This is a genomic window from Pseudanabaena sp. PCC 6802, assembly GCF_000332175.1.
In the GTDB taxonomy this organism is placed as follows: Bacteria; Cyanobacteriota; Cyanobacteriia; order Pseudanabaenales; family Pseudanabaenaceae; genus PCC-6802.
On record NZ_KB235910.1, the window covers coordinates 430949 to 545621 of the forward strand.

A 114673-nucleotide genomic window follows, 5' to 3' on the forward strand; every position below is an offset into this window, starting at 1 on the left:
ATCGCCAGGATGCTTTAATCGAGGTCTTGCACCGCGCCCAGGAAGCTTTTGGGTATTTAGAAGAAGACGTACTTATCTACATTGCACGAGGGCTAAAACTGCCTCTAAGTCGCGTCTATGGTGTTGCGACCTTTTACCACCTGTTCTCTCTCAAACCCCAGGGAGAACATACTTGCGTGGTTTGTATGGGAACCGCATGTTATGTAAAAGGAGCTAGTGCGCTGTTAGAAGCGATCGCTGGAGAAATTGGCATCCATCCGGGCGAAACGACTGCCGATCGCAAAGTATCGTTACTGACCGCCCGCTGCATTGGTGCTTGCGGTATTGCCCCCGCCGCCGTACTTGACGGTCAGGTGCATGGCAAGCAGTCGCCAGAAGGCGTGCTGGCAAATATGCAGAATTGGCTGCACTAGCTGCTTTATGCACCTGCCTTGAAAGAGATAATTCTCATTCGTTACTCGTTTGACATTGGTTGCGAGTTCAAGATTAAGGATAAAGAAAATGGACTTAACCGAACTGCTTGAGATGGGACAAAAGGAGCGCGATCGCGCCAAAACGATTCGCTTGCATTGCTGCACGGCGGCGGGTTGCTTGTCTTCAAAATCTGATGCCGTGAAAGCAGAATTGGAAACTGCCGTGCGAGATGCAGGGCTGGAGGCAACTGTGGAAGTGTGCGGCGTTGGTTGCATGAAGTTTTGCGGTCGAGGACCTTTAGTAGAAGTAACCCCCAATGGCCTTCTCTACGAACAGGTCACACCGGAAAATGCCAGCGCGATCGTAGCAGCACTAAACGGTCAGATCGAATCGGAGCGATTGCCACCACTGGGAGACTACAACCATCCTTTCTTTACGCGGCAGATGCCAATCGTGCTGGAAAACAGCGGTAAAATCGATCCCGAACGGATTGAAGCTTACATCGCAACCGGTGGCTATCAACAACTCTATAAGGTGCTGTATGAAAAGAAACCGGCAGATGTAGTAGAGGAAATTACCCGCAGTGGGTTGCGCGGGCGGGGTGGTGGCGGCTATCCTACGGGTCTAAAATGGGCAACGGTTGCTAAGATGTCCAGCAAGCAAAAGTACGTCATTTGTAACGCCGATGAAGGCGATCCTGGCGCGTTTATGGATCGCAGCGTACTGGAGAGCGATCCCCATCGCATCCTGGAAGGCATGGCGATCGCGGGTTACGCCATCGGTGCCGATCGCGGTTACATCTACGTGCGAGCTGAATATCCCCTTGCGATCGCGCACCTGCAAAAAGCCATTCAACAGGCAAAACGACTGGGCTTGTTAGGCACTCAGATCTTCGACTCGCCATTTGACTTCCGCATTGATATCCGTGTCGGGGCTGGAGCTTTTGTCTGCGGGGAGGAAACGGCTCTGATTGCATCAGTAGAGGGTGGCAGAGGTACTCCTCGTCCTCGTCCTCCCTATCCAGCGGAGTCAGGTTTGTGGGGCAGTCCCACCCTTATTAATAATGTGGAAACCTTTGCCAATATCGTGCCAATTATCCGACAGGGAGCAGAATGGTTTGCCAGCATCGGAATCGATCGCAGCAAAGGGACAAAAGTTTTCGCCCTGACCGGCAAGATTCAAAATACCGGCTTGATTGAAGTGCCAATGGGAACGCCAATCAGACAAATTATCGAAGAAATGGGAGATGGCGCGCCCGACGGAGGCGCGATAAAAGCCATCCAAACTGGAGGGCCATCGGGTGGATGCATTCCCGTCGATGCTTTAGATACGCCCGTTTCCTATGAATCTCTAGTAGCATTGGGAACGATGATGGGTTCTGGTGGCATGATCGCGATCGACGATGCCACGAATATGGTAGATGTGGCGCATTTCTACATGGAATTCTGTCGCGATGAATCCTGTGGCAAGTGCGTTCCCTGCCGTGCCGGCACCGTACAGATGCTGCATCTTTTAACTAAAATCCTGAAGCGACAAGCAACTCTAACAGATTTAGAGAACTTAGAAGCTATGTGTTACATGGTTAAAGATACGAGTCTGTGCGGTCTGGGCATGAGCGCACCCAACCCCGTTTTAAGTACGCTGCGCTACTTCCGAGACGAATACGAGGCATTGCTGCAAGAGAATTCCCCCAGCGTAGCGAACGGCCATGCGCCCCCACCGCAATTAGTATAACGGTCAGCCTGCCTGGTTGCGATCGATACAGTCGATTCACGCGAAAGATATACAGATAAGGATAGACAGTATGTCAGTCAAAACCCTAACAATTAACGGCGAAATGATTAGCGCCCGCGAAGGCGAAACAATTCTCATTGCAGCCCGAGCGGCGGGTATTCGCATCCCTACCCTCTGCTTTTTAGAAGGAGTTACCGCCGTAGCTGGTTGTCGCATGTGCTTAGTAGAAATTGAGGGAAGTAGCAGACCTCAGCCTGCCTGCGTCACCCAGGTAGCAGAGGGGATGGTCGTCCGCACCGACACTGAGAAGCTGCAATCCTATCGTCGCATGGTTGTAGAACTGCTATTCGCCGAAGGCAATCATGTCTGCGCCGTTTGCGTAGCAAATGAGAATTGCGAGCTGCAAGATATGGCGATCGCCGTGGGCATGGATCACTCTCGCTTCCCCTATCAGTTCCCCGTTCGGGATGTCGATGTCTCTCATCCCATGTTTGGTCTCGATCGCAACCGCTGCATTCTCTGCACCCGTTGCGTGCGGGTTTGCGACGAAATCGAAGGGGCGCACGTTTGGGATGTCGCCAGTCGAGGCGGCAAGTCGTTTATCGTAGCAGGAATGAATCAACCCTGGGGCGAGGTGACGGCCTGCACTTCCTGTGGTAAGTGCGTAGAAGCCTGTCCGACAGGTTCGCTTTTCCGTGCGGGTTCGACGGTAGCGGAAATGCAGCACGATCGCGGCAAATTGGAATTTCTAGTGACAGCAAGGGAGAAAAAAGAATGGACAAGATAAGATTTGCCAGCGTTTGGTTGGCAGGTTGTTCCGGGTGTCACATGTCATTCTTAGACTTAGACGAGTGGCTGTTCGAGCTTGCCAAACATGTTGAAGTTGTCTACAGTCCGATCGCCGATGTGAAAGAATATCCCGAAAATGTCGATGTCTGTCTGGTGGAAGGCGCGATCGCCAATGAAGATAATCTCGAATTAATCCATAAAATCCGCGATCGCACGAAATTAGTAGTCTCATTTGGCGACTGTGCCGTTACTGCCAACGTGCCCGCCATGCGGAACATGCTGGATGGCTCGGGAGCGGTTCTGCGGCGCAGCTATTTAGAACTCGGCGACGTGACACCGCAATTACCCCATGCTCCCGGCATCGTCCCCGAACTGCTGGAACGGGTCGTCCCCGTTCACGAAGTCGTCAATGTCGATCTGTTTCTACCCGGTTGCCCGCCTTCCGCCGATCGCATCAAAGCAGCAATTGAGCCTTTACTGCATGGCGCAATGCCTTTGATGGAGGGGCGATCGATGATTAAATTCGGATGATTTTGGTAGCGATGATCCTGTAGGGGCAGGTTTAGCTAGAGATCTTTGCAAATTGACGCGATCCGCTCGGCCAAAAGCTGCCCCTACCTGTACTGCAAATGGAGAAAGCGATCGAACGCATCGCATATGAAAGATGAGGAATGGATGTATGAGTAAAACAATAGTTATCGATCCCGTCACCCGCATTGAAGGTCATGCCAAAATCTCTATCTTCCTCGACGATGCTGGCGAAGTTTCCGACGCGCAGTTTCACGTAGTCGAATATCGCGGATTTGAGAAATTTTGCGAGGGTCGCCCCATGTGGGAAATGGCGGGGATTACGGCGCGTATATGCGGTATTTGCCCCGTCAGCCACCTGCTGGCATCAGCCAAAACGGGCGACAAGTTGTTAGCCGTGCAGATTCCCCCTGCGGGCGAAAAATTGCGGCGGTTGATGAATCTCGCTCAGATTACGCAGTCCCATGCCCTTTCCTTTTTCCATCTCAGCAGTCCCGACTTTCTGCTCGGTTGGGATAGCACTCCCGCCACGCGCAACGTCTTCGGTTTAATGGCAGCCGATCCAGAACTGGCCAGAGGTGGCATCCGCTTGCGTCAGTTCGGTCAACAAATTATCGAACTGTTGGGAGCGAGAAAAATCCATGCCGCCTGGGCGGTTCCCGGTGGCGTGCGATCGTCCCTCAGCACCGAAGGCCGTCAGTGGATTCGCGATCGCTTGCCAGAATCCTTTGCCACAATTGAAAACGCCCTGAGTTTATTTAAACAACTGCTCGATCGCGAACTGCAAACCGAAGTGCAGGTGTTCGGCGACTTCCCATCCCTGTTTATGGGTCTGGTGGAAAAAAACGGCGAATGGGAACACTATGGCGGTCGCATTCGCTTTAAAGATAGCAACGGCAATATCGTGGCGGATAACCTGAGCGAAGATGATTACCAGCAATATATCGGCGAAGCGGTCGAACCCTGGTCGTACCTGAAATTTCCCTACTACAAACCGCTGGGCTACCCCAACGGTATCTATCGCGTCGGCCCCCTAGCGCGTTTGAATGTCTGCGATCGCATTGGCACGCCCAAAGCAGATCGGGAATTACAAGAATTCCGCGAGCGATCGGGCGGCATGGCTACTTCTTCATTCCTCTATCACCACGCCCGTTTAGTGGAAATTTTGGCAGCGATTGAAAGAATTGCCGAACTGATCGAAGATCCAGATATCCTATCGCCGCATACCCGTGCCAAGGCAAGCATTAACTGTTTGGAAGGAATTGGCGTGAGCGAAGCACCGCGCGGCACGCTATTCCATCACTATCACATTGACGAACACGGCGCGATTCAGAAGGTCAATTTGATTATCGCAACAGGCCACAACAATCTGGCTATGAACAAAACCGTAGCGCAGATTGCCAAGCACTACATTCATAACGGTAACGTAGCCGAAGGATTTCTCAATCGCGTCGAAGCTGGCATTCGCAATTACGATCCCTGCCTGAGTTGCTCTACCCACGCGGCGGGGCAGATGCCTTTACAAGTGCAACTGGTCAGTAAGGATGGCTCTATCCTCAAACAAATTCGGCGAGATTAGTTCGGTCAAAGCCCCTCTCCCGCTCTGGGAGAAGGATTTAGGGTGAGGTTAATGGGGGAATTTGCACATCGCGTAAGGTGGGCAATGCCCACCTTACAAATATTGCGATTATTGCGATCCGTAATTACGGGCTAGGAGGGATTCGAACCCCCGACACCGTGGTCCGTAGCCACGTGCTCTAGTCCACTGAGCTACAAGCCCTTAACTTGCGTTCCTTAGCATAACACAAGTTCGCTCGAGTTTAGCTCAACCTCAAAAGAATTGGGAAAAATATAGCCATGGACAGATCTGTTAGGACAGGGGGGGTGTGGGCTGCGCTCCCACGCAGGGTTTTCACCCCTGCACCCCGTCCTAAGCCTGTTGGCTGTAGCGGTTTTCAGATGAAAACGAGAAGGGGGTTTGGGGGCGTTGCCCCCAAGAAGGGGTTCCACCCCTTCACCCCAAAAATAAAACCCGTTCTCAAGTGAAAACCGCTATATAGCTATAAATTCTGGATAGTCGATCGGCTTGCGTATATAAAATAAGTTTGTAGTTTTGTATACTATGGTTATTAACTTTTAATAAAGTCACAGGCTTCCTCATTATTGCGATGGGGAGAATGCCAAAGATGAATTCAGAGGTTCTTATTAGAGTGAGCGACCATCCTCTTGCCCAGTTAAAGGGCTATGACGCAAAGGCCATTGCCAAATACTACATCCGGAGACCGTGGCAGGTGATTTGGCGAACCCTCTCGATCGTATTCATGTTCGCAGGGTTTTTATTGGGGTTACTGTGGGACAGGGCAGCAGGAAAGAGCGATCGCCACCAACCAGAACGCGCCGCCCACCTCCGCGAAATTATTACCAAACTGGGCCCCACTTATATCAAAGTCGGTCAGGCACTGTCCACCAGACCAGATCTCGTCAGAGAGGACTATCTGGCAGAACTGACCAAGCTACAGGATCGGTTGCCCCCCTTTCCCACACCGCAGGCATTCAGCATTATCGAGCGCGAACTGGGCAAGCCCGCAGACAAAATCTATAAATCGATCTCGGCAGAGCCAGTTGCGGCTGCTAGTTTGGGGCAAGTTTTCAAAGCCACTTTGTATACGGGTGAAGACGTAGCAATTAAAGTCCAAAGACCTGACTTGCTACCCGTAATCACCCTGGACTTGTTTATCCTGCGCGTCATTGCCAAATTGCTGGCTCCTTTGCTGCCATTAAACATGGGTGTGGGTCTCGACGCGATCGTGGATGAATTTGGCATCAAGCTATTTGAAGAGATCGACTATGTCAACGAAGCCCATAACGCCGAACGCTTTGCCAACTACTTCAAAGACGATCCCAAGGTAAAAGCGCCAAAAATTTACTGGGACTACAGCACGCGCTACGTTTTGACCATGGAGTGGATTCATGGCATCAAGTTAACCGATGTCGAAAGCATCAAAGCCGCAGGCTTAGACACTGATGAACTAGTCAGAATCGGCGTACTGGCTGGTTTAAGGCAACTGCTAGAGTTTGGGTTTTTCCACGCCGATCCGCACCCTGGCAATTTATTCGCCACCTATGACGGTTCCATGGCCTACATTGATTTTGGCATGATGGATCAGCTAGAGGAATCTACTAAAGAAACCCTTGTAGACTCTGTGGTGCATCTGATCAATCGGGATTACGAACAACTCGGTCAGGATTATGTGAAACTGGGTTTTCTGGCTGCCAATACAAATATGATCCCGATTGTGAAGGCCCTGGAAGTGGTGCTGGGCGATATTATGACCGAGAAAGTAGGTGATTTTAACTTTAAAGTTGTAACCGATCGCTTCTCTAGCGTCATGTATGAATATCCGTTCCGTCTGCCTGCCAAGTTTGCCCTCATTATTCGCTCTGTAGTTACCCAGGAAGGCGTAGCACTAAGCCTCAATCCCAACTTTAAGATCGTACAGGTCGCCTACCCCTATGTGGCACGTCGCCTGCTTACAGATGAATCGACAAATCTCCGCGATCGCTTGATCGAGGTCTTGTTTAAGGAAGGTAAGTTCCAGTGGTCGCGCCTGGAAAACCTGCTGGCGATCGCCAAATCCGACGGTCAGTTCGATCTTATGCCCACAGCGCAAATTGGTTTGCAGTATCTCTTTACCGAGGATGGCAAGTTTTTGCGCCGTCGCTTATTACTTGCCTTGACCGAGGACGATCGATTGCATACAGCTGAATTGCAGCGCCTATGGCAACTAGTACGTGCAGACCTGGAGCCTGGTAAATTGTGGAATGCTGCGGTGGGAACTTTGAGCGCTTCACTGCCCAAGGCGGTTACTGCGATTTTACCGATAGCCCTACTGCCAGGTGCAAATCCTGGTAGCTAGCACTCATACCAAACCTGTATTGCTGTAGTTTTTGGCACTTTTATGGCGTTAACAAGAGGTTATAGGTATAATTAACGACATTTTACGTCATTTCAGGCGTAACGAGTACAGCTAAATGGCGCTATCGAATTCGCGATATGATTAGGTGAGCGAATCCGCAAACAAAGGTTGAGGAATTATGGTAAGTCAAATTAAAAAAGAGGATATGTACGAAAAACTGGGCAATATTGACCAGATTCGTGACATTATTTTCGGCGCTCAGTTGCGCGAGTATAACGGGCGCTTTGAAAAAATTGAGTCGGATTTGCTCAGCATGCATCAGGAGCTACTGGATCGCATTAATGAGGTGCGGATGAACTATTCCACCGAGTTGCGCGTGGCTGTAGAAGCACTGGATAAAAAATTAAAGACTTTACAAACCTCAACTGACGAAGAACGGCAGGATCTCAGGGCGCAGATAGAGCGCACCCATCGTAAATCCACGGCTAGTTTTGACAAGCTCAACAGCGATTTAGAAGTGGCTACCACATCAATCCGCGACGATCTGACTGAAACCAAGGCCAAAATGCAAGAGGATATGCGCGGACTGCGGACATACATCCAGGAAGAACTCGATCGGCGTTTATCTGCGATCGGTAATATGAAGATCTCCCGCGATGACATGGCGGAAATTTTGTTTGAACTGGGTATGCGTCTCAAGGGTACGGAATTCGTACCAGAACTAGAAGAGGCAACGGATTTGATCCTGGTCGATCGCATGACTGGTGCTGAATAGCCCGATCGTTTTCTTAATTGCCCGATCTGCATAATTAGGAGTACTGCCACGCCATGAGACGTATTTGTCTGATATTAATGGCGATCGCCATAATTTGCTTTTCTATCCCAGACTACGTTAAGGCCGAGGCTGGCAACTCATCATCTAGCTCTCAACTAGTGGAAAGGTTAGAAAGAATCGCGGCATCTATGCAACAGGTGCACTTTTGCTTTAACGAAAACTGTTTTTACCGCGATATCAAAACTCAGATCGAACCACCATCTCAGCCTGACGGTCAATACACGGCTACGATCTCAGCAATTGTCGATCGCCCTGGTGGCAACATTAATACTGCCGACTACCATTTTATTTTTAATAGCGATCGCTGGCAGTTAGTGAAGGGCGAAGAATATACCGATATGGCCGATTACTTCTTCGATGGCGATCGCTACGAAATTTATAGCTCGCATACCAATCGCACGGTTGCAGGCAATGTCGCTCAAGCCAAAGCCCAGGGCAGTCTCAAGTCAGGCTACCTACCCCTTTACTTTGACATTCTAAATAGAGGCTTAGATCGAATTTGAGATGGGGGATGGGGATGTTTGTGCGTAAATTACTCGTGTATGCTGCCATCAGGCATGATAGCGCCATTTAACTTGGCTTTGCTCAGATCGGCCAGGCTTAAATCGGCTTTGTGGAGGTTGGCCTGGGTGAGATTAGCACGACTGAGATCGGCACGGGTTAAAATTGCCCCTCTCAGGTCTGCACCCTGTAAGTTAGCCCTGCTCAAGTCCACCCAACCCAGATCCGCACCCCGCAGATCTGCTTTGCTCAAGTCAACGTGGGTGAGGATGGATTCGCTTAAATCGATACCGTGAAGAACTGCCCCGTGTAGATCGACTCCAACTAGGCGCGTTTGCTCGAAATTTCTGTCGCCAGCAGCATAGCGTCTGAGCAATTCGTCGGCATTTAAAGCAGCGTGGCTGGGTAAAGAAGACATACCTAATTTCCTGTCCAGCAAATCTTAAAACTGTCGAATGGCTCCAGTTTAGCTCTAGTTGACAGCACTACCTAGAAATAAATCCTGAAATTGCCATAAAATTACGCTTTGACTTTCTCCTTTAAAAACCTTGTGAGATTTCCCAACAAACCCAACTGACTTTCCCCGAAGTAAAACCTGTTTGTGACAGGGAATTTGCTTGCATCGCAGGTGTTTTTTTGCGCGAGCTATAGCGTTTTTCAGATCGGAAAGATTAGGGGGTTTGGGGGCGTTGCCCCCAAGAAGGGGTTCCACCCCTTCACCCCAAAAATAAAACCTGTTCTCAATTGAAAAACGCTATAGGTATTAAAAGAAGTTCGTCACCTAAACCAATCACGATCGAATTAAAAGCTATCTTTTGTACCTCAAAGGCTGAAACGTTTAGTTCGGTGGATATTTGACTTAAAGATTTCTGTCCATTGGCAGCTTGAAATAATTTCAACTCCAGAGGGTTTAATTTGACTAGCAAACCAGAACCTACCCCTGGGAGTTTATTATCAAGTACCTGACAAAATTGAGTCCAGCGATCGACTGGCAACAAGCATCAGCGAATGCATCACACTTACGGCTTTCTTTGCAAGGGACTCTCCAGCAGTTCAATCTTCTAAAGGTAGATTCCCCGCCGCTCCGCAGCGAAGGAGACAAAATGCAATCCGACGGGGTTTTACCAAATCTTTGGTGCTTTAGTTCTATCCCTTCCTTGAAAATACCAATTAGCAGATAGGCAACAGGCACAAAAAAGCTACGAAGCCATCGTATTGGCACCAGTAGCGATCAGCCGACGGAACAAGCCTGCCGTCCAGCCAGTTTCTTTCAAAACAGCCGCCGACGAAACTTCGATGTAGGCTTGCTCGATAAATGCCAGGTCGATCATGCAAATTTTACTCAGAGACTCTCTGAGATCTTCAGGCTTGCCGCTACTCTTGAGTAGTTTCGTCACTTCCCGCACCACAGTTGCCATTGCTGGAACGACGTGTTCGGGACCAATGCCAATTTTGACGTGAACCAGACCGATGCGCCAGCGACGTTCGGCATAGCTTTTTCCCCAATCGTCCATGCCAGTAAACATCTCGTGAAACCATTGAACGAAGGTTTCGCGCAAACGGTGAATGCGTCCTTCCGTTTCTGTTAAGATTGCATTCATTTCCGGGTCTTTCTGTAGATAGCCATAAAAGCAATCAGCCATAGCAGGAGCGATTTCTTTGCCCCAATCAGCGTTAGCCTTTAGTAGAGATTTATCTTCGGCATTAAGCTCCGTCCTTCTCTCCAACGTTTGGAGAAACTGATGAGGATCTGAAACCATACTTTTTGCTTCCTTAACTGAAATATCTCTGATATTAAATGTTTATAGATAATTTGTCAAAAAGACTCCACATCTTCAGTAATTCCAAATCCAAAATCTGACAGTCATGAAACTCTTACACCAAGAGAAGTTTATAACTTTTGATGTTTTGTCCGATCTCTGAAATGACCTAAAATCATTCCAAATTGGGAATTGCTACCACATCTTTACATTTACTGATTTTTTATGTTTTTTTAATTGAGAACAGGTTTTATTGACGGGGTGAAGGGGTTCCACCCCTTCTTGGGGGCAACGCCACCACGCAGAGGAGGCAGGGCGGACTTGAGTCGAGCAATATTAGCCCGTGCGATACTGCCACAGACCGGCTGTAGTAATTAAGAGATAAATACTATGCTCTGACTTTATCCTTTAAAAACCTTGTGAGATTTCCCAACAAACCCGAACTGACTTTCCCTGAAGTAGAACCTGTTTGTGATGAGGAATTTGCTTGCATCGCAGGTGTTTTTTTGCGCGAGCTAGGTATTAAAAGAAGTTCGTCAACTAAACCAATCACGATCAAACTAAAAGCTATCTTTTGCACCTCAAAGTCTGAAATGTTTAGTTCGATAGCTATTTGACTTAAAGATTTCTGTCCATTAGCAGCTTGAAATAATTTCAACTCCAGAGGGGTTAAATTGGGTAAATCCATATTACCTGGTTTGACTAGCAAACCCGAACCTAACCCTGGGAGTTTATTAGTCAAGTGCGTCCAATCTTCCAGCGATCGCAAACCGCTTAAGTTAATATCGCGCATTGTTACGTGCAGGCCAGTTAACTCTAAATGAGAAGGAAACACCTTATCGTTAAACGTATAAATGCCCTCACGTAGGGCAAACAATTTGGTGATAGGATGAATTACTTGCAAATCAAACAGGAGCGCTACTTGTTGAGGTGTAAGTAAATTTTCCTCCCGGAGGTATCGCCCTAGTGGAACTGACAAAGTTTGCTTAGATTGCACCTTATGTAGTGCTGCGATTGTGGGAATTTCCAGTTCAAATGAATCTTTGATCAGATCGATCAGACCTTGTTTTTGCGAGGCATTAGCTACGGCAACAATTCTCCCATTCTCAAACCAAATCTGACCATATCTTTTAAATGCTTGAGTCTCAGCCTGATAGCTGTTGATGATAAGCATTCCAGTCCTTTTGCCCTGGTCTAAAACCTTGAAAACCTCCGGCAAGGATAAATCTTCTATCTTTCCAATTAGTGCCATACTGCTCCTTACAAAAATTCAACTCAACAGTTCTAAATTGCAACAGACAGTTTCATTCGCAAATTCGCTAGCAAGCAAATCCGTTGCCAACTAAAATCCCCAATTCAGATAAGGCTCGGTTGCATGCTACCCTCAAGCAAGGTAATCAGTGCTTGAGCCACTGAGCCTGGATCGGTAGCATCAACGGCGACGACCAATGCTTCCCGATCGTCGTCATTAAGTCCTAACGCAATTGCAACGTTTTCTACACTCCAGGCATCCGAAGAATCTGTGTGAGTAACACCAACCAGCATGGGAATATCCGCACGTTCTCTCATAAAACTCATAATCTGATATGCATACCGAAACTCATAAGGTCGGTGAGCTGCAACTAAAAGAATAAGGCCGTGAGCCTTAGTAATCAACATATCCCAAATAAAATCAAACCGATCTTGTCCCGGCGTACCGTAGAGGTGCAATACCTGATCGGGGCCGAATTGCAAGCGTCCAAAATCAAAAGCTATTGTCGTCTGCTGTTTGAGTAAAGCAGTATCATCTGTGGCTTTGCGATCGGTATCGACCACCTCAATTTCACTGATCGATCGAATAAAGGTCGATTTTCCTGCTCCCACCGGACCAGTTATTACTAAGCGAATTACTTCCATGACTTGCGATAAATTAAAGTAATAGTAAAGTAAAAAAGCTAAATTAGGGAGAATATTCTCCTCAAGCTTTCTTCCACAAATCTTTGAAGCATAGCGTTTTTCAATTGAGAACGGGTTGTGTTGACGGAATGAAGTGGGGAGCCCCCAAGACCGCCCTAACTCCCTTGTCTTGGGGGCAATATCTCCAAACCACTACTCTTTGCCGATGTGAAAACCGCTATAACACCTTGGGCAACACCAAATCCTGGTTGATTAACCGCTCTTCACCCAAGGTACTGAGCTTCTACGCGACGGCAGAAATAGTGGGTTGAATTGCTGTTTTGAGAGTAGAAACAACTTGTTTGATCTCTAACATCAACACCCCTTGCTTCGCATTTTTATTCGCGAGTACGAGGAGAACAGCGTCATCAGCGCAACTAACGAGAATTGCATACCCCTGATCGCCCTCAATCATAATGCGATCGATCGTACCTCTTGATAGCTCGCGACCGATGCGTTCGCCTAAGGACAAAATAGCGGCTGTCATTGCGGCGACTCTCTCTTCGTCCATCGAGCCAGGGATGCTAGTTGCTAGAGGTAAGCCATCCGGTGTCACAACTGCGGCACCCTGGATATCGCTAGTGGAAGTGACAAATTGTTGTAAGGTATTGTTGATTTTACCTATGTTGATTCCCATAATTTAGTTCCTTTGATTAGTTCCTGGTTGGTTAGTGAATAGCGGACAGAGTTTTGGTCTTGTCAGTTAAGAAAACTTGTTAGCCCAATAATTAGCCCAAAGTTTCAAATTCGATTACGTCATGGGTGCCACCACGCAGCACGGACTCTACTTGCTTGCCACGCAGGCGCTTGCCAGTGAGGGCTTCTAAGGCACCTTGCACTGCACCCATCGTATAGGTAAGTTGACGAGGAGAACCCTGCGATTCTCCGCTCGAACAAATTGTTTCGCGGCAATAAACTCTGATGGTATCGCCAAAGTCAGCTTTGTCAATCAGACACAAGCGAGTTCCATCTTTGCCCAACGCTTTCTGAATTAGTGGAATAGCTGCTTCTGGCGAACCTTGAGACAACCCAAGGCTTTCCACAAGTTGTTTACCTCTTTGCCTCCCAGCCGAAATTAATGCAATTGCAGCAGCCTTCTCTCCTAAAGCCTCTTCTGCTCCTGTAACCATTGCTTTGAAGCAAACGATACTACTGAAATCGCCTAACTCAGGGCGTTGTAATGTAGCGGTAGCGGTAGACAATGTCAATCTCCTTGTATAACTAAAAAAATTTATTTGGGATAGAGAATCATTTCCCTTTAACACAACTGCTATAGAGAACTCCCTATCCCCTTACACAAAACGATGATACCCACGCGCAAAAAAAAATATCTCTGCGACTTAACAAAAGTTGACAAACTTAATCTAGGGGAATTCTAGAGGGAGGACTGGAGTTTTTTAGTTGTAGCCTATAGAGTTTTTTGCAGTCTAAGGTTCTCGATGGCTAGAACCTATGTTTACGAGTGTTCGCGAGACACATTTATCCATCAATAGTCAGACAATTTTAAACTGCTAAGGGATTTGCGTAAATAAATATCCTTATTGTTAAGATGCTGTTAGCGACAGCGTAACGCATCAGCAAACTTAGGATTGGTACATTAAAACGCTAGTCCCTAGGTCCCGCCACCCAAGGTGCTGAGCTTCTACGCGACGGCAGAAATAGTGGGTTGAATTGCTGTTTTGAGAGTAGAAACAACTTGTTTGATCTCTAACATCAACACCCCTTGCTTCGCATTTTTATTCGCGAGTACGAGGAGAACAGCGTCATCAGCGCAACTAACGAGAATTGCATACCCCTGATCGCCCTCAATCATAATGCGATCGATCGTACCTCTTGATAGCTCGCGACCGATGCGTTCGCCTAAGGACAAAATAGCGGCTGTCATGGCAGCAACTCTTTCTTCGTCCATCGAGCCGGGGATGCTAGTTGCTAGAGGTAAGCCATCCGGTGTCACAACTGCGGCACCCTGGATATCGCTAGTGGAAGTGACAAATTGTTGTAAGGTATTGTTGATTTTACCTATGTTGATTCCCATAATTTAATTCCTTTGATTAGTTCCTGGTTGGTTAGTGAATAGCGGACAGAGTTTTGGTCTTGTCAGTTGAGAAAACTTGTTAGCCCAATTGTTGGCCCAATTGTTAGCCCAAAGTTTCAAACTCGATTACGTCATGGGTGCCACCACGCAGCACGGACTCTACTTGCTTGCCGCGCAGGCGCTTGCCAGTGAGGGCTTCTAAGGCACCTTGCACTGCACCCATCGTATAGGTAAGTTGACGAGGAGAACCCTGCGGTTCTCCACTCGAACAAATTGTTTCCCGGCAATAAACTCTGATGGTATCGCCAAATTCTGCCTTGTCAATCAGACATAGGCGAGTTCCATCTTTGCCCAGCGCTTTCTGCATCAGTGGGATAGCTGATTCTGCTGAACCTTGAGACAACCCAAGGCTTTCTACGAGTTGTTTACCTCTTTGCCTCCCAGCCGAAATTAATGTAATTGCAGCAGCCTTCTCTCCTAAAGCCTCTTCTGCTCCTACAACCATTGCTTTGAAGCAAACGATACTACTGAAATCCCCTAACTCAGGGCGTTGCAATGTAACTGTAGCGGTAGACACTATCAATACTCCTTGTATAACTACAAAAATTACTGAGGATAGAGAATTATTTCCTCTTAACAAAACTGCTATAGAGAAATCCTTTACCCTTACAGAAAAGGATGGTACCCACGTGCAAAAAAATACTTCTGGGGCTTAATAAAAGTTGACAATCCTATTTAAGGAGGAGGACTGGAGTTTTTTAGTTGTAGCCCGTAAGGCTGCAGTCTAAGGTTCTCGATGGCTAGAACCTATGTTTGCGAGACTCACTCGATCGTCAATCGTCCGGACGCTTTTAAACTGCTAACGGTAGAATGCAGGTTTCACCCTCCTTAATCTTAATGAGGTTAGATGCCAACGATTAGAATACGAGTAGAATACGAGCTTAATCTTAATGAGGTCAGATGGTAACAATAGAATAAGAGTTTCAGCTATTGTCTCAACAAATGTCCGAAGTGTTGACCATAATAATAGCACAGAGAAAATTTTAGTCTATGTCGTCTTAACCTCAAATTCCCAAATAAGGGTGAAGCTTTTGTGAGTCTAAAAGCCTTGTTAAAACCACTTGCCTTTCCAAATTGATAGTGATGCAGGATATCCAGATCGGTCTACTTATCAAGCGATTTGAGTTTGGTGGCGCTGTTCTGATATCATTTTCAGCGATCGGGAACATTACCTAATTCCTCAGTCATGGCAAAGCCAACTTTCAGGTGAAATCTAAATTAAAATTTAATCTTTTGCAAACAAGGCTTTTATTGGCTGCGGTCTCGATCTCCTATAGCGCGATCGCTTGCCAGCCAGCCCAAAATATCCCAAAAAAGGTTGTAGAGAAGGCAGAAGCATACTTGCGATCGCAAATGCATTTAGATCGCAACATTCCTGTAAATACTGAAGCTCAAACCGAGCAGCAAATTAACCAGAACGATCTATGTCAAACCACAGAACCTCTAGAAATAGGTTTTCAAATCGTTCTGGTGGCAGATGGCAGCCGCTATACTCTCCACAGCGATCGCTCTGGTAATAACGTGGAAATATGTATGGCTGAGGATGCTCAGCCGGATGTGTTTGCCAAGTATACTGGTGCGGGTTATACCGTGAAGTATCCTCAAAGTTGGCGGGTTACAGATGAGGGCTTAGAACCAAACGGTACCAATCGCGTGCAGTTTATGCCAACCGATCGATCGCTAGGATACATAGAAATTGATAGACTAAACCAAGTAAATGCAGAATTAGATACTGCAAAAAATATTAAGAATTTCAAAGAAGAAAAATTTGATGCTATTCCGCTAGAGACAAGCTCTGGCAGTATGCAAGAGTACGTTCAGCTCGTAGTAGAAAAATCTGGGGAACAGAGAGAATGGAAAGTTAAGGCTTTAATGTTTAAAAGCGACAAATTTGTTTACAAAATCAAACTTTTGAGTTCTGAAGATGAAAGTGCTTTAGAGAAAGACTTCGAGCAATTTGTACGCGAGTTCAGGCTAGTTAAATAGTAAACAAATATTACAAAATTTACAGGATTTGTAAAAGAATTATTGAGAAGTTTGAGATTTCACAATTCGCTACTGTAATTTATTAAGCATGGCATCGAAATTTTGGTTCCTGTAAAAATCTATTGATAGGGGCAGGTTTTGCCCAAGCGATCTTGCTAGGAGTCTAAAACTTCCAGCTATGCCTGCCCTTATACCAAATTCGCGCTAATTATCCCTAATATTACCTGGTGCTCACGGCTACAAGTAAAGTCTGCCTTTGCAGACTTCAAGTAGAAGGGGGTAACTAAGCAGGGTTTGGTATTACATATGAATCAATGGAGAATTTACAGGCGAAAGATTTTATCGCAAATTTATTATCAATTTTAAATTCTTGAGAATCTCATGTATAAGCCATCTACTAAAGATCCAGTTGTCGCCGCAGTTACCGCTGCTATGGGTGCAGGTGTAGTTGCAGGTTATAGTGTCAGCCAGGGGCAAAATGTCTTTGTTGGTATTGGCATCACTATTTTTGCTACGCTTGTTGCTCTGCTTGTAGATAAGCTGTTTTTTAGCACTTAGATCTGGGTAAATGTCGAAAAAATACGTTATGTGGGGTACTTATTGCGCTGATGTGCTAGAAAAGCGCGCCCCTTATCGTCAAGCGCATTTAGATAACTTAAAAGCGCTCAAGGAATCGGGTCAAGTAATTACAATAGGGCCAACTCAAGATCTAACTATGGTATTCGGCGTTTATGCAGCCGAAGATGAGGATTCTGTGCGTAAGTTAATCGAATCGGATGTCTATTGGCAAAATCAAATATGGACTAGTTACGAAGTCCGTGAATGGATTCAAGCTTTTTAGAGATTCTTGTTTATCTCTTCTTCTAGTTCCTCAGTTTCGAGGTCGAAATTAATTTTGTTGTATATTGCAGTTGTAGAGATTTTCGCCTTCATTTCCATTAAAGAGAGTGTAGTCTCATTCTCATAGGTGGAGGAGATCCAGCGATCGCCTTGCCTCTGAAAATACTCCACATACATCCGATCCTGAGCCACCAGGAGATATTCGCTGAAGGTGCAAATAGTGCGATAGGCAGCAAACTTATCGCCGCGATCGTATCCGGCTGTGGATGGGGATAGCACCTCAACGATTAAAATGGGATTAATCAGGGTATCTTTGCGACCTTCTTGGTAGGCGATTGGCTCGGCAACCACCATCAGGTCAGGATAAGTAGCGACACGTTTATTGGGAATCCACAGGCGTTGGTCGGTCACAAAAACGCGGTAGGGATATTCCTGCAATGCAGCATAAAGCAACGACAGTAGATTAACTACCAAAGTGTTGTGATTCGGCGTACCGCCCGTCATGGGTACAATTTCCCCGTCAATATATTCATTTTTGGTTTCCGAGCGCACCTCTCGTTCAAAATATTCTGGCAAAGTATATTTCGTGGTTAAAGTAGTCATAATATTTTCTCGATCCAGGGCGATCTCAAATAATTTTACATTACTCTGCAGATCGAGCAATTGCATTGGAAGTGTCAAAGAATGTAGCTACAATAAAGCATGAGTTTTAGCAACAATGTTTTCTAACTGTTTGCTACTCATTAGATTTGCCAGAACTAGATTAATTATGACTGCTAACTCTCGTCGCTACCACATCACTACCTTTGGCTGCCAGATGAATAAAGCCGATTCCGAGCGCATGGCAGGCATACTCGAAGGCATGGGTTTTGAGTTTACCGAAGATCCCAACGATGCCAATCTAGTGCTATACAATACCTGCACGATTCGTGACAATGCCGAACAAAAGGTTTATTCCTATCTGGGCAGACAGGCACGGCGCAAACACGAACAAGCCGATCTAACGCTGGTGGTAGCCGGATGCGTGGCGCAACAGGAGGGTGAAGCATTACTAAGACGGGTACCAGAACTAGATCTAGTTATGGGGCCGCAACACGCCAATCGTCTGGCAGATCTGCTGGAGCAGGTGTTTGCGGGCAATCAGGTGGTGGCAACCGAGCCCATCCACATTATGGAGGACATTACCAAACCCCGCCGCGATAGTCAGGTGTCGGCATGGGTGAATGTCATTTATGGCTGTAACGAACGCTGTACCTATTGCGTTGTCCCTAATGTCCGGGGTGTCGAGCAATCGCGATCGCCAGAAGCCATTCGTAATGAAATTGTAGAACTAGGTCGCCAAGGCTATAAAGAAGTGACGTTACTGGGACAAAATATCGATGCCTATGGGCGCGATTTACCCGGTGTTACGCCAGAGGGTCGTCACCTCCACACGCTTACGGATTTACTGCGATGCGTACACGATGTACCTGGAATCGAGCGGATTCGATTTGCCACCAGCCACCCCCGTTATTTCACCGATCGCCTGATCGCGGCTTGTGCCGAACTGCCAAAGGTTTGCGAGCATTTCCACATTCCCTTCCAGTCCGGTGATAATCACATCCTGAAAGCAATGGCGCGGGGCTATACTCACGAAAAATATCGCCGCATTATCCATCACATTCGGCAATCCATGCCCCACGCAGGGATCAGTGCCGATGCGATCGTGGGTTTCCCAGGCGAGACTGAGGCACAATTCCAAAATACTTTAGATTTAGTCGATGAGATTGGTTTTGACTTGCTCAATACCGCTGCCTATTCGCCTCGACCTGGAACTCCGGCTGCGCTTTGGGAGCAGCAGCTCAGCGACGAAGTAAAAGCCGATCGCTTGCAGCGCCTCAATCACCTCGTATCAATTAAAGCGGCGGAGCGATCGCAGCGCTATCTGGGGCGCATCGAAGAAGTTCTAGTGGAAGAGCAAAATCCCAAAGATGCCACTCAGATGATGGGACGCACGCGAGGCAACCGCATAACTTTCTTTGCTGGGGCATCTGAACTCAAGGGGCAGATCGTCAAAGTGAAAATTACCGAAGCTAGAGCCTTCAGTCTGACTGGACATTTAGTCGAAGCTAAGCTTCCCGTCTCCGTGTAGTAAGGCGGACGTTGCCCACCCTACCTGCCACCTGCGATCGTTTTGATAGGGAATAGATTGATGGCTAATGCTACATCTCATACCAATGGGTTGCAGGGGCACAGCCCCCGCCCTGCTTCTTTTCCCCTCTCCCTGAGGGAGAGGAGCCAGGGGTGAGGGTTCATGCTGATTGTAATCTGCGGGGCTACGGCAACCGGAAAATCTGGCCTCGCTATGGCTTTAGCCGAGCGCTTGGGTACCGAAATTATTAGCGCCGACTCCAGACAGGTTTACCGCGAATTTGATGTCGGCACGGCAAAACCGTCAGAGCGCGATCGCCAAAAAATTAAGCATCATCTCATCGATATTTGCGCTCCCACCGAGACGCTCACTGTAGCCGATTATCAAATGCAGGCTCAGGCTGCGATCGCCAATTTACACTCTCAAAACCGCATTCCTCTGCTAGTTGGAGGAACCGGGCTGTACGTGCGCTCTGTGGTGAAAGGGATGAAAATTCCCCACGTTGCGCCTCAGATGGAATTGCGATCGCAACTAGCCACATGGGGACAGAACTCTTGCTATCAGATGCTACAGCAGGTCGATCCCATCTCTGCTACTCTAATTCATGCTAACGATGCGGTCAGAACGCTGCGGGCATTAGAAGTATTTTATGTTACAGGCATTCCTATCTCTGCCCAGCAAGGTGAAGCCCCACCCGATTATCCAATTTTACAAATTGGTCTGGACTGCCAAAGCAACCTCTTGCTCCAAAGGATTAGCCAGCGCACAGAGCAAATGCTCGCTGATGGTTGGTTAGAGGAAGTGAGATATCTCAATCAGAAATATGGTGAAGGCTTACCATTGCTACATACTCTTGGCTACAAAGAAATGCAACAGCACCTGGCAGGGAAAATTTCCTTATCGGAAGCAACAGCACAAACCATTTTGCATACCCGTCAATTTGCCAAGCGCCAACGCACTTGGTTTCGGGGCGATCGGCAAGTTGAATGGTTTGAATTAGATGATGGCGATCGCCTCGATCGCCATCATCTTTTAGAGAGAATTTGGGAACGGATCGCCCAGTTCGTCCAGGCAAATCAACGATCGTCTTGCGTTAATTAGAGCGATCGCGATCGCTCTAATTGGTTGAGGGCAAGCATGGGGTAGTTGAGGGCAGGCACGGGGGCACTGCCCCTACAGCGGGCATCGGTAAACTTCGGGTGGAAATCCTGGAAAAAATTATTTGGCTTTTCCAGCTTCCACACACTGGTTGACAATTGCCTCAACGGCATCCAAACCCTGCCAACCTTTGATATCAGTCACCTTTTTCTCCAGATTTTTATAAGTGCGGAAAAACTCGGCAATCTCATCCAAACGATGGGGGGCAATATCGTCAATCGACTTGACATTGGCATAGCGGGGATCTTTATCAGGAACGCAGAGAATTTTCTCGTCGCGATCGCCACCATCAATCATGACCAGCATGCCAATTGGTCGCGCCGCAATCACGCAGCCTGGGAAAGTGGGCTGATCCATCATAACCATGCCGTCAAGCGGATCGCCATCATCAGCTAGCGTATTCGGCACGAAGCCATAATCGTAGGGGTATTGTACAGAGGCATACAAAACGCGATCGAGCGCAAAGGCATTGAGATCTTTGTCAAATTCGTACTTATTCTTGCTACCAGCAGGAATCTCAATTAATACGTTCAAGAGTCCGGGCTTGGGTTGGGCGGGAATGCGAGATAGATCCATAGACTTTGTTTAACGGTTCCTTAATTATTTATAAGCAATCGATCGAAAAAGTTCCCCAAAGGGTAACTTAAGTAAGTATAAGTTCGATCTGATACTGCTAGGCTTATAAGAGTAAATCTGATCGGAAGATCGATCTCTAAAAAATACTTAGGGAAGCGCGGTTAAATAATCTCCCCGTTGTAAGATGTGTCAGGCGATCGCCGTAACGCATCGCGGATGTTTTATTTTGACTCAAGTCCCTTGGCTTGACATTATTCAGGTCATTCTACCCTTTCACTTAGAGCGTTGCAGGCTACTCTCTTTTCCAAACTAAATCCAATATAAAAAATTACTTGCCACATATGGAGCTTGCTGTATGATGGCAGCAATTTAAACTCGCTAGACGCAAATGCCTAAGATTAGAGGTCCGACTTTCAGGTCGATTCACAAAAACTTAATATTTCCGTAGTAGACACTTCGGATTTGTCAACATTTTGTAAATTATGCTTTACTGTGAGCAGTGATGTGTGAGGCAGTGAATGGTTTCAGAAATAAAAAGATCTAGTTACCCTATAGGTGTGTTTGATAGTGGGGTAGGTGGACTCACGGTATTGCAGGAACTTAACCGACAATTACCGCATGAATCTGTAGTGTATTTTGGCGATACAGCCAGGCTTCCCTATGGCAAGCGCACTCAAACTGAAATTATCGAGTTCGTGCAGCAGATACTAGTGTGGATGCAGTCCCAGCAAGTCAAGATGGTAATCATGGCTTGTAACACTAGTTCCGCTTTAGCACTGGACGCTTTGCGTCAGGAGTTTGACTTCCCAATTTTAGGGGTGATCTTGCCTGGGGCAAGGGCAGCAGTAAAAAAGGGAAGGCGCATTGGTGTCATCGCCACGACTGCTACTGTAAACAGCGAAGCTTACGTACAGGCGATCTCAGAAAGCCTGGCAGAAATGCAATCCCACGCTCAGATCTGGCAAGTGGCGTGTCCGGAGTTTGTCCCTCTGATTGAATCGAATCGCATTAACGATCCCTACACTCTAGAGGTGGCAAGGGAATATTTGACCCCCATGCTAGCAGCCGATATTGACACTTTGGTGTTTGGCTGTACCCATTACCCCCATCTAGCAGACGTGTTCAGGCAAATACTTCCAGCTCATGTCCGATTTGTCGATCCTGCGGTCTCCGTCGTACGGGCTGCTGCTAAGGAACTAGAAATTCTGGGCTTGCGTCATACCGACCCTAGGTCTGCAATTAGCCGCGATCTGACTAAATTTTACGTTAGTGGGGATCCAGAACAGTTTGCTCAAATTTCAAGTCGCTGGTTAAATAAGATGCCGACGGTAGAAAAAGTTGTGCTTTCTCCTGTAGAATTGCTTTCCTAAGTTCTGCCCATAATTATTTAAGCTTGCGGAGTGGCGTAGATTAATGCGACAGCAGTTACGGTTTGGACTATGCCTGTGGTTTTTCGGTAATTTCTTTAGTGGGCCAGTTCAATCCCAAACTGCTCCGCCCCCTACCTCCCCAGAGCGCGAACAATTGCAAGCACAAATCCCAGTGCAAGCACAAGTTCCCGTGCCATTTGTGACTGGTTTATTGCGGCTGCGAAACGTTCAAGTTGCCCCCGAAGGTTTGCTGTTAATAATGAATGGCAATCCTCGGATCGAGATGCAGCGAGTGGAATCTCCCGATCGCCTGATCGTCGATTTAATGTCAACTTCCGTGCCGCGCGATATGCACGGTACTTCTATTCCTATTAATCAGTTTGGCATCAGGCAAATTAGGGTGGCGCAATTTCAGAAAAGCCCCTCAGTTGCTCGAATCGTGCTGGATTTAGATCCCAACGATCCAAATAGCAAATTAAATTGGCAGACGGTTTTTAACCCCAGTCGGGGTGGTTTAATAATATTGCCTGCTGGTCGTCAAGTCACGCAACCTGGTGGAGTTCCACCAGCCGTTCCGAATTCTCCAGTTGTAATTAACAACAGTCCCGTTACAAACTCTGGGCTAACGTTAATTCAAAGTTTGTCTCTGACAAATTCCGGGCAGTTATTAATTCAGGCTAATCGCGATATCGCTTACAGAGGCAGCCTGGATTTACCCAGCCGGACATTCAACATTACAATTAGCTCGGCTCAGATTTCCCCACAAATCCAGCGCCCTGCTTTACCGGCCAGCAGCCCCATAGAAAGACTGCGGCTCACGCAGGTGGGCAGTTCAGTTTTAGTGGGAATTAAGGTGGCACCAGGTTGGCAGCTACGCGAAATTACAGATGGTAACCGGGCGCAAATTGCCTTACAGATGAGTGGAGCCAGTTGGGGTACGGTTGAACAAGTTCCGCCAGTCAATTCACCCGTTCCTTCGCCTTCAGCATCTCCCTATCCCACCCCAGCTTACCCTAGACCTCGTCCCTATCCATCCCCTTCAGTGAACGTACCTAATCGCGGGCGTGGTGTGATTGTTGTCGATCCCGGTCATGGCGGGCCAGACCCTGGCACGATTGGCAACGGTATTCAAGAGAAGAATGTTACCTTACCCATTAGCCTGCGTTTGGGACGCATTCTTCAACAAATGGGATATTCGGTGGTTTATACGCGCACCGATGATATTGACTTAGATCTTGAGCCGCGTGTCAGTCTGGCAGAGAGGGTTAGAGCCGAGGTGTTTGTCAGCATTCATGCCAATGCTCTAGAGACAAGATCCAGCGACATTAGCGGGATCGAGACCTATCATGCTAGGGGCGCTACGGTTAGCCGCCAACTGGCGGCCATAGTGCACGAGCAGATCATGGCTGGTACGGGCGCGCTCGATCGCGGTGTGAGAGGTGCTGGGTTCTATGTAATCAAACATACTTCTATGCCAGCTATTTTGGTGGAGACGGGCTTTGTGACAAATCCACGCGAGGCTGCTAACTTGAGTAACCCAGCCTATCAGGAACGAATGGCTGCTTCGATCGCCCGAGGTGTAGATCAATTTATCAAGTCCTACAGGCGTTAACTTAGCGCCTGATTTCCTTCCTGCCGTTTTGGATGATTTTAATCATTTCCACCAACTGGTTTTCCAGGTTGCTCAGAATGCGATCGCTATACTCATCTGCACCGCGTTGCATTTCTTCGGACTCAGTCATAGCTTTGTGCCGCATGGCTTCCCACTCTTTTTGCGCCTGGCGGCGTACCCGATCGATTTCGTTGATTGTTTGGGCTCGCATTTGTTCGCAATCTTCCTGGGTGTGACGGCGGATCTGTTGCGCCTCAGTTTCAACCTGACGCAGAATTACTGAATCTTCAACCAGTTTGGCGGCCCTTAATTCTGCGGCTTTGACGACATCAGCAGCGTATTGCTCTGCTTCGGTAATTATTTGTTGCTTGTACTGCAGAATCTCTTGAGCTTTGTTCACTGAATCGGGAATGGCAAAACGTACCTGGTCGATCTGCTGGCATATTTTCTCCTCGTCGATCAGAGTCCGACCCATAATTCGAGGCCCACTTTCCAAAATCATTTCTTCCAGAGTATCTAATTCCTTATGCAGATTCATAAAAGTTTCGGTTATGGTGTCCAAAATCATTAGGGACGGGAGCTATTCCATTGCCTCTTCTTACTCGCAGATTTCCGTATACGACATTGTACTATGAACTACCCCGCCGAATAGACGGGTGGGAAATTCCGCTGAATTCAGGTTTAGCCAGCATTAAAGCGTTGCTTCAGCAAAGATGCGATCGCATCTGGGACAAGATGCTCGATCGGCCCTCCTAGTTTGGCAATTTCCTTGACTACACTGCTGCTGAGAAAGCTATATTCGTTCGATGTTGCCAGAAATACAGTTTCGATTTCTTCAGACAGCGTCTTATTGGTATGAGCCATTTGCAGTTCCATTTCAAAGTCAGAGACCGCTCGCAAGCCTCGAATCAGTACTTTAGCGCCCTTGCTTTTAGCGTATGCTACAGTTAAGCCCGAAAAGCAGTCCACCTCAACACCGCTAATATGGCTAGTTGCAGTTAAGATCTGCTCTATGCGTTCTTGCATAGTAAATAAGGGGGTTTTGTTAGGGTTGCTCACCACCGCTACAATCACGCGATCGAATAGGCGACAGCCCCTTTCAATAATGTCTACATGCCCAAACGTGATTGGGTCAAAACTGCCTGGATAGATCGCAATCAATTTAGGAATAACCCCATTAAAACTATGCTTGGGATTATATTCTGCTTGGCCCTAAATATTTAGCGATCGCAGGTGAATATATTTCATAAATCATCGTGAGCGGCTGACCGCCGTTCCACAGCAGATAATGCCTGCCCCAGTAAGGGCCTGGATGGCTAAAAGCCTTAGCCAGACCAGGACAATAACCTTGATGAATACCCCGCAGATCGCGGTACAGTTCTGTATGTTTTTGGTTGAGGCTCGACCAAATCGGTAGGGATGGATCTTTGAGGTGCTGGGCAATCTTAGCCGTAGACCACCAGGAAGTGGCATGGGATAGTATTTCGCCTGTCTTAGCACACTTCAGCCAAATCTGGCGACGGGTGCGCGGTGCGGGTATATCGTTAATGTCTGAAGGAGCATTGTCATTGCTATCATCAATTGGTGTCATAGCAATCACATCCACAACAATTTCAGACTGAGCGAGCAGTTGCAGGTGACGTGTAGGCGCTCCGTCCCCCAGTAAAAACATTTGCCAGTGTGGCGACATCAGATTAAATGGTAGACCTTGACGCATGTCTGTCGCATTACCCTGCCATAGGGGATCGACGATCCAATTCCAAGCATTCTTAACTTCAGTTGTTTGGCTATCTAACTGCTTGTCTAATTGCGAGTAGGTTTGCATACAATGCCTGCCTTAACATTACTTCATAAAGCAATTGTAATCTACTTTCAACTGTTAGTGCAAAAGAATAGCGATCGCAGGTTAAGCAGCGATCGCTATTTTTCTCGAAATTATTCTAACTGTAAATTTTTCATTGATATGCTCTATGTAAGGGCAGGTTTAGCTAGAAGTTTTTGCTTGTTACCGATAACGCTCGTACAAAACCTGCCCCTACACCTACGTCAATGAATTTTTTACAGCTACAAATTATTTGTCGCAACTGCATGAATGTATGCGAGAAACCTATTAGGTAAATCCCTAGGCAACAGCATTCTTCACAGAGATAGATGGCTTGTTAGCGCCAGAACTTGCGGTTTGTCTTTGGGTTTCTTCGATTGGTTCGACCTCAATATGATTAAAGAGCGTACTGACAAAGGCAAAAAGCAGGAATGGTAAAGACACTACAATAATCAAGCCCACTACTGCCAGGGCATACATGGGATGACTCATTAACGACAATGCTGCGGCTAAGCTTGCAAACACGACGGCTAGCCACACAATGACCTGACCGTAGATATCGCCGAGCGAAAGGGTACATTTAAAGCGGTACTTACTTAATTCATTCATAAACGATTACCTAAAAACTTTGCAAATTATTGGCTATATAGCAATGCTAACTTGATTTTCTGGTTTTGTTAGGTTAGGAGAATATTGGCAAAACTCACGAATTAAACTTTTATATTTTTGCGATCGTTAATCGACCCATGTGGAGATTATAGAATTATATAAACTTTGATAATGTAGCGATCGCTAACTAAACAGATTACCTCCTGATGAATATACGTGGAATTCTGCCTGCTGCTCTGACAATCTGCTGCTTGTCGTATTCGGGGATTGCGCCCTTATCAGTAACAGCGCAGAATAATATCGTGATCTTTGGGTCGGGCCGGGATTCCACCTTACCCTACACAACACGTACAAAGCGGCCTGGAGCTAGACTCAATACCTACAGCTTCTTTGCCAAGTTACCTAGCAATAAAGCCGTTGCCGAATTTCAGGTCATTTACCCGCAAGCGTTTCGAGGCATATTTGACGAAAGCGTTGAAATCGTAAACCGACAAACCAAAAAGAAGTATGCCATCCAAGAGACGATCGTCGATAAAGAGGTTGGTAGCACCAGATACGTGTTTAAAGAAGCGATCGCCGCTGCGCCTAACAACGAACTGGAACTAATTGTCACGGGAGTAAGCAACCCCAGCGATTCTGGCATGTATCGGATTCAGGCTCAAGCACTAGGCACAGAAGCTAACCCCTTGTTCAAGTTTTTAGGACAATGGCTAGTTGACATTTATAACTAGAAAATCCGAACAGAAATATAACAATCTGGGAAATATATTAAATGTCAAACTAAAATAGCAAGCATTAAGGTCATACAGTTTACTTTTTTGCAAAGATGGATTTCCTGTTCTCTACCCAAGGGGTAATGGTTCTTTTGCTTGGCGCTTATGCAGTTGCCATGTGGATGTTTTTGACCAGCGCGCCCAAGGTTCATACCGTGATGGTATCTGATATGGAGCAGGCTAAGGTTTTTTATGAAGGTCAGTTGGAGCTACCTCATGCCGATGTGCCATTACATTACTACTACGGCTACGATCAGGGTTTAGGTACGACGATCGATCCCATGTATTTGCCCAGGGATTCCATGGGAACAAAAACTAAATCCCAGTATGCTACCGAAGGGTTGTGGTATCAGTTGCAGAAAAATGCTCAGATCCATATAGTTCCTGGTGCCAGGATGGTTAACCCGAAGCGCAGCCGTCACGTTTGCTTCAATCGGGACTGCGTCGAAAAAGTCCTGTTAAGGATTCAAACTCTCGGCATGAAACATAAGATCCTGAATGAAAATCCTCTACAGTTTCTAGTCAAAGATCCAGACGGGCGGGTTATTGAGATCGAAGAAATAGTTGGCTAGGTTTTTATAGAGCCTTCTGAAAACCGCTATAGGTTTTGCGAACAATGCTGTGAAATAATTGATTGCTGTGGTTAAACAATAAGGATTTCACATGCAAAGGACATTTCTAGCAGTCAAGCCTGATGGCGTACAACGCGCTCTAGTTGGCAACATTATCAGTAGGTTTGAAGCCAAAGGGTTTCAGCTAGTCGGTCTTAAAATGATTATGGTCAGCCGCGAGCTAGCTGAAAAGCATTACGGAGAGCATAAAGAAAAGCCGTTTTTCCCTGGCTTGGTAAACTTCATTACCTCTGGCCCAGTTGTAGCTATGGTATGGGAAGGCAAAGAAGTAATCGCTACTGCTCGTAAGATCGTCGGTGCGACAAATCCTCTCAATGCCGACAACGGAACTATACGCGGTGAATTTGGCGTTGATGTTGGGCGCAATATCATCCACGGCTCAGATGCCCCGGAGACCGCCGAACGAGAAATAGCACTCTGGTTTACGGATTCTGAATTGGTAAGTTGGCAACCAACAATTTCCCCCTGGATATACGAATAAGGGTGACTCCAAGCCTGAAAGCCGAATGTAACAATTTCTTAATAATTAATATAGCGATCGCTATTGACTGTTCTTAACATTTCGATATATTCTGTAACAAGTAAGTTAATCTTACTTAACAATCTTCCGTAACTTTAATAAGGTTAAGAACAGTAAATGACAATCGCAGCCCAAAGACGCGAGAGCGCTTCGCTGTGGGATCAGTTCTGCAACTGGATTACCAGCACCGAGAACCGCCTCTATATCGGTTGGTTCGGCGTTCTGATGATTCCCTGCTTGCTGGCAGCTACCACATGCTTCGTCATCGCCTTCATCGCCGCTCCCCCCGTGGATATCGACGGCATCCGCGAGCCTGTTTCCGGCTCCTTAGTCTATGGCAACAACATGATCTCTGGTGCCGTAGTTCCTTCTTCCAACGCTATTGGCTTGCACTTTTACCCCATTTGGGAAGCAGACAGCTTAGACGAGTGGCTCTATAACGGTGGTCCTTACCAATTTGTGATCTTCCATTTCCTGATCGGCATTTTTTGCTACATGGGTCGAGAATGGGAGTTGAGCTACCGCTTAGGTATGCGCCCGTGGATTGCTGTGGCTTACAGCGCTCCCGTCGCCGCCGCCACCGCCGTATTCTTGATTTACCCCATCGGTCAAGGCTCCTTCTCTGATGGTATGCCTCTGGGTATCTCTGGTACGTTCAACTTCATGATCGTGTTCCAAGCCGAGCACAACATCTTGATGCACCCCTTCCACATGTTGGGCGTAGCGGGTGTGTTCGGTGGTAGCTTGTTCAGCGCCATGCACGGTTCTTTAGTTACCTCTAGCTTGATCCGCGAAACGACCGAGAACGAATCTGCCAACTACGGTTACAAGTTCGGTCAAGAGGAAGAAACCTACAACATTGTTGCCGCTCACGGTTACTTTGGACGATTGATTTTCCAATACGCAAGCTTCAGCAATAGCCGTAGCTTGCACTTCTTCTTGGCACTATGGCCAGTGGCAGGTATCTGGTTCACCTCGTTGGGCGTAAGCACGATGGCGTTCAACCTGAATGGGTTTAACTTCAACCAGTCAATTGCAGACAGCCAGGGACATGTGGTGCCGAGCTGGGCAGATGTCATCAACCGCGCCAATCTGGGTATGGAAGTCATGCACGAGCGCAACGCTCACAACTTCCCGCTCGACCTGGCCGCGATTGATGTAGCTCCAGTGGCATTGACTGCTCCTGCGATTAACGGCTAATCTGGCTAGTCCAGTCAATCTAGTATTCTCCAATTAGTCTAAATTAGAAACAAAGAGCCATCCTTTTGGGTGGCCCTTTGTTTTTCAGCTATGGCTATATACCCGTAGCTTTAGAATTATAGCTATAGCCAACAGGCTTAGGACGGGGTGCAGGGGTTACGCCCCTGCGTGGGGACTGTAACCCTACTACCCCCTGTACTAAAAGATTTGCACGCGGCTATCATCTTCGCAGTATTCCTGAATCCGAAATGACTGGCGGTGTCGATCTGAATAACCCAATCGCAAAATGGCTTCCCGATGTTTGACCGTGCCATAGCCTTTATTCTTAGCTAAATCGTAACCGGGATATTCAAGATCCAGCTCTGTCATCAGACGATCGCGCCACACCTTTGCCACAATACTAGCTGCTGCGATCGAAAGGCACGTAGCATCGCCTTTTACAACCGTTGTCTGCGGTAAAGGCTCGATCAGCCGAAATCTCAGTGGTTGATTCCCGTCAATTAAACAGTGGTTGGGTTTGATTTTTAGCTTGGCAATCGATCGCTCCATCGCCAGCAGGCTAGCCTCCAAAATATTCATGCGATCAATTTCCTCAACTGTCGCCATACCCACCTGACAATCCACAGCCACCTCACGAATCAGGCGATCGAGGGTCGCCCGACGCTGAGGTGCGAGGCGCTTACTGTCAGTTACCCCTGCTTTATGTAAGACTGAGAATCGATCTACTGGTAAAATTACTGCTGCTGCCACCACCGCACCGAATAATGCGCCTCGGCCAACCTCATCTACCCCTGCAACAGGTTGAAGTTGCGATTCAATTTCTTGGCAATTAAGCACAGTGCAAATTTAATTAAAAAATAGTCGTAAACTACTTAGGTAGAGGTGGCAGGGCTAGAACCCCTGAGTGAAGAACAATCCCTACACCCTCTGTACTAACAGATCTGTATGCAGCTATATTTAACTTTAATACTAGCTTAAGTAGTTATAGCGGTTTTCAGGTCTAAGTAGGGGGGTGGGGCGTTGCCCCTAACAAGGGGTGGAACCCCTTCACCCCAAAAATAAAACCCGCTCTCAGTTGAAAAGTGCTATAAAGCAGTTTGCAAGTCAGGCATTAATTGGAATAAATGCAAGGCACCCTTAGCGAGATCGATGTAAATAGTCTGCTTAAACTCATAGAGTTTGGACAGCGTACTGGAGAGCTATTAGTTGAGTCCAGTACAGGACAGTTTTGGTTTATGTTTTTCCGTAATGGTCAAATTGTCTACTCTACGGATCCAGACAGAAATCTAAATCGGCTGAGAGATTACTTGTACGGATTAAACCTGGAAAACCGCTTAGAGCGATTAGTGACATCAAAGCTTGGCATTAACGTTTTAGAATACGGTCAAATTTGGACTTTACTAGAGTCCCGCATCTTAACCCCCACCCAAGCCAGAAAAATTATCCACAGCATGACCCTTGAGGTTCTATTTGATATACTCAGCCTCTGCCAGGGGACTTTTGCATTTCAAACTGGCTCGGCCCTATCCCCACAACTGACTGCACTTAAGTTTTCGCTATTATCAGGTGTTGTACTTAGGCAACTACAGGCATGGAAGCAGCTTTATCCCCTCATCCAGACACCTAACCAGTGCCCTGTAGTACTAAGAAGTGAGGCCATACCGCCATCCCTCCACAACATAACATCGTGGTTTGATGGCAAGACATCACTCAGACAAATCGCTCGCTACTCCAGGAAAAGTACATTCGCGATCGCCAAATCTATTTATGCCGCAATTGAAATGCGTAGCATTGGCATGGCAAACGTGCGCTCTAATATACCAACCCGACTCAAACACGAAGCGCCTCGGGTAGTTTGCATTGATGACAGCATGACGATCTGCCGAGCGGTAGAGTATATTCTACATAATGATGGCTATCAAGTTACAGCTATTTCTAATCCTATCAAAGCCCTCAGTCTGGTCTTCCAACTCAAACCCAACCTTATATTGTGCGATATAGCTATGCCAGAACTAGATGGCTACGAGCTATGTGCCATGTTAAGAAAGTCAAGTACATTCCAGCACACACCAATTGTTATGCTTACAGGTAAAGATGGGTATATTGATCGAGTAAAGGCAAGGATAGTTGGCGCAACTGAGTATCTAACAAAGCCCTTCGGAGAAAAAGAACTGCTAACCACAGTAGAAAAATATCTAGGTATGAGTACCAATTCCGGTAATGCTGTCATATCCTGAGCACCTTACTAGTAAGCAGTGCATCAAAGCCTAGAGCACAAGAGACAAAATAATGAGGAATAGATCGCGAGCAAATTAGGAACGGTAATTTTATATGAGTAAAGTTTTAGTAGTTGAAGATAGCCCGCCTCAACGAGAAATGATCTCCGATCTGTTAAAGGGGATTGGCCTATCAGTTACCTCAGCAGGAGATGGGGTGGAAGCATTAGAACAAATCAAAAACTCCCGACCTGACATTGTTGTTCTTGACATCGTCATGCCGCGCATGAATGGCTATGAGTTGTGCCGTCGCATAAAACTAGACCCCAAAACCCAAGAAGTCCCAGTGGTAATGTGCTCGACTAAAGGTGAAGAATTCGATCGTTACTGGGGTATGAGACAGGGCGCTGATGCATATATTGCTAAGCCATTTCAGCCACAAGAATTAGTTGGCACCGTTAAACAATTACTGAGAAAAAGTTAGATAAAGATAACTCTATCTTTACTATTTATTTGAGTTGATTATTTCACTACTGTTAGCTACTATCTGTAGTTTAACCCAGAGCTAGAACTTTTCAGTCCGCAAAAGCAAGTTCGCAAAAGTGCAAGCAATATTTTGAGGTAATACTTCCAGACTATGGTGGCGAATGAAGACTTACTACCAGGAATAGATCGGGATCGAGTCACTGAGTTTCAAGGGGAACTTGAAGCACCAGAGGGCGAACTTTACCTGCGTTTTTTTGTGGGTTCTGGCATGGAGTTTGCACTGCCTGCAACGGGAATTAAAGAGGTATTAGAATACACTCCCGATCGCATCAACCCCATACCCAATGTTTCACCTTTACTGTTAGGTACGGTTAACATTAGAGGTAGGGTAGTCTGGGTAGGCGATTTGGGTCAGTTCTTAGGTAATTCTACCGCAGTTAATACAGATCGCTCCGAAATATCAATAATTGCAATTGAAGACCAGGGTTTAATGCTTGGTCTAGCCATTGAAAGTATTGGCGTTATGACCTGGCTTGACCCCGATCGACTCCGGGTTCCCAGATCGAACTTAGATAGTATGGCTCCGTTTGTGAAAGGAGAGTGGCAGCTAGAGTCAGAGAACGTGCCATTAAAGCTCCTGGATCAAACAAGTATTTTGCGATCGGCACGTTGGGCATCTTAAGGTTTCTATTTAACAAGGTTTTAGTAGCAAAAATGGTCAGGTATAGATTGGGAGAAAGCAATGGCACCTAGCATCGAAAGTCAAAAAGAGTACGAAAAAGCATCCCTAGCTTATATGCAGGGAGACTACGAAGCAGCGATCGATCTAACAAATCAGTTAGTGCAAGAGCAACCTGACAACCCAACGTATCATCTTTTGCACGGTCATGTAAACCTTGTTTTAAATAACTGTCAGGAGGCCATTAAAGAGTATCAGGTGGTTTTAACGCTTACCCAAGATACATCAATTGTTGAAAATGCTAACTGGGGTATGGCTAATGCCATAGACAGGCTAAACCAGAATACTGATGCCAATGATTCTGATGCCATCGATCAATACTACGAAAGCGAGTCACCCGAGCGGGAGGTAGCATATAGTTCATCTGTAAATAAAACAGTTTTGGAGACTGGTAGTTATTCGGACGAGCCATTTGAATTAGATGAGTTAAGGGAGTTAGACGATCCCTTTCTGTTTGGGCAAGAAAACCTCTCCTCTCCACCTACTAACTTGCAAGGGGAAAGGACTACCAACATACAGATGCCTAATAGTGCTAACAGCCATGCCGAGCCTGCCAGCACGGCTAATATGGCCAGGGGAATTGATAATTTCGACTTTGATTCAATCGAAGATATAGCTGATATAGAGAGTGGTGAATTTGACTACTCTAATAATCTTACTCAGATGGTGGGGATGTCAAACAACTACGAGCGCGGGAGTAATATTGACAATGCCTCCGACGATGTCGTCTTTATAGATGAGTTTGACAGCTTCGACGATATTTCTGGCTTCGCTAGTTCTTCGTTCGACGACCCAGATACTACTGAAATAGTAACGAATGATGATACTAGTGATTTCAGCTCTGATGAGTTTGACACGGCATTTAATATGGGTGATTTAGGCAGTACCTCACCTCAGCTTTCTATTGCCGGGTTTGGCGGTGATGACGATACTGATGCGGAACTGTTTAGTAGTACTACCTCTCGTAGCCCAGTAGCTGCTGTCAAATCGCAGGTGGGCGAAACTGCCAAAGTAGAAACGGCTAAGCAAGGCACATTGGCATTCTTTGACAATATGCCATTACGAGCAAAGACCTTATCTACAGCGATCTTAGCAGGTCTAGCAGCAGCGATCGCTGCTGGTGTAGTGACCAATGTTTCGGTAAATCAGATGAATAGTACGGCACCGAAACAGATAAATAAGGCAGAGCTAGCTACGCAACTGAGAAACAATGGTGGTGCGATCGCCTTGGTAGCCGCTCTAGCTAGCGGTGGCATTGCCCTTTTAGTTGGAATGCACGTAGCCAGAGTTATCAAGCGTTCCACAGATAACCTGCAATCTCAGATCGAGCTAGTTATACGCGGTGAAACGAATCCACAGGCTACTGTCTATACAGAAGATGACTTTGGTAAGCTCTCCCGTAGTTTTAACCAAATGACTCAATCAATCTTAGCCAGTACCAGTGAAGCGCAACGTAAAGCAGAAGAGCAAGAGCAAGCTAAAGAAGATCTCCAAAGGCAGGTTATTCGTCTATTAGACGACGTAGAAGGGGCGGCGCGAGGCGACTTAACCGTACAAGCAGAGGTAACAGCGGACGTATTAGGCGCTGTAGCTGACTCATTTAACCTTACTATTCAGAACCTCAGAGAAATTGTGCTGCAGGTTAAGGTGGCAGCTAAGCAAGTGAGTGAAGGTTCAAGGGAGAATGAAAGTTTTGCGCGCAGTCTATCATCTGACGCGCTGCGTCAAGCGGAGGAATTAAGCGTTACTTTGAATTCCGTGCAGATGATGACGGAGTCGATTCAACGGGTGGCTGAAAGCGCCAGGGAAGCAGAACAAGTAGCCAAGCTAGCCTCTCAAACTGCAATTAAAGGCGGCGAGGCAGTAGAACGTACGGTGGCAGGTATCCTGGACATTCGCAATACCGTTGCCGAAACTACCCGTAAGGTCAAACGATTGGGCGAGTCTTCCCAAGAAATTTCTAAGATTGTGGGGCTGATTTCTCAAATTGCATCTCGAACCAATCTTCTGGCATTGAATGCCAGTATTGAAGCAGCAAGAGCAGGCGAAGCAGGTAGAGGCTTTGCGATCGTTGCAGATGAAGTCAGGCAGTTGGCAGATAAGGCATCCAAGGCATCTAAAGACATTGAGGCCATTGTATTGCAAATTCAAAGCGAGACAAGTAACGTACAGCAGGCGATGGATGTCGGTACGCAACAGGTAATTGACGGTACTAAGAAAGCCGAACAGGCAAGACAATCTCTGAGCGAGATTATCCAGGTATCGCAGCGCATCGACACGCTAGTGCGATCGATTACGGAAGATACGATTAAACAGACAGAAACATCCAGAACTGTGGCTCAAGTTATGCAGTCAGTCGAATTGACCGCCCAAGAGACATCACAAGAGTCACAGAGAGTATCGGGATCGCTGCAAAATCTCGTTAGTGTTGCCCGTAGCTTGCAGGAGTCTGTAGAGCGGTTCCGAGTGGAGTCAGATAAAGCAGGAGGTAATAGATCTTAATTAACATGCATGCTTGCATGTCTTGGGCTAGACGTGATATTTAAGCCCTCAGCAATTATTAAGTCACATTAAAATAAAAATGAGCCTGTCATGAATTCAGAACAACAGCAATCTGCAACTATAATCAGATACTTCATTGAAGAAGCCCAAGAGCATCTTCAAACAATCGAGCAGGGGGTGCTCTCACTCCAGGAAGTACTCGCTGATGCAGAGGGGATTAATGAGCTATTTCGTGCTGCTCACTCGATTAAAGGTGGAGCAGCTATGCTCAGCTTTGACAGCGTTCAGCATATATCTCATAGATTAGAAGACTACTTCAAAATCCTGAAAGATCGTCCTGGTATAGCAGTGGACGAAAAGCTCAAGAGTTTGTTGCTGGCAAGTTGCGATCACCTGCAAGCTCTTCTTGACCACTTGGAAGAGAACTTTACTATTTCCCAAGAGTTTGCGACAGAAACGATCGCTGAGGCTGAACCAGTATTTGCCTATCTAGAATTGCACCTCAACGCTCTAGTTGCATCCATGCCTGGAGTTGACGATACGGCCTTCAAGGAACAACTCGCCGAAAGCGAAGCATACGATAGGCTGATGGTAAGGTTCCAGGAGGGGGTTGCCGATCGACTCAGGGATATGTTGCAGCTACTCAAGCAGGATGATAACCAAACCACCAGACAGCAACTCCAGGAAGTTTGCGATCGCTTGCTACAGCTAGGAGAAAGTTTAACTATAAGTGGCTGGCGGGATCTGATAACCGCGTCAAAGTCAGCGATCGCTAATCTAGATAATCCTTATCTAACTCTAGCGCAGACAATTATTCGGGAGATTAGACATGCTCAGGATCTGGTTTTGGCTGAGAAGAGCTATGAGATAGGGGTTTCCGAGCAGCTTCAGGCTTTAGTTGGCGACACCAGTGGTTCCGAGGACGATGTATTTGCCGAAGACGATCTAGGGCTTGAAGATTATACTTTTACAGAAGATGTAACAGATAGCAGCGATGAGTTCCCGGGCAGCTTTGAAGGCGATCTAGAAGATGACTTTACCAGTAATTTAGATGTCGAAGATCCGTTCTCGTTCCAGGAAGAGGGGGAAGTAGCCAGCTTAGATGCAGTTGATGATTTTAGCTTTGAACCTTCAACAGCAGATGACTTCAACGCTGCTATAGATGATGAGGACAGCACAGAAAGCTTCAGTTGGGATGATAGCTCTGCATCCAACAATTTCGAGTCAGATAATGTAACCTTTTCCGATCGCGTTGCCGAAACTGATGACTTAGCTAGAGATCGCGATATTGATGCTGAATCTGTAATATCTGAAGCAGACGATTTATCATTTGCATCTACAGCAGAAACTGAGCCCAGCGATGAGGAAGGTCTTAATTTAGAGGGTGAATTTGAAAGTAATCTAGATAGCGATCTCGAAGTAATAGAACTGGGCGAAACAATAGATAATTTGACCGATCGCTCAGGCAGCGATCTTGATGCATCGCTCGACTTTGCAAGCGATATTGAACTAAATCAAAGCGAGGGCAATCTAGAGGGGCTGCCAGTTAATCTTCTGGAAAACGAAGAAGATTTTGGGGGTGAGGTTGCAGATTTTGAGGAAGAGGCGGTTACCGTTGGTAGCGCCGACGAACAACTGGTGACAGATGAATTGGATAAAGAATTATCGTCGGCTCTCGTTTTAGATGAAACGATCGAACTAGAGATTTTGGGTTTCGATCTCGATGATGCTGATGAGGAAGATAATATTATCTATCAAGGTTTAGCGGCATCTAGCCAAATACTGGAGCCGATCGACAATGCTTCATCGGACGTTGGCGAGTTATATCCCGCGATCGCTGAAGAACAGGTAGCAGAGTTTTTCTCCGAAGATAACACTAGTAGTCGAAATAGCGACACGAAATTACAAGCAGGGTACGATGACGTAGTTGCGCCTAGCGTAGATGATGGAACGGCATCGGACGATCTTACTCATGAAGGTGACTTAGAACTTTCTGGTTTCTCAGATGCAGAGGTTGTTGACCTGGAAAGTAATGTCGATCTAGAGACTGATGAGATGGAAATCGATCTCGAAGCTCCTAATACCCCTGATAATTTTGCCACAAACCTGCAGGTGGAGCCTGATACTCAATCCGAGTCAGACCTTCAGCTTGAGTCAGCAACTGTGTCGGACGACGAAATGCAGAATATGTTTGCAATCCCTGACGACACTGAAACCAGCTCTGAAGTCTCATGGGATTTTGAAGTGGGCGATGCAGGGGTTGTTGACCTGGAAAGTAGTGTCGATCTAGAGACTGGTGAGGTAGAAATCGATCTCGAAGCTCCTAATACCCCTGATAGTTTTGCCACAAATCTGCAGGTGGAGCCTGATACTCAATCCGAGCTAGATCTTCAGCTTGACTCAGCAACTGTGTCGGACGACGAAATGCAGAATATGTTTGCAATCCCTGACGACACTGAAATCAGCTCTGAAGTCTCATGGGATTTTGAAGTGGGTAGTGACTCTGTCGTTGATATCGGCACAGATGTCAGTGTAAATGAGGTGGAGCAAGCCTTTGAAACTCCCGAATTTGGTGACTTTTCAGATCTGCTAACTGTCGGAGAGGACTTGGAACTTGCAGCTACAACAGAAGTAAGCCCTGAATCTACTCGATTAGAGGAGCGCACGGCGATTCAGGAAGACGATGCCGCAGTGCTCGACGATCTAAGCGTTTTGGATGAAACGGTAAACGATGAAGTTGACTTAGAGAATTTATTTGCAGATGATGATGCGCCGGAGAACGCCTTGCAAGGGGACGGTGAGTATTCGGAAGAAATCGATCTAGGTCTAGATCTTCCAGATTTCGCAGAACCTTCCTCCTCTGCTGGACTAGACGATGTAGGGGAAACGGCGAGCGATGTTGCTAGTTTGTCATGGTTGGGCGCTAGTGAAGAGGTGCCTGAAGTGGCAACTGAAACTGCGAGTGCTAGCATCCAAGCTCAAGAGGATATTAACCCGGAAGACTTTGGCGATTTGATGGCTCTAGCCCCAGATGATAGTTCTGAGGAATTATCTTTTGCTACTCTTACTCAAGAGGATATTTCTCAGCCAGAAGATATACCTCTAGCCTCTAATAGTAGTAATGCTGCTGTTGTGACTGCTGAAGATGAGGAATCCGTATTCGTCGATGATGCCGAAGATTTGCTCGGCGATACCGCTGGTCGCGTATCTGCGCTTTACGAGAAGCTGCATCAGGCAGAAATTGAGAAACTTGCCGCAGAGAGTTCCATCTCGGAGACAGACAGCACCGCCTCGCAAGAAGAAACGCGAGATAGCCTACCAGAAAATGCTGTAGATATTAGTTCAACAGATGTTGATTCGGGCAGTCTACCTGATGATGATACTGCCCATCAGATTGAGCCAGCTTCTGAATCGGCATCCGAACATTCCTGGGAAAACTACTTAGTTTCTGACGACCCAGATGATTTTAGCGTCCCAGATCTGAATATGCCTAACTATTTAGTTTCTGACGACTCAAATGATTTTAGCGTCCCAGATCTGAATATGACTGATGATTCTAACGTTGACGATCTGCTGGAGATCGCTACTAGCGATGTTGCGCGAGATGAGGCGGTAGAAAACCTGTTAGATGAAAATCTAGCTCAAGATAATCTAGCTCAAGATAGTGGTGAGGAAGGTCGAGATTTTAGCTTTGAAGCTACTTCTGACGCTACTACAGATGACATTCTGGGGATTAGCTCCGATGCTACTACAGACGACGCGCTAAGCTTTAGTTCCTCTGATGCTCTGGAATCGTCTGAAGATGACATTCTGGGGATTAGCTCCGATGCTACTACAGACGACGCGCTAAGCTTTAGTTCCTCTGATGCTCTGGAATCGTCTGAAGATCTGGCCAAGCTACTAGATGATGAGCTGACTAGTAGCTTAGAAGCTGAGGTAAATAATTCTGAATTCGCTGATTTATCTGCAATGCTTGGTGACGAAGAGTTCTCTAGTAGTTCAGGTATTGAAGCAAACGATTCTGACTTCTCTGACTTATCCGCGATACTTGGTGATGAGGAGAGCGATATTTCAGACATCTTTGGACTGGCGGATGATGAACTCTCAGATCCCGATCTTGATAGCGACGATCGCGATGGAGGATCTGCAAAGCTGAAAGACGATCGCCCCGATCCTGTAAGCCCTAATAGCGATGTCGATCCATCCGGTGATGACGGTGGTAAAGCTGAAACTGTGGGGCAAGAGTCATCTCAAGAGCCGGCTTTTGATTCATGGGAGGAGTTAGGCAGTATTATTGACGATACTGTAGGTACTTTTCGCAACCACAGTGACACGGTTGGTAACGCGCTTGACTCTGCCGCGATCGCAGCACAGCAATCGTCGATCGCAAATAGCCACGATCGCTCAGATCGCAGCGATCGATCGGAAGGTTTTGACGAGTTGGACGCTTTGCTGGCTTCATCTGCTCCTTCTATAACTACTGCATCTAAGATCGTGCCAGCTAGACAACCTGCTAGTCCTTTGCCTAATGACAGTTTTGAAGATCTTGAGGCTTTACTCAGCAGCCCTCCTCCAAAACTGCCAAAGCCTTCAGCAAGTGTGTCTCAACCCCTCAAGAACAAGCAGGTAGCAAAGGATGAGTTTGACGAGTTAGAATCCCTTTTGGTCGATACCTATGCTAAAGACTCAGGCTCTGTCAGCACAAAGACTGCAAAGCGACAAACATTAGCGAAGCGCGCAGTTACTAAAATTGTTTCCCAGACCATGAAGGTAGATGTAAAGCACCTGGATAGTCTGAATAATCTGGTAGGGGAACTGGTAGTCAACCGCAACCTTCTAGCCCAAGATCAAGAAAAGCTACAGCAATTTATTGCTAATTTACTCTTTAAGGTGCAGCAGCTCGGAGATGTCGCGCAGAGAATGAGGGATCAATACGATCGCTCTTTATTAGATAGTTCGATGAAGACTAATATTCCCAGTTCCTTCACTTCAGATGCTCTGACGGTAAGGCAAGTTTTAGATAGTGGTAGCAGTGGCAACACCATTACTGCTACTTTTGAAGATATTGAATTCGATCGTTATAACTCATTTCATATTCTATCCCAAGAAATTATTGAGTTAGTTGTAAGAGTGAGGGAATCGGCCTCGGATATTGAGTTCGTGGTAGATGAAACTGAACAGGTCAGCCGTCAGTTAGGTACGATCACTACGCAAATTCAAGATGACTTGAAACAAGTTCGCATGGTGCCATTTGCGCAAATTGCCGATCGTCTTCCCAGAGCGGTTCGCGATCTCTCATTCAAAACAGGTAAGCAAGCAGAATTAGAAATTCATGGCAGAGAAACTTTGATTGATAAAGCCATCCTGGAGCAGCTTTATGACCCGCTGACCCACCTGGTGAATAACGCCATCGTACATGGCTTAGAAGATCCAGGCACGCGAAGGGCTGCAGGGAAAAATAGTTCTGGCAAGATCGCGATCCGAGCGTTTCACCAGGGCAATCAAACCGTGATTTCGATTGGTGATGATGGTGCTGGTATTAATACTGAGAAAGTAAAGCAAAGTGCTGTTAAAAAGGGCTTGTACACTCAAAGCGAGGTTGATGAATTAAGCGATATTCAGGCTTACGATCTATTATTTGAGGCAGGATTCAGTACGAAAATGAAAGCTGATGAGCTAGCTGGTAGAGGAGTTGGTTTGGATGTGGTGCGAACCACCCTCAACGAGATTCGCGGTACGGTGCATACTGACTCTGCCCTTGGCAAGGGTACTACTTTTACAATCAGGTTACCCCTCACTCTCAGTATCTCTAAGGCAATGTTCTGTATTAGCGATCGCACGAGGATTGCATTCCCTGTAGATGGCTTTGAAGATATCATCGAAATTCCGCAGAGTCAGGTACAACTCAACGGTAAAGGGCAACCCTGTATACCCTGGCGCGATACAATTTTACCCTTCCAACCATTATCTAACTTGCTATCTTACAAACGCTATGTCGGTCGCAGCGGTATCTATAGCAGACAAGATGACGACGTACTCTCTGTGATTATTCTGCGCAATGAAGGGAATTACTTAGCACTGCAAGTCGATCAGTTTTTAGGTGAGAATGAAATCGTAATTAAGCAACTGGAAGGGCCGATTCCTAAACCGGCTGGTATTGCTGGCGCTACTATTCTGGGGGATGGTAAGGTGATGGCGATCGCCAGCGTGTTGGAGCTATTCGACATTGCCTCTGGCAGACTGCGTCCCAGCACCTCCACAATTGCCATCGAACCGATCGAACAAGATCGCGATACCCTCGAACCTACAGTGCTGATTGTAGACGACTCCATCACCGTACGCGAGTTACTCTCTCTCACATTGTCCAAGGTCGGCTATCGGGTAGAGCAAGCTAGAGACGGACAGGATGCATGGGAGAAATTGCGTTCGGGGCTGCCCTGCAATCTAATTATCTGCGATATTGAAATGCCACGCATGGACGGTCTAGAGCTACTTTCTAGACTGCAAAAGGACGAACACCTGAGTCAGATTCCGATGGCCATGTTGACCTCGCGCGGTGCCGATCGCCACCGCCAAACCGCCAAGGAACTAGGAGCGAAGGGTTACTTTACCAAGCCATATCAGGATGAAGTACTGCTCAGCGCTACGCAAAGGCTGCTGCAGGGCGAGGTATTGGTCTAAAAGAAAGTCTCAAGTAGTATGACTGCTCTGGGCAAGAGGTCTGGTTTTACATTGTCGGTGTTTGCGATCGCTTCAGCTAAGGCAGCACTGCAATCTTTACTCGATCGACAACAAACCGCCACGTCTAGTGTGACGTTGGATTTGTTGGATGGAAATGTTGGTGAAATAGAGATCGTGCAACGTGCTTGCTTATCAAGTGATTCGGCACTAGCAATTACTGCAAGCGATCCTGGCGATAATCTCGACCTTACAGCAGGTACGCCAATTTGGGCATGGGTGCAACTGCAACCGTGGCAGGGTGAGAGTTTAATTCTAGAAGCGGGCGAGGGATTGGGTAGAACCGCAGATGGGAACCCCGCCATTTACAAATTTGCGCGGGATTTAGCCGATACTAACTTGTTATCATTAGTGCCATTAGGTAAAACCGTGCGAGTGAGATTCATCTTACCCGAAGGGCGATCGCTGGCCGAGCGTACTTCTAATGCTGTGTTTGGCATTCTAGAGGGTTTGGCATTACTGGGTACCAGTGCAATTTCACAGCCACTTTCTGCCGAAGAAAAGTTGGCGGATTTTCGAGAAGACCTGCAACTCAAGGCGCAGCAAGGTTTGGACTTAGCCTTTTGTATTGGTGCCAACGGTTATCAGGTAGCGCTTAAGCTGGGATTTGAACCGACATGCATCGTGCAGACCTCTAATTGGATTGGTGCGATGTTGGTGGAAGCGGCGCTGCTGGGCGTGCAACAGGTGACCCTGGTTGGATATCACGGCAAGTTGTTGAAACTGGCGGGCGGTATTTTTAATACATCCAGTCACTTAGCCGACGGTAGAATCGAAATTCTCACAGCAGCATCGGTACATGAAGGTCTCCCACTAGAGTTATTGCAGCAAATCCAACAAATGCCGACGGCTGAAGCAGTGCAGAAATTTTTAGCCGAACGTGGCTGCGATCGCGCCATATTCGATTATATTGCCCGACGAATTAGTCAGCGGGCGATCGCCTATGTCCGCAAATATGCCGAACGGGATTTGAGGATCGGAACCGTACTTTGCGATCGCTCTGGGAAAATCATTTCCACTTATAACTATAGCCAACAGGCTTAGAACGGGGTGCAGGAAGCTCAATACTTTGCAACTTTTTGTCCTGCACTCAGGACATTTATGCAAGAATTAGAAAACAAATCCTTGCAAAGTAGAAGTAAATTCTGACTCCAGAAACTAATAAGAAAGGTACCAGAATCCTATGACCTCTAAGGCTGATGTGCTGCTTGTCACTGTAACTAAAGTGGAAAGTCGTGCAGTGATGAAAGCTTTTGAGCAAGCCACTGATTGCAAAGCAACGCCACAATCGATTGACAATCGCGTCTATTTCAACTTGGGGACAGTTAACGGGGCGCGGGTTTTCATGACGCAGTCGGAGATGGGTAGCGGTGGGTTGGGTTCTGCCTTGGTTACAGTTAGCAAAGGGATCGATGCGCTTTCACCTGTTGCCGTCATTATGGTGGGAATTGCTTTTGGTATTAACGAGGAGAAGCAAGCGATTGGCGATATTTTGGTGACGGAACAATTGCGTCTATATGACCTGCAACGGGTAGGTATACAGAATGGGCAATTGCAGATTATCTTGCGGGGAGATAAACCCCATGCCTCACCGTGGCTTATCAATCTTTTCAAGAGTACCGTTCTGCTTAGGGAGGAGGAGCCGAAGGTACGCTTTGGCGTAGTGTTAACTGGCGATAAGCTGGTGGACAATGTTGACTTTCGCGACCAATTGCATTGCTTTGAACCAGAAGCAATTGGCGGCGAGATGGAGGGTGCGGGTCTGTACGTCGCCTGTCAAGAAAACAGAGTGGACTGGATTTTGGTGAAAGCCATTTGCGACTGGGCAGATGGTAATAAGGCACAGGATAAAGACGCTCGCCAGCAAACTGCCGCCCAGAACGCCGCAAAATTTGTGTTGGAGGCATTACAGTTTGTGCGGATTGATTGGCAGCAAAAACGAGGAGGAGTTACGCAAATTGACCGGAGTCGAGAAGTAATTACAGAACCAGAGAAACAGAAGACACCTTCATTAAGTAATAAAAACTATCCAAATCGCATCAATTCTCCAGAATCTGTCAACGACCAGCCAGACATCACAACAAAGTCGCAGGCAAGTGGCACGGACTATACAGAACTTCGCGATCTGCTGCGCGATAAGAAGTGGCGAGAAGCAGACGAGAAAACGGCAGAGCTGATGCTGGAAGTCTCTAAGCGAAAGAAGGAAGGCTGGCTAGATGTAGAGGCGATCAAGAACTTCCCCATCGAAGATTTACAAATAATTGACCGCCTGTGGGTAACCTACAGCAAGAATCTTTACGGCTTTAGCGTGCAGAAACAAATCTGGAATGAAAGAAAAGACAATAAAGACTGGAAAATATTTGGCTATTATGTCGGTTGGTATAAAAATGATAGGTGGCTTGACTATTCGGATATAATTTCTCAACTCGATAAATCACCTCTAGGAGTACTCCCTCGTGGGGGAGGTGTGGCACGACAGGGGCGTTGGCTGGGAGGAGTATCTTGGGAATGTGCGGAACTATTCTTCTCTCACATCCCATCATTAGATCGTAGAGGAGACTCAGTAATACCTTCTAGTGCTGATGCAAATGCAGCAAGCGATCGCATCAATTCACCTGTACCTGTCAACAGTCAGTCAGAATTCGCAACGCGATCACAGACAAGTGGCATAGATTATAAAGAACTCAGCGATCTGCTGCGCGATAAGCAGTGGCGAGAAGCAGACCAAAAAACAGCAGAGCTGATGCTGAAAGTCGCCAAGCGAGAAAATGAGGGCTGGCTAGATGCAGAAGCGATTAAGAAATTCCCGCTTGAAGACTTGCTGATCGTAGATCGCTTGTGGGTAGAATATAGTGACGGTAAATATGGCTTTAGCGTCCAGAAAAAAGTGTGGGAAGAATGCGGTAGCCCTAAAGACTATGGGCGAGAATGGAAGGAATTTGGTGATCGCGTCGGCTGGCGACGAGAAAACCAGTGGCTATCTTACAATAGCCTGGTTTTTCACCCCGAAACAAACCCTATGACCCTCCCAGCCCGTTGTTCGGGTCGGGTCATTTGTGCTGAGGGTGGGTGGTTTGTGTGTGTTGGTGGGTCTGGGTTTTGCTGGAGCCTTCTCTTCTCTCGCATCACGCCTTGAACTATAGCAGATAAGCATTTCAAGTTGCAATTAGTCGCTTTGCTCCTCGGCTGTTTCAACGGTTTCATCGGCTTTTTGGGGTTCCGATACCTGGCACCGTTGCATTCTTTCGAGGGCTGCATCCTGCTCCCCAAAACTATCTAGCGTTAAGGTTAATCAAATAATCTATAATTAGATCGGTAGTTAGCTCTTAACTACCGCGTGGTTTACAAGAAAATGGAGAGTAAGCCTTGACTACAATAGTTTCTCGGAAGCATATACCCACATCGGGTCTCTTTAGCCCGCGCAATATGTCTGAACGCAAAAATATTCAAGCAACTCTACAAAAACTCCTCAAAGAAGAAGCGATCGAGCACGTTGGGCACGGGGTATATCGCAATCTAAATCTATCGATGACTCGGCATCATAGTTTTCTAGAGCCTGCACTCCGTAGTCCACAGGGAGTGATTTGCCTACTTTCCGCCCTAAGTTTTCATCGTCTTACAACCCAACAACCATCGGAAATTTGGTTCGCGATCGCTAACAAAGCGCATCCGCCCAAAGTGATTGAAGCACGCCTGAGAATTATTCACATGTCGGGAAATTCACTTCACGAAGGCGTAGAAACCCATATCCTTGAAGGACTACCCATTCGTATTTTTGGCATTGCTAAAACCATTGCTGACTGCTTTAAATTTCGCAGCAAAGTGGGACTCGATGTCGCGATCGAAGCTCTTAAAGAATGTCGGGAGCAGCAACTTTGTTCCATCCAGGAACTTTGGCACTTTGCCCAGATTTGTCGTGTGAGTAGTGTGATGCGTCCCTATCTTGAACTGCTGGCATGAAGAAAGGAAATATAAAAAATATAGGAGCATCTATTCGCGCTCGTTTACTAAACGAAGCTAAGCGCCAAGGAAATGACTTTAATCTAATTCTTGAGCGGTATGCTTTAGAACGTGTCTTGTATCGGCTAGGCTGTTCAGAGTATAGATCGAGATTTATTCTTAAAGGCGGAATACTTCTATCTATTTGGGCAACAGATCCCTATCGACCAACACGGGATGCAGATTTACTTTCCTACGGTAATAGCGAACCCACAAATTTAGCTGAAATTTTCCACAAAATTTGCCATTTGGATGTCGAGCGGAATGATGGACTTACCTTTGACCTCAGCGGTGAGATACACTCCAAAATCAAAGAAGCACAAGAATATGAGGGAATACGGTTAAAATTTAAAGCGTTTCTTGACAGCATTGAGATTTTTCTGCAATTCGATATTGGTTTTGGCGACCATGTGACTCCTGCTCCAGAGGAAATGGAATGTCCTGCTCTTTTGGACTTGCCAAAGCCTAGTTTGTTTGTCTATCCTAAGGCAACTGTTGTGGCAGAAAAGTATGAGGCAATGGTCAAGTTGGGGTTGTTAAATAGTCGAATGAAGGACTATTACGATCTCTATTATTTGAGCAATAATTTCTCTTTTGATGGGGAAATTTTATCAAAGGCGATCGAGAATACATTTACTCGCAGGAAAACAACGATTCCAGCAGCCCTTCCAGAGTGTTTGAGCAATAAGTTTTCGGAAGGCCAAGCCAAGCTTCAACAATGGAAAGCATTTCTCAATCGTACACCACTCAAAACCGAGCAAAAGACTCTTACTGAGATCGTTGATATCTTGAAGCTTTTTTTGATGCCTCCAACGCAAGCAATAGCTACAGGCAAGTCTTTTACTAATTATTGGAATCCCTGTAGATGGAATTAACACTCTATTGCTTTTGCGATAGAAATTTGTTGTCGTTATCCCGACAACTACAAGAGCGTATTGACCCCATTCTATTCAAGCGCACCGCAATCTCACACAAACCAGAGAATACCATTCACCACGATTTAGAACAACTGCGCCAAGACCAACAATTATCCTCAGATCTACTGCTAAAAGACCCCTACATTCTGGATTTTTTGGATTTAAGCGAAAGAATTATTCCAAGCAAAACTACAAGAAGCGATCGCTGCTGCCCGTCGCCGATTACCTTCATCGGAATCTGATTGATGTGGTCTTGAGCGATCGCCAGAATCAAAAAATATCCTCATAAATATCTGCCATCGTTAGAGACAAATTGACTGAATTCAAGACTAATTTATCTTCACTTCCCAATATTTCCTTAGTCCAATTTCCTTGCAGATCTTGACGATAGACTTCCACTTTTATCTCATCTTGCGAAATCAGGACATACTCTTGCAAACTATCAATCGTTTGATAATTAACTAGCTTCTCACGGCGATCGCTTGCCTCAGTACCCGGCGACAACACCTCAAATATCAGACAAGGGTGGTTCACAAAATAGAGATCTCGATCTTCAGGACTGCAAGTAACCACCACATCGGGATAATAAAATATCGTTTTACTTTGATTCGCAGACTTCAGTTTCACCTTCATATCTGACATAAACACGTCGCAAGTTCCACCCCGTAACTGAGAACGCAAACCACTCGCAATATTTAAAGTAATGATATTGTGTGCCTTACTGCCCCCCGCCATCGCAAAAACATGACCGCCCAGATACTCATGGCGAACCTCGCTCTTACTCTCTGCTTCTAAATATTCAGTAACTGAGAAAATGCGGATCGGCGATCGCATACTTTTTGCTGCTAGATATCTTTAGCAATTATAACCCTGGCACCCTCAATTGAGGAAAATAGCAGACTTCATCAGGCCATTCCTGAAAGCCTTGCTACACAAGGCTTTGACTGTTTGCAATTAAGTCTAGTGGGTGCGATCGGAATTTTGTGTATCGAGCCTCTGAAACAGCGTAAATACGTACTTCAGGACTCAATTTACACAAAAATCTGAACACTCTCGTCTAGTGAATATAGCGGTTTTCACTTGAGAACGGGTTTTATTGACGGGGTGAAGGGGTTTCACACGGCAGTGGCTCTAGCGGGGAACCCCCAAAACCGCCCTGCCTCCCCTTTTTGGGGGCGTTGCCCCCACCCCCCCTGCTCACCTCCGATCTGAAAACCGCTATAGTATATGCTGATCGATGGTTAGCGTGCTGTTCTTGAAGTGAAAATAACGTGTGAATTATGAATAGCGTAATTAATAATGATAATGATGATAGCGCACACAGTCAGCCTCAAGCGGATGGTAAGCGCAGAATTAAGGTGGATAAAGAGGCGGTGACTGAGGCGATTGAGAAGTTAACTGCCGCGATCGCCGATGCGGCGGCAAATAATATCAAGCAAGGATTATTCCACTTGCCCGATACCATGCACGATGCTTTGTGGGTAGCGACCGATCTGGTGGAGAAATCTCGGAAATTCCCCAACTACAAACTCACTTTCTATCACAAGGGTATGGGAGAGGGATCCAATACCTGTGCGGTTACGTTTATCGATAATACCGATTCTCCCAAATAAAAGATTACAGTAGGGTCAAACGCTTGTTTGACCCTACTATGCCCTACAATAACTGGCCTGTCTCTTGCAGAGAATGGAGGCGGTGATAGATGCCCTCCTGTTTGAGTAGTTCGTCGTGGCTGCCAACTTCGACAATCCTGCCGCGATCGAGTACCACAATCCGATCGGCTTCGCGTACCGTACTGAGGCGGTGCGCGATGATAATTGTGGTGCGCGTTCCCTGAATGCGACGCATCGCTAGCTGGATCGATCGCTCCGACTCGTAATCAAGACTGGAAGTAGCTTCGTCAAACACCAGCACATCTGGCTGCATTAACAAAGCCCTGGCAATCCCTAGCCGCTGCCTCTGCCCACCCGACAGTCTCACGCCGCGTTCTCCCACAATCGTGTAGTAGCCTTGGGGTAACACGTGCAGAAACTCATTCACGCGGGCGATCGCGCAGGCTTCTTCGACCTGGTCAAAGGTGGCACTGCTATTGCCATAGGTGAGATTATCTAACAGCGTACCGTTAAAGATATCCACCTCTTGATGCACGATCGCCAGACGGCGGCGATAGCCTCGAATATCCAAACTGCGAATATCTTGACCGTCGATCGAGATTTTGCCATGACTCGGTTCAAAATATCGAAATAGCAGCTTTACCAGCGTTGACTTACCCGAACCAGAACGTCCCACCAACGCCACCGTTTGATATGGCTCGACGATCAAATTGATATCGTCAAGCACGGGGCGATCGCGCTCGTAGGCGAAACTGAGATGACTGAACTCTAACTTCCCAGTAAATTCATAAGTAGCTGATGGTGTCTGTCTTCTTCCCATAGTTTGCCCAATATTAAGGGCAATGTTGGCAGCATCTTGTCCGTCTGGTTGATGCATAAATTCATGGAAGCGCAGCATGGAAGCATAGCGACGGGCAAATACTTCAGCAAGATTGCTAATGGGATCTAACTCCGAATATGCCATGCTAGAGATGGTGAGAGTCGTAACAAAATGTCCCAATGAGATGTCACCGCGCACAGTCGCCATCAGGGTCAAGGCCAGCACCACAAACACGCAGGTTTGCACGAGCGTGCGTTGCAAAGTAGCCAATTTCACGTAGCCCAAGTGAATGCTATATAACACCGTCTTTAACTCGCGATTGAGTCGTTCGCTCTGGCGGCGCATCTCCTCCGGCTCGGCAGCAAACGCCTTTACCGTCTTGATATTGGTGATAATTTCTGAAGTCCGACTTTCCGTATTTTCCTGATGCTTGTCCAGAATTTCTTCCTTATCGATCAGGCGCTTCAGTTTTCTAAAAGTCAGTCCCAGAATTGCCACAAACGAAATCAGAAAGAGAACGGCAATCCGCCACTCGATCGGCCAGATCGCGACAAATATGCCCAGAATCCGAAACAGTTTTGGGATAAGCTGTCCCGCCACTTCGGGATACGTCCAGGTATGATTGGCTAGTCCTCTCGCTACTCGTCCCGCAATCCGTCCCGGATTGTTCTCATCATAGAAATCGAGCGGTAGCATCAGAATCTTGGCGATCGCTCGTTGAGTATGATCCCGCCGCGCTCGCAGCGCGATCTCCCAGTGATACCACGCTCCGATCCAGGGCTGAATCGGTGCTCTCACCACAGTGACAATAAAGATAATTCCCAACAGCACTGCCAGCGACAGATTTTTCTGAGAGCCGTCAGTTTGACCAGTCAAATAAGCAACTGCCGCGATCGTTTTTTGCATAATGCTATCAACGGGCTGCCCGGACAGCACGTTGAGAATTTGCCCGATCGCGTAGGGAACGACTAAATCGATAATTTCAAACAGGCTGGATGCAGCAATGCTGAAAATAGAGCTACGACAATAGCGACGGTAATAGTTGAGTATGTGCTGGAATGTTGCCATAATGCCTCTGCGATCGCCATTCACGCTATACAGATGTAATACTACAACATACTACAAAGGCGCTATCTATCTACCTCACCCATTTGTATGATTGCCGTTAGCTTTCAGTCAAACTGGCTTGTATAGCCATAGACAGATCTGTTAAGACAGGGGGGGCTGCGCCCCCACGCAGGGGTGGAATCCCTGCACCCCGTCCTAAGCCTGTTGGCTATAGCTATAAAACTGCAAGATCGAAAAGTGCCAGATACCTGTTTCAGGTACCTGGCACTCTAGAAAAATTACCTTTATTTTTGTGGAGTTTTGTTTAGGAAATTTCCCAACTAGCCTCTACTGGGCAGAACCGATGCCGATGTAAGAACCATAGAAAAAGATTCCAACTACGGTGAGCAAGCCTATACCAGCGACAGTGGCAACCAGCCACAAAGGAATACGTCCACCTTGAATCATTTAGTTTAATCTCCTTGAAACGATTACGATCTTAAAGTTATGAATGCAAATAAATAATTGCTATGTCTTAGCTACATCCAATTAGCGATCTTAATGATATCTAATTAGTTAAAGAAGTAGCTGGCAAACAGCAGCACGGTAACGAAGATTAGCAACAGACCTAGGTAGAGAGAGGTACGATTCAGCTCTACAGGTTGGCTATTCGGATTTCTTTCAGCCATGAATGGTATAACCTCAACGTAAGTTTGACAGTCCAGGGATAAACTAGCGCGAAATAAACTGCATAGCAGTTATTGCACCGATAAAAAATGTAGCTGGTACGCCTAAGGCATGGATTGCAAGCCAACGCACGGTGAAAACGGGGTACTGAACTGGTTGATTAGGATTACTGGTAGCCATGATGATAATTGTTATTTATTAAAACTAGGGATTTCTTTGTTTGCATCGTAGCGATCGCGCAGAATAGGAGCTTCCTGGCGATCGGCGGTGTAGTATTCATTGGGGCGTGGTGTGCCAAATACGTCATAGGCAAGCCCAGTAGACACAAACAACCACCCTGCTAAGAACAAAGCGGGGATGGTGAGGCTGTGAATAAGCCAGTAGCGTACGCTGGTAATAATGTCAGAAAAGGGACGCTCTCCCGTTGTACCTGCCATAAATGTTCTCTCTTCCTATACCTAAAATAAGTGATTAATCTTTACAAATAATAAATTATTATCTTAGCAATTACTTAACAATTACAACTCTCCGCACTGCTTTTGCCGATCGAGTATTACTACTCAAACTGCCGATCGTGCAATATAGCTATGCGCAATCCGGTTTAAGGTGGGGCGTGGGAGCCACGCTCCTACGCAGGAGTTCTACCCCTGCACCTCATCCTAAGCCTGCTGCTATAGCTATATAAGGAATTGAAATTAGCAATTAGCGCATATTGATGATTGTATAGGTTTTCGTTCACTACAAAATTAATAAACCTATGGAAATTAGGAAGCTTGCCCCAGAAGAGCGTTCTGAATTGCTGCACGGCTTTGACTATGCCTTTTTTGAATGGACGGGGCGGGCGATCGCAGAGGACGATACAGAAGGTATTAACAGTCATGACGTACTTGGGGTATTTGTAGACGGTCGGCTAGCGTCTGCTCTCATTAACTACAAGTTTCAGCAGTCGATCAGGGGTGCAGTCAAAGGCATGGGGGGAATTGGTGGCGTGTGGACGTACCCCGAATATCGCGCGCGTGGGTTTGTGCGCGCCTTAATCAAAGCCGCCTTACACGAAATGCACGAGTTGGGCATCGCTACCAGCATGCTCATTCCGTTTAAAGATCGTTTTTATGCCAATTTTGGCTATGTCACCAGTAATGCCAACCTGGAGGTAAAAGTGCCGATCGCTGCCCTCAGCTACACCTTGCACTCAAACATAGCGGGAAATTGGCAAGTAGAAAGGGTTAACGCCAGCACTGTCAGGGATGAATTTCTGACATTTATGCTCGATCTTGCACCGTCGCAGCATCACGGCATTACCATACCTATTAATGCGACTGCCAAACAGTGGCAGGAAGTAATGGACAAACGCCTGTGCGTGCGCGTTCAGCAGGACGGTAAACTAGCAGCAATCGCCATTTACCGCATTAATAGCGACTACCGCGCCGCACCCAGCGATCGCCTCATTCAAGTCTTTCACATGTACTGGAGAACCCTGGAGGCTAGAACTAAGCTATTTAGTTTTTTTGCTCTGCATCGAGATCAGGTGCGCTACATCAGCATGGACTTACCGATGGGCTTGAACTTTTATCAATGGTTCCAGAATCTAAACGATCCCTGTGCCACTAAAGTGGCTATTAATCCCTATATGGTGCGGGTGACGGACGTGGAGAAAGCGATCGCCGATCTACCCGCCCCCACCACTGGTAAAGTCACGATCGCCGTTTCCGATTCCTTCTGCGGCTGGAACGATCGTACTTTTGCGATCTTTGCTAAGGATGGCAAACTCACCGCCCAACGTAGCGAGACGAGCGAGCCGGATGCGATCGCCACAATTCAAGCCATTTCGGCGCTGGTCTACGGCACTGTAAATGTAGAGGAACTCGAATATAGAGATTGGTTAAAGATTAGCAATCCTCAAGCGAGAGCTACTCTATCTAGTTGGTTTCCAACCATGATGCTCTACAGCACGTTTAAATTTTGATGGCGGACAGAATTAGCATTATGGGCTACATATTGCGCAATCGCCTTGAGGCTATAAAATTAAGTGCGATCTAACTAAACCTAGCAGCAAATCTCCTATGCCACGTCGTACCGATATACATAAAATTTTGCTGATTGGGGCTGGCCCCATCGTGATCGGCCAAGCTTGTGAGTTTGACTATTCCGGTACCCAAGCCTGTAAAGTACTGCGCGATGAAGGCTACTATGTCATTCTGGTTAACTCCAATCCCGCCACGATCATGACCGACCCGGCAACAGCGGATCGGACATATATCGAGCCAATTACACCGGAAATTGTGGCGCAAATTATTGCTAAAGAACGACCAGATGCCATTTTGCCCACCATGGGCGGACAAACGGCTCTGAATACTGCCGTAGCTCTAGCCAAAAGTGGCGTTTTGGACGAGTATGGCGTTGAGTTGATCGGTGCTAAACTGCCAGCGATCGAAATGGCAGAGGATCGCAAACTATTTAAAGAGGCAATGCAGCGCATTGGCGTGGGCGTGTGCCCCTCTGGTCTGGCGAATACTATGCCCGAAGCCCGCGAAATTAGCCAGCAAATCGCCTCCTACCCCCTGATTATTCGCCCTGCTTTTACCTTAGGCGGCACGGGTGGCGGCATTGCCTACAACCAGGAGGAATTTGAGGAGATTGCCGCATCTGGGTTAGAAGCCAGTCCCACCTCTCAGATCCTGATCGAGAAATCTTTAATTGGGTGGAAGGAATACGAGCTAGAGGTCATGCGGGATCTAGCCGATAACGTGGTGATTATTTGCAGCATTGAAAATATCGATCCGATGGGCATCCATACGGGGGATTCGATTACGGTCGCGCCCGCCCAAACCCTCACCGATAAGGAATACCAACGCTTGCGGGACTACTCGATCGCGATTATTCGCGAGATCGGCGTAGAAACGGGGGGGTCTAATATCCAGTTTGCAGTTAATCCGGAGAACGGTGAGGTAATTGTCATTGAGATGAACCCCCGCGTCTCCCGCAGTTCTGCTCTAGCGTCAAAGGCAACGGGTTTCCCAATCGCCAAGTTTGCTGCCAAACTTGCTGTGGGCTATACGCTGGATGAGATTTCCAATGACATTACCAAGAAAACACCGGCCAGTTTCGAGCCAAGCATTGACTATGTCGTTACCAAAATTCCGCGCTTTGCCTTCGAGAAATTTCCCGGCTCCGAACCAGTCCTGACCACGCAGATGAAATCCGTAGGCGAGGCAATGGCGATCGGGCGCACGTTCCAGGAATCTTTCCAAAAAGCCCTGCGATCGCTAGAAATCGGAAGATTTGGCTTTGGCGGAGATCGCGACGAGCAGTTACCCACCCTGGAGCATATTAAAACCAGCCTGCGCATTCCCAATCCAGATCGGATCTTCTCTGTGCGACATGGGTTTCTATCTGGGCTATCTGTGAGCGCGATCGCCGACCTGACCGGAATTGACCCCTGGTTCCTGCAAAAGATGCGGGAAATTACCGATATGGAATTAGCACTCAAGGGACGATCGCTGGATCGAATTAGCAGCGACGAAATGCGGGAAATTAAGCAGATGGGCTTTAGCGATCGCGCGATCGCCTATCTCACGAGTAGCAGCGAAGACGATGTGCGCGATCGTCGCAAGCAGATGGGAATTATCCCCGTCTATAAAACCGTCGATACCTGCGCGGCAGAATTTGAAGCGCTCACACCCTACCACTACTCCACCTACGAAGAAGAATCGGAAATTCTCCCTTCTACTAAAAGGAAGGTAATGATTTTAGGTGGCGGGCCGAATCGGATCGGACAAGGAATCGAATTTGACTACTGCTGCTGTCACACCAGCTATGCTCTGAGAGCGGCGGGGTTCGAGACGATTATGGTAAATTCCAATCCCGAAACGGTTTCCACTGACTACGACACCAGCGATCGCCTCTACTTTGAGCCGCTTACCCGCGAAGATGTCCTGAATATTATTGAAGCGGAACAGCCCGAGGGTATCATTATCCAATTTGGCGGCCAAACACCCTTGAAACTGGCGATGCCATTGCTGAAGTATCTGGAGGCTCATCCCGAGATCCCGACCAAAATTTGGGGAACATCGCCTAATTCTATCGATATAGCTGAAGATAGAGAGCGCTTCGAGGCAATTTGTAAAGATCTCGGCATTATGCAACCCAATAATGGCTTAGCTCGTTCTTACGAAGAAGCCCTTGCAGTTTCTCGGCGCGTCAGCTATCCCGTTGTGGTACGACCTAGCTATGTTCTGGGCGGACGCGGTATGGAAGTAGTTTATTCCGATGAAGAATTAGAGAACTACATGTCCAAAGCGATTCTAATCGAGCCAGAACATCCCATTTTAATCGATCAATTCCTGGAAGGGGCGATTGAAGTAGATGTAGATGCGATCGCTGACAGCACTGGTAGTGTCATAATTGGCGGCATCATGGAGCACATCGAAGAGGCAGGAATTCACTCGGGGGACTCCGCCTGTGCCATCCCCACCTTCTCCCTATCATCTGACGTGCTGGATACGATTCGCAACTGGACGATTAAGTTGGCGCAGCGCCTGCAAGTTGTGGGTTTGATGAATATTCAGTTTGCCGTCCAAACCAATTTGAATGGCACGAGACAGGAGCAGGTCTACATTCTCGAAGCCAATCCCCGCGCTTCCCGTACCGTTCCGTATGTCAGCAAAGCGATCGGTATCCCATTGGTTAACTATGCCTCGCGGATTATGGCTGGCGCAACCCTTGCAGAATTGGGCATGACTGAGGAAATCGTACCTAAACACATTGCCATCAAGGAGGCGGTCTTGCCTTTTTCCAAATTTAGCGGCACCGATACGATCCTGGGGCCAGAAATGCGCTCCACGGGCGAGGTGATGGGGATTGACGTAGATTTTGGTCGTGCTTTTGCCAAGGCGCAAATTGCGGCAGGAGAGCGCCTCCCACTCAAGGGTACGGCCTTTATTTCGGTAAACGATCGCGATAAGTCGGGAGTTACGGCTGTGGCTGAGGGATTTCTGGAGTTAGGCTTCAAAATCGTTGCCACCGAAGGCACGCACAAAGTTCTGCGTCGCAATAATATCGACAGTCAGCTAGTGCTCAAAGTACATGAAGGTCGTCCCCATGTCATCGATGCGATTAAGAACGGCCAGGTGCAAATTGCCATCAATTCTCCCAGTGGCGGCGATGCCAAAATCGATGACAAACTGATTCGGCGTACTGCGCTGGCTTACAAAATACCTGTAATCACTACCTTAGCGGGGGCAAAGGCAGCGATCGCCGCCATCCGCTCCCTCCAAAACGATTCAGTGGCAGTCAGAGCACTCCAGGATTATTTTAGTTAATATGAGAAGTAGGGTGGATATTGCCCACCTTACAATACTAAAAGCTTGCATAGCAGCAAGGCCGCTCGCAATGAGGCAAAGATCGTGACTCAAATAGTTGAATCCAAAACGAAGCTGTTAACCTTTGACGAGTTTCTCGCCTATGAGGATGGCACTGACACCCGCTATGAGTTAGTAGATGGAGAACTGGTGGAGATGCCCGCTGAAAGTGATGTAAATGCTACTATTACCAGGTTATTGTTTGTCGAACTGCTTAAGTTTTTCTCCTACCTACTTATTGCTTGGGGAACCGAAATTGAAGTAAGCGGACAACGATCGCGCTGTCGATTGCCCGATTTGATCGTGCATACAGAAGCATCAAAAGCGGCACTGACTGGAGCTTCGCGATCGCTGATTACAAGAGATATGCCGCCGCCCGCTCTGGTAATTGAAGTAGTCAGCCCTGGAGTTACTAACCGCAGCCGAGATTACCGCCATAAGCGCACGGAATATGCCGCACGCGGCATCAGCGAGTATTGGATTGTAGATCCGGAAGAACAGCGAATTACAGTCTGCAAATGGGTCGATGGGCAATACGAAGATCGGATATTTACTGGTAACCAGCTAATTGAGTCCGACGTGGTTTCTGGTTTCTCCTTAACACCCCAGCAAATTTTCGAGGCTGCTCGATAGTAAGAATGCATCTCAATCGCGCCAAAGCGCGATACCACCCAATAGACCTAATTTATTCGAGATGACTTTGACGTTGACAGGTAACTCTAGTTCTATTTTTTTAGCATTGCCACCGCCAATGTAAAGATACTCGTAGTTAAATAATTTGGACAGCGTAGCGATCGCCTTGCTTAAACGCCGATTCCAAGTTTTCTGACCGTACTTCTCAAAGGCAGCGTTGCCGAGGTGTTCTTCATAGGTTTTGTCATCGCTAAAGGGATGCTGTCCCAGTTGCAGGTTGGGCAATAGTTTGCCATCCACGAATAAAGATGAACCAAAGCCCGTTCCCAACGTAATTACCAGTTCCACGCCACTGCCAGCGATCGCCCCCAAGCCCTGCACGTCGGCATCATTAGCAATGCGGATGGGTTTGCCTAAAGCCCGACCGAGCGCGTTACCCAGATCGAAACCGTCCCAAACAGGGGAAAGATTGATCGCACCTCTGGTGATGCCATGCTGCACTACAGAGGGGAAACCAACCGCAACGCGGTCAAACGCGCCTACGGTACTGGCTAATTGCGCGATCGCGGGGATAACGCGATCTGGCGTAGCTGGCTGGGGCGTATCGATACGGACTCGCTCGGTCTGCGGTTGACCCTGCTCGTCTAAAATCAGCATTTTGATCCCGCTGCCACCTACATCAACCGCTAATGTCAATTTACTAGTACTGGATGCAGTCATGCCTAATATTTCAGCTATTAATCTTTGACACTCTCAGGTCTGAAGACGCTGAGATTCTTGGTTCACTGACTCGCCGTTAGACAGCAGGTTTTCACCAACTGCCCAAGAGGGCAAATCTCCCCAAGCGTAAGTTCCCGTATGCCCTACGGTACTGAGACCTAATCTCAAAATATTGATAGCTGCGTTGACATCTCTGTCTTCTGTGTACCCACAATGTGGGCAAACATGAGTTCTCGTAGACAGAGATTTTTTCACCTTCTTACCACATGAAGCACAATTTTGACTTGTATTTTGGGGAGGAACAGCAACTGTTACCTTCTCATATTTATGTCCAAAATATTCTAACCACGCTCGAAAAGTTGACCAACCAGCATCGCTGATAGATTTAGCCAGATGTCGATTGCGTACCAGCCCTTTAACATTTAAATCTTCATAAGCTACCAAGTCGTTAGATTGGATCACGGAGTATGCTATTCTCTTGCAATACTCTTTTCGCTGCCTACTTACTTTTAAATGCTTGCGAGCATATCTATTTCTGGCTTTGTGGTAGTTGATTGATTGTCTCTGCTTAGCTTTCTTTTTAGCTGTACTGAACTTCTTGGATTTTTTACGATTAGCACGATTAAGCTGTTTTTCAGACTGGCGGTAAAACTGAGGAGACTGCTCGACATTACCTTTGTCATCGGCAATGAAATATTTCAATCCCAAGTCAATACCAACTACTTGATTAGTAGGTTGTGTTTCAACCCTGACATTAACAGCAATCGCAAATTGAGCATAATACCCATCTGCTCGACGTACTAGCCGAACACGCTTAATCTGTTCAATGTTGTAATAGTTCAAGTCATAGGTTCCTTTTAATTTCAGAGTCCCTATTCCTTTTTTGTCTGAAAAAGTTATGGCTTTACGAGTTAGAGAAAGCTGCCATCCTGATGTTTTGTATTCCACAGAACGACAGTTTTTCTTAAACTTAGGAAAACCTTTTTTACCTTTAACTTTCTTCTTGCAGCGATCGTAAAATCTTGCTATTGCACTCCAAGCACGTTCAGCAGCAGATTGTCTAGCCATTGAGTTGAGTTCGTCAGCAAAAGGAAACAAGTCAGCTAATACAGCGCAATATTTATTGAGGTCATATCTACTAATTCCTCTGTTATCCATCCAATAGCGCAAAGCTTTATTTTGAATGAATTGACTAGTGCGAATGGCATCGTCTATTGCACGATACTGCTTATCTTTTCCTTTAACTTTAAACTCGTAAACTATCATCGGCTCGACCTAACCAACTGCACTTTTATCTTCACACATTTTACATAAAAGTGTGTGAAGATATCAAAAAGATTAAAGCGACTAAAGTCGCTCGAGTCGCTTATATCTCAGGTCTAAAGACTCTGAGTTTTATGCATACCGAGAGGTCTTATAATCTGGAGCTAAACCCAAATTATAGGGTTTAGTGTTAAAAACATAAGCATGCCCCTGTATCGAATACCTCGGCCATACCTACTAATGACAAATCAGTTAATCAAGACATCTAATTTTCCCCAACCTAACGATCGAGAAGGTGAGGCGAATGCTAGTCTGCAATTAGAGCACCACTCCGCGCAGATTGCTGATTACGTAGAAAGAGCCTGCGATCGCTTACGGGTGATGGGGTTGACGAAGCCACTTAAGTTGAGCGATGTTTATGTTCCCCTGCATGTAATTAGGAATGATAGTAATTTTAGGTATGCCACAACCGAGATCTCGGCAAATGATGACCTTCGCGCTAAACTTGCTGATGCAAATGAAAAGTCTGTACCAGCATTAGCAGTTTTAGAGAAACTTTCCAGAGTAATTATTCTGGGAAACATGGGCAGCGGTAAAACCACCCTACTCAAGCAACTGGCATTGCAGTGCACAGTCGGTAAGTTTCAGTCCCATCGCATTCCGATATCGATCTCGCTGCACGAATTTAGTGCCGTGATGTCGCAGGTTAGCTTGCTCGATTATATTGCGTCTCAAGCACTGCAATCCGGTACGATCGAGTCGTCTATGGTGATGCGACTGCTGGTACAAGGCAAACTATTGTTGTCGATCGACGAACTAGATGAATTAACGCCAAGCGATGCCAATCTAGCCATGCGACAAATTCGCAACCTGGCCGACTACTTTCCAGGTAATTACTGGGCGATCGCCTGCAGGCCAACGGTTTCCACTCAGATCTTAGAGCAATTTACTGAAGTAGAATTAGCAGGCTTCAATCGCCAGCAGATCGAAACATTTGTCCATAAATGGTTACCCCAACTGAGTAGTTCTACACCTATTAAATCAAAGGTTTTGCTCGCGCAATTGTTCGGTAATCCGTCGATCGGTGAAATTGCCACTAATCCTTTACTCTTAACCTTATTATGTAAGAAGTTTGCGGTATCTTCTTATCTATCTTTCGGCCACGCGATTCAAGATGCAATCGACTTGTGGCTCTATGAATGGGATTGTTGCAATTACAAATTCTACAGCGATCGCTCTCAGGAACCTACCAAGCGCGACTTAAAAAGACAGAAAGATATACTTAGTTGGATCGCATTGTCTAGCTTTAACCACGGTACTTCTCTATTCGATCTGCCGCGCATCGAACAATACGTCGCCCAATACACCAAAAATTTCCCAGGTCAATCCACTTGGGATGATATTCCCAGCACTTCAATGGTGGAAAGGACAAAAGGCATTTATAGTTTTGCCTATGTCTCATTTCAGGAATATCTGGTAGCCTACCATCTCATCCACAGCCCTAACCCCTCAGCGATTAAATATTTAGTGGAGAGAATTACAGACAAGCGCTGGCATAACGTCATTATCATGGCAGTTAGTATCCTTCCGAATGCCAACGATGTGGTTAGGCAAATGAAGCAAAGGATAGATAAATCGATTGGCCACGAGCGACTCCAGCAATTCCTAGAGTGGGTCAACCAACAGGTATCGCAATTGCAATCTCCCTACAGCCCTGAAACTCTACGTGCTTTTTATCTTGATATCGATCTAGAGAGGACTCGCGCCCTCGATCGCGCCCGTGCTTTGGAAATTGCTCACATGCGCTCTCTCGAACGCGCTCGCGTCAGAGCTGAAGGTAAAGCCAACGACATGGATACCGAAATTGATATCGACTATGCTCTTACCAACGCCATCAATCTCGATCTGACTCTTTATTGCGCCCAATTCCCAATTCTAGAGTTAGCCTGTGCCTTAGAACCAATCTTAAGCGAGCAATTAGAGAATTTGAAGCGCAGCCTACCCAGTCCTACCAAAGAAGCAGCTAAGTTCAAGAAGTGGTGGGCAGTTCAAGGTCTGGAATGGGCGCAAAAACTACGCAAGATTATTATTCAACATCGTCGAGGCATTCAAGATTGGGAACTAAGCGAGGCACAAATACAAGCGCTAAAGCGCTACTATGATGCCAACAAAACCCTGGTTGAGTGTCTCCATAGTTCTACAGTTAGCGAAGCAGTTCGACAAGAAATCAAGTCTACTTTACTATTGTCGATCGCCAGAATTGAGCAATCCAAACCCAGCGAACCAGCTACAAAACATCAGCAAAAACAACCCAAGAAATAGCAATAGGATTACACAACGATGGTTTTATCCTCAAAGCGCGACAATTCTGGATTCGTGGTGGCTGGCATCCACCCGCAGACGATCTACTAGAAAGTTGATTTTCTCGTTTCCAAATTGAGATCGCTTTATATCTCAAAATCTCTTAAGGTTGGCGATCTATCCAGATGATTGTTTCAGTTTTTACGCCTTCTTTCCAGAGAATCTCGCTGGCAAGGCCATCGCCGATGCGCCAGCTCCATTTATTCATAAAGTCGTCATAGGATAATTGGTAAGTTGTACTGTTGGTATCTGAATAGTAAATTAGCTGCTCAGGCTCGTTAACTCCGACGGCAACTACCCAATGGAGTTCTGGGAATGTGCCGAGAATGGAAGCATCTATGCTCCCCGTGCGAAGGAGAACGACGACTGGCTTGCCATCTTTTAGGAGATCGACAAGTAGTGGGAAACCTGCTTTTCGCTCTAGCTTGACGTTGTCACCTTCCCATCGTTTCATGATGTCTCGCAATAGGTGAGGAGGTGTACCTGCACGGATGTCTACTCGTCTGGTTCTGAATGGATCTGACCAGGTTGGATTGGGAATCTTGACGGATGAGGGTAACAGGAATTGTCGGTCTGTGGTTGCTCTAACGGTGGCATAATCGACGTTGTGACCATAGTGTTTCAACACTCGCGCTGTTGAATTGGGGCCGCAGCTCCAGGTATCGTCTTGAGAGCCTGTATCAGGCAAATGGATGAACATATAATAGAATTAGTGATCGTTTGTCAAAATTGCTAGTAGACTTCAGGCCAGTAACTGTACGATTGCAAAAATCAGGCTTATGCTTAAGCGTTTTGCTACTGCTTCCTAAGATCTCAAATAAGCTCTATAGGAAGCTAGGTCTAGTTCTATTAAGTTTCATTTATGTAAGAGCTTCCATTAAGATTCTTAACAGACCTACAACCAATTTTGTGGCTGAGCTAGCAGAGAGGCTCGCCCTGAAGTGGTAGCAAAGGATAAACCCAACACCTACTATCAATCCACTCACAAGTAGTTTTCTTAGGATTTTCAAGCCTTCTTCCATAGTGTTTTAAAGATATTGCAAATTAGCTCAAATAATTTAACAGCTTGGTTCTTAGTCATTAAATTGAGAGCTGCCTGAAGACAGGAAGCTATCGGGACTTAGACATTTTTGGGTAAGAAAAAAGTCTCAAACCTAGATACTTTAAGCACTTAACTTCGATCTGGATGTTTTCTTGATATATCTGGGTTTCAGCCATTTTTTGTCTAAAAGAAATAGGCGGGAATGGGCAATTTGGGCTCATTCCCATTTCAACAGCGTTAGGTGAGGAATTCCTCCGCTTTTCTAATATGATTTTCGTTGATGCTTGAGTAAATTGCCAACAGAATAGTGCTTACCACCATCGCATCGTCGGTATATCCAATGGCGATAAGGAAATCCGGGAAAGTATCGTAGGGTGAAATGAAATAGGCAATAGCTCCAACGATAGCCACTTTAACCACGAGTGGAACTGCTGGATCTTGCATTGCGTAGTACATAGTTAAAATGTTCTTGCCAAGCGGGGTCTTGGCTCCAATTCGCTTACATTTCTCGAGAATATTCATTAGCCTCTCCTCTTCTTGAGTTTTCTAAATGCAAATACAGACTGTAATAACAGTCTCACACTGCTACAGGAATGTCGATATGATATTTATCCTTAAAAAATAGTCTATTCTATGCAGATTCGACCAATTGGTTATGGTGGGATGCTCGTTATGACAAGAAACGCTTTGGCGATCGCGATACGATGAGTGAAGTACTTGGGAAATCGACTACTTACGCCACTGATTGAGCCAATTTACTTGACCAAGCCAATCTGCTGCTTCTGCCTCAGATAATAGGCGATCTAATGCCGCAATCAACTCTGAAAGCGACCAACTATTCTGAGCAGCAAGGATAATCCCGCCATGTTGAGGATATAGTTGTGCTAGAACCAGAAAGTCTTTCACATTGAATGTAAAGATGCTTCTGCCCTGAGCAGTTGTGCGTAATAATTGCGTTTCATCGCTGGCATCAAAGGGCATCCAGTCATTTGGAGTACGTGTTACATCATGTCCTTTCGATACCAATGCTGAATGCAGGGCTTTACTTGAGGTATCAGCATCCAGATGGAGTTTGAGCCTAGCCATTAGCAACCTCTAAAGATTGCTCCGCCGCGATCGCCAGATCAATCTGCCCCTTATTTGCTGCATAGAAAGTCAAGGCTTCGTTTATTTGGGCTTCAGTCAGGTCATATTCATTGGCGATTTGGCTTGGACTCATACCCCATTTTTGGGCAGCGATCGCGATCGTTTGTACGCGAATCCCCGTTCCTTTGACGATTGGTATGAGTTGACCGCTTACCCCCTGCCGATATGCAATTTGCGGAAAAGATGCTTTGAGGGTGCTGACTTTTTCTGTTACAGCCCATAAAATAAATTGGTCAAGGGAAATGCCTTGACTCTGTGCTAGTTGCTCTATTTCATGCTGCAACTGGTCAGGCAGATTTAGCGCATGTGCTGTCATAGATTTAATCGTCAAACAATTAAAATCATATCTTAGCAAATGATTGAGCAGCATAAAAAATCACACCCAAGTGGGTGTGATTCATAAGAAGTTTAGCTAGACTAAAGTCTCGATTAAGAATCGTTGGAACACTACCCTGCTATTTAATAGACCTCTTGCAAATTAGCCAACTGAGGAGCCTTGAGAGCGTTCAAAATTGTAGAGACCAGCAATTAGATTGCAACGCAAACCAAAGCGGTGACGACGATTGCGATAGCGTCCAGATAAGATGCGGAAGATCTTCAAGCGGCGATTAACATGCTCAATGCCAACCCGTTGGCGCGCAAGTTGGCGGTTGAACGCTTTCTGCTCGGGCGTAAGCTGACCACCTTTCGGTTTCTTGTGGGGTAAGCGGCAGTAGAGATGCAGTTTCTGGATGCCTTGATAACCCTTGTCCTGCAAACTCTCGGTTTGAGGATGGAAATGGATGCCAGAAGCTTTGAACAGCTTGAAATCATGCCGTCGCCCCTTGCCGAAAAACGTACAGATAATCTGCCCAGTAAGAGCGTCAATTATGAGTTGACATTTGAGCGTGTGCCCTTTCTGTTTGCCGCTATAAAAGGCACGTTGGTGCCGCTTAGGACGCTCAATGCGAGTTTCAGTCACATCAACGATCGCGACTGTAGGTATCCCAAAGCCCCGCACCAACTGGCGCTTCCCAGGTAGTCGAAAGCGACGTGAGCGGATTAAAGTCTCCTCTACCCAATGCACTATTCGACAAACTGTAGACTCGCTGATGCCCCAACTAGTGGCGATGTGAAAGTAGGTGCGATATTCCCGCCAATACTCGAAGGCAACCAATATGCGGTCTTCTAGTCCGAGTTTAGGCTTGGCTCCAGGTGTTGGCGTTGCTCGCCACTCTGGTTTAAGCACTTTCACAATTGCTTTGAACGTATTAGTCTCGATACCAAATCGACGCTTAAAGTGTGCAGCAGGTAGGGTTTGCGCTATTATATAGTTCATCATCAGGACGCTTTTTCGTTATTGCTATGTCCTGATATTTTCCTATCTTGGGGTTCTTTGGCAACTCAACCTCAACCTAATCTGCAAGAGGTCTAATCTTTAGCCGATTCTTTTGTGTTGCCCTCCAAACTCCGGAAATACTCCTTGCCGCCTACGGCTCCAATGGCTAAGGCAATTAAGCCACCGATCGCATATTTCCAGAGGCTGCTAGCATCTCGAACTAAGCCTCTGGTGGTGGCAAAGTACTCCTTCAACAACTCAGTCATCTATTTTTTGGTTTCGCAAGTTGCCAAGCGTACCCAATGCCAACAAGAACAGCACCTACTCCCAGAAAAGGAAGAGCCGCTGGCGAAACTGCCGTTAAAGCAATACCCAGAACTGAGCCTGCCGCATTAGAACCCATGCCAGCAGCGAAAGCTACAGATCCCACAGCAGAAGACCCAGGACCTACTGCTATGGCAAGGACAGTTGAGCTAGTTCCTACAGTAATGCCCGTTCCAGTACCAACTGCAACTGTTCCAGTCACTACACCGCCTGCGGCTGTTGCACATGCTAAACATGCAGCACTCGCTGTCTTATCCAAATTAGACATGATTCTTTCTTCAAAACTGAACTCTAGTAACAATGTCCCACACTCCCTCAAGGCTGTCGCTCTGCTATTTAACTTTTAAAAATAACCGATCATTTAGTATTAGTATTGGCGATGGGGAGTACTTTAGAAATAATCCTTAGCATCTTGGGCAAGGCTTCAGATATTCGAATCAGGAGTGGATTGGGAAGTTTAGCTGAATTGAATCGGGAAAAGTCGCAATTTGTTTTAGTGTGATGCTTGGCTTCCCATCTCGGGATTGAGCTTGAATTCGGCATGATACCCTTTCCTTATCAATCTTTACTTTCCTGGGGAGGGATGGCGCAGCCCAAATATTGCGCCCCATTAGACTAGATAAGCGCATTATCTCAGCGCACCATTTGCTAGTGTTGTGGTGGGAGCATCTCAGTTTTGCAAGGCAAGGTTAAGAGAGCCATTAAGGTAAGCAGAACGGTGTTTGAGGACTTGTGGCACATTATCACGGTTCCATTGAGCGCCAGAGATTTTGATGCGTCTAGCGATTTGCTTAACAGCAGATTCCACTGCGCCAGAACCAATAGAGCAAATCTGCTCGGTTTGGAAATACCAATAATCAGGAATACGATGGCGATGCTTGTGCAGATAAGCAATAAAATTGATGCTCTGAGGACTAGCTAAGTGATTGAGCTCAGCAATAGCTGCAGTCACATTACCCCGCCACAAAAAAGCTTCGACCCCAGTCAAAAGTTGAGCTGTAGCCTCAATTTTATGCAGGTTTTCCACCAAATGGAACCAGTCCAAGATTTCATAGCGACTATCAGGTATAGAGATCTGGGCAATAATATTCCAAATCCCATCATGTCCATCCCCAATACAGGTAACCATATCTGCTAAAGGCTGTCGATTTACCCAGTCTGTTAAGGCAATGTTATCTTGAAATGTGGCAAATATGGCTTGTCCATGCAAGTTCACAGCTTTATAGTCCTTCCACTCACTTGGCTGTCCAAGTGGCGTGCGCAGTCTGATTCTGCCTCCATCGACACTTAATTCCTCGACCGACTCTTCTACCTCTAGGGGGCTAAATTCATGGCGATGCACCAGGCGCTGTTGTGTACTGCGCGATATTTGCACTCCCATCAACATGGCTAAGTCTTTGGCGGCTTGTTCGTAGGATACATTCGCACTCAAGATCAGGCTACATCTTTCCACATACGGGCTCACCTGGCTATAGGGGGCTACTTTGAGCTTCTGCGCTTGCTTTTGCGTGAGGTGGAGCTGTCCGATGCTGCTTTGCACTCGCCTGCGGCGTCCTGCTTCTGTGCCCGTAACTGTGCGGATAAAAAACTCCCTATTTCTGGGCTGACATGTTCGAGGATTTGCTGCCGCACAGCGATTTCGATCCCTTCCAAGCTGGTTAGTTGTTCCGATGGTGTATTCTGATAAAGGATGGCGGCAATAGCTTGAACGTGCGCTTGCATTTCTTTTTCCTGCTCTGGAGTCATGGTTGCTCTCCTTGGGGTTGGTTTCTCGTATTCCTATCTTCTGATTTCTTCCCCCTTTTGGCTACCCATCTATATTAAGCATTATTACTCAGTGCAAAGTTGAGATGCTCCCGATTAAGTAGTGCTGATATACTTACACAAGTGCTGCATCAAAACCGAGTTGTTAATTCCCCAAACTTTTATGCCCAAAGCTAGTTCAGATATTCGTGGGTATTCTGAAGCATCCTCTCAGTGGGAAATAGATAGACTATTTCGCGATCTTGGCAGCATTAAAAAGCAGTACTTTGCTCCCAATAGTGATGGCTTATCCTTGACTGAGAAAGAGTATTTATGCTTGTTCCTGAATGGCAAGAGCCTTGAAGAGATAGCAGATCTAAAGGCGATGAGCGTGAAAACTCTTAGTTCTGTTCTTTCTCCAAAACTTTATCGATACCTTAAGACTTTATTAGAAAATACCCCAAGTAAAAGTATAGAATTTGGTGACTGGAGAGATATATACAGATTCTGCCAGGATGCTGGATATAAAGTTGCCCCATCTGCTGTTGAAGAGCCGCCGCAAAGCTCCAATTTGTCTCCTCCCCCACTGGGTTGGATCTGGCTTGGTTTCGCCCAAGCTACTTCTCATGAGTTGCCACCAACCGGGACGAAACTGATTGCAGCGGGGCAATTTGTCACTATTTCACCAGCAGAAGTTCCCCATCCCAAAGCAAAGGTAACAACCGTTGTACCTGTGAACATCAGATTACAGAGGCTTCAGGAAGCAGATAACTACACGGTTATGCCTAAAAAAGTGGGGGTAATCCAGCCAGATACCGAGCTAATAGTTCTCGATTTACATGCTTTTTTGCCTACCCCAGCCCCTGAATCAGCCCCCAGTTCAGTTATCCCATACACAAGAATTTGGGCGCAAGTTGGGTTGCATTTTGATGTTTGATTTGGTGAGTATTTATACTTTATAGCGGTTTTCACTTGAGAACGGGTTTTATTGACGGGGTGAAGGGGTTCCACCCCTTCTTGGGGGCAACGCCCCCAAACCCCTTGCTCTTTCCGATCTGAAAACCGCTATATCAAACAGCCTCTTACAGCTTCATATCAAATTGATTCTTAATATTAATTCAAAGGGCTAATGGTGTAGAGACATGGATAGATCGCAAACCTACGAAGGTGGTTGTCACTGCGGCGCAATTCGCTTTCGCGTCCGCGTCAAGAAATACGAGGCCGTTGAATGCAACTGCTCGATGTGTCAAAAGAAAGGTATTCTCCACCTCATCGTGCCACCCGAAGACTTTCAACTACTGCAAGGCAGTGAATCCCTCACCACTTACACTTTCAACACAGGCACTGCCAAGCATACTTTTTGTCGCGTTTGCGGTATTCATCCATTTTATCGACCGCGATCGCACCCCGATAGCTTTGATGTAAATGTACGTTGTTTAGATGGCGATGCTATTTCTCTGTTTCGGATCGTGCCATTTGATGGCAAAAACTGGGAACAGAACATCCACCAGTTAACCCAATCTCAAAATTCCAATTCTTGAAACAGTTGGCTTAAAGGCAAAGTAAACCCCGGTACAATTTCTTCCCCATCCAGATTATCTTCCAGCTTTAAAAGCCTTGTCGGTTTGGGACTGCGATACACCAGAGCTGATTCCTCATCAGGATTAATTACCCATGCCAAGCGCGTGCCATTCTCAAAGTATTCCACTAATTTACTATGAATTTCTTCAAAGGTATTACTCGGCGAGATAATCTCGATCGCCAGATCGGGAGAACCTTCAAAAAAGCCTTTTGGTAATCGTTTCAACCCCTGCAAGCGTTCTTTCGAGATAAAAGAAAGATCGGGAGATCTTTTATTGCCTGCTTTCATTTTAAAGGCGGTACTGGAATCACAAGTAACACCAAGTTTGTGACTCAGAACAAAGCCTGTAAGAAAGTAGCCAAGCAATTGAGCAAGATGTCCGTGCTCCATTCCAGAGTTTGCCATTACGATTAATTCTCCATCCACAATTTCATAGCGGTTTCCGTCATCCGGCAGCGCCATAAATTCCTCATCCGTCCAGACCTTCTTTTCTACTTTTTCTTCTGTCTTATCTACTGCAACTGTCATAGTTTTGCTCCATAGGTTGCTTTATTGACTTTAATCTACTTAGTGACTTGCGCGAAAATAGGATGCCCGCGATGCGTTACGGCTATTGCCTAACACATCCTACGGTGGTGACATTACTTAACCACGTCTCCCTTACTACCTGATATTAAATGGAACGCTAATCTCTCCTGACCTGTATGTAACTCTATACTAAAGGGTTGCAGGGGCGCAGCCCCCACTCTGGTTTTCCTTCTCCCTCAGGGAGAGAAGTTAGGGGTGAGGATTCTAGGAATTTCTACGTAAGATCGGTTTCAACTATAAAAATTTAAATTTGGTATAACTTGGCATTTTGGCGCTATATTGTGGCGATCGCTCGGCAACTTAATTTTTGGCAAACTGTCCTTCAACTGGGGTTGCAGCCAACTTAACGCACCCAATTAGCTGACGCAGACTAGCAAAGTTTGTCGCGATAGTTGCTAGGCTTAGAAAGAGATCTTAACTTTACTTTTGTACCCAAAGGAACATGAGGAATGACATCCTTCCCTGCAAATAAAGCTTGGCATACACTGAAACCACGGGAAGCTGTAGACAGCTTAGACACTGACCAGTCTACGGGTCTGAGTACCCAGCAGGTAGAAGAACGACAGGCTAGTTACGGTCGTAATGAGCTAGAGACCAAGTCTGGGCGTAGCAAGCTCAGTATCTTTATCGACCAGTTCACTAACATCATGCTGTTGATGTTAATTGGCGTAGCGCTCGTTTCAGCCAGTATAGCCATCTCTAAACAGTCATTTCCTAAAGATGCGATCGCGATCGCGGCGATCGTTTTGCTCAATGGCATCCTGGGGTACGTGCAGGAAAGCCGGGCAGAAGAAGCCCTCGCCGCCCTCAAAAAGTTGTCGTCGCCAAATGTGCGCGTGATCCGTGATGGCACAATTGACGAGATACCCTCCGTGGAGCTAGTGCCGGGGGATATTGCTTTTATAGAAGCAGGCGTACAGATCTCAGCGGACGGACGCTTGCTAGAGGCGGTCAACCTCAAAATTCGGGAGGCGGCGCTCACGGGGGAAGCCCATGTCGTCAATAAGATTGCTGATGTTGTGGTGGCAGAGGATGAGGCGATCGGCGATCGCAACAATATGGTATTTCAGGGAACGGAGGTCATTCAGGGACGCGGGACGGTATTAATTACTGCGATCGGCATGTCTACGGAACTGGGGCGGGTGGCATCTATGTTGCAGGGCGTAGAAAACGAACCCACACCCCTACAGCAACGCATGACCCAGCTTGGTAACGCACTGGTAACTGGCGCGTTGATCCTGGTGGGTGTCGTGGTAGTAATCGGACTCTTCCGTGGCGGGAAGTTTTTAGATTTACTTGAAACTTCTCTGAGCATGGCAGTGGCAGTAGTGCCAGAGGGGTTACCTGCCGTAATTACAGTCACGCTCGCCCTGGGGACGCAGCGCATGGTCAGGCGACACGCACTGATTCGTAAATTACCCGCTGTAGAAACGCTTGGTTCCGTAACCACAATTTGTTCCGATAAAACTGGGACGCTGACCCAAAACAAAATGGTGGTAGAGGCACTATATACTGCCGAATTAGTTGCTAGCGTTAGCGGTGTCGGTTACGAACCAGTTGGGGAATTCACGATCGTGCGCAACACCGACGATAGCTCTCACATTTCGGACATAGACCTGACTCGCGCTCCAGAAATAATTACTCTACTCAATGCCTGTGTGGTTTGCAACGACGCACATCTACAACAGGACGACGGCGAATGGGTAGTCATTGGCGATCCGACCGAAGGTGCCTTGCTTACACTGGCAGGCAAGGCTGGTATCGAGCAGCATGAACTGAATGCAACGATGCCAAGAATGGCAGAAGTACCATTTTCTTCCGAACGCAAGCGCATGAGCGTAATCTGTGCCACAGCCGATCGCCCAGAACCCTACACCTTATTTACCAAGGGTTCGCCGGAATTAGTCCTGGCCTGCTGCGATCGCATCCACATTGATGGTAGCTCTCTGCCTCTCACAGATGCATTTCACGCTGCCATCCTGGAGCAGAACGATCGCATGGCAAGACACGGCATTCGCGTCCTGGGATTTGCCCATAGATCGGTACGTGAGTTGCCAAAATCCGAGGCAGAGGCAGAGGCGCTAGAACAGAACCTGATCTGGCTGGGATTGGTGGGCATGCGCGATGCCCCCCGTGGCGAAGTCTCGGATGCAGTGGCAATTTGCCGCCAAGCTGGCATTCGACCTGTCATGATTACAGGCGATCATCAACTCACAGCAAAAGCGATCGCTGCCGATCTAGGCATTACCGACGACAACGCAAGGGTTGTTACGGGGCAAGAACTAGAGAAAATGTCCGATCTCGACCTGGATGGCATTGTATCTCACACCAGCGTTTATGCCAGAGTAGCGCCAGAACACAAATTGCGCATCGTGCAAGCATTACAGCGCCAGGGTGAATTTGTGGCGATGACTGGTGACGGGGTTAACGATGCTCCGGCGTTGAAACAATCCGATATCGGCATTGCCATGGGCATCACTGGCACGGATGTATCTAAGGAAGCCAGCGATATGGTGTTGCTAGATGACAACTTTGCCACGATCGTGGCAGCTACAGAAGAAGGACGAGTAGTTTATACCAATATCAGGCGCTTTATTAAGTACATCTTGGGTAGCAATATCGGCGAAGTCCTCACAATTGCGGCAGCTCCAATTATGGGGTTACCCGATGTGCCAATGACACCGCTACAAATTCTGTGGATGAACCTGGTCACTGACGGCTTGCCTGCCCTCGCCCTTGCCGTAGAACCAGCCGAACCGGGCATTATGCAGCAGCCACCTTTTAGCCCTAAAGATAGTATCTTTGCGCGCGGATTAGGGTCTTACATGATCCGCATCGGTGTGATATTCGCATTCTTAACGATCGTATTAATGGAGATTGCTTTTAATACACCTGAAAGTGCTGGTACCTGGAACGCCCACTGGAAATCAATCGTGTTTACCACGCTTTGTTTAGCTCAAATGGGGCATGCCTTAGCCGTACGCTCGGACTACAAACTTTTGGCTCAGCTCAATCCGTTCTCCAATCCATTTTTGTTAGGAGCTGTGGTTGTCACGACACTTCTGCAACTAGCGTTACTATACGTGCCTGTTTTGAGTAATTTCTTTGGTACCGAAGCACTATCTCTACCCGAGCTAGGCGTTTGCTTTGGCTTTAGCGCCCTCATGCTAGTTTGGATCGAAGCCGAAAAGATCTTTATTCGGTGGTATGAGTCCCATAAGAATAATTCCTCAGCACTGCCAAAAACACGATAAGAAGGTAGCGGTCAGCGGTCAGCAGTCAGCAGTCAAAAGGTCGATGCCGCAACTATTTCAATGTATGTCATCAGTGCGCCCACTTGCTTCAGATTGCTTGCCAAAGGATAGACACACAGAGAGCCTACCTCAGGTAGGCTCAGATAGCTTTTATTCATTGGTAAACTGGTTAATACACTAAAGTTCAACTAGCTGTGGCAATACATTGCTAGAATGTAAAACTAGCCTATTGCTGATTTACTGCGTAGTGCTGCATGACGTGGAATCACAGTTACCGATCTGGTGTTTTGATCTCTATTCTGAGCAGCATTAATACTAACAACAGTGTAAGTCTTAGCATTACTTGCTTCCAGTACATCACCAATTGCTAATTGGGCATTGCGGTTTAATGTCCCAATAAAACGTTGGTGGATATCCATCATTAAATACTGCATAGGAAACTCCTCGATAATTTTAGGTGCAATTCAGATGTGTTTACTTGATTGAGTCTGCCTATAGTTTGAGTGTTCCAGGCAAACCCCCTTACGCTACCCTCTTATATACCACCGTTTTTTAAAAAGGTATGTAAAGTTCTGTTGTTTTTGTTTTAATTTCTTCCTGTAAACTGCCGAGGCAATAATTTAATCTTGCGAATTGCCGATCTAGCCGATCTATAAACTGCCGATGTTGAATCCCGATCTTTCTCTGAGCGCCTATGAATACGAACTACCAAGCGATCGCATCGCTCAGAGTCCTGCAATACCGAGGGATAGCTCGCGCCTTTTAGTCGTCAGCAGCGATCGCAGCCACAGCCATCACCAGTTCGCCGAGCTACCAAAACTATTGCGTTCCGGCGATCTACTCATCTTCAACGATACTCGCGTGATTCCAGCCCGCATGTACGGGCATAAGTTTTCAGGCGTACCAGTGGAAATTTTGCTGATGGAGCCACTGGGGACAAATCGCTGGCTAGCCCTGGTTAAGCCCGGTAAGAGACTGCCAGTCGGCAGCACGATCGTGTTTACAGAGGATATTAAAGCCCAGGTCGTAGGTACAGATCCGGAAACCAGAGGCAGAGAACTGCTATTTCATATTCCCGAGCACCGTACCCTGGATGATGTAATTGCAGAACACGGTCATATCCCCTTCCCGCCTTACATTGCAGCACCAGAAGCTGCCGCAGATCAATATCAAACCGTTTATGCCAAAAATCCAGGCGCGATCGCCGCACCCACTGCCGGTTTGCATTTTACCGAACGCCTGCTTGACGAGCTAAAAGACATGGGGGTATCGCAAGCCTACATTACGCTGCACGTGGGGCTGGGCACGTTTCGTCCTGTAGAGGCAGAGGATATTACCACGCATAAAATGCACCATGAATCCTTTGAGGTAACTGAAGACACAATTGAACTAATTAAAGCAACCAAAGCTAATGGCGGTAGGGTAATCGCAGTAGGTACAACCGTAGTTCGCGCCATTGAGTCTAGCAACCTCCAGCCCTTTAAAGGCAAAACTAATTTAATGATCTATCCCGGCTACGAATGGAAGGTACTGGATGGCTTAATTACGAATTTCCACCTGCCCAAATCAACTTTGATGATGATGGTGGCATCGTTCCTAGGTGAATCTGGACGAGAACATTTGTTGCAGCTCTATCAAGAAGCGATCGCTCAAGAATACCGTTTTTATTCCTTCGGAGATGCCATGCTAATCTGGAGAGGAAATAATCCCACACCCCCTATCCCGTAAGGATTAAGCATTAACCCCACACCCCCTATCCCGTATCCCATAAACCCTAACCCCTAAAAATCATGATCTCTACCACTGATATAGAATCTCTGATCGCTGCTGCCCTCCCTGGAGCTAAAGTACAAGTGCAAGACCCCAATCGCGACGGCCAGCATTTTAATGCGATCGTAATTGCCGAGCAGTTTAGCGGCTTAACCACAATTAAACAACACAGGTTAGTCAATGATGCCTTAAAAGCATACCTCGATAGCGGGGCAATCCATGCCCTCCAACTCAAAACCTACAGCCCCGAACAGTGGCAAAACTTCTCCGTACAAATTAGCTAAGAGTTGGCTAATTGATGTCACGCAGAACTATAATCTCTTTTGACTTGCGAGTATCTTCAATGTATTCCTCGCTCTAGTTCTGTCGAGGCACAATCTACATGAGCAATCCCGATCGCTTGACTGGATCTAGCATCTCCTCAAAGCTCGATTTCCCAACCAAGCTTGCCTACGGTGCAGGCGATCTGGGCGCAGCAATGACCGCCAACCTGCTGTCGTTCTTTCTACTATTCTTTTTCACCAATGTAGCAGGCTTAGATCCGGGCTTAGCAGGGCTTATCTTGCTGATTGGCAAAGTGTGGGATGCCGTTAACGATCCGATTGTGGGCGTGCTCAGCGATCGCACCAAATCGCGTCAGGGCAGGCGGTTACCCTGGATGCTATATAGCGCTATTCCCTTTGGCATTTTCTTTTGGTTGCAGTGGTTGGTACCAACTACTGATAAGTGGGGGTTGTTCTGGTACTACGTAATTATTGCGATTCTGTTCAACACGTTCTATACCGCTGTTAACCTACCCTATACGGCTCTAACCGCAGAACTAACTCAGGATTACCACGAGCGCACCAGCCTTACCAGTTTCCGATTTACCTTCTCGATTGGTGGCAGCATTCTCTCTCTAGTACTGGCTAATATTATCTTTGCTGCCTTTAAATCCAATGCCGCGCAGTCATCCGGCAGTTGCAGCGCTGACAGCTTGCAATATCTAGTTCTGGGAGGAGTTTGCGCAGTAATCGCCGTGTTATCGATCTATTGGTGCGTGTGGGGCATCCGCGATCGCGCTCTCATGGCAGAGCGCCAGCGCCTGCACGCGCAAGCTTCAGAGCCTGTAGAGGAGATGAGCTTTGCTCGGCAGTTGAGCGTTGTATTTAGCAATCGTCCTTTTTTATACGTAATTGGGATTTATTTCTGTTCCTGGCTGGCCGTACAAATCACAGCATCGATTATTCCCTACTATGTTGTGAATTATATGGGACTGACGGAAACGGATTTCATCCAAGTGACTATTGCCGTTCAAGGCACAGCTCTGGCGATGTTATACGTATGGAGCGCGCTGAGTAAGAAATTTGGGAAGAAGGCTATCTACTTTGCCGGTATGGGCTTTTGGATTATCGCGCAAGCCGGTTTATTCTTTCTCAAGCCCGGTCAGATCGGCTTAATGTACGTTCTTGCCGTCCTGGCTGGATTTGGGGTTTCAACTGCCTACCTAATTCCCTGGTCAATGGTACCGGATGTGACGGAATTGGACGAATTGCAAACGGGTCAGCGACGGGAAGGCATATTTTATGCTTTTATGGTGCTATTGCAAAAAATGGGACTGGCGGTTGGATTATTTCTACTAGGTGTTGGGCTTTCCTGGTCGGGATTTCAAGAAAGATTGCCCTGTCAGCCCGCACCTACCCAACCCCCTTCTGCTTTACAAGCAATTCTAATTGCGATCGGGCCTTTGCCAACTGCCACTTTGATTTGCAGTTTAGTCCTGGCTTACTTTTATCCAATTACTCGTGAGTACCATGCCGAGATTCTCTATCGATTGAACGAACGGAGGAATGCTCGGAACTAGTGGCGGTGATATTCCCTTTGGCGCTTGGCTTCGTATAGCAAGAGCGATGCCGCGATCGCCACGTTCAAAGACTCCACATCTGGACTCAGCGGGATCTTTACCGCTACATCCGCAATGGCAACCATTTCCTTGGATAAGCCATTACCTTCATTTCCCAACAGAATTAAACTCGGTTGGGTAAAATCGAAATCCCAATAAGAGATCCTGGCATCGGATAGGGTGGCGATCGCTACACCACCAGTATTTTGCCAAGCGCGAACGGCATCCGGCAAATTATCTACTGTTTGTCTGGGACATCGGAACCACTGCCCCGCTGTGGCTCGGATAATTTTAGGGTTAGTGGCATCAACGCTATCTTGACTGACTAGAATTCCATCGACACCCACCGCCACCGCCGATCGGATAATTGCGCCCATATTCCCTGGATCTTGAAGCGATTCCAGCGCTAAACCCAAACTCGCAATCTCAATCGACTTATTCTCAGGTAGCGGTGCTGCTGCCACCACACCATCAGGATTAACCGTCGTCGCGATCGCTTCTATTACGTTCTGGCCTACAAGCTCCACTCGACTCGCGATCGCCCGCTCTCGCAAAAAAATTTGGGAATGAGATTCCGCCCACGCTTCCGTACAGCAAATGGTATCCAGGGGATATTGGGTAGCGATCGCCTCCATGAGAGCATGAGTACCTTCAAGCAGAAAGAGATTTTGCTTGCGTCTTTCCTTGGCACTTTTGCCAAGTTGGCGCAATTGTTTAATTAAGGGATTATTGGTACTGGTCAGCAATGACAAATTTATGATGTTTTAACGATTATAACCACTTTATTCATTAAGTTTTTTAACTCTGCTGGTATTGGCGATCGCCTGAACTGATATACTTTAAGCCATTCGTCGGTTTTGATGGGGAACAGCCATCAGAAGTAATGGGGAAAGTACGGTGCAAGGCCGACACTGTCCCGCAACTGTAATGAGAGTTATATTACTCTCTAAGTCAGAATGCCCGCCGATGTATCAGGTTAGATCGAGTTAGAGCAAATTAGATTAGTTCATCTGCGAGGTACAGCATGAAAAGCTCAATCCAAGTTTCACCATGGCGACGCACTGAGAGGTTAGTTTTATCAGTGCCAACCCAGTCAATTCTCTACATTCTGCTCTGGTCGCTGATTATTTGGATGGTCTATTTCAGTACTTATCCGGCAGTACACGATAAAGTTCATTCCCTCAGACATCACACGCTTGGCGTTAGTTGTCATTGAAATCTTTGGTTACTGTAAAAATCCATTTAGGGGCAGGTTTTAGACCAAAACCACCAATATAGCTATAGCCAATAGGCTCAGGATGGTGTGCAGGGGTGGAACCCCTGCGTGGGGGCTTAGCCTCCACACTCGCGATAATAAACGATCCGTCTACGGCTATAAGAGTAAAAACTTCTCGCTAAACCTGCCCTTACCCAGCCTTTATAGGAGTTTCCAATCGTGTTCCCCAAATTTAAATGGTCTGCACTCGTAGGCTTAGCTTGTGCTGTCGGTATTCTATCCCACGCGATCGCTGGATTGTCTCTGTCGCCCTCAGCTTCGGTACAGTTGGTCGCGGAGCCACCGATCGCTCGAGCCTATCCTCTAGAAGCAGAAGCGACAGAATATTTAGGATCGGGGCAGTATCAACCACCCATCCGGCTAAAGTTGCGCGCGCAGGATGCATCGGGCAAGTCATTACAGGACGCTCGGTTCCATCTGCAAATATTGACCCCCGCTCCTACCCCCTGGTTTACTACAGATTTTCCTGTGGTGGAAGGCACCAAGCTGTTGGACATTGAAGGAGATGCTCCTACGGGTGAGTTGCAGATGCAGCAAGTGTTTCCCATCCGTGGCAACTATCAGTTGCGAGTCAGCGTCACGCCAAAACTTACCAATGCTTTCGCGCCAATTACGCAGAACTTGGAACTGGCAGTTCCTGAAAATCCTTTGAAGTGGCAATACTTCCCATTTGTTTTAGGAGCGCTACTAGCGATTGGTTGCTTTGGTGGTTGGATTATCGGAGGCCGCCAGGTAATTCAGGCAGGAGAAATTGCACCGCGTCGAGTAAGGCTGCTTTTGAGTGGCGCGACTGTCTTAGCGATCGCGGCTTTGCTGTTCTTTAATGTAAGTGCTGAGTTGGCTGGAGTCCGCACGCACATCGCAGAAGAAGCACGTAGCAACTCAAATACCTCTAGCATAAGCCAGTCACAGGGGGTAAAACTGGAGCTGGTTGGGGATAGTGGTGCCGAGGTTGGACGTGCTGCATCATTTCAAGCAAAACTGACCGATAGCAAAACCAATCGCCCCCTCAACGATGCCATCTTGTCAATTAAAACAACGCAGCTAGAAAATAACTGGGTAGCATTTGCTTATCAGGGGATACCGAATGCTCAAGGATTGCTGGCATGGCAAGAGCAATTTTTTGATGGCGCTCCCCATAAAATCGAGGTCAAGGCATCGCCCCAACCTCATAGCAAGCAGCAATTCCCACCCCTCGAAGTCGCTCGGGAAATTGATGTGGAGGCGATCGCGCCACCAATGTCAGTGCGATTAATTGGATTGCTCTCCTTTACAGGGGTTTTAACAGTTGGCCTGGTAGTTGGATTGTGGCTGCGACGCAGCCGCTGGCAAGAAACCTAACCCTAAAGCTCAAGGTTCCAGGATCATATTCCATTCGCGGCGATCGCCATTCCAAACGAGAGAATTCGTTTGACCAACTACATGCGGCCCCCAGTAAAGTCGGGAACCATCAGTAGCAAAAGCGAACATAATATCACCTTGAGCTACCTCGATCTGCCCATTCGGTAAGGATAGGAGTAACCCTTCTGCGCCTCCTTCACTGGGAGCAAAATCCCAATTGACTGGCTCCACCCCATCCCAACTCGCGCGATCGCGTTTGCCAGACAGCAGAACAATTCTCACGGAATGCTCGGTACGGTTGCCAACCCGTAAAGCCCCCTGCTGCTTCCCTGGAATCCTGGCGGGGCGGGGTGATGTAGTTGGTAATGGTGGCACGGTTACGGGGAGGGGACTAGTTATTTCTCTCACAGTCGGCGGATTCAGTTTTTGCCAGAGACCTACGCCCACCAAAGAAATAACCATCCCTAAGATCAGTGGATAAGCCTGCTTAGCGTCGATGAACTGCATTGAATGACATATTCAAAAGTTATACTCCTATTCTATTTTGGGAATGAAGATTCGGGGCACAGAATTTTCTATATCTGAGTCTCTGCATCTGCTTTACTTAACTTTCTTGCGCCCATCCTCATCATAATAGTCTGGCTTGATTGTTTCCCTAGCTCTAGCAATAGCCAGGGCATTATCCTCCACATTAGTGGTAACTACTGAGCCAGATGCAATGTTAACGTTTTTACCAATCTGAATTGGCGCTACCAAAACGGAGTTGGCACCAGTTTTGCTGCGATCGCCTATCACTGTAGGATGCTTATTAAAACCGTCATAGTTTGCGGTAACCGTTCCCGCACCGATGTTGACCCGATTCCCCAGCGTGGCATCGCCCAGATAACTGAGATGAGCGGCGTTAGTATTCTCTCCCATTCGCGTCTTTTTCAGCTCGACAAAATTGCCAACCCGACAGCGATCCCCCACGATTGACTCTTTACTGATGTGAGTGTAGGGGCCAACGCGACAACCTGCGCCAATCTGGCTATCTTCTACAGTGGCATAGAGAACGCGACAGTTCTCTGCAATAGTACTATTTTCGATTAAACTGCCAGGGCCAATTACCGATCCCGACTTGATTTTGGTATAGCCGCGCAGATGAGTTTGCGGCTCGATAATCACGTTTGGCTCTAGTTCTACCGTGTCGTCGATTGTAATCGTGTCAGGCAAATTCATCGTCACGCCCAACCGCATCCATTTATCGCGAATACGGCTCTGAAGTACCTCATAGGCGTGGGCAAGTTGCACGCGGCTGTTGATCCCGAAGCTCTCTTCATAATCTTCCACATCTTGAGCAAAGACAGGAGAGAGATAATTGAAAACTTCGGTGAGATAGTACTCTTTTTGATCGTTGTTATTAGAAAGTTTGGGTAAAATCTCAGCCAGTTCTGGCCATTTAAAGCAATACACGCCCGCACTCACGCGCTGATTCTGTCGTTGCGCGTCGGTACAGTCGCGGTGTTCGATAATGCATTCGATCTGATTGTTCCGATCGCAAAAAACCCGTCCATAGCCGGTGGGATCGGGTAATAAAGCAGTGAGGACGGTAGCAGCAGCATGGCGATCGCGATGGGTTGCTACTAAATCCGCAATAGTTTGGGTTGTCAGTAGTGGTGTATCGCCAGTTAAAACTACCAGATCTCCCGTGAAACCTTGTAATGGCTCCAGTAATTGCTGAATCGCGTGCCCTGTCCCCAGTTGCTCCGCCTGTTCTACAAACTCTAAACCTGGTTCTGCTGCCAGTGCCTCTCGCACCAAAGCTTGGCCGTAACCTACAATTATCAACCGCCGTTTGGGTGATAGGGCGGTAGCCGCATCTAAGACCCGCTTTACCAGCGATCGCCCGCCCAACTCGTGTACCACCTTGGGCAGATCGGACTTCATACGAGTACCTTTGCCCGCTGCCAAAATTGCCACTGCTAACATGGAGTTACCCTTATTTTCATTCACCAAATTTCCTGGTATTGGGGAAATTACCCCACGTAATAAAACAAACTTTTTTATTATTGCATCGAATGAAGCTTCAGATATTTTGCCGCACCGTAGCAAAACTGTTGCGGCGATTGCGGCGATCGCCTGTAACTTCATCGATAGTTTCTGATGTAATATAGCAATTCTCTATTTTCCTGCTGACTGCTGAAAGCTAAAAGCTGACCGCCACCATATTACCTATGCCAGCAAAGCTACTTCTTACTTCCTTTGACACCTGGAAAGCCCACCATATCTCGAATGCGTCCGACGATCTGCTAGGGCTAGCGCTACAACAAGATTTACCGCACGATCGCCTGCACCTGCTCCGCAAAATTCCTGTCGATTTTCAAATAGCTCCCGCTCGGGTAATTGCTGCGATCGCTGAAATACAACCGCAAGCCGTAATTTGTTGCGGAATGGCAGAAAAGCGATCGCATCTGATGGTGGAGTCAACCGGGGCTAAGCTCGATTCTGTAACGGGTAACCCACTAGAAAAATTCTCCACTCAGGTTGATTTAGACCAACTAGTCGATAACTTAAGCGTGACAGCAATTAGCCACAATGCAGGCAAGTTTGTCTGCAACGCCCTGTACCACTCTGTCCTCAAGTATCTACACGAACATAGCCCCACCACCAACTGCATTTTTGTCCACGTACCCGTCCTCACCCGTACCAATTGTCAACCGATCTTGACAGACTTCATGGCGATTTTGCGGGCATTTTTGTGAAGATAGGTTAAAATGTGAAAAGAAAATGAGAACACTAGACTTTAAAATATCCCCGTGACGTATTTACTAAAGCCAGACGGCTTTTCTCCTCCTGATCGCTTAGTTAAAACCGAGCACTTTCAGATCTTAACCACCACATTTCTGACAGTATTTCTAGCTGAGATCGGCGATAAGACTCAACTAACAACTTTGACAATCGCCGCTTCATCGCGATCGCCTGCGATCGTATTTCTGGGTGCGGCGTTGGCACTAGTCACCACTAGTTTTCTGGGCGTAGTCGCGGGCAAGTGGTTATCTAAGAAAGTATCGCCCAATTTACTCAACACCATGACTGGCCTGAGTTTTTTATTGCTTGCCATAAGTTTAGTCTGGGATGCGATTCTGTAGCTTGTAGCCTTTAGCAGTTAGCCTTTTAAAGTTTCATTCCGCAAGCATTTTGATAATCTCAACCTGTCCCCACACGCGACGATCGATGAAAAATTTATTGGAGGAATCGATTTGAATTATGGATTGGCAATTACTAGCTTTGAGTTTCGGTACTATTTTTGTCTCGGAGTTAGGTGATAAAAGCCAGCTTGCTACGCTCAGTTTGAGCGGTAACTCGAAGGCTCCCCGCCGCTATATCTTTCTAGGTTCAGCTTTAGCACTATTAGCAGCGAGTTTAATTGGAGTGCTGCTAGGCGGTCAGGTATCGCAGTTTTTACCAACTAGACTGCTCAAAGCGATCGCTGCGTTCGTATTCGCGATCGTGGCGATTCGCCTTCTATCTTCCCACCCAGAAACATAGGCGAAAGCTCTGCTATTGGTATGGATTGCTATCTCCAACTTCCATCAACAAAGCGATTGGCTTTGCCATCCCAGCTATAGCAGTTTTCAGATCGGAGGTGAGTAGGGAGTTTGGGGGCGTTGCCCCCAAGAAGGGGAGGCAGGGCGGTCTTGGGGGTTCCCCGCTAGAGCCACTGCCGTGTTCTACCCCTTCACCCCGTTCGATCTGTCGTGTTTACTGTTCAAATTGGGATAACAATTACTTTTTGCGTTCGTAATAAACTGGAGAACCTTCATTGGGCACAAAATAACAAGTCTTGGCAGATTTGAATAAAGTTTTCCAAATCGGTTCGGTGGATTTACGATAATACTCACCTAAAATGGGCTTAATAGCTTCAGTAGCAGTTAAAAGGTGATAGTGGGGCATATTCAAAAAGATATGATGAGCTACATGGGTACCGATGTTGTGATGAATGGGGTTAATAAACCCATAATCGCGATCGACAGTTGACAATGCACCTTTAAGAAAATACCAGTCATTCCCACGATACCAAGGAATCTCTTCTACTGTGTGATGGAGATATGTTACCAAATCTAGCCAGACAACAAATACTAGATAGGGCATTACATAATATTTAAAAAGGAAAAGAAACCCAAATTTAAAGGTTAAAACACCTAAAAAAGTAACCATTAAACCCCAACATACTGTACTGGCGATCGCATCCCATTTTTCTGAAGGGCGGAATAAAGGACTGCTGGGAAGGAAATGAGAACCAGTTTTTCCGGGAGACCTTTTAAACAAATATACTGGATAAGCGAGTAAAAATAGCTTGTAACGTAAGAATTTCTCAATTCCTGTCATTGCATTGTATTGAGATTCCGAAACAGGATACCAACTTTCATCCGTGTCAATATTACCCGTGTTAGCGTGGTGGGTGCGGTGACTGATACGCCAACCATGATAGGGGACAAGAATGGGGGTATGGCATAAATGACCAATCAGATTATTCAGCCATTTTATCTTAGAAAAAGAACTGTGACCGCAATCATGACCAACTACAAATAACGCCCAGAACATAGTTCCTTGCATGAGCCAGAAAAGGGGGAAAAACCACCAGGAATCAAGAGAATAGGCGATCGCATATAAACCCGCAATAATACTAATATCTAAAAAAAAGTAAAATAGCGATCTGCCGATCGAAGGTTCAAAACAATAAGCGGGAATAACATTCTTCAAATCTTGGAGGGTAAAAGAGAGTTCTTTTTCACCAAAAACTTGCTCTTCCAGTTGATGGGGATTAATATTTAATTGCACGAAATAACCTAAATTCACAAAAATTTACAAGCCCTCGTCATTTTAACCTTATTTGCGTCATTCGAGGTGAGGTTAAGCAAATAATTTTCAGAATCAATATTCAACCTCATTTTCGTCTGATTTCATTAAATATTGAGTATATTAGGCTATAATGGTCGTTTATTTGAGCGGGCGAAAACCTCAATGCGGGATGGAAAAAATAGTGAAATTATCGCCTTGATGGAAAATTGCCGCCGCCCATACTACCTACAGCGAAACAGAACACACCGCAGGCAAAATCGTAATTACTCTATAATTAAATAACGTTACCTTTATCAACACATCAAGCTTGGAACTTAAAATAACTAACTTTCTGCGTATTCTCTCAATTTTTGAAGAGTTTTATCTGAATATTTGTTAACCTTGCTCTTTACCCCTATACTTATTTCCCTGTGATAAATTGGGTTCCCTTTTAATCCCAGATGCTTAACCATTTTTACAACATCGTTCAATCGAACGTTTAGCTTTTCTGCTAGTTGGCTACAGGTATAAATGTAGTACTCTTCCATAGGAACTTGAATCCCACCCAAAGCAAGATCGGCAGCGTCAAGATCTGTTGTTATCCTAAGGGATGCATCTTCGGCAGCACCGTTGAGAATAGCATCAAATTGCTTAGATATCAAAACAATACTTTTCTCCAAGCGAGAAATTTTTGATGTCACTCTATCATCAATGACTTCCGAAAGAATTTCTCTCAATCTATGTTCAGCTATTTCCATCCCATTACTGGCTTGACGGTTGAGCTTTGCCTGGCTCAATGGTGTCACTTTACCAAAATCCGATTGCATATTAGTATCTCTTATGTTCACGCAGTTTCTAAAAATTGAAATTTCTCTTTCAGACGATCCCTTGCACAACCTTGAGTAGTATTTGCAATTATTTCAAGCTCGTCACGAGATAAATAAGCTCCAAGTGCTTCCTCTAAAATCTCCATTAACTTTTCTTGACTGATAAAAACTCGATTATTAGCTAGGTAATCGCTCAAATGTTGTCCAAAGTCTAATCCGGCTTCGACATCACACCCTGCCTCATCTTCAATCTGAACAGCCCAATTTAAGAATTCAGTATTAAAATTTATACTCATAACGTTTTGTCGTCCTTCCTCAATATAGACAAAATTAATTTTGCTGCCATTTACTTAGTATTTTGCTTGCCTCATCTCTTGAAAGCTCAAAATAGATGAGATTTTGCTTGTTGCGATCGCCGCCAAAGCTAACCATGTTCTGTTTTATATAGAAATTCTCTGCTCTTGGTAAAGCGTGTAAACCAACTCTACCTTTCGCTCATCTAGGTAAATAGGTGGAAGGAGGCATGAGAAGACGACGGAGGAAGTCAGAATCAATCCAACGTAGATTGTATGACCACTCGAATATGCCTACATATAAGTGCAAATACTTTTTGTGAATACCTCGAAACGGACGCAGGAAATTGCGCAACCCAACCCAAATTCCCTCCATAGTATTGCAATGCACTTCGCAAAAGCCATCCCCATCCGCATCTCGGGCATATTCCCCTAGCGAGTGACATACAGTTTGATGCCCACGACCTGAAGCAGGTACGCGGTTATAGGCATCGGATTCATCGGTATAGACAGTCGCGGTAGGTAAAGTGGTTGCCTCCACCTGCGGTTGGATGGTTACTTGTTGGGTATTGTCACAAACCTTCAGACGGATCTGACCACTGCTGCGTCCAACGGTGCCGACAACGGGTGGACGGTCATTTGCCATCGTGCCCTTGCCTTTGCGTTGATTGCCTCGTCGTCGCGGTGGGTCGGTAATCGGGTCGTGTTTGGCTCCTTTTCCCCCGCATTCTGAAACATCTCGTCCATCTCTGACTCTTGATCGGGAATGGCTGTGTTAATCAAATGTGCAAATCCTCGGCCTTGGATGCGATGCCGCCAGGCCAATACCGTCCCATAGTCAAGTCCTAACTCCTCTGCTATGTGTTGTGTTGTTTGCCCTTGTAAGAATCCCCGCAACAGCAGCACAATCGTGCCACAGTTGTAATGGCTACCGCACAGGTCTGTGCCTGTAAATATATGGAACACTTTGCCGCATTCCCGACACTTGTATTTCACAATGGGGGTGCGTTTGCGGTCGTGTGGTGCTTGTCTGTCCGGTAGAGCGTGCCCGTTTGGACAATGCAAACCCCCAGGATGTAGGATCTTTAGTAACCAGTCGTAGCAGGCTTGCTCGTCTAACAACTCTGTCAGGGGAAACTTTATCATGGCTAGTTTGACAATTCATGCAATCGGCCCACTCTTATTTTGCCATTTCACCTGCTTCCCCAGATGAGCGCTACCTTTATATTCCAAGTCCATGCTACGGGAAATTGCGAAACTAAACAGAGTAGTTCCAATGCCTTTATAGCTTGGCGGATCTTGGATGGAGGGTCGATTCCAAGGAGCCGTGGACAGGTAATCAAGATAGACCAAGCTTTTTCCAGATTCTAGACGGGAACGATGGCAGTCAAGTTCTAGGATCATTAATCCCTGGGTGATTTGCTCGCATTCAAGTGCATACTTCTCATAATTAGGTGTTGCTGTTAGCAAGTCCTTTTTAAGCCAATCCCAATGACTATCTTCTTCTTGAGATGATTTTAGTCTGGGCTTCCAAAAGGTTTCAAAGTCAGCAATGTGCTTCTGTGACAGATCTAATAGCACTGCATCAACAATCTGATTATCGCTTACACGAAAAAGTTTTACATTTTCTTGCAACTGTGCCTCCATCTATAAATGTAAAAAACTATAAGAGTAGAACCTCTGACTTCTCCTTGTCTAAAGACTCAAAGTATAACTTTTCACCTTTGTTAAGGCGCTGTTCCATCATTCCCATCAACCTTATAGCTTGGCGAATTACAGCAGACCTACTCATTTCTTTCTTTTCACTCAACTCTGTTAGCAGATCTAACTCTGCTTGAGATAGGTTTAGTGAAATTAAAGTTTTCCCGCTCAATTAAAAATTACCTTTAAAAGCCAACAGACTAACATTATATATTTTATATATATTTTATATATTGTCAATAGCTAAAAGAGTGTTTCAACAAAAAAATAATCCAGAAATCGAAATATGCAAAAGTTGTTACTTAACTTGTGCGGCTTTTGTGCTTGTCGATCGAATCGTTCTTTGCATACAATACTCAAAAACTAAAAAATATCTAGCACTGCAATTTGCTTGCATGGGTTTGTAAAAATATCAGAATTTACCCAGAAGTCATGTCATCAACTGTGGCATAAGTCTGGTAACTTGTCCGAACAGTTCGCAAGTCAAGGTTAAGAGAAATTGCTCTGGAAAAAGTGAGCAGAAAATGAGCAAAAAGCGAGCATGTTTTGGGCTGGAAAGCGAGCAGTATTCAGGCCGAAGATAGGTCTGAGGATTTTTGCTGAGGCTTTAGCTTCAGTTACATCTATTCCCATTGGGATGAGAATCCCTGTAGACCAATCTCAACTAAGGCAGAGTAACTGACATGGCAATAATTTTTGGTACGGCAAACAACGATAACCTCAATGGTATCGGACAATTCGACGTTATATTGGGGTTTGCTGGTAACGACATGGTATCTGGGATGGGAGGTAACGACCTTCTTGGAGGTAATAGCGGTAATGATACCCTTCTGGGAGGGAATGACGACGATGTACTCAACGGCGGACGCGACAGCGATTTGCTCGTTGGGGGACGCGGTCAGGACACTGTCAATGGCAATAGTGATAATGATATCCTTCTTGGGGATGGGGGTGCGATGCTCTTTGCTCTCACCAACAATAATATGCTCGTTGCTTTCGATGCCGATCGCCCAGATCGGGCGACCCCAATTCAGGTGACTGGTATTAATGGCACCTTAGTCGGCGTGGACTTTCGTCCGGCGAACGGACAACTTTTTGGAGTTACCAGTACCAATCAGATTTATACCATCAACCCGACGACTGGGGCTGCAACGCTCGTGTCTAATAATCCCACTCCCTTTACCCTGAATGGGAACTCCTTTGGTGTGGACTTCAACCCCAACCCAGACCGCATTCGCCTGGTCAGCGATGTCGAACAAAACATACGCCTGAACCCGGCCACTGGGGGGCTAGCCTCAAACCCTAATGGAACCCCAGCGATCGATACCCCCCTTTCTTACGCTCCAGGTGATGTCAATGCTGGGAAGAACCCTAACATCGTGGCAGCAGGCTATACGAATTCCGTTGCCCCATCTCCAGATGCTCCCAATCGCAGAACTACGTTGTACGAGATTGACTCCAATCGTGATGCCCTTGTGACGCAAGGCAGCCGTAACTTTTTGATGGGCGATCCCAATACTCCCGACTCTCCTAACGGAGGGAAACTGTTTACGGTAGGCTCGCTGGGGGTTGATTTTGTTGGAGATGCAGGATTGGATATCCTTTCTATCAACTCCGGTAATCCTAACAATAGTGTCAATATTGCCTACGCTGTGGATGGCTCGACCTTGTACGGGATCGATTTAACCAGCGGAGCAGCAACAAAATTGGGTACGGTGGGCAATGGCTCGTTCGATCTCATCGGTCTTGCTGCCACTAATGCTATGGAGACCGGGAGTGCGGCCAGCGATCGCCTCACTGGTGGCAGCGGCAATGACACTCTGGTTGGAGGAGTGGGTAGCGATACCCTGAGTGGCGGTAGTGGGAGCGATAGCTTTAGCTTTAGCTCTCCTTCCAACGGTATTGATACCATCACGGACTTCTCCGTTGCGGACGATACGATTTCCGTCTCTGCTTCTGGTTTTGGCGGTGGGCTAGTGGCAGGTGCGCCGATTACTGCCGACCAGTTCGCGATCGGTTCTGCCGCAGTGGATGCATCGGATCGGTTCATCTACAACAGCACCAATGGTGCGCTATTCTTTGATGTGGATGGTACGGGAAGCACTGCCCAAGTGCAGATAGCATCCCTCACACGCGGGCTGGTCTTAACGAATAACGACATATTTGTTAATCCTTAGAATCGTTCTTTAAATAAGATGTAATTTTCCGAGTTAGGGGCAGGTTTAGATGAGGTTTAATCGGTTCTTGCCAATAGACTTTGGCAAAACCTGCCCCCTACAGAGATTTTGGCATTATTAAATCCATATTCCTTAGGATTTGTATATCAGATCCATGAAACAGTTTCGGCTTATACATTCAGGGTTAAAATTTATACTCATAGCGTTTTGTCACTCTCCTTCAATATAGACGAAATTAATTTTGCTGAGTCGTAATACTTATGCACGATCGCTCCGAGCCATATTACTATAACAGCAGCTTACTTTATACCAATCTAGTTGGCAGGGAGGTCTGTACGGATGAGGCTGTTTTATTAGGGTGGGTCAGCGGTACTTGTTTGGATGAGAATACCAATATTCGCTCGATAATCATTGTGCCTTTAAACTCGCAACTAATTCCTGCACGGTTTCTTAGTACCTATAAGTTGCATAGTCCCAATAGTGGCTCTGACAGTGCGATGGAGACACCTTTACCCTAACTTCGCCTTCAAGTGCTTTACAAACAGAAACATTTTATGTTAAAAATTATATAACGATTGTTCGATATAAATTAATCCTCAATCCAGCTTGCGTTCGGGCTTGCAGGATTAACAAGATCGAATACTCGATCCTAAGAGGGTATTACCAATGCCTAAAATTGTCGATCGCGATCGGTATCGCAAAGAACTGCTGGATCGAAGTTTTGACCTGTTTGCTGAAAAGGGCTATGGCTCCATCACCATGCGCCAGATCGCGCAAGGTTTGGGAGTTTCTACTGGCACTCTCTACCACTACTTCCCCAGTAAAGAAGCTTTGTTCGTGCAGTTGGTTGAAGAGCTAACCGCGCGGGACATTTCAACTTTTCTGGCTGAAGCAGATTGGGTGCAGGGATTGTCAGAGCGAATCGCAGCACTGGTTAATTTCGTTGCTAAATACGAGGATTATTTCTCCAAGCAAACGATTCTCTTCCTCGACTTCTACCAGCAACAGGACAGGACTAAGATAGAGAATAACGAAATCTTGGCCCGTTCCTGGGGACAGACTAAGCAGGCTATTGCTGGCTACTTACAGATCCCCAACATGACGATCGTTGACTTCATCCTGACGTTTCTCAATGGCTTGATAGTAGGACGCTTGTGCGAAGGCGATCGCTTGTCATTTGAAGAACAGGGCGCGATTCTCAAAGAAATGTTAGCAAACTATTTAGACAAATCTCTGGTTGCTGTTTAGGGAGAAATTTATGAGTTCTAGATTATTCTTTAAGTCTACTAACCGACTGTCGATCGGTCTAGCGATCGCCGCTACTGCGATGACAAGTGGAATTATCTTTTTTGCTGCTTCTCAAGCTGGACTGCTGGGTAAAAGCCCGACATCTGCGGATGCGATCGTAACTCCTACCACTAAAAAAGTAACAGCACTGGGACGATTAGAGCCGCAAACAGAGGTGATTCGCCTCTCTGCTCCGGCTGCATTAGATGGCGATCGCGTAACGGAAATTCTAGTCAAGCAAAGCGATCGGGTTAAAAAAGGACAGGTAGTGGCAATTTTAGATAGTCGCGATCGCCTGCAAGCAGCCTTGGCAGAAGCCAAAGAACGAGTCCGGGTAGCACAGTCGCGTTTGGCACAGGTGAAAGCAGGTGCGAAGTCCGGTGAGATTCAAGCATAGGAATCAACTATTCGATCGGGCAGGTCGCCCTGAATACGGCGCGATCGCCGATTGGTTCGAGCGCGATGGCACGGTTGAGACGGAGCTGAACGATAAGTTGGTGAGCGTTAAAGGTCTCTTTACCAATGGAGCTTCTTTTGCGGCTGATGGCAATGTAATTACCAGCGATTCCACTTTTCTACAACTATTTAGAGATCGCAAGCCCGATCGGATTGAAGTAGGTTTGATTAATCTAATGAACCCACAGCAGCGCTTGATAAGAAATCGGGTCGAGATGTAGTGGAATTAATGCAGAAGTTAGCCAAGGAACAGGGCTGTACGATTTTGCTGGTCACCCATGACAATCGCATTCTCGATATCGCCGATCGCATTATTTATATGGAAGACGGTTGCCTGGTTAATAGCTGAGGATCGAAAGCTCAACTGTCTACAATCGCTAAGCAAGAACCTGGACAATTATTTAGCTATAATCCTAGCGGTTAAAAACACAAGGTTCTAATAAAGCAAATGGCAATTCTAGATCGTCAAGGGCGGTTATTCGGCAAGATCAGTTTGTTGGATCTAGGCGCGATCGCAGTTATTTTGCTCGCTTTGATCGGCGTATTCCTGGTGCCCGGTAACAGCGGTTACTCGGTCGCCCAGCTTGCTACAACTGAGAGCAAACCCGTAGAAGTTGACATTATGTTGCGCGGCCTCACAGTCCTCAAACCAGATCAACTGCTCAAAGAGGGTGAAAAGACCCAGATCAGCATCCGCAATCAGCAGCGCGGTGAAATTACGATTAAAAAAGTAAACGTGCTAACTCCCAAAATTCCAGTGCCTACACTCGATGGCAAGGTTACAGTAGTGCCCGATCCTCGCCTTTCAGAGTCCTACGTTCGAGATATTATCGTAACCATGACAGCTAATGCTCAGGTGACAAACGACGGAGTAATTTTTGGCGGCGAAAAGATAAAAATCGGGACGACCATTGATATTGAGGGGCCGAAGTATATGGTACGCGGCAGTACCATTGATGTCCGCTACTAACTCAGCGGCTGGTTGCATTCAGGGCTGTCAATTTTAGGGCTGTTGACTTTGCTGCTAACCGGGTAGGCGATCGTTGCTTCGGCAGGATACGGCTTTAGCAGTGCCTGCAAGCGATCGGTATAGACGATCGCAGGGTCGAGCCAGAGATCGTAGTCGTCAGGGTTGAGTATAACTGGCATCCGTTCGTGAATCGGGCTGACCGTATCGTTGGCATGCGTAGTCAGGATGGTGCAGGTTTCCACGATATTGCCTTCTGGGCTTTCCCAACTCTCCCATAGGCCAGCATAGGCAAAAAGAGCGCTATCCTTCAGGCTAAAGTAATACGGTTGTTTCTTGCTCTTGCTTCCTTCTGCACGCTGCCATTCGTAGAAACCATCGGATGGGATCAGACAGCGCCTGTGCTTAAAGGCATGTCGAAATGAAGGCTTTTCTGCCGCAGTCTCAGCTCTGGCATTAATCAACTTGTAGGCGATCGCGGGATCTTTTGCCCAAGAAGGAATCAGTCCCCAGCGCAACCAGCGCAATTGGCGCTGCGGGGCATCGGGCGTTCGCACGATCGCCGCTACCGTCTGCGAGGGTGCTATGTTAAACCGAGGTGGTAGGTCGTCGTCTGTATCTACCTGAAATGCCTCGGCGATCTCTCTAGCTGAGTGATATTGGGAAAATCGTCCGCACATAGTTTTCAGCAGTCCCTCTAGCGAAACATTTTCTAGATCCATGCGTCAGCCAGCTAGGCTCACATAGTAGCTATCATAGCTAGCCATTAGCTGTTATCAGTACTAGGATAGTATGGACGTAAATCAAACACTGGGTATAACTAGCCATAATCGCTCGTCTATGCAATCCCCTATTCCTCAAGGCTCTGTCCTGCGCGATCGCTACATCATCAGAAAGGTAATCGGCCAAGGGGGGATGGGGCGCACCTACGTAGCCGAAGACACGGAGCGTTTCAACGAAATCTGCGTACTGAAGGAATTTATTCCCCTGTCGCAGTCGCCTGATATTGCGTCCAAGGCAAAGGAACTATTTCTCCGCGAGGCAAGCACCCTTTACCAGATCCGACACCCGCAGGTACCTGAGTTTCGCGCCACCTTTGAAGCAAATGGCCGCCTGTTCCTCGTCCAGGACTATGTCGAGGGCAGATCGTATCGCGAGTTGCTATCCGAACGCCGTCGAGGTGGGCAACTATTTACAGAAGCGGAGGTAGTGACGCTGCTGAAACAGGTGCTACCCATCCTGATCTACCTCCACGATCGCGAAATTATTCACCGCGATATCTCGCCGGAAAACTTGATGCTGCGATCGACCGATCGCAAACCCGTACTAATTGACTTTGGGGTCGTGAAAGAGGCGGCAACCCAATTGCAATCCCACCTGGGCTTGCCCCAATCCACTGTGGCAGGTAAACCGGGCTATGCCCCACCGGAGCAGCTACAAACAGGTCACGCCTATGCCAGCAGCGATCTCTACGCTCTGGCGGTCACCGTTGTCGTCTTACTAACTGGGAAAGAGCCGCAGGACCTATTCGATCGCGACAACCTGAGCTGGCAGTGGCAGCGATTTGCATCAGTCAGTCCCGACCTTGCTAAAATCTTGAACCGCATGTTGAACTACAAACCAGCTCAACGTTTCTCCAGCGCGGAAGAAGTACTGGATGCCCTAGAAGGCGCTCCTCTATCTGAAATCAAAACCGTTGCTGTAGGTCGTCAACCCACGTCGGAAGTGCTGGCTGGTTTGTCTGAAAAGACCGTATATGCTCCTTCTGCTCCGCGCAGCCCGCGACCGAAGAAATCTAAGTCACCTGCTTCCAACCAATCGGGGCAAGGTGGAGGGATCGACATATTTTTGGGTGCTTTACTAGTACTGATTTCCGGGATTGCATCCTGGGCGATCGCTTCTGCGATCTTCGAGCGCAGCAAACCATCCACGCCAACACCTAGAGCGATCGATAATAATTCCAGCCCAACTACACCTGCGATCGCACCTACACCAACCACACCTAGCGAACCGTCTCTCACTAACGTCAACAAAAGCCTGAACTTCAACGACCCCAATCGTGCTGCGGTAACCGACAAAGTCAGCGCTGGTCAGAGCATTACCTATCGCTTTAATGCCAAGAAAGGTCAAAAAATGACTGCGTCACTGACTGGTAGCGGTCTCCAAATGACTCTCAATTTTGAAGATCAAAAACCAATTGACAGCAGATCCAGCAATATCCGCGTCGGCTACTGGCAAGGGAAATTACCTGCCAGTGGAGCCTACTTTGTCGTCATCAAGACCACGCAAGGCGTACCTGAAAGCAACTTCAATTTAGAGATTCAATTGGAAGATGCACCTAATCCCACTCCCACTCCTACGCCAACGGCAACCGCCAGTCCGTCGCCGACACCGACCGAAACTCCAACCACTCCACCTTCTCCAAACAGCTCTAGTCCTGACTCGAAACCGCAGGTAATTTCCAGAAACGTCGAGTTTCCACCTGGGACATTTGTTACTTCTGTGAACGATAGCGTTGGCCCCGGTCGGGTAATTCGCTACCGAGTTGGCGTACTGGATGGCCAAACTTTTGGCGTTCGAGTTGCCGAGGGCAATGTCAGAGTAGAAATCTTCGATCCGAGCGGCAACCAGATCGGGGATATCTCCGGTGGCGGCCAGCAGCAAATCCCCGATGCGCGAGCGGGCAACTATAAGATTCGAGTGACGAGCGACTCCGAGTCCAGCTTCAGGTTGGATGTGCTGGCCAAGTGATTAAATCCACAATTCCAAACATCTAGGCTTGGGATCGATGGGTATATCTAAATCCTCAGCGAGATAGTTTTCCCAAAACCCACCCGCGCCAGGTAGCTTAATAATTAGACTTAAGTAGTATCGTTGCTACACAAGGCTTTCAGGAACGACTTAAAATCAGGTAAAAGGCTTACACAGTAAGCTTTTGATGCCATTTTAGCCGCTTTATTGCCGATAAAGTCTATTCTGTAACGACTGCGAAGAGTGGTACCAACTAATACCAATTTGAATAGTAAACATGACAGATCTAAGGGGGTGAAGGGGTTCCACCCCTTCGTGGAGGCAACGCCCCCACACCCCATCTGTAACCCGAACAATTTAAATTGGTATAACGTTCCCAATCACCCGCCACAAAAAAACTGAACGCTCATAGAAAGCATCTCCTCGGTTGGGTGCATTAGGGTTGTTATGCCGCGTTGCATAATTCACTGAAGGATATGAAGCCCATGAACTACACCACCCTCTGAATCAAATCTAGGCTCAATAATAGGAAAAAATCTATTATCCCCTTTCTCAAAATGTCTAAAAATGGCGTAGGCAACTAAATCGGCAAGTTGAATCAATCTTGATGCCTTTGAATCTAGAAATAGAGGTACTTCCGAGAAGTTTCTTATCACTCCCCAAGTGTATCCAATTGTTCTAAAGTCAGTAGCCAAAGATTGAATTGTTGTTTCATAAGTAGATTTATCGAAGATGATAATTCCTCTATGCGTGTCACCGTTTCTATGCAATCTCATTAAGTACTTATCAAATCTACTGGCTAATTGCTCAAAGGCAACTTCAACAGGATCTCGCGGAGATACAACAGATTTCTTAATCACGCTTGCAAAAAGTCGATTGCTATTGTGAGATTGCAAGAAAACTCTTAAAGCATCTTCGATTGCTTGATGCCTATCATCTTTAGGGTGACTTCTCCACTGTCCTCTTCCACTGAACATTGGACTACCATGCAACTCAACTGTTGCTGGATCGGCAGGATCAAACCTAGCTGCAATTTTGTCAAGCTCGGTAGAAATCCAATATCCCTGTCGCTCAAATACACAAAATCCAGCGGGAGCATCTCAGTTTTGCAAGGCAAGGTTAAGAGAGCCATTAAGGTAAGCAGAACGGTGTTTGAGGACTTGTGGCACATTATCACGGTTCCATTGAGCGCCAGAGATTTTGATGCGTCTAGCGATTTGCTTAACAGCAGATTCCACTGCGCCAGAACCAATAGAGCAAATCTGCTCGGTTTGGAAATACCAATAATCAGGAATACGATGGCGATGCTTGTGCAGATAAGCAATAAAATTGATGCTCTGAGGACTAGCTAAGTGATTGAGCTCAGCAATAGCTGCAGTCACATTACCCCGCCACAAAAAAGCTTCGACCCCAGTCAAAAGTTGAGCTGTAGCCTCAATTTTATGCAGGTTTTCCACCAAATGGAACCAGTCCAAGATTTCATAGCGACTATCAGGTATAGAGATCTGGGCAATAATATTCCAAATCCCATCATGTCCATCCCCAATACAGGTAACCATATCTGCTAAAGGCTGTCGATTTACCCAGTCTGTTAAGGCAATGTTATCTTGAAATGTGGCAAATATGGCTTGTCCATGCAAGTTCACAGCTTTATAGTCCTTCCACTCACTTGGCTGTCCAAGTGGCGTGCGCAGTCTGATTCTGCCTCCATCGACACTTAATTCCTCGACCGACTCTTCTACCTCTAGGGGGCTAAATTCATGGCGATGCACCAGGCGCTGTTGTGTACTGCGCGATATTTGCACTCCCATCAACATGGCTAAGTCTTTGGCGGCTTGTTCGTAGGATACATTCGCACTCAAGATCAGGCTACATCTTTCCACATACGGGCTCACCTGGCTATAGGGGGCTACTTTGAGCTTCTGCGCTTGCTTTTGCGTGAGGTGGAGCTGTCCGATGCTGCTTTGCACTCGCCTGCGGCGTCCTGCTTCTGTGCCCGTAACTGTGCGGATAAAAAACTCCCTATTTCTGGGCTGACATGTTCGAGGATTTGCTGCCGCACAGCGATTTCGATCCCTTCCAAGCTGGTTAGTTGTTCCGATGGTGTATTCTGATAAAGGATGGCGGCAATAGCTTGAACGTGCGCTTGCATTTCTTTTTCCTGCTCTGGAGTCATGGTTGCTCTCCTTGGGGTTGGTTTCTCGTATTCCTATCTTCTGATTTCTTCCCCCTTTTGGCTACCCATCTATATTAAGCATTATTACTCAGTGCAAAGTTGAGATGCTCCCAATCCAGCTAGCACGAAATATTGTTGGTTGGGGTCGTGGGTGGTACCAGACTCATCTACGTACAATAAGTACATGTAGCTTTTTACGTCCTTTAAAATTAAAATCAGTCGAGGGAAGACCAAGCTTCCACGATCCGAAAAGGTCAGATCTCTCGACTGTTGCTTTTATAATAGCACTTGCTTAAAGTATTGGCGAGTTTCAGTTGAAATTCTTCGTAGTCAGTAGATCCCTTCTAGGAAAACGGTCTTACCGATTGGCTAGCGGCATAACATGGGGTTCGCTTCTACAGAAGCCAATTTATTCTTAATTTTGACATTGCCAACGCCTGTTCGGCAATAACCCTGTGCTATATAACTTTCAGCGATCGCTGACTGTCGATCGCTTTTTTAAATTTAGAAACTAGTGCTGATGAAGATGGCTGTGCGATCGCCAAAACTTTCTGAAAAGATTAAACTAGCGATCGCAACCAATTTACATAATATCCTCCGCGCTTATTGACTGTGGATGGTAAAAAGCTAATTACGTATGCAAATCACTTTTCTCGGTACCAGTTCGGGCGTTCCTACACGCAGTCGCAATGTTTCCAGTATTGCCATGCGCTTGCCGCAACGGGCAGAAGTTTGGCTGTTTGACTGCGGCGAAGGCACGCAGCACCAAATCATGCGCAGCGACGTTAGGGCTAGCCAGATTACTAAAATTTTTATTACTCACATGCACGGCGACCATATCTTTGGTCTAATGGGCCTGCTGGCTAGTTGCGGTCTGGCTGGCGATGTCAAGCATATCGATATTTACGGCCCGCCTGGATTGAATGACTACCTCAATGCCTGTCAGCGCTACAGCGAGACCCGTCTTGCCTATTCCGTCAAAGTGCATGCGGTAAAACAGGGTCTGGTGTTTGCCAATGATGAATTTGAGGTGACCTGCGCGCCACTCAAGCACAGGGTTACGGCTCACGGTTTTCGCGTTACTGAAAAAGATCGCCCCGGACGGTTTGACATCGACAAAGCTAAAGCCTTAGACATCCCTCCAGGCCCAATCTACGCCCAACTGAAGCGCGGTGAGACCGTTACCCTCGATGATGGCCGCCGCATTGATGGTAAGGAATTTTGCGGCTCGCCCATAATCGGTCGTAAGTTTGTCTATTGTACGGATACGATCTATTGCGACAAAGCTGTTGCCCTAGCCAAAGATGCCGATGTTCTGATTCATGAAGCCACGTTTGCCCACCAGGATGCAGAGTTAGCAATCCAAAGACTGCATTCCACCAGCACGATGGCGGCACAGGTAGCACTGAATGCAGGCGTGAAAGATTTGATTATGACTCACTTCAGTCCTCGCTATGCACCCACTAATGCTATTACGTTGGAAGATTTACTGACAGAAGCGCGGATGATTTTTGCCAATACTCATCTGGCCTACGATTTCATGACATTTGAAGTGGGTAGCAGCCTTAAAAAATAGTCGAAGTATTTGCTGGTGCTGCGATCGCAAAAAATAAATCACAAATCAAGCAACAAGGCGATCGCCCACCCTCTCTAACTGCGCCTCACATTGGATAAAAACGAAATTAAGTGCTCCAGCTAATTTATCAAGCTCTTGAATGGTGTAAAACGTGGAATTTTTGGTGAATATCTTTTGCTCTAATTTGCCAATCTGCCAGCGATCGCCATTCGAGGTAATCCCAAATATAACTACGTCAAGTTCTGCATTCAAACGTTGGGCAGCTATCATCTCTGCAATGCACTGTCCCCATGCTGCCTCAAAGTTGTCTTGCTTAGCTTCAACAAGCATGAGATAAGGACGATCGAATACAACTTTACCAAGAGGCGATCGCCGCGCCAGAATATATTCTGGAAAGCCAGATAGGTTTTCATCGTAGTTTAGCGATTGGTGGCTCCACAGCAGGAATTTACTGCGATAGTGCTTCCATATTTCCTTGAGTACTGGATAAATGAGATTTTCGCAAATTGCGAATTCAGAATTATCAACTACACCTTCCCGCATCATTAATGTTAAATCTTCACGAAAGTAGTCGGAGAGTGTGAAATCTAATTCCTGCACGAAATTTGCTTCAGTGTAGGCGATCTGAAATTCTTTGATCGCTGCGCCAATTGTTTTATAGCTACCAAATGACATATTAAATTCCAGTTATCTAATGATTTTACAGGTTTATCCCAAACGTATTATAATGTAGCATTCCTATGCTAGTCTCCTACAAGCACAGTTAGCCAGGTCGCCACGGAACGACAATATAACCTTGCTGGCGATCGCCCAACACCAAATTCCTTTGCCTGCCCCAATACCACCAATGACTTGCTACATAAGCACAGATCAGGCTATCAAGCCGATCTTCCAATGCCTTCAGTGCCGCTCCGCTGTAGGGAATATCCAAAACAAGATCGTCGCTAATCTCTAAGGAAGGCTCTAATTTAGGTAGGGTGGAGATAATGTGTTGGTATAATCTATCCAATTCGACGCGACGTTGAGCTAATCTCCCCTTTTTATATTTGAGAATGCGTTCTAAACCAAATAGATAGATAGTAGCTGGATGTGGAAATACCTCAATCTGATATCTTCCCAAGTTTTGCGGTTCTAGATCGGGAGCGTGTTGAAATCCTTTTGTTTCCAAAGTAAGTCCAAATTCTACAGTGTTGCTTGCAAATGGTAGGCTTAAATTCGCGGGATAGCATCCCGCATGATATTTACCAAAGTGTCTGTGCGCGAGCTTATCTGGCAGTCTCATTCCCGTGCAGTTGGGAATAATTGTAGGGGCATCAACTGCAACCATTGCTGCTTCTTCTGGCTGTATCCAGCGATCGCACCAGAGCCAGATCTCGTCTATTGTTCCCAATCGTTCTAAAGACAGCAGTTTAAGCTTGCGATCGCGCCATTCCAAACAACACAAGCCACTGGGTTGCGATCGCCACCCCAAGTCGATACCAATAAACTTCATAACAATAGTTTATTACTTTGCTAGACTAAAATGCAGGCAATGTTTAGCGATTCAGATTATGACTATTGCAACTCAACCGCTCTCGCTTGAAGAATTTCTGAAACTGCCGGAGACCAAACCAGCCAGCGAATATATCGATGGGGAGATTTACCAAAAGCCTATGCCTAAAGCCCGTCACTCTCGACTTCAAGGAAGTTTTATTCGTACTATTAACGAGATTGCAGAAGGTATAAAAATTGCCTATGCCTTTCCAGAATTGCGCTGTACTTTTGGGGGGCGATCGCTCGTTCCTGACGTAACAGTTCTGTTGTGGGAGCGTATTGAATTTGATGACAACGGAGAGCCATTGGATGATGTGAGAGTGGCACCGGATTGGACGATTGAAATTCTCTCGCCAGAACAAAGTCCGAATCGCGTAACTGGGAATATCCTCCACTGCATTCGACATGGTTGCCAGTTAGGTTGGCTTGTCGATCCAGGCGATCGCTCTATCCTTGCCTTTTTACCAGATCGGCAACCAGTATTGTGTGAGGGCAGCAATCTCATCCCCGTACCCAAGGCTATCCCCCTCGATCTCAGCAGCGATTTAGTTTTTAGCTGGCTGAAGATGAAAGAATAGATTTTACTAATTATGCGTCAGTGCTTGTTATATCAAAGCGATCGCCCCATTCCTTACCAGAGCGCTTGGCAGTGGCAAAAGGATTTAGTGGCAGCACGCAAACAGGATGAGAGTTTACCCGATGTCTTGTTGCTGATGGAGCACCCACCCGTTTACACGCTGGGGCAAGGTTCTAGCTTGGAGTTCTTGAAGTTCGAGCTGGACGCACCCGGAATTGAATGCCATCGCATTGAGCGAGGTGGCGAAGTAACTTATCACGCGCCCGGACAAATTGTTGGATATCCTATTCTCAACCTCAATTTCTATCAGCGGGATTTGCATTGGTACTTGCGACAGTTAGAGGAAATTGTTATTCTGACACTGGTAAAGTACGGCGTGCTTGCCGATCGCATACCAGGACTAACGGGGGTATGGGTGAGCGGTGAGAAGATCGCTCAAGTTGGCATAAAAGTTAGTCGTTGGGTAACCATGCATGGATTTGCACTGAATGTAGATATGGACTTAGCTGGCTTCGATCGCATCGTTCCCTGCGGTATTCGCGATCGCGCTTGCTGTCAGCTTGCCCAATTCGTTCCTGACATTGATATTGAACTGGTTAAGGTAGCGATCGCGCAGTCGTTCGCTCTAGTTTTCGATGTCGAGTTTCACCTGCTTGCTGATACGAGCGAACGTTAACCTGGAGCGCTCCCGTAGTTTGGATACCATGCTTACGCCAGAATTTGTCAGTTTAGATCGCCAGGTGTTCGATTTGCTTCGGGAGGAAACCATGAAGAATATGGAGTTAGTTTTAATTGCCCAGCACCTGATTTAAGAGCGATCGCTTGCCGTTTTGTGGCAAAATTGGCTTGTAAGCCAGTATCTCGATCGAGGGCGCATTTACAATGTGGAGCATGTTTGAGCTTTTTCCGGAAGAGTTGCAGATCGATATTCTTGACATCGGAGCTGCACTCAACGAACGACCACCCTACCAATCATTGGTGGATGCTGGGCGGGCGCGGATAATTGGCTTCGAGCCAAATCCCCAGGAGTGCGAGCGCCTGAATCGGGAATACGGCGAGCCGCATCGCTTTTTCCCATGCTTTGTCGGTGACGGGAAGACGGCGATTTTCCACGAGACGAATTGGTCGCTGACCGGATCGCTTTACGAACCCAACTCTCCACTCCTGGAAAAATTTCAGAATCTGGCGGAAGTTGTGCAACCAGTTGCAATGCATTTAGTAAGCACTACACGGGTTGACGATCTGAGCGAAATAGACAATGTGGATTTTATTAAAATCGACGTACAAGGGAGCGAATTGACCGTCTTTCAGAACGCATCGCGCCTCCTTGCTGGTACGCTTCTCATTCAAGCTGAAGTTTTGTTTGTAGAACTCTATCGAAATCAGCCAATGTTTGCTGACGTAGATATTCTTTTAAGAAGTATGGGTTTTCAGTTCCACGCATTCGACAGCGTTGGGCGGCGTGCGTTCAAGCCGCTTATGGCCAACCGCGATATCAATTCGGGAGTCCGTCAGATCCTTTGGGCGGATGCGCTTTACGTGCGCGACTGGATGAACCTCGAAGAACTCGATGCCCAAAAGCTGCGCAAATATGCCGTACTCGCTCACGATATACTGCGGTCGTACGACCTCGCCCATCTAGTACTTGCGGCTCTAGACAATAAAATCGGAACTAGTTTCGCCGTTACTTACTTGAATCGGTTGGTCAACAAGGTTAGTTCGTCAAAATCCTAAGCAGCAACTCACGGTTCACCGCCAGAGCCGCCCGCACCTGAGCCGATTGAATTCGTTGCTTCAGCTCTACCAGCAACGCTCCATAACCTTCTGGCACCATGTCAGAACTCATAGCCTACCCCCACACATTCTCCCAACCGATCGACACTAAACCGCATCAGGCGGTGGCTCAAACACAATTTCTTCATAGAATTCCTCGATCGGCAAACTTAACCCAATGCTTTTTAGCTCCACGCGATCGCGTAGCATCCCCTCTGGGGAATCGCCCGATCGATAACTCAAAATCAACCAATCCCCCGCATCATTTTTGTGATAAATATCGATCGCCATCTCATCCGAACTCACCAACACATAATCAATCAAATTCGGATTGCGGCGATATCTTTCAAACTTCTTGCCGCGATCGTAAGCCTCAGTGCTACTCGATAAAACCTCCACAATCAAGCAAGGATACGTGATATAGAGAGGATGCTCCCGATCGCGATCGTCACAAGTCACGCTCAAATCGGGATAAGTATAGTTGGGGGTATGGAGGATGTTAACCTTTACATCTGAATTAAAAACTCGACATTGACTGCCTCGCAAGTGAGATCGAATCAATAACAAAAAATTAATTGCGATCGCGCTATGATTTTGAGTCCCGCCACTCATCGCATACACACGACCATCAATTAGCTCGTGCTTTTCTAGCTGCTGTTCTTCCCAAGCAAAATACTCTTCAGGGGTAAAGTACCGCTCCTGTTCTCTGGCTGAAATCATGACCATCTCCTAATCTAAAAGAACCAACACCCACTTAAAACTCATAATTGGTCTGGGATGGGGCTGATTTAGGCATAGGGGGCATAGAGCGATCGTTTACCAAGGAACCATTATATGGGAGGCCAATCAATCGCCCTAACTAATTTGCGATCGTAGCAAGATAACAATATTTTAGGCGCTCCAGAACAAAAGTAATTTGTTGTGGCATCATAACCCTAAAGCACGCGAACGACTAAATGAGTAATTACTATTTTTTTGAGAGGAATATATGATCAAGCTATTTTATGCTCCGGGCACTTGCGCGCTTGCACCTCATATTGTTCTGGAGTGGATTGGCGAACCTTACGAGTTGCAAAGGGTCAAGCCGAAAGATCCGGAATATCTCCAGATCAATCCCTTGGGGCAAGTTCCCGCCATGATCGATGGCGATAGTGGTGTTATGAGCCAGGCCGATGCGTTGCTGAAATATCTAGCTCACAAATATCCCAGCGCTAAACTCGGCGATGACGGTACTTTACAGGGGGCTTACGAACTCGATTACTGGTTAGCCTTTCTCACGGGCGACGTGCACCCGGCATTTTTTCCGTTTTTTGCGCCTCAACGCTACTGGACTGAAGACAGCGAATCGGCAAGAAACACGGTGAAAGAAGCATCCTACAAGTTGATCGATCGCGTTTTTAGCCATTTGGATCGGCATCTAGCGGATAAGGAGCACATTGTTGGCGATCGCCGGACGGTCGCCGACCCTTATGCTTTTGCAATGATTCGCTGGGGTAATAACGGTTTACCAGATAAACTATCTGCCTATCCCAATATAGAGCGCTTTTATCAAAACTGTCTCAAAGATGAAGGCGTACAGCGAGCAATGCAACAGCAAGGGATTAGTTGAATGGCGAGCATAGTAAATGCATTGGTTCTGTAGCTCCCTTGCAGTAAACTGATCGGTATGCAATTTATAGATCGAGTTGAAATTCAGGTAAAAGCGGGCAATGGTGGCGACGGCATCGTTGCCTTTCGGCGCGAGAAATATGTACCAGCGGGTGGGCCATCCGGTGGCAATGGTGGCAATGGCGGTTCGATCGTCCTGGAAGCTACAACCGACCTGCAAACGCTGCTGGACTTTCGGTTCGAGCATATTTTTAAAGCTGAAGACGGCAAGCGCGGCGGGCCTAATAATATGACTGGGGCGCAAGGTAAGGATCGCATTATTAAAGTTCCCTGCGGTACGGTAGCGATTAACGCTGAGACTGAAGAAATTGTTGGCGATCTGCTCGAGCCGCAGCAACAACTCCTTGTTGCCAAGGGCGGCAAAGGTGGCTTAGGTAATAAGTATTTTCTGAGCAATCGCAACCGCGCGCCAGAATATGCTTTGCCCGGACTGCCAGGTGAGGAATTCCACCTGCGCCTGGAGTTAAAGCTGATCGCGGAAGTGGGGATTATTGGTTTGCCCAATGCGGGGAAATCCACGTTGATCTCCGTACTGTCATCAGCACGTCCTAAGGTGGCAGACTACCCATTTACAACGCTGGTGCCCAATCTGGGTGTCGTGTCCAAACCGAGCGGCGATGGTGTGGTGTTTGCGGATATTCCCGGCCTGATTGAGGGAGCACATACGGGGATTGGTCTGGGTCACGAGTTTCTCCGCCATGTCGAACGCACTCGCATTCTGATTCATATGGTGGACATGACTGCTGAGGAACCCTTAGCTAGTTACGAAACTATCCAAAGCGAACTCACAGCCTACGGGCACGGTTTACCCGATAAACCCCAAATTCTGGTACTGAATAAGGCGGATGCCATAACGGAGGCAGAAGCGGAAGCGATCGCCGCCCAATTTATCACCCACATCCAGATCCAACCTCTAATTATTTCGGCAGCGGCGAAAAAGGGATTAGATCGGCTTTTGCAAGCAGTGTGGCAAAGCCTCGACTCGCAACCAGAAGATATTAGATCGCAGGAAAAAGTTGCATACTAGTGTTGCAGATCGTAAATTCTCTAACGTTGGGGGCGTGGGGGCTGCGCCCCCAGAAGGGGGTTGCACCCCCTCCACTCCCTCAAAACTTTTGTTCTGGTCTACTAGATGAAAAAGATCGTACTTACTGGTGGAGGGACAGCCGGACACGTCACTCCCAATATAGCGTTGATTCCCAGCTTGCAAAAGTCGGGCTGGCAAGTTGAATATATTGGCTCCCATGATGGGATCGAGCGTCAGTTAATTACCGATCTGGGCATCCCCTATTACGGTATTTCCTCGGGGAAACTGAGAAGATATATCAACTGGCAAAACTTTACCGACCCTTTTAAGGTGTTGAAAGGTATCGTCGATGCCTTTTGCCTCATCCGTAAAATAAGGCCCAATGCCGTATTTTCTAAGGGGGGCTTCGTCACCGTACCTGTAATTATTGCCAGTTGGCTCAATCGCGTGCCCGTCATTATCCACGAGTCCGATCTGACCCCTGGCCTAGCGAACAAAATTTCTATACCGTTTGCCACCAAAATCTGCGTTACATTTCCCGAGACTTTGCAATACGTCCCCCAAGCTATTCTTACGGGGTTGCCAATTCGGCAGGAGATCTTGAGCGGTGATGCGGATGCGGGCAGGCATCTATGCGGCTTTACGCGATCGCTACCCGTTTTACTGGTAATTGGTGGCAGCACCGGATCGCAAAAAATTAACCAGGCGGTAAGAGCCAGTTTGACGCAACTCGCATCTCAGTTTCAGATCGTTCACGCTTGCGGCAAAGGGCAAAGCGATCGCCAATTGGAGTCTCATCCCAACTACAAACAATTTGAATACTTAGGGGCAGAGCTAGCCGATATCCTTGCCATGGCGGATATTGTAGTTTCACGAGCAGGAGCTAATGCCATTTTTGAATTTCTGGCACTACAGAAACCCAATTTACTCATCCCCCTATCTAAAGCGGCCAGTCGCGGCGATCAGATCCTGAATGCCAATTCGTTTGCCAATCGAGGTTACAGTGCTGTCCTGCTCGAAGAAGATTTGAAACCCGAGAGTTTGGTACGAGCAGTTGCAGATTTATTTGCCTCTAAGCAAAACTACATCGCCAAAATGGGCAATATAGATGGTGGGGATGGTATCGCCCAAATTATGCACTTAATCGATCGAATCTCAACTTAAGTTGTATACTCTAGTTGCTATTTAGACGCTAAGGGGCGTATCCGCTTTGTAGTCTGTATTTAGGCATTAAGTATGAGGTTATGGCACAACAGCTCAGTATGCTAGAACTTGCCCAGCAAGGTAATGCTGAGGCGATCGCAGCTTTGATCGACCGTTCGCTTTTGCCTAAAGGCATTACCACAAGCGCTGCATTGCAAGGTGACTGCTTGGAAATAAGCTTGCAATCGTTACAAGTACCCAATCAAAAGGCGGTGGTTGCTCTAATTAGAAAGGGCATGGAAACTCTGCAAGTCGAGGCGATTAAACAAGTACGTATCCTGTCTTTTAGGGGGAGTAGCGGCATTGTTGCTTGGAATACTGAGTTCGATCTTGCCATCGATGCTAGTGCCACAACGCAACCAAATAGAAATACGGACTTAAGCGAACCGAGAGAACCATTACAAATCCAATCCACACAACAACCATCAGCGCCCCCAAGCGATCGCCAGAGTCCTCAAAGCAGTCAAAGTATTATTCTGTCCAATGCTAGTCCCTTAGTGCAACACAAGCAGAGGTTTCAGGAATATCAAGACATCATCATTCGCTTTATCGATGAATCTAGCGGAGCGGTGAGATGTGTAGCTACTCTGACGGAACTGTTGCAGATGATCTCCAGATCTAACTTCTCATTCAGCGATCTTGCCTCTAGCCCTACGCTCAGAACGCTTTTAGATGCGATCGCGGAGTTCAGTCACACAGATCGTAACGGCGATCTGATCGTATCGAGCATTTCTATCTTGCAGCCCGGTCAATCGTGGCAAAAAGCGAGGATCCGCCTGGCCACTAAAGTTTTGTTTGAAGCGGAAGACTACGATCCGCCGCCCATTTCTTATCCTGGTGCGATTACGCTTGAGGTACTGGATACAACCGAGAAATCGAGCGCTAGCAAGCCGTCCAGTAATGATGTAGAGACATCTTCTCGACCGCAAGCATCCATTCCTGTAACCGAACCAGATCTAGAGCCTGTACCAGACAAACGCGATCCGGATTCCACTTTAAAACCTCCAGCGCAAAGCAAGGACGATACTTTAGATGACTGGTTTGACGATCTCGATGCCACGAGTAGCCCCCAGTCGGATGCGCCAAGGCAAGCAATCATAACCAGTCGCACCGTATTGCCACTGCTTGACGATAGCGGCATATCCTCATCCCCATCCCACACATCCAAATCCACTTCTCAATCCACCGCACCTGATGAAGAGAATATCTCGACTAGCTCTACATCCGCTAGTTCTACGCCTGATGTATCCGCGAGTGCAGTAAGTACCGCACCTAAGTCTCGAACTTCTTCTCGTAGCGATCGCAGGGCTGCCATGACCCTGGACGATCTCACCAATATTGATGAGCTTGGTGATGCTATCTCAAGTGTACCTAAGACAGAGTCAAAATCTGCTAAAACATCTACTGGTGAGAACCCCGAAACTCTAGACGACTTTAGTGCAATGTGGTAGAAACTCATGCCCGATTTTGCTTTCCCTCAACTGGATTTGTCCCAAGCTGTTTTTGTTGCCCCTGATGCGGTGGCGATCGGCGATGTCAAGGTAGCGGATCGCGTCAGTATTTGGTACAAAGCCGTGATTCGCGCTGACTTAAATGCGATACGGATTGGTGCCTGTAGTAACGTTCAGGATGGTGCGATCTTGCATGGCGATCCAGGCCTGCCATTGCTGATTTCCGAATACGTGACGATCGGGCATCGCGCTGTAATTCACGGCTTGGAGGTCGGTCGCGGTAGTCTCGTCGGAATTGGAGCAATCATCCTCGAAGGCGTGAGAGTTGGGGCTGGAAGCATTGTGGGAGCGGGTGCTGTAGTTACTAAGGACGTACCGCCTGGAACTGTGGTGGCGGGCGTACCTGCTAAAGTAATGCGATCGCTGTCTGAAGCAGAAATCGCCGATCTGATCGCACACGCTGAGAAGTACTACCGACTAGCACTCTGCCATGCGGGCAAAAGCACGGATACGGGATTTGGATCGGTCATGCGATCGGATCGAGCAAATGGGTGAGGGCAAAGTCTGGCAACACGAGTATGCTAGTAGTGTCAACATTTGTACCATAATGCCTAAAACCGTATGCAAGTAGCTACCCCCAGTGAAATTGCTCGAGCGAACATGAAAAAGCCGATCTTGCAGCAAGGCGATAAGGGTGAGGATGTGGCAGAATTACAAAGACTCTTAAGACTTTGGGGGCTTTGGGAAGACACGGCAAGTGCTATGGATGGTAAATTTGACAGTGCCCTCCGCCAGGCTGTATGCGTTTGGCAACATCGCGTGTTCCTACCAGAAACAGGTGTGGTTGATGCCTTAACCTGGCACACGCTCTATACAGGTGGGCCAGTTGATATGCCAGTGGTGCGACTGGGTACGCGCAACCAGGCGGTAGTGACTCTGCAAACGATATTGCAGCAAACCGGCTTTTATTGGCATCAAGTTACAGGTGAGTTTGACGTGCTTACAGATGTAGCATTGAGAAATTTTCAACAGCGCTGCGGCCTGGTTACCGATGGCGTAGCTGGTTACTATACCTGGCGCGCCCTCAGCAAATTACCGCACTAGCGCACCCGCTTTACGATCAGGCTGTAATTTCCCCGCCCTCGGCGATCGTAGGCATTGGCGATCACTTGATAGGTGCCTGTTTGAGGCAGTTGCACTGTCAAAGCTGCATTTTTACGATCTGGAAGGCCGTTGTTTTCATTCAATAGTTTGCGGTCTGGCGAAAACACCGCTACGTAGGGATGAAAATCGCCGCTACTCAAGGTGATTTTAACCACCTGTCCGGCAACTCCACTAAAGCTGAAAGTTTCAAACAAGCTGCCATCCTTTGCCAACACCCTACTACCCGTACCCAGCCTGCCGTTGCGTTGCAAAAGAATCCCCGAACGGTTGTTAAACGCAGTTAGAGTTGGCCGATCTGACTGGTTTGACTCATTAGTTTTGGCTGTGAGGTTAAATTTACCCGATTCTCCCACTTCATAGGAGTTGGCATAGAGCGTATAGGTGCCGTTGGCTGGCAAGGTGGCATCAATGCGAGCATCTTTTTTACCAGCACTATCGTCATCTTCGGCAATTTTGTCGCCTGTCGGATCGAAGAGCACCAGGTAAGGGTCGATATCGGTGCTGCGCATTTCGATTGTTACTCTCTGACCGGCACGTCCCTGAAACTGGTAGATCTTGAATAGACTGCCATCGGAAAGCACCTCGTCTCCCGAACCAAGGGACTCGTTCAAAGCAATCCCGTTGAGTCGCAGCGTTTTGGCTGCTGGAGTTGCGGTCGAGCTAGTAATGCGCCCTTGCTGTGCTGCCTGGATGAATTCTTTGACCGTATCAGCGGTAATCGCAAATCCCAGGCCGATGTTACCGTCGCGATTGGCAGCGGTGTATATGGAGGTATTTACCCCGATCAACTCGCCCTTACTGTTGAGCAAGGGGCCGCCGGAATTACCTGGGTTAAGCGCGGCATCGGTTTGGATTAATTTGCGATCGCTATCAATGCGGCTCACAATGCCTGTGGTGAGCGTCCCAGCAAACCGACCAAAGGGATTCCCGATCGCAAAGGCACGCTGGCCCACCTGAATTTGACTGGAGGAGCCGATACTGAGGCTAGGTAAGTTACCAGGGTTTTGCAAGCGAATCAGAGCTAAGTCAGGGTTGCGGGTACTGGCAATCACCTGACCGGGGATCTTGCGCTTGTCCGATAATATGACCGTGACTTTCTTGCTATTTCTGACTACGTGGGCGCTGGTCAAGACTAACCCACCAGGATCGATAATACTACCGCTTCCCGATCCCCGTTCGGCCTGAACCGATACTACTGCGGGGGCAGCGACTTGATAAACGCGGATATTGGTTTGCTCGTCCGAGTTCTGCGCGATATTCCCATTCGATTCCTGAGCATGAGCAGCGATCGCGCCAATAGTAAGCCCTGTTGCATTGGCACCACCCACCAACAACCAGCTACAGGCAAGAAGATTAGCTAACCTTTTTCTCAACTGACAGTCTCCCAACCTAATGCAAACCGACTATGTACATTATGTCAGAATAAAGCTAAAGTAACGAGCTAGGCAGGTATTATGCATCAACATGGTACGCAAACCACAGCTAGCAGGCTAAGGGTAACGCTTCAGTTAGAAGTGCAGGCTTCGGGCACGATTGTTGCTTCAGTTGTTGAATTTCCCGATTGTCGAGTAGAGGCAGCAACGCGAGAAGCAGCGATCGCAGGAGCTCAAGCTACTTTTCTGGAACGGATCGCTTACATCGAAACCATTCTGTGGGATGTGGCTTTGCCGTCGGAGCAATTGACAGGAAATTTGAAGGGTTTTAAGCCGCGATCGGAAAATCCTTGGACTAAGTTTGCTGGGATATTTCAAGACGATCCAGACTTTGCGGAAATTGCTGCTGCCATTCGAGCAGAGAGGAATGTTGAGGATGATACAGAAGTCGATCCCTCAGTCTATTCGCTAGAAGGTTGAGGTTATAGCTTGTATATTCTAGATACGGATCGTGGGCCTCTCTGGCTAGAAAATCATCCGATTGTGAGAAGTAAAGTTGCTGAGTTTGAGGCAGATCTGGTAATTACAATCGTGACTGTCCAGGAGCTATTTAATGGTTGGGTTGGTCGTCTCAATGACCCTGCCCAGGTAAACCATCAGGTCAGGCTTTATGCAAAACTGTCGAAAGTTGTGGCATTTATTCAAGAAGTTGAGGTATTAGCTCTGGATGATATCGCCGATCGCTGTTTTCGACAGATGCTAACCGATTATCCTAGTCTGCGGAAGAAGCGCATGCAAAAGGATATGCGGATTGCCGCGATCGCACTTTCTAGCAATGCCACAGTCGTGACACGCAACCGTCGAGATTTCGAGCAGGTGCCGGGACTGAAAATAGAGGATTGGACGCTTTAGGTAGCGATCGCGCTAACACCGAGAAACCCACATTGCAACTTGAAGATGCTGATTTAGTCTTGCTGTTGTAAACTTAATTCATGAGTTATCTTTTCGTGCAACTCCTTAAATGCTTCCTTCATATCTGAGGGAATGAGAATCTTTGGTTGCTCCCCAGTTGCAAAATCAAGTAGTCGATATGCAATAACTTTCTTATCAGGTGGTTTAATGCTGTTTGCTTTACACCACTTGCTTAAAGCCTTTGGGCGGTTTATATCTGGCAAATCTTTCAAGGACATAATTGGTGGATTTTGATTCCAATTCAGAAACTCATTATTGATAGCCTCTAAATATAATTCCTTATTGATGCAATCTTCTAAAACTGTACCTTCTACACCAGGCAGGTGTAGTATTCGTGATTCTTCAATCCCAGCCTCCTTCAGTTGCTTAGCTAGTTCCTTACCAGCAGCATCATTATCAGTCAAAAAAACTACGCTAGGTGCTTCATTTTCAAGTAAACTTAAAATCGACTTTGGAGCTACTGAAAGTCCTGGAGCAATTTGAAATCCTAGGGATGTTCTTTGGCTTACTTGCCGAAATATTGTCGGCAGGAGAAGCATATCTGTTGCTCCTTCTACAATAATTGCTTTACGAAGTGGAATAAAGGCTAAACTACTTGCTCCCATTTTAAATAGGAGAGAAGAGAATCCAGGACGATTATCTTGCCAAAAACAGTTCTCGATCTCACTTCTCTCTATATTGCTATTCGGTAAAACGCACCTTACTCCAGTGCCAAGATCTGAGGTGGACCCCAAAAACTGGACAGGGGGTTAAGCTCTGAACCACACAAAATAATGATAGGAGTAGTTCATGAGTAACAAACGCAAGCAGTACAATCCGCAATTCAAAGCGAAAGTTGCCCTGGAAGCGATTCGGGGCGAGAAGACCATCTCGGAATTGGTAAGTCAGTATGAAGTTCATGCAACGCTGATTAACAACTGGAAACGACAGTTGCTGGATGAAGCCATTAGCCTGTTTGAGAAAAGTAGTGGGGCGCATAAAGCTGATGAGAGCCAACAAGCCGAGATTGACGAGTTATATCGTCAGATCGGACAGTTGAAGGTAGAACGGGATTTTTTAGCCAACAGGTCAGCACAGTTGGGGTTGAAGAACGCAAAGCCCTGGTAGTGTCTGACCATTGTGAACTGAGTATGGTGCGGCAATGCCAATTGCTAGGGATTGCTCGTTCCAGCTTCTACTATCAACCGCAAGCACCCACAGAGGAAGAGTTGAGATTGTTAAAGCTGATTGACCAGCAATACTTAGAAACACCATTTTATGGTAGTCGTCGCATGACCGTAGTGCTGCGCCAACAAGGTCATGAGGTGAATCGCAAACGGGTACAACGGTTGATGCGTCAGTTGGGGATAGCAGCGATTTATCCCAAGCCCCGTTTAAGCCAGGCACATCCAGAGCATCAGGTATATCCCTATCTGCTGCGTGGATTAGCTATTACCGACGCCAATCAGGTCTGGTGTACTGATATCACCTATTTGCCAGTACTGAAAGGGCATTTCTATCTCGTGGCAATGATGGACTGGTACAGTCGGAAAGTCTTGTCTTGGCGGATTTCAAACACCTTAGAAGTAAGGTTTTGCATTGAAGCCTTGCAGGAGGCAATTGCTCAGTATGGCAGTCCTGAGATTTTTAACTCGGATCGAGGCAGTCAGTTTACCGCAAATGCCTTTACAGGATGTCTGAAAGCCTCTGGAGTGCAAATCAGCATGGATGGGCGTGGACGGTTTTACGACAACATTTTCATCGAACGGTTGTGGCGATCGCTGAAATACGAGTTGATTTACTTAATCGCTTTCGAAGATGGTATTCATTTGAATAAGGAAGTACGAAAATGGTTTAATTGGTATAATCAAGAGCGTCCGCATCAAGCATTGAATTATCGCACCCCAGAACTTGTTTACTGGGAAAGGCTTTCAGGTAGTGTCTCCACTGGAGAATCATTTCCTAAAACCACTTGATGAGGAAATTAGAGATCTCAATTTCTCAGAGCTTAGAGATCCCTCAAAGTTGTTCAGGCGATTGGGGCCACTTCATCTACACCCGCGCTTTTTTTCGTTCGCCTTCTTTCCATAAGTGTTAATAAGTGTTACGCTAAAGTATCGGAACGATGGTAAAGCATACCCATCCGATATGCATGTCTAGTACAAAGTTTCAAGTACTTAAAATCTTAGACGATCGTAAAGTCGGTGGCGTTATCAAATGTATAGAAGCATTTCTCGAATCTGGTATTGGAGATGACTGTACGTTTTCTATACGCTCAGTTGCAGAGACCAAATCTGCGCTTGTAGGATCTAAGCCAGATTTAATCATCATTCATGCTCCCTGTAATTGGACTCTGCTGTCGCAACTTTATTACATGCGACAGCGATGTCCTGTGATTATTGTCGATCACCATTACTCTGAGGCTTTCGAACAATATAATGTTAAATCCAAAACCCGCTTTCGCATTATGCTACGGGCTTGTCACAGCTTAGCTAATCGCGTTGTCTCTGTGTCGCAAGCTCAGGCAAATTGGATGCTACAACATCGTCTTGTAACGCCAGAAAAACTGAAGGTAATTACTCAGACCCCATCTATTCAAGAATTACTGGCTATACCACTAAAGGAGTGGCAGCATCCGCGTGTATTAGCAGCCTATGGCCGATTTAACCAGCAGAAAGGCTTTGATATTCTCTTGCGAGCGATGCAAAAACTTTCCGATCGGATGTTGCAATTACGGATTGGGGGATATGGTGAGAATGAAGTGCAACTAAAACAGATAGCCAAAGACCAGAAAAATGTTGAATTCCTTGGTCTAGTTGAAGATTTACCAACTTTTTTAGATGGTTGTGATGCTGTCGTAATTCCATCGCGATGGGAGCCTTGGGGAAATGTTTGTCTAGAGGCAAAAGCTGCTGCAAAACCAGTCATTGTGGCGAATGTGGATGGATTGAGCGAACAAGTAAAAGATTGTGGGTTGCTTGTCAAACCAGACGATCCACAAGCTTTAACGGAAGCGATCGCGAACTTCTGTAACATGAGTGACAACACATTAAGCACTTGGGCTGAAAATGGCAGAAGAAATGTCAAAAACGCACAGCAGTTTTACAATCAAGAGTGGAAAAATTTAATTTGGTCGTTTTGTAGGGGGTAAGTAATGGCTGGCTTGTATATCACCATTGGGAATGCCCAATCTGACCGCATGGCAGGGGCAGCAGCAAGACTCACATTTTTTGAGCGTGAGTATATGGAGACATTTATAGACCAAGCGCAAGCGGTCAATTTGGGGATTGCTTGGGTCAGTAACGATCCACCTCTCCTATTTGCCCCCGCTTATCACCCGCAAACAGGCGTGCACATCTTCACATCTGGCCGTGTAGCATGGGATGAAAAAAAATGGCAATATGCGGAAACTCTCCATACCTATGAAGGCGGTCTGAGCAATCGGCTCCTGTTAGAGCAGTATCTTAATGGGGGCATTAAAGCGCTGGAGCATCCTAATGGTGCCGCAGTAGTGGTAGTGTGGGAGCCGCGATCGCAATGCCTGCACATAGTTACTGATAATCTTGGTTATTATCCCTTATTTCTATACTCGCCTCACTCCATCCCTGGTTGCGTAATTTCCACTTTCCCCGATGCGATCGCTGACGATTCAACTGTCCATACTTCGCCTGACTATATATCAATGGCGGAGTTTCTGCGAGATTGGCAGGCTGCACCCCCACATACCTACTACCAGGAAATCAAATATGCTGGTGCGGCTCAGCATCTATGCTGGAATCTGAGCGAGCAGACTTTCCAAGCACGGGAATACTGGCAA

General features: G+C 46.9%; 120 protein-coding genes, 1 tRNA gene, 2 pseudogenes and 1 riboswitch (2 of these 124 cut by a window edge). Of the genes and pseudogenes, 68 read left to right on the top strand and 55 right to left on the bottom strand.

The window, feature by feature from the left end; all coding sequences use genetic code 11:
• The 5 genes from hoxE to PSE6802_RS0102130 form a co-directional block, all read left to right on the top strand.
• Window positions 1-413: the 3' portion of a bidirectional hydrogenase complex protein HoxE gene (gene hoxE, locus PSE6802_RS0102110; protein WP_019498421.1), read on the top strand. 130 nt of this gene lie to the left of the window's left edge; the window shows 413 of its 543 coding nt (coding positions 131-543); its start codon lies off the left edge, out of view; its stop codon occupies window positions 411-413.
• Window positions 414-501: 88 nt separating this feature from the next.
• A complete protein-coding gene (locus PSE6802_RS27440; RefSeq protein WP_019498422.1) occupies window positions 502-2148 on the top strand; it encodes a NuoF family protein in 1647 nt (548 codons plus the stop codon).
• Window positions 2149-2218: 70 nt separating this feature from the next.
• Window positions 2219-2935 (top strand): bidirectional hydrogenase complex protein HoxU, encoded by a 717-nt coding sequence (gene hoxU, locus PSE6802_RS0102120; protein ID WP_019498423.1) that lies wholly within the window; start codon window positions 2219-2221, stop codon window positions 2933-2935.
• The gene (locus tag PSE6802_RS0102125) at window positions 2923-3468 is read left to right on the top strand and encodes an NADH-quinone oxidoreductase subunit B family protein (RefSeq protein WP_026102998.1); all 546 of its coding nucleotides are present in this window, start codon (window positions 2923-2925) and stop codon (window positions 3466-3468) included. The genes hoxU and PSE6802_RS0102125 overlap by 13 nt, the downstream gene beginning before the upstream one ends.
• Window positions 3469-3616: 148 nt before the next feature.
• Window positions 3617-5044, top strand: a complete 1428-nt coding sequence (locus tag PSE6802_RS0102130) for a Ni/Fe hydrogenase subunit alpha (RefSeq protein ID WP_019498425.1) — start codon at window positions 3617-3619, stop codon at window positions 5042-5044.
• 127 nt (window positions 5045-5171) lie between these two features.
• Here PSE6802_RS0102130 and PSE6802_RS0102135 read toward each other — a convergent pair.
• Window positions 5172-5245, bottom strand: a tRNA-Arg gene (locus PSE6802_RS0102135).
• Between the two features lie 406 nt (window positions 5246-5651).
• On the opposite strand from PSE6802_RS0102135, the gene PSE6802_RS0102140 reads away from it, so the two are divergent.
• The 3 genes from PSE6802_RS0102140 to PSE6802_RS0102150 all read left to right on the top strand — a co-directional run bounded on the left by PSE6802_RS0102140 (window position 5652) and on the right by PSE6802_RS0102150 (window position 8720).
• Window positions 5652-7382, top strand: coding sequence for an ABC1 kinase family protein (locus PSE6802_RS0102140; protein ID WP_051050545.1), 1731 nt, complete (start codon window positions 5652-5654; stop codon window positions 7380-7382).
• Window positions 7383-7560: 178 nt separating this feature from the next.
• On the top strand, window positions 7561-8157 hold the full coding sequence (locus PSE6802_RS0102145) for a hypothetical protein (protein WP_019498427.1): 597 nt from the start codon (window positions 7561-7563) through the stop codon (window positions 8155-8157).
• A gap of 53 nt (window positions 8158-8210) precedes the next feature.
• A complete protein-coding gene (locus tag PSE6802_RS0102150; RefSeq protein ID WP_019498428.1) occupies window positions 8211-8720 on the top strand; it encodes a hypothetical protein in 510 nt (169 codons plus the stop codon).
• 29 nt (window positions 8721-8749) lie between these two features.
• Here the strand turns inward: PSE6802_RS0102150 and PSE6802_RS0102155 are convergent, their stop codons facing one another.
• The 8 genes from PSE6802_RS0102155 to PSE6802_RS0102200 form a co-directional block, all read right to left on the bottom strand.
• Window positions 8750-9136 carry a pentapeptide repeat-containing protein gene (locus PSE6802_RS0102155; protein ID WP_019498429.1) on the bottom strand — a complete coding sequence of 129 codons (387 nt, stop codon included), beginning with the start codon at window positions 9134-9136 and terminating at the stop codon, window positions 8750-8752.
• A gap of 781 nt (window positions 9137-9917) precedes the next feature.
• Window positions 9918-10478 (bottom strand): protoglobin domain-containing protein, encoded by a 561-nt coding sequence (locus tag PSE6802_RS0102170; RefSeq protein ID WP_019498432.1) that lies wholly within the window; start codon window positions 10476-10478, stop codon window positions 9918-9920.
• A 388-nt stretch (window positions 10479-10866) separates the two neighbouring features.
• Window positions 10867-11730: a DUF4388 domain-containing protein gene (locus PSE6802_RS0102175; RefSeq protein ID WP_019498433.1), complete on the bottom strand. Its 864-nt coding sequence runs from the start codon at window positions 11728-11730 to the stop codon at window positions 10867-10869.
• Window positions 11731-11834: 104 nt separating this feature from the next.
• Entirely contained in the window at window positions 11835-12374 is a 540-nt protein-coding gene (locus PSE6802_RS0102180) for a GTP-binding protein (protein ID WP_019498434.1), read from the bottom strand.
• A gap of 283 nt (window positions 12375-12657) precedes the next feature.
• Window positions 12658-13050: a roadblock/LC7 domain-containing protein gene (locus PSE6802_RS0102185; RefSeq protein WP_019498435.1), complete on the bottom strand. Its 393-nt coding sequence runs from the start codon at window positions 13048-13050 to the stop codon at window positions 12658-12660.
• Between the two features lie 91 nt (window positions 13051-13141).
• Window positions 13142-13615, bottom strand: a complete 474-nt coding sequence (locus PSE6802_RS0102190; RefSeq protein ID WP_019498436.1) for a hypothetical protein — start codon at window positions 13613-13615, stop codon at window positions 13142-13144.
• Between the two features lie 440 nt (window positions 13616-14055).
• Window positions 14056-14448: a roadblock/LC7 domain-containing protein gene (locus PSE6802_RS0102195; protein ID WP_019498435.1), complete on the bottom strand. Its 393-nt coding sequence runs from the start codon at window positions 14446-14448 to the stop codon at window positions 14056-14058.
• Window positions 14449-14551: 103 nt separating this feature from the next.
• Window positions 14552-15025 carry a hypothetical protein gene (locus PSE6802_RS0102200; protein ID WP_019498437.1) on the bottom strand — a complete coding sequence of 158 codons (474 nt, stop codon included), beginning with the start codon at window positions 15023-15025 and terminating at the stop codon, window positions 14552-14554.
• 716 nt (window positions 15026-15741) lie between these two features.
• Here PSE6802_RS0102200 and PSE6802_RS0102205 point away from each other — a divergent pair.
• The 3 genes from PSE6802_RS0102205 (at window position 15742) to PSE6802_RS0102215 (ending at window position 17335) form a co-directional block, all read left to right on the top strand.
• On the top strand, window positions 15742-16494 hold the full coding sequence (locus PSE6802_RS0102205; RefSeq protein WP_156815378.1) for a hypothetical protein: 753 nt from the start codon (window positions 15742-15744) through the stop codon (window positions 16492-16494).
• Between the two features lie 381 nt (window positions 16495-16875).
• Window positions 16876-17052, top strand: coding sequence for a hypothetical protein (locus PSE6802_RS34205; protein WP_019498439.1), 177 nt, complete (start codon window positions 16876-16878; stop codon window positions 17050-17052).
• A gap of 10 nt (window positions 17053-17062) precedes the next feature.
• A complete protein-coding gene (locus PSE6802_RS0102215; RefSeq protein ID WP_019498440.1) occupies window positions 17063-17335 on the top strand; it encodes a YciI family protein in 273 nt (90 codons plus the stop codon).
• Here PSE6802_RS0102215 and PSE6802_RS27445 read toward each other — a convergent pair.
• Window positions 17332-17937, bottom strand: a complete 606-nt coding sequence (locus tag PSE6802_RS27445; RefSeq protein WP_036945286.1) for a Uma2 family endonuclease — start codon at window positions 17935-17937, stop codon at window positions 17332-17334. The genes PSE6802_RS0102215 and PSE6802_RS27445 overlap by 4 nt on opposite strands.
• Window positions 17938-18103: 166 nt before the next feature.
• Between PSE6802_RS27445 and miaB the strand changes: the two genes are divergently transcribed.
• Entirely contained in the window at window positions 18104-19465 is a 1362-nt protein-coding gene (miaB, locus tag PSE6802_RS0102225; protein ID WP_026102999.1) for a tRNA (N6-isopentenyl adenosine(37)-C2)-methylthiotransferase MiaB, read from the top strand.
• Between the two features lie 162 nt (window positions 19466-19627).
• A complete protein-coding gene (miaA, locus tag PSE6802_RS0102230; RefSeq protein ID WP_019498443.1) occupies window positions 19628-20566 on the top strand; it encodes a tRNA (adenosine(37)-N6)-dimethylallyltransferase MiaA in 939 nt (312 codons plus the stop codon).
• Here the strand turns inward: miaA and PSE6802_RS33035 are convergent.
• Both PSE6802_RS33035 and PSE6802_RS0102235 read right to left on the bottom strand, forming a co-directional pair.
• Complete coding sequence (locus PSE6802_RS33035) at window positions 20563-20709, bottom strand: hypothetical protein (protein ID WP_156815379.1); 147 nt, start codon at window positions 20707-20709, stop codon at window positions 20563-20565. The two genes, miaA and PSE6802_RS33035, sit on opposite strands and share 4 nt — an antisense overlap.
• Window positions 20684-21199 (bottom strand): inorganic diphosphatase, encoded by a 516-nt coding sequence (locus PSE6802_RS0102235; protein WP_019498444.1) that lies wholly within the window; start codon window positions 21197-21199, stop codon window positions 20684-20686. The genes PSE6802_RS33035 and PSE6802_RS0102235 overlap by 26 nt, the downstream gene beginning before the upstream one ends.
• Before the next feature lie 518 nt (window positions 21200-21717).
• Here PSE6802_RS0102235 and murI point away from each other — a divergent pair.
• On the top strand, window positions 21718-22569 hold the full coding sequence (gene murI, locus PSE6802_RS0102240; protein ID WP_019498445.1) for a glutamate racemase: 852 nt from the start codon (window positions 21718-21720) through the stop codon (window positions 22567-22569).
• A gap of 43 nt (window positions 22570-22612) precedes the next feature.
• A complete protein-coding gene (locus PSE6802_RS0102245; protein ID WP_019498446.1) occupies window positions 22613-24181 on the top strand; it encodes an N-acetylmuramoyl-L-alanine amidase in 1569 nt (522 codons plus the stop codon).
• 1 nt (window position 24182) lies between these two features.
• Here PSE6802_RS0102245 and PSE6802_RS0102250 read toward each other — a convergent pair whose 3' ends face one another.
• The 4 genes from PSE6802_RS0102250 to PSE6802_RS0102270 form a co-directional block, all read right to left on the bottom strand.
• Window positions 24183-24719, bottom strand: a complete 537-nt coding sequence (locus tag PSE6802_RS0102250) for a hypothetical protein (RefSeq protein WP_202950667.1) — start codon at window positions 24717-24719, stop codon at window positions 24183-24185.
• Between the two features lie 143 nt (window positions 24720-24862).
• Window positions 24863-25342: a pantetheine-phosphate adenylyltransferase gene (gene coaD, locus PSE6802_RS0102255; RefSeq protein WP_019498448.1), complete on the bottom strand. Its 480-nt coding sequence runs from the start codon at window positions 25340-25342 to the stop codon at window positions 24863-24865.
• A 34-nt stretch (window positions 25343-25376) separates the two neighbouring features.
• Window positions 25377-26006, bottom strand: a complete 630-nt coding sequence (locus PSE6802_RS0102260) for a chorismate lyase (protein ID WP_019498449.1) — start codon at window positions 26004-26006, stop codon at window positions 25377-25379.
• A 297-nt stretch (window positions 26007-26303) separates the two neighbouring features.
• Window positions 26304-26612, bottom strand: a complete 309-nt coding sequence (locus PSE6802_RS0102270; protein WP_019498451.1) for a hypothetical protein — start codon at window positions 26610-26612, stop codon at window positions 26304-26306.
• Window positions 26613-26818: 206 nt separating this feature from the next.
• On the opposite strand from PSE6802_RS0102270, the gene PSE6802_RS0102275 reads away from it, so the two are divergent.
• The 4 genes from PSE6802_RS0102275 (at window position 26819) to psbA (ending at window position 29737) form a co-directional block, all read left to right on the top strand.
• Window positions 26819-27343, top strand: coding sequence for a DUF2808 domain-containing protein (locus PSE6802_RS0102275; protein ID WP_019498452.1), 525 nt, complete (start codon window positions 26819-26821; stop codon window positions 27341-27343).
• Window positions 27344-27438: 95 nt separating this feature from the next.
• A complete protein-coding gene (locus PSE6802_RS0102280) occupies window positions 27439-27957 on the top strand; it encodes a VOC family protein (RefSeq protein WP_019498453.1) in 519 nt (172 codons plus the stop codon).
• Between the two features lie 91 nt (window positions 27958-28048).
• Entirely contained in the window at window positions 28049-28498 is a 450-nt protein-coding gene (ndk, locus tag PSE6802_RS0102285; RefSeq protein ID WP_019498454.1) for a nucleoside-diphosphate kinase, read from the top strand.
• A 156-nt stretch (window positions 28499-28654) separates the two neighbouring features.
• Window positions 28655-29737, top strand: coding sequence for a photosystem II q(b) protein (psbA, locus tag PSE6802_RS0102290; protein WP_019498455.1), 1083 nt, complete (start codon window positions 28655-28657; stop codon window positions 29735-29737).
• Between the two features lie 198 nt (window positions 29738-29935).
• Here the strand turns inward: psbA and PSE6802_RS0102295 are convergent, their stop codons facing one another.
• Window positions 29936-30574 (bottom strand): ribonuclease HII, encoded by a 639-nt coding sequence (locus PSE6802_RS0102295; protein ID WP_019498456.1) that lies wholly within the window; start codon window positions 30572-30574, stop codon window positions 29936-29938.
• A 287-nt stretch (window positions 30575-30861) separates the two neighbouring features.
• Here PSE6802_RS0102295 and PSE6802_RS0102300 point away from each other — a divergent pair, with 287 nt between their 5' ends.
• The 10 genes from PSE6802_RS0102300 to PSE6802_RS34210 all read left to right on the top strand — a co-directional run bounded on the left by PSE6802_RS0102300 (window position 30862) and on the right by PSE6802_RS34210 (window position 47576).
• Window positions 30862-31974: a response regulator gene (locus tag PSE6802_RS0102300; RefSeq protein WP_019498457.1), complete on the top strand. Its 1113-nt coding sequence runs from the start codon at window positions 30862-30864 to the stop codon at window positions 31972-31974.
• 94 nt (window positions 31975-32068) lie between these two features.
• Window positions 32069-32437, top strand: coding sequence for a response regulator transcription factor (locus tag PSE6802_RS0102305; protein WP_019498458.1), 369 nt, complete (start codon window positions 32069-32071; stop codon window positions 32435-32437).
• 153 nt (window positions 32438-32590) lie between these two features.
• Complete coding sequence (locus PSE6802_RS0102310) at window positions 32591-33121, top strand: chemotaxis protein CheW (protein WP_019498459.1); 531 nt, start codon at window positions 32591-32593, stop codon at window positions 33119-33121.
• 60 nt (window positions 33122-33181) lie between these two features.
• A complete protein-coding gene (locus PSE6802_RS0102315; protein ID WP_019498460.1) occupies window positions 33182-35680 on the top strand; it encodes a methyl-accepting chemotaxis protein in 2499 nt (832 codons plus the stop codon).
• A gap of 90 nt (window positions 35681-35770) precedes the next feature.
• Window positions 35771-42361: a response regulator gene (locus tag PSE6802_RS30685; protein WP_019498461.1), complete on the top strand. Its 6591-nt coding sequence runs from the start codon at window positions 35771-35773 to the stop codon at window positions 42359-42361.
• An 18-nt stretch (window positions 42362-42379) separates the two neighbouring features.
• Entirely contained in the window at window positions 42380-43462 is a 1083-nt protein-coding gene (gene cbiD, locus PSE6802_RS0102325) for a cobalt-precorrin-5B (C(1))-methyltransferase CbiD (protein WP_019498462.1), read from the top strand.
• 139 nt (window positions 43463-43601) lie between these two features.
• Entirely contained in the window at window positions 43602-45554 is a 1953-nt protein-coding gene (locus tag PSE6802_RS30690) for a GUN4 domain-containing protein (RefSeq protein WP_019498463.1), read from the top strand.
• 230 nt (window positions 45555-45784) lie between these two features.
• Window positions 45785-46378 carry a type IV toxin-antitoxin system AbiEi family antitoxin domain-containing protein gene (locus PSE6802_RS0102335; RefSeq protein WP_071592251.1) on the top strand — a complete coding sequence of 198 codons (594 nt, stop codon included), beginning with the start codon at window positions 45785-45787 and terminating at the stop codon, window positions 46376-46378.
• On the top strand, window positions 46375-47292 hold the full coding sequence (locus tag PSE6802_RS0102340; protein ID WP_019498465.1) for a nucleotidyl transferase AbiEii/AbiGii toxin family protein: 918 nt from the start codon (window positions 46375-46377) through the stop codon (window positions 47290-47292). The genes PSE6802_RS0102335 and PSE6802_RS0102340 overlap by 4 nt, the downstream gene beginning before the upstream one ends.
• On the top strand, window positions 47283-47576 hold the full coding sequence (locus PSE6802_RS34210; protein ID WP_019498466.1) for a DUF1016 family protein: 294 nt from the start codon (window positions 47283-47285) through the stop codon (window positions 47574-47576). The genes PSE6802_RS0102340 and PSE6802_RS34210 overlap by 10 nt, the downstream gene beginning before the upstream one ends.
• A gap of 28 nt (window positions 47577-47604) precedes the next feature.
• Here PSE6802_RS34210 and PSE6802_RS0102350 read toward each other — a convergent pair whose 3' ends face one another.
• Window positions 47605-48168, bottom strand: a complete 564-nt coding sequence (locus PSE6802_RS0102350; RefSeq protein ID WP_019498467.1) for a Uma2 family endonuclease — start codon at window positions 48166-48168, stop codon at window positions 47605-47607.
• Between the two features lie 446 nt (window positions 48169-48614).
• Here PSE6802_RS0102350 and PSE6802_RS0102355 point away from each other — a divergent pair, with 446 nt between their 5' ends.
• Window positions 48615-48947: a hypothetical protein gene (locus PSE6802_RS0102355; RefSeq protein WP_019498468.1), complete on the top strand. Its 333-nt coding sequence runs from the start codon at window positions 48615-48617 to the stop codon at window positions 48945-48947.
• Window positions 48948-48990: 43 nt separating this feature from the next.
• Here the strand turns inward: PSE6802_RS0102355 and PSE6802_RS0102360 are convergent, their stop codons facing one another.
• From PSE6802_RS0102360 to psbE, 5 genes are all read right to left on the bottom strand, one after another.
• The gene (locus tag PSE6802_RS0102360) at window positions 48991-50835 is read right to left on the bottom strand and encodes an ABC transporter ATP-binding protein (protein WP_019498469.1); all 1845 of its coding nucleotides are present in this window, start codon (window positions 50833-50835) and stop codon (window positions 48991-48993) included.
• Window positions 50836-51162: 327 nt separating this feature from the next.
• The gene (locus PSE6802_RS0102365; protein WP_019498470.1) at window positions 51163-51282 is read right to left on the bottom strand and encodes a photosystem II reaction center protein J; all 120 of its coding nucleotides are present in this window, start codon (window positions 51280-51282) and stop codon (window positions 51163-51165) included.
• Between the two features lie 104 nt (window positions 51283-51386).
• The gene (locus PSE6802_RS31680; protein WP_019498471.1) at window positions 51387-51503 is read right to left on the bottom strand and encodes a photosystem II reaction center protein L; all 117 of its coding nucleotides are present in this window, start codon (window positions 51501-51503) and stop codon (window positions 51387-51389) included.
• A 43-nt stretch (window positions 51504-51546) separates the two neighbouring features.
• Window positions 51547-51681 (bottom strand): cytochrome b559 subunit beta, encoded by a 135-nt coding sequence (psbF, locus tag PSE6802_RS0102370; RefSeq protein ID WP_019498472.1) that lies wholly within the window; start codon window positions 51679-51681, stop codon window positions 51547-51549.
• An 11-nt stretch (window positions 51682-51692) separates the two neighbouring features.
• On the bottom strand, window positions 51693-51938 hold the full coding sequence (gene psbE, locus PSE6802_RS0102375; protein WP_019498473.1) for a cytochrome b559 subunit alpha: 246 nt from the start codon (window positions 51936-51938) through the stop codon (window positions 51693-51695).
• A gap of 320 nt (window positions 51939-52258) precedes the next feature.
• Here psbE and PSE6802_RS0102380 point away from each other — a divergent pair, with 320 nt between their 5' ends.
• The 3 genes from PSE6802_RS0102380 (at window position 52259) to PSE6802_RS0102390 (ending at window position 57494) form a co-directional block, all read left to right on the top strand.
• A complete protein-coding gene (locus tag PSE6802_RS0102380; RefSeq protein WP_019498474.1) occupies window positions 52259-53467 on the top strand; it encodes a GNAT family N-acetyltransferase in 1209 nt (402 codons plus the stop codon).
• Between the two features lie 97 nt (window positions 53468-53564).
• Window positions 53565-56822: a carbamoyl-phosphate synthase large subunit gene (carB, locus tag PSE6802_RS0102385; protein ID WP_019498475.1), complete on the top strand. Its 3258-nt coding sequence runs from the start codon at window positions 53565-53567 to the stop codon at window positions 56820-56822.
• An 84-nt stretch (window positions 56823-56906) separates the two neighbouring features.
• On the top strand, window positions 56907-57494 hold the full coding sequence (locus tag PSE6802_RS0102390; protein WP_026103002.1) for a Uma2 family endonuclease: 588 nt from the start codon (window positions 56907-56909) through the stop codon (window positions 57492-57494).
• A 12-nt stretch (window positions 57495-57506) separates the two neighbouring features.
• On the opposite strand, the gene PSE6802_RS0102395 is transcribed toward PSE6802_RS0102390, so the two are convergent.
• On the bottom strand, window positions 57507-58214 hold the full coding sequence (locus PSE6802_RS0102395; RefSeq protein WP_019498477.1) for an ROK family protein: 708 nt from the start codon (window positions 58212-58214) through the stop codon (window positions 57507-57509).
• A gap of 33 nt (window positions 58215-58247) precedes the next feature.
• Window positions 58248-59480, bottom strand: coding sequence for an RNA-guided endonuclease InsQ/TnpB family protein (locus tag PSE6802_RS0102400; protein ID WP_019498478.1), 1233 nt, complete (start codon window positions 59478-59480; stop codon window positions 58248-58250).
• Between the two features lie 237 nt (window positions 59481-59717).
• Between PSE6802_RS0102400 and PSE6802_RS0102405 the strand changes: the two genes are divergently transcribed.
• Complete coding sequence (locus PSE6802_RS0102405) at window positions 59718-61799, top strand: NACHT domain-containing protein (RefSeq protein ID WP_019498479.1); 2082 nt, start codon at window positions 59718-59720, stop codon at window positions 61797-61799.
• A 142-nt stretch (window positions 61800-61941) separates the two neighbouring features.
• Here the strand turns inward: PSE6802_RS0102405 and PSE6802_RS0102410 are convergent, their stop codons facing one another.
• From PSE6802_RS0102410 to PSE6802_RS0102445, 8 genes are all read right to left on the bottom strand, one after another.
• The gene (locus tag PSE6802_RS0102410) at window positions 61942-62538 is read right to left on the bottom strand and encodes a C39 family peptidase (protein ID WP_019498480.1); all 597 of its coding nucleotides are present in this window, start codon (window positions 62536-62538) and stop codon (window positions 61942-61944) included.
• A 579-nt stretch (window positions 62539-63117) separates the two neighbouring features.
• Window positions 63118-63402: a YkvA family protein gene (locus PSE6802_RS0102415; protein ID WP_019498481.1), complete on the bottom strand. Its 285-nt coding sequence runs from the start codon at window positions 63400-63402 to the stop codon at window positions 63118-63120.
• A gap of 207 nt (window positions 63403-63609) precedes the next feature.
• Entirely contained in the window at window positions 63610-63966 is a 357-nt protein-coding gene (locus tag PSE6802_RS0102420) for a DUF5615 family PIN-like protein (RefSeq protein ID WP_019498482.1), read from the bottom strand.
• Window positions 63959-64342 (bottom strand): DUF433 domain-containing protein, encoded by a 384-nt coding sequence (locus PSE6802_RS0102425; RefSeq protein ID WP_019498483.1) that lies wholly within the window; start codon window positions 64340-64342, stop codon window positions 63959-63961. Before PSE6802_RS0102425 ends, PSE6802_RS0102420 begins: the two co-directional genes overlap by 8 nt.
• Before the next feature lie 162 nt (window positions 64343-64504).
• The gene (locus tag PSE6802_RS0102430) at window positions 64505-65344 is read right to left on the bottom strand and encodes an IS5 family transposase (RefSeq protein WP_019498088.1); all 840 of its coding nucleotides are present in this window, start codon (window positions 65342-65344) and stop codon (window positions 64505-64507) included.
• A gap of 92 nt (window positions 65345-65436) precedes the next feature.
• The gene (locus PSE6802_RS33045) at window positions 65437-65610 is read right to left on the bottom strand and encodes a hypothetical protein (protein WP_019498484.1); all 174 of its coding nucleotides are present in this window, start codon (window positions 65608-65610) and stop codon (window positions 65437-65439) included.
• Window positions 65607-65936, bottom strand: coding sequence for a hypothetical protein (locus PSE6802_RS0102440; RefSeq protein WP_156815380.1), 330 nt, complete (start codon window positions 65934-65936; stop codon window positions 65607-65609). The genes PSE6802_RS33045 and PSE6802_RS0102440 overlap by 4 nt, the downstream gene beginning before the upstream one ends.
• A 402-nt stretch (window positions 65937-66338) precedes the next feature.
• Window positions 66339-67414 (bottom strand): ISKra4 family transposase gene (locus PSE6802_RS0102445; RefSeq protein WP_156815358.1). Its coding sequence is split into 2 segments (ribosomal slippage): window positions 66339-67256 and window positions 67259-67414, totalling 1074 coding nucleotides; the frame shifts between segments, so codons are not numbered across the junction.
• Between the two features lie 181 nt (window positions 67415-67595).
• Here PSE6802_RS0102445 and PSE6802_RS0102455 point away from each other — a divergent pair.
• Window positions 67596-68348, top strand: a complete 753-nt coding sequence (locus PSE6802_RS0102455) for a helix-turn-helix domain-containing protein (protein ID WP_225902627.1) — start codon at window positions 67596-67598, stop codon at window positions 68346-68348.
• Between the two features lie 205 nt (window positions 68349-68553).
• A complete protein-coding gene (locus PSE6802_RS0102460; protein WP_019498487.1) occupies window positions 68554-68952 on the top strand; it encodes a GFA family protein in 399 nt (132 codons plus the stop codon).
• On the opposite strand, the gene PSE6802_RS0102465 is transcribed toward PSE6802_RS0102460, so the two are convergent.
• On the bottom strand, window positions 68934-69521 hold the full coding sequence (locus tag PSE6802_RS0102465) for a Uma2 family endonuclease (RefSeq protein ID WP_019498488.1): 588 nt from the start codon (window positions 69519-69521) through the stop codon (window positions 68934-68936). The two genes, PSE6802_RS0102460 and PSE6802_RS0102465, sit on opposite strands and share 19 nt — an antisense overlap.
• 509 nt (window positions 69522-70030) lie before the next feature.
• Here PSE6802_RS0102465 and PSE6802_RS0102470 point away from each other — a divergent pair.
• Entirely contained in the window at window positions 70031-72835 is a 2805-nt protein-coding gene (locus tag PSE6802_RS0102470; RefSeq protein WP_019498489.1) for a cation-translocating P-type ATPase, read from the top strand.
• A gap of 221 nt (window positions 72836-73056) precedes the next feature.
• On the opposite strand, the gene PSE6802_RS0102475 is transcribed toward PSE6802_RS0102470, so the two are convergent.
• Entirely contained in the window at window positions 73057-73269 is a 213-nt protein-coding gene (locus PSE6802_RS0102475; protein ID WP_019498490.1) for a hypothetical protein, read from the bottom strand.
• Between the two features lie 229 nt (window positions 73270-73498).
• Here PSE6802_RS0102475 and queA point away from each other — a divergent pair, with 229 nt between their 5' ends.
• The 3 genes from queA to PSE6802_RS0102490 all read left to right on the top strand — a co-directional run bounded on the left by queA (window position 73499) and on the right by PSE6802_RS0102490 (window position 76448).
• Window positions 73499-74563, top strand: coding sequence for a tRNA preQ1(34) S-adenosylmethionine ribosyltransferase-isomerase QueA (gene queA, locus PSE6802_RS0102480; protein ID WP_019498491.1), 1065 nt, complete (start codon window positions 73499-73501; stop codon window positions 74561-74563).
• Between the two features lie 62 nt (window positions 74564-74625).
• Window positions 74626-74889, top strand: a complete 264-nt coding sequence (locus PSE6802_RS0102485; RefSeq protein ID WP_019498492.1) for a BolA family protein — start codon at window positions 74626-74628, stop codon at window positions 74887-74889.
• A 98-nt stretch (window positions 74890-74987) separates the two neighbouring features.
• Entirely contained in the window at window positions 74988-76448 is a 1461-nt protein-coding gene (locus PSE6802_RS0102490; RefSeq protein ID WP_019498493.1) for an MFS transporter, read from the top strand.
• Here PSE6802_RS0102490 and PSE6802_RS0102495 read toward each other — a convergent pair.
• On the bottom strand, window positions 76445-77233 hold the full coding sequence (locus tag PSE6802_RS0102495) for a TrmH family RNA methyltransferase (RefSeq protein WP_019498494.1): 789 nt from the start codon (window positions 77231-77233) through the stop codon (window positions 76445-76447). The two genes, PSE6802_RS0102490 and PSE6802_RS0102495, sit on opposite strands and share 4 nt — an antisense overlap.
• A gap of 89 nt (window positions 77234-77322) precedes the next feature.
• Window positions 77323-77469, top strand: a riboswitch (cobalamin riboswitch).
• Window positions 77470-77511: 42 nt separating this feature from the next.
• Here PSE6802_RS0102495 and PSE6802_RS31690 point away from each other — a divergent pair.
• Window positions 77512-77703: a CbtB domain-containing protein gene (locus PSE6802_RS31690; protein ID WP_071592252.1), complete on the top strand. Its 192-nt coding sequence runs from the start codon at window positions 77512-77514 to the stop codon at window positions 77701-77703.
• 219 nt (window positions 77704-77922) lie between these two features.
• Window positions 77923-79104, top strand: a complete 1182-nt coding sequence (locus tag PSE6802_RS0102500; RefSeq protein ID WP_019498495.1) for a hypothetical protein — start codon at window positions 77923-77925, stop codon at window positions 79102-79104.
• 9 nt (window positions 79105-79113) lie between these two features.
• Here the strand turns inward: PSE6802_RS0102500 and PSE6802_RS0102505 are convergent, their stop codons facing one another.
• Both PSE6802_RS0102505 and glmU read right to left on the bottom strand, forming a co-directional pair.
• Window positions 79114-79611 (bottom strand): hypothetical protein, encoded by a 498-nt coding sequence (locus PSE6802_RS0102505; protein ID WP_019498496.1) that lies wholly within the window; start codon window positions 79609-79611, stop codon window positions 79114-79116.
• Between the two features lie 93 nt (window positions 79612-79704).
• Window positions 79705-81072, bottom strand: coding sequence for a bifunctional UDP-N-acetylglucosamine diphosphorylase/glucosamine-1-phosphate N-acetyltransferase GlmU (glmU, locus tag PSE6802_RS0102510; protein WP_019498497.1), 1368 nt, complete (start codon window positions 81070-81072; stop codon window positions 79705-79707).
• Window positions 81073-81317: 245 nt separating this feature from the next.
• Here glmU and PSE6802_RS0102520 point away from each other — a divergent pair, with 245 nt between their 5' ends.
• The 3 genes from PSE6802_RS0102520 to PSE6802_RS0102530 all read left to right on the top strand — a co-directional run bounded on the left by PSE6802_RS0102520 (window position 81318) and on the right by PSE6802_RS0102530 (window position 82632).
• Window positions 81318-81845 carry a pyroglutamyl-peptidase I family protein gene (locus PSE6802_RS0102520; protein ID WP_019498499.1) on the top strand — a complete coding sequence of 176 codons (528 nt, stop codon included), beginning with the start codon at window positions 81318-81320 and terminating at the stop codon, window positions 81843-81845.
• A gap of 54 nt (window positions 81846-81899) precedes the next feature.
• Window positions 81900-82232 carry a TMEM165/GDT1 family protein gene (locus PSE6802_RS0102525; RefSeq protein WP_019498500.1) on the top strand — a complete coding sequence of 111 codons (333 nt, stop codon included), beginning with the start codon at window positions 81900-81902 and terminating at the stop codon, window positions 82230-82232.
• Window positions 82233-82350: 118 nt separating this feature from the next.
• Window positions 82351-82632: a TMEM165/GDT1 family protein gene (locus tag PSE6802_RS0102530; protein ID WP_019498501.1), complete on the top strand. Its 282-nt coding sequence runs from the start codon at window positions 82351-82353 to the stop codon at window positions 82630-82632.
• 237 nt (window positions 82633-82869) lie between these two features.
• Here the strand turns inward: PSE6802_RS0102530 and PSE6802_RS0102535 are convergent, their stop codons facing one another.
• From PSE6802_RS0102535 to PSE6802_RS0102565, 7 genes are all read right to left on the bottom strand, one after another.
• Window positions 82870-83925 carry a fatty acid desaturase gene (locus PSE6802_RS0102535; RefSeq protein WP_051050555.1) on the bottom strand — a complete coding sequence of 352 codons (1056 nt, stop codon included), beginning with the start codon at window positions 83923-83925 and terminating at the stop codon, window positions 82870-82872.
• A gap of 344 nt (window positions 83926-84269) precedes the next feature.
• Entirely contained in the window at window positions 84270-84752 is a 483-nt protein-coding gene (locus tag PSE6802_RS0102540) for a hypothetical protein (protein WP_019498503.1), read from the bottom strand.
• Window positions 84753-84769: 17 nt separating this feature from the next.
• A complete protein-coding gene (locus PSE6802_RS0102545; RefSeq protein WP_019498504.1) occupies window positions 84770-85048 on the bottom strand; it encodes a hypothetical protein in 279 nt (92 codons plus the stop codon).
• Window positions 85049-85247: 199 nt separating this feature from the next.
• The gene (locus PSE6802_RS31695; protein ID WP_071592253.1) at window positions 85248-85691 is read right to left on the bottom strand and encodes a transposase; all 444 of its coding nucleotides are present in this window, start codon (window positions 85689-85691) and stop codon (window positions 85248-85250) included.
• Complete coding sequence (locus PSE6802_RS33050) at window positions 85628-86191, bottom strand: hypothetical protein (protein ID WP_026103004.1); 564 nt, start codon at window positions 86189-86191, stop codon at window positions 85628-85630. Before PSE6802_RS33050 ends, PSE6802_RS31695 begins: the two co-directional genes overlap by 64 nt.
• Before the next feature lie 15 nt (window positions 86192-86206).
• On the bottom strand, window positions 86207-86692 hold the full coding sequence (locus PSE6802_RS0102560; protein WP_019498506.1) for a hypothetical protein: 486 nt from the start codon (window positions 86690-86692) through the stop codon (window positions 86207-86209).
• 16 nt (window positions 86693-86708) lie between these two features.
• Complete coding sequence (locus tag PSE6802_RS0102565; RefSeq protein WP_019498507.1) at window positions 86709-86918, bottom strand: ribbon-helix-helix protein, CopG family; 210 nt, start codon at window positions 86916-86918, stop codon at window positions 86709-86711.
• 511 nt (window positions 86919-87429) lie between these two features.
• Here PSE6802_RS0102565 and PSE6802_RS30695 point away from each other — a divergent pair.
• From PSE6802_RS30695 to PSE6802_RS0102610, 7 genes and pseudogenes are all read left to right on the top strand, one after another.
• Complete coding sequence (locus PSE6802_RS30695) at window positions 87430-88923, top strand: DUF4394 domain-containing protein (RefSeq protein ID WP_019498509.1); 1494 nt, start codon at window positions 87430-87432, stop codon at window positions 88921-88923.
• Window positions 88924-89183: 260 nt separating this feature from the next.
• Window positions 89184-89441, top strand: a complete 258-nt coding sequence (locus PSE6802_RS0102585) for a PRC-barrel domain-containing protein (protein ID WP_019498510.1) — start codon at window positions 89184-89186, stop codon at window positions 89439-89441.
• Window positions 89442-89589: 148 nt separating this feature from the next.
• A complete protein-coding gene (locus PSE6802_RS0102590) occupies window positions 89590-90171 on the top strand; it encodes a TetR/AcrR family transcriptional regulator (protein WP_019498511.1) in 582 nt (193 codons plus the stop codon).
• Between the two features lie 10 nt (window positions 90172-90181).
• Window positions 90182-90607, top strand: a complete 426-nt coding sequence (locus PSE6802_RS0102595) for a biotin/lipoyl-binding protein (protein ID WP_019498512.1) — start codon at window positions 90182-90184, stop codon at window positions 90605-90607.
• Window positions 90608-90614: 7 nt separating this feature from the next.
• Window positions 90615-90842 (top strand): annotated as a pseudogene (locus tag PSE6802_RS0102600) (ABC transporter); the annotation flags it as partial.
• A pseudogene (locus PSE6802_RS0102605) lies at window positions 90839-91015 on the top strand (ABC transporter ATP-binding protein); the annotation flags it as partial. The pseudogenes PSE6802_RS0102600 and PSE6802_RS0102605, both read left to right, overlap by 4 nt.
• Window positions 91016-91114: 99 nt before the next feature.
• Window positions 91115-91636 (top strand): DUF4330 domain-containing protein, encoded by a 522-nt coding sequence (locus PSE6802_RS0102610; RefSeq protein WP_019498515.1) that lies wholly within the window; start codon window positions 91115-91117, stop codon window positions 91634-91636.
• Here PSE6802_RS0102610 and PSE6802_RS0102615 read toward each other — a convergent pair.
• Window positions 91633-92313 (bottom strand): SOS response-associated peptidase, encoded by a 681-nt coding sequence (locus tag PSE6802_RS0102615; RefSeq protein ID WP_026103005.1) that lies wholly within the window; start codon window positions 92311-92313, stop codon window positions 91633-91635. The genes PSE6802_RS0102610 and PSE6802_RS0102615 overlap by 4 nt on opposite strands.
• A gap of 112 nt (window positions 92314-92425) precedes the next feature.
• Here PSE6802_RS0102615 and PSE6802_RS0102620 point away from each other — a divergent pair, with 112 nt between their 5' ends.
• Entirely contained in the window at window positions 92426-94384 is a 1959-nt protein-coding gene (locus PSE6802_RS0102620; protein ID WP_019498517.1) for a serine/threonine-protein kinase, read from the top strand.
• 464 nt (window positions 94385-94848) lie between these two features.
• Here PSE6802_RS0102620 and PSE6802_RS0102625 read toward each other — a convergent pair whose 3' ends face one another.
• The 3 genes from PSE6802_RS0102625 to PSE6802_RS34005 form a co-directional block, all read right to left on the bottom strand.
• Complete coding sequence (locus PSE6802_RS0102625; protein WP_225902628.1) at window positions 94849-95376, bottom strand: DUF3800 domain-containing protein; 528 nt, start codon at window positions 95374-95376, stop codon at window positions 94849-94851.
• 108 nt (window positions 95377-95484) lie between these two features.
• Window positions 95485-96560, bottom strand: a protein-coding gene (locus PSE6802_RS0102635; protein ID WP_156815358.1) for an ISKra4 family transposase whose coding sequence is annotated in 2 segments (ribosomal slippage) — window positions 95485-96402 and window positions 96405-96560 — 1074 coding nt in all. Because the reading frame shifts where the segments join, the coding sequence is not laid out codon by codon here.
• Window positions 96561-96644: 84 nt separating this feature from the next.
• Window positions 96645-96746, bottom strand: a complete 102-nt coding sequence (locus PSE6802_RS34005; protein ID WP_162139191.1) for a DUF3800 domain-containing protein — start codon at window positions 96744-96746, stop codon at window positions 96645-96647.
• Window positions 96747-97197: 451 nt separating this feature from the next.
• On the opposite strand from PSE6802_RS34005, the gene PSE6802_RS0102645 reads away from it, so the two are divergent.
• Window positions 97198-98136, top strand: a complete 939-nt coding sequence (locus PSE6802_RS0102645; RefSeq protein WP_019498520.1) for a ribonuclease Z — start codon at window positions 97198-97200, stop codon at window positions 98134-98136.
• A 45-nt stretch (window positions 98137-98181) separates the two neighbouring features.
• Here the strand turns inward: PSE6802_RS0102645 and PSE6802_RS0102650 are convergent, their stop codons facing one another.
• Window positions 98182-98811 (bottom strand): hypothetical protein, encoded by a 630-nt coding sequence (locus tag PSE6802_RS0102650; protein ID WP_019498521.1) that lies wholly within the window; start codon window positions 98809-98811, stop codon window positions 98182-98184.
• An 88-nt stretch (window positions 98812-98899) separates the two neighbouring features.
• A complete protein-coding gene (locus PSE6802_RS0102655; protein WP_019498522.1) occupies window positions 98900-99628 on the bottom strand; it encodes a DUF429 domain-containing protein in 729 nt (242 codons plus the stop codon).
• A gap of 58 nt (window positions 99629-99686) precedes the next feature.
• Between PSE6802_RS0102655 and PSE6802_RS0102660 the strand changes: the two genes are divergently transcribed.
• From PSE6802_RS0102660 to PSE6802_RS0102675, 3 genes are all read left to right on the top strand, one after another.
• The gene (locus PSE6802_RS0102660) at window positions 99687-100247 is read left to right on the top strand and encodes a Uma2 family endonuclease (protein WP_019498523.1); all 561 of its coding nucleotides are present in this window, start codon (window positions 99687-99689) and stop codon (window positions 100245-100247) included.
• A 12-nt stretch (window positions 100248-100259) separates the two neighbouring features.
• Window positions 100260-100922 carry a lipoyl(octanoyl) transferase LipB gene (gene lipB, locus PSE6802_RS0102665; RefSeq protein WP_019498524.1) on the top strand — a complete coding sequence of 221 codons (663 nt, stop codon included), beginning with the start codon at window positions 100260-100262 and terminating at the stop codon, window positions 100920-100922.
• 215 nt (window positions 100923-101137) lie between these two features.
• On the top strand, window positions 101138-101980 hold the full coding sequence (locus PSE6802_RS0102675; protein WP_019498526.1) for an FkbM family methyltransferase: 843 nt from the start codon (window positions 101138-101140) through the stop codon (window positions 101978-101980).
• Here the strand turns inward: PSE6802_RS0102675 and PSE6802_RS34610 are convergent.
• Window positions 101961-102092, bottom strand: coding sequence for a hypothetical protein (locus PSE6802_RS34610; RefSeq protein WP_263970285.1), 132 nt, complete (start codon window positions 102090-102092; stop codon window positions 101961-101963). The genes PSE6802_RS0102675 and PSE6802_RS34610 overlap by 20 nt on opposite strands.
• A gap of 35 nt (window positions 102093-102127) precedes the next feature.
• Window positions 102128-102739: a Uma2 family endonuclease gene (locus tag PSE6802_RS0102680; RefSeq protein WP_019498527.1), complete on the bottom strand. Its 612-nt coding sequence runs from the start codon at window positions 102737-102739 to the stop codon at window positions 102128-102130.
• A 268-nt stretch (window positions 102740-103007) separates the two neighbouring features.
• Between PSE6802_RS0102680 and PSE6802_RS0102685 the strand changes: the two genes are divergently transcribed.
• The 6 genes from PSE6802_RS0102685 (at window position 103008) to PSE6802_RS0102710 (ending at window position 108472) form a co-directional block, all read left to right on the top strand.
• Window positions 103008-103628 (top strand): glutathione S-transferase family protein, encoded by a 621-nt coding sequence (locus PSE6802_RS0102685; RefSeq protein WP_019498528.1) that lies wholly within the window; start codon window positions 103008-103010, stop codon window positions 103626-103628.
• Window positions 103629-103685: 57 nt separating this feature from the next.
• Window positions 103686-104714 (top strand): GTPase ObgE, encoded by a 1029-nt coding sequence (gene obgE / locus PSE6802_RS0102690; RefSeq protein ID WP_019498529.1) that lies wholly within the window; start codon window positions 103686-103688, stop codon window positions 104712-104714.
• A 105-nt stretch (window positions 104715-104819) separates the two neighbouring features.
• A complete protein-coding gene (locus PSE6802_RS0102695; protein WP_019498530.1) occupies window positions 104820-105878 on the top strand; it encodes an undecaprenyldiphospho-muramoylpentapeptide beta-N-acetylglucosaminyltransferase in 1059 nt (352 codons plus the stop codon).
• Window positions 105879-105958: 80 nt separating this feature from the next.
• Complete coding sequence (locus tag PSE6802_RS30700; protein ID WP_019498531.1) at window positions 105959-107368, top strand: hypothetical protein; 1410 nt, start codon at window positions 105959-105961, stop codon at window positions 107366-107368.
• 6 nt (window positions 107369-107374) lie between these two features.
• Window positions 107375-107923, top strand: a complete 549-nt coding sequence (locus PSE6802_RS0102705; protein ID WP_019498532.1) for a gamma carbonic anhydrase family protein — start codon at window positions 107375-107377, stop codon at window positions 107921-107923.
• Between the two features lie 105 nt (window positions 107924-108028).
• Entirely contained in the window at window positions 108029-108472 is a 444-nt protein-coding gene (locus PSE6802_RS0102710; protein WP_225902629.1) for a peptidoglycan-binding domain-containing protein, read from the top strand.
• Here PSE6802_RS0102710 and PSE6802_RS0102715 read toward each other — a convergent pair.
• Window positions 108469-109905, bottom strand: coding sequence for a trypsin-like peptidase domain-containing protein (locus tag PSE6802_RS0102715; RefSeq protein ID WP_036945125.1), 1437 nt, complete (start codon window positions 109903-109905; stop codon window positions 108469-108471). The genes PSE6802_RS0102710 and PSE6802_RS0102715 overlap by 4 nt on opposite strands.
• 81 nt (window positions 109906-109986) lie before the next feature.
• Between PSE6802_RS0102715 and PSE6802_RS0102720 the strand changes: the two genes are divergently transcribed.
• Together PSE6802_RS0102720 and PSE6802_RS0102725 are read left to right on the top strand one after the other, a co-directional pair.
• Window positions 109987-110385, top strand: a complete 399-nt coding sequence (locus PSE6802_RS0102720) for a hypothetical protein (protein ID WP_019498535.1) — start codon at window positions 109987-109989, stop codon at window positions 110383-110385.
• Window positions 110386-110448: 63 nt separating this feature from the next.
• Window positions 110449-110817 (top strand): type II toxin-antitoxin system VapC family toxin, encoded by a 369-nt coding sequence (locus tag PSE6802_RS0102725; RefSeq protein ID WP_225902630.1) that lies wholly within the window; start codon window positions 110449-110451, stop codon window positions 110815-110817.
• A gap of 53 nt (window positions 110818-110870) precedes the next feature.
• Here the strand turns inward: PSE6802_RS0102725 and PSE6802_RS0102730 are convergent, their stop codons facing one another.
• A complete protein-coding gene (locus PSE6802_RS0102730) occupies window positions 110871-111482 on the bottom strand; it encodes a toprim domain-containing protein (RefSeq protein WP_019498537.1) in 612 nt (203 codons plus the stop codon).
• A 184-nt stretch (window positions 111483-111666) separates the two neighbouring features.
• Between PSE6802_RS0102730 and PSE6802_RS27470 the strand changes: the two genes are divergently transcribed.
• The 3 genes from PSE6802_RS27470 to PSE6802_RS0102750 form a co-directional block, all read left to right on the top strand.
• A protein-coding gene (locus PSE6802_RS27470) for an IS3 family transposase (protein ID WP_156815385.1) occupies window positions 111667-112832 on the top strand; the annotation gives its coding sequence in 2 pieces (ribosomal slippage) (window positions 111667-111937 and window positions 111937-112832; 1167 coding nt in all).
• A gap of 176 nt (window positions 112833-113008) precedes the next feature.
• Window positions 113009-114007 (top strand): glycosyltransferase family 4 protein, encoded by a 999-nt coding sequence (locus PSE6802_RS0102745; RefSeq protein ID WP_019498539.1) that lies wholly within the window; start codon window positions 113009-113011, stop codon window positions 114005-114007.
• Window positions 114008-114010: 3 nt separating this feature from the next.
• Window positions 114011-114673, top strand: the 5' end (the start) of a protein-coding gene (locus tag PSE6802_RS0102750; protein WP_019498540.1) for an asparagine synthetase B family protein. The gene runs 1188 nt beyond the window's last position; the window shows 663 of its 1851 coding nt (coding positions 1-663); its start codon is at window positions 114011-114013; its stop codon lies beyond the right edge, outside the window.

Bases quoted from the DNA above. Each gene is read 5' to 3' on its own strand.
- PSE6802_RS0102170 (WP_019498432.1), bottom strand. From the start codon at position 10,478: ATGGTTTCAGATCCTCATCAGTTTCTCCAAACGTTGGAGAGAAGGACG.
- PSE6802_RS34005 (WP_162139191.1), bottom strand. From the start codon at position 96,746: ATGTACTTATTGTACGTAGATGAGTCTGGTACCACCCACGACCCCAAC.
- PSE6802_RS0102185 (WP_019498435.1), bottom strand. From the start codon at position 13,050: ATGGGAATCAACATAGGTAAAATCAACAATACCTTACAACAATTTGTC.
- PSE6802_RS0102310 (WP_019498459.1), top strand. From the start codon at position 32,591: ATGGTGGCGAATGAAGACTTACTACCAGGAATAGATCGGGATCGAGTC.
- PSE6802_RS30695 (WP_019498509.1), top strand. From the start codon at position 87,430: ATGGCAATAATTTTTGGTACGGCAAACAACGATAACCTCAATGGTATC.
- PSE6802_RS0102340 (WP_019498465.1), top strand. From the start codon at position 46,375: ATGAAGAAAGGAAATATAAAAAATATAGGAGCATCTATTCGCGCTCGT.
- psbF (WP_019498472.1), bottom strand. From the start codon at position 51,681: ATGGCTACCAGTAATCCTAATCAACCAGTTCAGTACCCCGTTTTCACC.
- PSE6802_RS0102140 (WP_051050545.1), top strand. From the start codon at position 5,652: ATGAATTCAGAGGTTCTTATTAGAGTGAGCGACCATCCTCTTGCCCAG.
- PSE6802_RS34210 (WP_019498466.1), top strand. From the start codon at position 47,283: ATGGAATTAACACTCTATTGCTTTTGCGATAGAAATTTGTTGTCGTTA.
- PSE6802_RS0102470 (WP_019498489.1), top strand. From the start codon at position 70,031: ATGACATCCTTCCCTGCAAATAAAGCTTGGCATACACTGAAACCACGG.
- PSE6802_RS0102180 (WP_019498434.1), bottom strand. From the start codon at position 12,374: ATGGAAGTAATTCGCTTAGTAATAACTGGTCCGGTGGGAGCAGGAAAA.
- PSE6802_RS34610 (WP_263970285.1), bottom strand. From the start codon at position 102,092: ATGAGTTCTGACATGGTGCCAGAAGGTTATGGAGCGTTGCTGGTAGAG.
- PSE6802_RS0102540 (WP_019498503.1), bottom strand. From the start codon at position 84,752: ATGCAATCGGATTTTGGTAAAGTGACACCATTGAGCCAGGCAAAGCTC.
- PSE6802_RS0102710 (WP_225902629.1), top strand. From the start codon at position 108,029: ATGAAAAAGCCGATCTTGCAGCAAGGCGATAAGGGTGAGGATGTGGCA.
- PSE6802_RS0102685 (WP_019498528.1), top strand. From the start codon at position 103,008: ATGATCAAGCTATTTTATGCTCCGGGCACTTGCGCGCTTGCACCTCAT.
- PSE6802_RS0102360 (WP_019498469.1), bottom strand. From the start codon at position 50,835: ATGGCAACATTCCAGCACATACTCAACTATTACCGTCGCTATTGTCGT.
- obgE (WP_019498529.1), top strand. From the start codon at position 103,686: ATGCAATTTATAGATCGAGTTGAAATTCAGGTAAAAGCGGGCAATGGT.
- PSE6802_RS0102545 (WP_019498504.1), bottom strand. From the start codon at position 85,048: ATGAGTATAAATTTTAATACTGAATTCTTAAATTGGGCTGTTCAGATT.
- PSE6802_RS0102280 (WP_019498453.1), top strand. From the start codon at position 27,439: ATGGATTTCCTGTTCTCTACCCAAGGGGTAATGGTTCTTTTGCTTGGC.
- PSE6802_RS0102420 (WP_019498482.1), bottom strand. From the start codon at position 63,966: ATGGCTAGGCTCAAACTCCATCTGGATGCTGATACCTCAAGTAAAGCC.
- PSE6802_RS0102145 (WP_019498427.1), top strand. From the start codon at position 7,561: ATGGTAAGTCAAATTAAAAAAGAGGATATGTACGAAAAACTGGGCAAT.
- PSE6802_RS0102380 (WP_019498474.1), top strand. From the start codon at position 52,259: ATGGAAATTAGGAAGCTTGCCCCAGAAGAGCGTTCTGAATTGCTGCAC.
- ndk (WP_019498454.1), top strand. From the start codon at position 28,049: ATGCAAAGGACATTTCTAGCAGTCAAGCCTGATGGCGTACAACGCGCT.
- PSE6802_RS0102260 (WP_019498449.1), bottom strand. From the start codon at position 26,006: ATGCAAACCTACTCGCAATTAGACAAGCAGTTAGATAGCCAAACAACT.
- psbE (WP_019498473.1), bottom strand. From the start codon at position 51,938: ATGGCAGGTACAACGGGAGAGCGTCCCTTTTCTGACATTATTACCAGC.
- PSE6802_RS0102305 (WP_019498458.1), top strand. From the start codon at position 32,069: ATGAGTAAAGTTTTAGTAGTTGAAGATAGCCCGCCTCAACGAGAAATG.
- PSE6802_RS0102720 (WP_019498535.1), top strand. From the start codon at position 109,987: ATGCATCAACATGGTACGCAAACCACAGCTAGCAGGCTAAGGGTAACG.
- PSE6802_RS30700 (WP_019498531.1), top strand. From the start codon at position 105,959: ATGGCACAACAGCTCAGTATGCTAGAACTTGCCCAGCAAGGTAATGCT.
- carB (WP_019498475.1), top strand. From the start codon at position 53,565: ATGCCACGTCGTACCGATATACATAAAATTTTGCTGATTGGGGCTGGC.
- PSE6802_RS0102730 (WP_019498537.1), bottom strand. From the start codon at position 111,482: ATGGGAGCAAGTAGTTTAGCCTTTATTCCACTTCGTAAAGCAATTATT.
- PSE6802_RS0102350 (WP_019498467.1), bottom strand. From the start codon at position 48,168: ATGCGATCGCCGATCCGCATTTTCTCAGTTACTGAATATTTAGAAGCA.
- hoxU (WP_019498423.1), top strand. From the start codon at position 2,219: ATGTCAGTCAAAACCCTAACAATTAACGGCGAAATGATTAGCGCCCGC.
- PSE6802_RS34205 (WP_019498439.1), top strand. From the start codon at position 16,876: ATGTATAAGCCATCTACTAAAGATCCAGTTGTCGCCGCAGTTACCGCT.
- PSE6802_RS31680 (WP_019498471.1), bottom strand. From the start codon at position 51,503: ATGGCTGAAAGAAATCCGAATAGCCAACCTGTAGAGCTGAATCGTACC.
- PSE6802_RS31695 (WP_071592253.1), bottom strand. From the start codon at position 85,691: ATGGCAAATGACCGTCCACCCGTTGTCGGCACCGTTGGACGCAGCAGT.
- PSE6802_RS0102440 (WP_156815380.1), bottom strand. From the start codon at position 65,936: ATGTCTAATTTGGATAAGACAGCGAGTGCTGCATGTTTAGCATGTGCA.
- PSE6802_RS0102415 (WP_019498481.1), bottom strand. From the start codon at position 63,402: ATGAATATTCTCGAGAAATGTAAGCGAATTGGAGCCAAGACCCCGCTT.
- PSE6802_RS0102560 (WP_019498506.1), bottom strand. From the start codon at position 86,692: ATGGAGGCACAGTTGCAAGAAAATGTAAAACTTTTTCGTGTAAGCGAT.
- PSE6802_RS0102195 (WP_019498435.1), bottom strand. From the start codon at position 14,448: ATGGGAATCAACATAGGTAAAATCAACAATACCTTACAACAATTTGTC.
- PSE6802_RS0102215 (WP_019498440.1), top strand. From the start codon at position 17,063: ATGTCGAAAAAATACGTTATGTGGGGTACTTATTGCGCTGATGTGCTA.
- PSE6802_RS0102125 (WP_026102998.1), top strand. From the start codon at position 2,923: ATGGACAAGATAAGATTTGCCAGCGTTTGGTTGGCAGGTTGTTCCGGG.
- PSE6802_RS0102655 (WP_019498522.1), bottom strand. From the start codon at position 99,628: ATGAAGTTTATTGGTATCGACTTGGGGTGGCGATCGCAACCCAGTGGC.
- PSE6802_RS0102245 (WP_019498446.1), top strand. From the start codon at position 22,613: ATGCGACAGCAGTTACGGTTTGGACTATGCCTGTGGTTTTTCGGTAAT.
- PSE6802_RS0102235 (WP_019498444.1), bottom strand. From the start codon at position 21,199: ATGGATCTATCTCGCATTCCCGCCCAACCCAAGCCCGGACTCTTGAAC.
- PSE6802_RS0102275 (WP_019498452.1), top strand. From the start codon at position 26,819: ATGAATATACGTGGAATTCTGCCTGCTGCTCTGACAATCTGCTGCTTG.
- miaB (WP_026102999.1), top strand. From the start codon at position 18,104: ATGACTGCTAACTCTCGTCGCTACCACATCACTACCTTTGGCTGCCAG.
- glmU (WP_019498497.1), bottom strand. From the start codon at position 81,072: ATGTTAGCAGTGGCAATTTTGGCAGCGGGCAAAGGTACTCGTATGAAG.
- PSE6802_RS0102270 (WP_019498451.1), bottom strand. From the start codon at position 26,612: ATGAATGAATTAAGTAAGTACCGCTTTAAATGTACCCTTTCGCTCGGC.
- PSE6802_RS30690 (WP_019498463.1), top strand. From the start codon at position 43,602: ATGACCTCTAAGGCTGATGTGCTGCTTGTCACTGTAACTAAAGTGGAA.
- PSE6802_RS0102490 (WP_019498493.1), top strand. From the start codon at position 74,988: ATGAGCAATCCCGATCGCTTGACTGGATCTAGCATCTCCTCAAAGCTC.
- PSE6802_RS0102660 (WP_019498523.1), top strand. From the start codon at position 99,687: ATGACTATTGCAACTCAACCGCTCTCGCTTGAAGAATTTCTGAAACTG.
- PSE6802_RS0102425 (WP_019498483.1), bottom strand. From the start codon at position 64,342: ATGACAGCACATGCGCTAAATCTGCCTGACCAGTTGCAGCATGAAATA.
- PSE6802_RS0102590 (WP_019498511.1), top strand. From the start codon at position 89,590: ATGCCTAAAATTGTCGATCGCGATCGGTATCGCAAAGAACTGCTGGAT.
- PSE6802_RS0102505 (WP_019498496.1), bottom strand. From the start codon at position 79,611: ATGCAGTTCATCGACGCTAAGCAGGCTTATCCACTGATCTTAGGGATG.
- PSE6802_RS0102315 (WP_019498460.1), top strand. From the start codon at position 33,182: ATGGCACCTAGCATCGAAAGTCAAAAAGAGTACGAAAAAGCATCCCTA.
- PSE6802_RS30685 (WP_019498461.1), top strand. From the start codon at position 35,771: ATGAATTCAGAACAACAGCAATCTGCAACTATAATCAGATACTTCATT.
- PSE6802_RS0102405 (WP_019498479.1), top strand. From the start codon at position 59,718: ATGACAAATCAGTTAATCAAGACATCTAATTTTCCCCAACCTAACGAT.
- PSE6802_RS31690 (WP_071592252.1), top strand. From the start codon at position 77,512: ATGAAAAGCTCAATCCAAGTTTCACCATGGCGACGCACTGAGAGGTTA.
- PSE6802_RS0102745 (WP_019498539.1), top strand. From the start codon at position 113,009: ATGTCTAGTACAAAGTTTCAAGTACTTAAAATCTTAGACGATCGTAAA.
- PSE6802_RS0102520 (WP_019498499.1), top strand. From the start codon at position 81,318: ATGCCAGCAAAGCTACTTCTTACTTCCTTTGACACCTGGAAAGCCCAC.
- PSE6802_RS0102645 (WP_019498520.1), top strand. From the start codon at position 97,198: ATGCAAATCACTTTTCTCGGTACCAGTTCGGGCGTTCCTACACGCAGT.
- PSE6802_RS27440 (WP_019498422.1), top strand. From the start codon at position 502: ATGGACTTAACCGAACTGCTTGAGATGGGACAAAAGGAGCGCGATCGC.
- PSE6802_RS0102250 (WP_202950667.1), bottom strand. From the start codon at position 24,719: ATGAATCTGCATAAGGAATTAGATACTCTGGAAGAAATGATTTTGGAA.
- PSE6802_RS0102680 (WP_019498527.1), bottom strand. From the start codon at position 102,739: ATGATTTCAGCCAGAGAACAGGAGCGGTACTTTACCCCTGAAGAGTAT.
- PSE6802_RS0102595 (WP_019498512.1), top strand. From the start codon at position 90,182: ATGAGTTCTAGATTATTCTTTAAGTCTACTAACCGACTGTCGATCGGT.
- cbiD (WP_019498462.1), top strand. From the start codon at position 42,380: ATGACTGCTCTGGGCAAGAGGTCTGGTTTTACATTGTCGGTGTTTGCG.
- PSE6802_RS0102615 (WP_026103005.1), bottom strand. From the start codon at position 92,313: ATGTGCGGACGATTTTCCCAATATCACTCAGCTAGAGAGATCGCCGAG.
- PSE6802_RS0102620 (WP_019498517.1), top strand. From the start codon at position 92,426: ATGGACGTAAATCAAACACTGGGTATAACTAGCCATAATCGCTCGTCT.
- PSE6802_RS0102395 (WP_019498477.1), bottom strand. From the start codon at position 58,214: ATGACTGCATCCAGTACTAGTAAATTGACATTAGCGGTTGATGTAGGT.
- PSE6802_RS0102155 (WP_019498429.1), bottom strand. From the start codon at position 9,136: ATGTCTTCTTTACCCAGCCACGCTGCTTTAAATGCCGACGAATTGCTC.
- queA (WP_019498491.1), top strand. From the start codon at position 73,499: ATGTTGAATCCCGATCTTTCTCTGAGCGCCTATGAATACGAACTACCA.
- PSE6802_RS0102430 (WP_019498088.1), bottom strand. From the start codon at position 65,344: ATGAACTATATAATAGCGCAAACCCTACCTGCTGCACACTTTAAGCGT.
- PSE6802_RS0102410 (WP_019498480.1), bottom strand. From the start codon at position 62,538: ATGTTCATCCATTTGCCTGATACAGGCTCTCAAGACGATACCTGGAGC.
- PSE6802_RS0102485 (WP_019498492.1), top strand. From the start codon at position 74,626: ATGATCTCTACCACTGATATAGAATCTCTGATCGCTGCTGCCCTCCCT.
- PSE6802_RS0102465 (WP_019498488.1), bottom strand. From the start codon at position 69,521: ATGACAGTTGCAGTAGATAAGACAGAAGAAAAAGTAGAAAAGAAGGTC.
- PSE6802_RS0102705 (WP_019498532.1), top strand. From the start codon at position 107,375: ATGCCCGATTTTGCTTTCCCTCAACTGGATTTGTCCCAAGCTGTTTTT.
- PSE6802_RS0102475 (WP_019498490.1), bottom strand. From the start codon at position 73,269: ATGCAGTATTTAATGATGGATATCCACCAACGTTTTATTGGGACATTA.
- PSE6802_RS0102610 (WP_019498515.1), top strand. From the start codon at position 91,115: ATGGCAATTCTAGATCGTCAAGGGCGGTTATTCGGCAAGATCAGTTTG.
- psbA (WP_019498455.1), top strand. From the start codon at position 28,655: ATGACAATCGCAGCCCAAAGACGCGAGAGCGCTTCGCTGTGGGATCAG.
- PSE6802_RS0102175 (WP_019498433.1), bottom strand. From the start codon at position 11,730: ATGGCACTAATTGGAAAGATAGAAGATTTATCCTTGCCGGAGGTTTTC.
- PSE6802_RS0102650 (WP_019498521.1), bottom strand. From the start codon at position 98,811: ATGTCATTTGGTAGCTATAAAACAATTGGCGCAGCGATCAAAGAATTT.
- miaA (WP_019498443.1), top strand. From the start codon at position 19,628: ATGCTGATTGTAATCTGCGGGGCTACGGCAACCGGAAAATCTGGCCTC.
- PSE6802_RS0102300 (WP_019498457.1), top strand. From the start codon at position 30,862: ATGCAAGGCACCCTTAGCGAGATCGATGTAAATAGTCTGCTTAAACTC.
- PSE6802_RS0102355 (WP_019498468.1), top strand. From the start codon at position 48,615: ATGAATAGCGTAATTAATAATGATAATGATGATAGCGCACACAGTCAG.
- PSE6802_RS0102695 (WP_019498530.1), top strand. From the start codon at position 104,820: ATGAAAAAGATCGTACTTACTGGTGGAGGGACAGCCGGACACGTCACT.
- lipB (WP_019498524.1), top strand. From the start codon at position 100,260: ATGCGTCAGTGCTTGTTATATCAAAGCGATCGCCCCATTCCTTACCAG.
- PSE6802_RS33045 (WP_019498484.1), bottom strand. From the start codon at position 65,610: ATGACTGAGTTGTTGAAGGAGTACTTTGCCACCACCAGAGGCTTAGTT.
- murI (WP_019498445.1), top strand. From the start codon at position 21,718: ATGGTTTCAGAAATAAAAAGATCTAGTTACCCTATAGGTGTGTTTGAT.
- PSE6802_RS27445 (WP_036945286.1), bottom strand. From the start codon at position 17,937: ATGACTACTTTAACCACGAAATATACTTTGCCAGAATATTTTGAACGA.
- PSE6802_RS0102130 (WP_019498425.1), top strand. From the start codon at position 3,617: ATGAGTAAAACAATAGTTATCGATCCCGTCACCCGCATTGAAGGTCAT.
- PSE6802_RS0102460 (WP_019498487.1), top strand. From the start codon at position 68,554: ATGGATAGATCGCAAACCTACGAAGGTGGTTGTCACTGCGGCGCAATT.
- PSE6802_RS0102455 (WP_225902627.1), top strand. From the start codon at position 67,596: ATGCCCAAAGCTAGTTCAGATATTCGTGGGTATTCTGAAGCATCCTCT.
- PSE6802_RS0102400 (WP_019498478.1), bottom strand. From the start codon at position 59,480: ATGATAGTTTACGAGTTTAAAGTTAAAGGAAAAGATAAGCAGTATCGT.
- PSE6802_RS0102585 (WP_019498510.1), top strand. From the start codon at position 89,184: ATGCACGATCGCTCCGAGCCATATTACTATAACAGCAGCTTACTTTAT.
- PSE6802_RS0102675 (WP_019498526.1), top strand. From the start codon at position 101,138: ATGTTTGAGCTTTTTCCGGAAGAGTTGCAGATCGATATTCTTGACATC.
- PSE6802_RS33050 (WP_026103004.1), bottom strand. From the start codon at position 86,191: ATGATAAAGTTTCCCCTGACAGAGTTGTTAGACGAGCAAGCCTGCTAC.
- PSE6802_RS0102150 (WP_019498428.1), top strand. From the start codon at position 8,211: ATGAGACGTATTTGTCTGATATTAATGGCGATCGCCATAATTTGCTTT.
- PSE6802_RS0102530 (WP_019498501.1), top strand. From the start codon at position 82,351: ATGGATTGGCAATTACTAGCTTTGAGTTTCGGTACTATTTTTGTCTCG.
- PSE6802_RS0102365 (WP_019498470.1), bottom strand. From the start codon at position 51,282: ATGATTCAAGGTGGACGTATTCCTTTGTGGCTGGTTGCCACTGTCGCT.